Annotated in this window: 100 protein-coding genes and 1 pseudogene (1 of these 101 only partly in view); 48 read left to right on the top strand and 53 right to left on the bottom strand. The window is 67.2% G+C overall.

Going from position 1 to position 113,626, the window contains the following annotated elements; genetic code table 11:
* The 5 genes from LWW89_RS05105 to LWW89_RS05085 all read right to left on the bottom strand — a co-directional run.
* Window positions 1–1,496: the 5' portion of an EAL domain-containing protein gene (locus tag LWW89_RS05105; RefSeq protein WP_293262115.1), read on the bottom strand. It extends 1,537 nt beyond the left edge of the window; only the first 1,496 of its 3,033 coding nucleotides appear in the window; its start codon is at window positions 1,494–1,496; its stop codon lies beyond the left edge, outside the window.
* A 10-nt stretch (window positions 1,497–1,506) separates the two neighbouring features.
* Entirely contained in the window at window positions 1,507–2,274 is a 768-nt protein-coding gene (locus LWW89_RS05100) for an ABC transporter substrate-binding protein (RefSeq protein WP_293262112.1), read from the bottom strand.
* Between the two features lie 261 nt (window positions 2,275–2,535).
* Window positions 2,536–3,726: a VWA domain-containing protein gene (locus LWW89_RS05095; protein WP_293262109.1), complete on the bottom strand. Its 1,191-nt coding sequence runs from the start codon at window positions 3,724–3,726 to the stop codon at window positions 2,536–2,538.
* Window positions 3,720–5,177: a diguanylate cyclase gene (locus LWW89_RS05090; protein WP_293262106.1), complete on the bottom strand. Its 1,458-nt coding sequence runs from the start codon at window positions 5,175–5,177 to the stop codon at window positions 3,720–3,722. Before LWW89_RS05090 ends, LWW89_RS05095 begins: the two co-directional genes overlap by 7 nt.
* Window positions 5,178–5,187: 10 nt before the next feature.
* Window positions 5,188–6,042 carry a MoxR family ATPase gene (locus LWW89_RS05085; RefSeq protein ID WP_293262103.1) on the bottom strand — a complete coding sequence of 285 codons (855 nt, stop codon included), beginning with the start codon at window positions 6,040–6,042 and terminating at the stop codon, window positions 5,188–5,190.
* 428 nt (window positions 6,043–6,470) lie between these two features.
* On the opposite strand from LWW89_RS05085, the gene LWW89_RS05080 reads away from it, so the two are divergent.
* The 4 genes from LWW89_RS05080 to LWW89_RS05065 all read left to right on the top strand — a co-directional run bounded on the left by LWW89_RS05080 (window position 6,471) and on the right by LWW89_RS05065 (window position 10,686).
* Entirely contained in the window at window positions 6,471–7,469 is a 999-nt protein-coding gene (locus LWW89_RS05080; protein ID WP_293262100.1) for an MDR family oxidoreductase, read from the top strand.
* Between the two features lie 115 nt (window positions 7,470–7,584).
* Window positions 7,585–8,943 carry a DUF898 family protein gene (locus tag LWW89_RS05075; protein ID WP_293262097.1) on the top strand — a complete coding sequence of 453 codons (1,359 nt, stop codon included), beginning with the start codon at window positions 7,585–7,587 and terminating at the stop codon, window positions 8,941–8,943.
* A 32-nt stretch (window positions 8,944–8,975) separates the two neighbouring features.
* Window positions 8,976–10,004, top strand: coding sequence for a M48 family metallopeptidase (locus tag LWW89_RS05070; protein ID WP_293262094.1), 1,029 nt, complete (start codon window positions 8,976–8,978; stop codon window positions 10,002–10,004).
* 178 nt (window positions 10,005–10,182) lie between these two features.
* Complete coding sequence (locus LWW89_RS05065) at window positions 10,183–10,686, top strand: hypothetical protein (protein WP_293262091.1); 504 nt, start codon at window positions 10,183–10,185, stop codon at window positions 10,684–10,686.
* Window positions 10,687–10,758: 72 nt separating this feature from the next.
* Here the strand turns inward: LWW89_RS05065 and LWW89_RS05060 are convergent, their stop codons facing one another.
* From LWW89_RS05060 to LWW89_RS04995, 14 genes are all read right to left on the bottom strand, one after another.
* Entirely contained in the window at window positions 10,759–12,405 is a 1,647-nt protein-coding gene (locus tag LWW89_RS05060) for a methyl-accepting chemotaxis protein (protein ID WP_293262088.1), read from the bottom strand.
* A gap of 93 nt (window positions 12,406–12,498) precedes the next feature.
* Entirely contained in the window at window positions 12,499–12,930 is a 432-nt protein-coding gene (locus LWW89_RS05055) for a DUF1841 family protein (RefSeq protein ID WP_293262085.1), read from the bottom strand.
* A 70-nt stretch (window positions 12,931–13,000) separates the two neighbouring features.
* Window positions 13,001–14,095, bottom strand: coding sequence for an FIST C-terminal domain-containing protein (locus LWW89_RS05050; protein ID WP_293262082.1), 1,095 nt, complete (start codon window positions 14,093–14,095; stop codon window positions 13,001–13,003).
* Between the two features lie 21 nt (window positions 14,096–14,116).
* Entirely contained in the window at window positions 14,117–14,767 is a 651-nt protein-coding gene (gene nth / locus LWW89_RS05045; protein ID WP_293262079.1) for an endonuclease III, read from the bottom strand.
* A 4-nt stretch (window positions 14,768–14,771) separates the two neighbouring features.
* Window positions 14,772–15,479, bottom strand: a complete 708-nt coding sequence (locus LWW89_RS05040; protein ID WP_293262076.1) for an electron transport complex subunit E — start codon at window positions 15,477–15,479, stop codon at window positions 14,772–14,774.
* Window positions 15,476–16,111: an electron transport complex subunit RsxG gene (gene rsxG, locus LWW89_RS05035; RefSeq protein WP_293262178.1), complete on the bottom strand. Its 636-nt coding sequence runs from the start codon at window positions 16,109–16,111 to the stop codon at window positions 15,476–15,478. Before rsxG ends, LWW89_RS05040 begins: the two co-directional genes overlap by 4 nt.
* Window positions 16,112–16,184: 73 nt before the next feature.
* On the bottom strand, window positions 16,185–17,228 hold the full coding sequence (locus tag LWW89_RS05030; protein ID WP_293262073.1) for an RnfABCDGE type electron transport complex subunit D: 1,044 nt from the start codon (window positions 17,226–17,228) through the stop codon (window positions 16,185–16,187).
* 4 nt (window positions 17,229–17,232) lie between these two features.
* Window positions 17,233–19,266, bottom strand: coding sequence for an electron transport complex subunit RsxC (gene rsxC / locus LWW89_RS05025; RefSeq protein WP_293262070.1), 2,034 nt, complete (start codon window positions 19,264–19,266; stop codon window positions 17,233–17,235).
* Complete coding sequence (gene rsxB, locus LWW89_RS05020; RefSeq protein WP_293262067.1) at window positions 19,266–19,853, bottom strand: electron transport complex subunit RsxB; 588 nt, start codon at window positions 19,851–19,853, stop codon at window positions 19,266–19,268. The genes rsxC and rsxB overlap by 1 nt, the downstream gene beginning before the upstream one ends.
* The gene (rsxA, locus tag LWW89_RS05015) at window positions 19,853–20,437 is read right to left on the bottom strand and encodes an electron transport complex subunit RsxA (RefSeq protein WP_293262064.1); all 585 of its coding nucleotides are present in this window, start codon (window positions 20,435–20,437) and stop codon (window positions 19,853–19,855) included. Before rsxA ends, rsxB begins: the two co-directional genes overlap by 1 nt.
* Before the next feature lie 217 nt (window positions 20,438–20,654).
* Window positions 20,655–21,698: a quinone-dependent dihydroorotate dehydrogenase gene (locus LWW89_RS05010; RefSeq protein ID WP_293262061.1), complete on the bottom strand. Its 1,044-nt coding sequence runs from the start codon at window positions 21,696–21,698 to the stop codon at window positions 20,655–20,657.
* A gap of 157 nt (window positions 21,699–21,855) precedes the next feature.
* A complete protein-coding gene (locus LWW89_RS05005; RefSeq protein ID WP_293262058.1) occupies window positions 21,856–22,614 on the bottom strand; it encodes an arginyltransferase in 759 nt (252 codons plus the stop codon).
* Between the two features lie 9 nt (window positions 22,615–22,623).
* Window positions 22,624–23,373, bottom strand: coding sequence for a leucyl/phenylalanyl-tRNA--protein transferase (aat, locus tag LWW89_RS05000; RefSeq protein WP_293262055.1), 750 nt, complete (start codon window positions 23,371–23,373; stop codon window positions 22,624–22,626).
* Entirely contained in the window at window positions 23,370–24,518 is a 1,149-nt protein-coding gene (locus LWW89_RS04995; RefSeq protein ID WP_293262052.1) for an ABC transporter ATP-binding protein, read from the bottom strand. Before LWW89_RS04995 ends, aat begins: the two co-directional genes overlap by 4 nt.
* Window positions 24,519–24,672: 154 nt before the next feature.
* On the opposite strand from LWW89_RS04995, the gene LWW89_RS04990 reads away from it, so the two are divergent.
* The gene (locus LWW89_RS04990) at window positions 24,673–26,346 is read left to right on the top strand and encodes an iron ABC transporter permease (protein ID WP_293262049.1); all 1,674 of its coding nucleotides are present in this window, start codon (window positions 24,673–24,675) and stop codon (window positions 26,344–26,346) included.
* Window positions 26,347–26,626: 280 nt separating this feature from the next.
* Window positions 26,627–27,229, top strand: coding sequence for a hypothetical protein (locus tag LWW89_RS04985; protein ID WP_365781022.1), 603 nt, complete (start codon window positions 26,627–26,629; stop codon window positions 27,227–27,229).
* A gap of 316 nt (window positions 27,230–27,545) precedes the next feature.
* Here the strand turns inward: LWW89_RS04985 and LWW89_RS04980 are convergent, their stop codons facing one another.
* Window positions 27,546–28,562, bottom strand: coding sequence for a Fe(3+) ABC transporter substrate-binding protein (locus LWW89_RS04980; protein ID WP_293262175.1), 1,017 nt, complete (start codon window positions 28,560–28,562; stop codon window positions 27,546–27,548).
* Window positions 28,563–28,870: 308 nt separating this feature from the next.
* Window positions 28,871–29,374, bottom strand: coding sequence for a C40 family peptidase (locus LWW89_RS04975; RefSeq protein WP_293262044.1), 504 nt, complete (start codon window positions 29,372–29,374; stop codon window positions 28,871–28,873).
* A gap of 216 nt (window positions 29,375–29,590) precedes the next feature.
* On the opposite strand from LWW89_RS04975, the gene LWW89_RS04970 reads away from it, so the two are divergent.
* From LWW89_RS04970 to LWW89_RS04960, 3 genes are all read left to right on the top strand, one after another.
* Complete coding sequence (locus LWW89_RS04970; protein ID WP_293262041.1) at window positions 29,591–30,607, top strand: oxidoreductase; 1,017 nt, start codon at window positions 29,591–29,593, stop codon at window positions 30,605–30,607.
* A 2-nt stretch (window positions 30,608–30,609) separates the two neighbouring features.
* Window positions 30,610–31,740, top strand: a complete 1,131-nt coding sequence (locus LWW89_RS04965; RefSeq protein WP_293262038.1) for a diguanylate cyclase — start codon at window positions 30,610–30,612, stop codon at window positions 31,738–31,740.
* A 67-nt stretch (window positions 31,741–31,807) separates the two neighbouring features.
* The gene (locus tag LWW89_RS04960; RefSeq protein ID WP_293262035.1) at window positions 31,808–33,709 is read left to right on the top strand and encodes a propionate--CoA ligase; all 1,902 of its coding nucleotides are present in this window, start codon (window positions 31,808–31,810) and stop codon (window positions 33,707–33,709) included.
* 272 nt (window positions 33,710–33,981) lie between these two features.
* Here the strand turns inward: LWW89_RS04960 and LWW89_RS04955 are convergent, their stop codons facing one another.
* The 3 genes from LWW89_RS04955 to LWW89_RS04945 form a co-directional block, all read right to left on the bottom strand.
* Window positions 33,982–34,329, bottom strand: coding sequence for a RidA family protein (locus LWW89_RS04955; RefSeq protein WP_293262032.1), 348 nt, complete (start codon window positions 34,327–34,329; stop codon window positions 33,982–33,984).
* An 88-nt stretch (window positions 34,330–34,417) separates the two neighbouring features.
* Entirely contained in the window at window positions 34,418–35,953 is a 1,536-nt protein-coding gene (locus tag LWW89_RS04950) for a fumarate hydratase (protein WP_293261993.1), read from the bottom strand.
* Between the two features lie 108 nt (window positions 35,954–36,061).
* Window positions 36,062–36,586: a TIGR00645 family protein gene (locus LWW89_RS04945; protein ID WP_293261990.1), complete on the bottom strand. Its 525-nt coding sequence runs from the start codon at window positions 36,584–36,586 to the stop codon at window positions 36,062–36,064.
* A gap of 283 nt (window positions 36,587–36,869) precedes the next feature.
* Between LWW89_RS04945 and acs the strand changes: the two genes are divergently transcribed.
* The 5 genes from acs (at window position 36,870) to LWW89_RS04920 (ending at window position 44,136) form a co-directional block, all read left to right on the top strand.
* Window positions 36,870–38,858 carry an acetate--CoA ligase gene (gene acs / locus LWW89_RS04940; protein ID WP_293261987.1) on the top strand — a complete coding sequence of 663 codons (1,989 nt, stop codon included), beginning with the start codon at window positions 36,870–36,872 and terminating at the stop codon, window positions 38,856–38,858.
* Between the two features lie 236 nt (window positions 38,859–39,094).
* Window positions 39,095–41,005, top strand: coding sequence for a DUF294 nucleotidyltransferase-like domain-containing protein (locus tag LWW89_RS04935; RefSeq protein WP_293261984.1), 1,911 nt, complete (start codon window positions 39,095–39,097; stop codon window positions 41,003–41,005).
* Between the two features lie 10 nt (window positions 41,006–41,015).
* On the top strand, window positions 41,016–41,726 hold the full coding sequence (locus LWW89_RS04930; RefSeq protein WP_293261981.1) for a 3'-5' exonuclease: 711 nt from the start codon (window positions 41,016–41,018) through the stop codon (window positions 41,724–41,726).
* Between the two features lie 12 nt (window positions 41,727–41,738).
* Window positions 41,739–43,826, top strand: coding sequence for a VC_2705 family sodium/solute symporter (locus LWW89_RS04925; protein WP_293261978.1), 2,088 nt, complete (start codon window positions 41,739–41,741; stop codon window positions 43,824–43,826).
* A 46-nt stretch (window positions 43,827–43,872) separates the two neighbouring features.
* Window positions 43,873–44,136: a DUF4212 domain-containing protein gene (locus tag LWW89_RS04920; RefSeq protein WP_293261975.1), complete on the top strand. Its 264-nt coding sequence runs from the start codon at window positions 43,873–43,875 to the stop codon at window positions 44,134–44,136.
* 88 nt (window positions 44,137–44,224) lie between these two features.
* Here LWW89_RS04920 and LWW89_RS04915 read toward each other — a convergent pair whose 3' ends face one another.
* From LWW89_RS04915 to LWW89_RS04885, 7 genes are all read right to left on the bottom strand, one after another.
* Entirely contained in the window at window positions 44,225–45,457 is a 1,233-nt protein-coding gene (locus LWW89_RS04915; protein ID WP_293261972.1) for a hypothetical protein, read from the bottom strand.
* A 268-nt stretch (window positions 45,458–45,725) separates the two neighbouring features.
* Window positions 45,726–46,520, bottom strand: a complete 795-nt coding sequence (locus tag LWW89_RS04910; protein WP_293261969.1) for a hypothetical protein — start codon at window positions 46,518–46,520, stop codon at window positions 45,726–45,728.
* A gap of 31 nt (window positions 46,521–46,551) precedes the next feature.
* On the bottom strand, window positions 46,552–47,190 hold the full coding sequence (locus LWW89_RS04905; RefSeq protein WP_293261966.1) for a C39 family peptidase: 639 nt from the start codon (window positions 47,188–47,190) through the stop codon (window positions 46,552–46,554).
* Window positions 47,191–47,373: 183 nt separating this feature from the next.
* Window positions 47,374–48,321, bottom strand: a complete 948-nt coding sequence (locus LWW89_RS04900) for a hypothetical protein (protein ID WP_293261963.1) — start codon at window positions 48,319–48,321, stop codon at window positions 47,374–47,376.
* A 41-nt stretch (window positions 48,322–48,362) separates the two neighbouring features.
* Entirely contained in the window at window positions 48,363–49,016 is a 654-nt protein-coding gene (locus tag LWW89_RS04895; RefSeq protein WP_293261960.1) for a hypothetical protein, read from the bottom strand.
* Between the two features lie 12 nt (window positions 49,017–49,028).
* Entirely contained in the window at window positions 49,029–49,502 is a 474-nt protein-coding gene (locus LWW89_RS04890) for a hypothetical protein (RefSeq protein ID WP_293261957.1), read from the bottom strand.
* 126 nt (window positions 49,503–49,628) lie between these two features.
* Window positions 49,629–50,015 carry a hypothetical protein gene (locus LWW89_RS04885; RefSeq protein WP_293261954.1) on the bottom strand — a complete coding sequence of 129 codons (387 nt, stop codon included), beginning with the start codon at window positions 50,013–50,015 and terminating at the stop codon, window positions 49,629–49,631.
* A gap of 646 nt (window positions 50,016–50,661) precedes the next feature.
* On the opposite strand from LWW89_RS04885, the gene LWW89_RS04880 reads away from it, so the two are divergent.
* From LWW89_RS04880 to tilS, 4 genes are all read left to right on the top strand, one after another.
* Window positions 50,662–52,071, top strand: a complete 1,410-nt coding sequence (locus tag LWW89_RS04880; protein WP_293261951.1) for a sigma-54 dependent transcriptional regulator — start codon at window positions 50,662–50,664, stop codon at window positions 52,069–52,071.
* A gap of 111 nt (window positions 52,072–52,182) precedes the next feature.
* Window positions 52,183–52,518, top strand: coding sequence for a hypothetical protein (locus LWW89_RS04875; RefSeq protein ID WP_293261948.1), 336 nt, complete (start codon window positions 52,183–52,185; stop codon window positions 52,516–52,518).
* A 95-nt stretch (window positions 52,519–52,613) separates the two neighbouring features.
* Window positions 52,614–53,582, top strand: a complete 969-nt coding sequence (locus tag LWW89_RS04870; protein ID WP_293261945.1) for an acetyl-CoA carboxylase carboxyltransferase subunit alpha — start codon at window positions 52,614–52,616, stop codon at window positions 53,580–53,582.
* Window positions 53,551–55,056, top strand: coding sequence for a tRNA lysidine(34) synthetase TilS (gene tilS / locus LWW89_RS04865; RefSeq protein WP_293261943.1), 1,506 nt, complete (start codon window positions 53,551–53,553; stop codon window positions 55,054–55,056). Before LWW89_RS04870 ends, tilS begins: the two co-directional genes overlap by 32 nt.
* Window positions 55,057–55,125: 69 nt before the next feature.
* Here tilS and LWW89_RS04860 read toward each other — a convergent pair whose 3' ends face one another.
* Both LWW89_RS04860 and LWW89_RS04855 read right to left on the bottom strand, forming a co-directional pair.
* Window positions 55,126–55,725: a response regulator gene (locus tag LWW89_RS04860; protein WP_293261941.1), complete on the bottom strand. Its 600-nt coding sequence runs from the start codon at window positions 55,723–55,725 to the stop codon at window positions 55,126–55,128.
* Complete coding sequence (locus LWW89_RS04855; protein ID WP_293261938.1) at window positions 55,722–57,866, bottom strand: PAS domain S-box protein; 2,145 nt, start codon at window positions 57,864–57,866, stop codon at window positions 55,722–55,724. The genes LWW89_RS04860 and LWW89_RS04855 overlap by 4 nt, the downstream gene beginning before the upstream one ends.
* A 244-nt stretch (window positions 57,867–58,110) precedes the next feature.
* Here LWW89_RS04855 and LWW89_RS04850 point away from each other — a divergent pair, with 244 nt between their 5' ends.
* The 20 genes and pseudogenes from LWW89_RS04850 (at window position 58,111) to LWW89_RS04755 (ending at window position 78,859) form a co-directional block, all read left to right on the top strand.
* Window positions 58,111–59,475 (top strand): dicarboxylate/amino acid:cation symporter, encoded by a 1,365-nt coding sequence (locus LWW89_RS04850; RefSeq protein ID WP_293261935.1) that lies wholly within the window; start codon window positions 58,111–58,113, stop codon window positions 59,473–59,475.
* Window positions 59,476–59,613: 138 nt separating this feature from the next.
* The gene (locus LWW89_RS04845; RefSeq protein ID WP_293261932.1) at window positions 59,614–60,612 is read left to right on the top strand and encodes a TRAP transporter substrate-binding protein; all 999 of its coding nucleotides are present in this window, start codon (window positions 59,614–59,616) and stop codon (window positions 60,610–60,612) included.
* Window positions 60,613–60,772: 160 nt separating this feature from the next.
* Window positions 60,773–61,510 carry a TRAP transporter small permease gene (locus LWW89_RS04840; RefSeq protein WP_293261929.1) on the top strand — a complete coding sequence of 246 codons (738 nt, stop codon included), beginning with the start codon at window positions 60,773–60,775 and terminating at the stop codon, window positions 61,508–61,510.
* Window positions 61,510–62,796 (top strand): TRAP transporter large permease subunit, encoded by a 1,287-nt coding sequence (locus LWW89_RS04835; RefSeq protein WP_293261926.1) that lies wholly within the window; start codon window positions 61,510–61,512, stop codon window positions 62,794–62,796. Before LWW89_RS04840 ends, LWW89_RS04835 begins: the two co-directional genes overlap by 1 nt.
* A gap of 245 nt (window positions 62,797–63,041) precedes the next feature.
* Window positions 63,042–63,467, top strand: coding sequence for a nucleoside-diphosphate kinase (gene ndk, locus LWW89_RS04830; protein ID WP_293261923.1), 426 nt, complete (start codon window positions 63,042–63,044; stop codon window positions 63,465–63,467).
* Between the two features lie 88 nt (window positions 63,468–63,555).
* Window positions 63,556–64,677, top strand: a complete 1,122-nt coding sequence (rlmN, locus tag LWW89_RS04825; RefSeq protein ID WP_293261920.1) for a 23S rRNA (adenine(2503)-C(2))-methyltransferase RlmN — start codon at window positions 63,556–63,558, stop codon at window positions 64,675–64,677.
* A complete protein-coding gene (gene pilW / locus LWW89_RS04820; protein ID WP_293261917.1) occupies window positions 64,674–65,501 on the top strand; it encodes a type IV pilus biogenesis/stability protein PilW in 828 nt (275 codons plus the stop codon). The genes rlmN and pilW overlap by 4 nt, the downstream gene beginning before the upstream one ends.
* A complete protein-coding gene (locus LWW89_RS04815; protein WP_293261914.1) occupies window positions 65,498–66,505 on the top strand; it encodes a helix-turn-helix domain-containing protein in 1,008 nt (335 codons plus the stop codon). The genes pilW and LWW89_RS04815 overlap by 4 nt, the downstream gene beginning before the upstream one ends.
* 13 nt (window positions 66,506–66,518) lie before the next feature.
* Window positions 66,519–67,769 (top strand): flavodoxin-dependent (E)-4-hydroxy-3-methylbut-2-enyl-diphosphate synthase, encoded by a 1,251-nt coding sequence (ispG, locus tag LWW89_RS04810; protein ID WP_293261911.1) that lies wholly within the window; start codon window positions 66,519–66,521, stop codon window positions 67,767–67,769.
* A 12-nt stretch (window positions 67,770–67,781) separates the two neighbouring features.
* Entirely contained in the window at window positions 67,782–69,095 is a 1,314-nt protein-coding gene (gene hisS, locus LWW89_RS04805; RefSeq protein ID WP_293261909.1) for a histidine--tRNA ligase, read from the top strand.
* A 1-nt stretch (window position 69,096) separates the two neighbouring features.
* Window positions 69,097–69,768, top strand: a complete 672-nt coding sequence (locus LWW89_RS04800; protein WP_293261906.1) for a tetratricopeptide repeat protein — start codon at window positions 69,097–69,099, stop codon at window positions 69,766–69,768.
* Window positions 69,768–70,922 (top strand): outer membrane protein assembly factor BamB, encoded by a 1,155-nt coding sequence (gene bamB / locus LWW89_RS04795; RefSeq protein ID WP_293261903.1) that lies wholly within the window; start codon window positions 69,768–69,770, stop codon window positions 70,920–70,922. The genes LWW89_RS04800 and bamB overlap by 1 nt, the downstream gene beginning before the upstream one ends.
* The gene (der, locus tag LWW89_RS04790) at window positions 70,919–72,316 is read left to right on the top strand and encodes a ribosome biogenesis GTPase Der (protein WP_293261900.1); all 1,398 of its coding nucleotides are present in this window, start codon (window positions 70,919–70,921) and stop codon (window positions 72,314–72,316) included. The genes bamB and der overlap by 4 nt, the downstream gene beginning before the upstream one ends.
* A 114-nt stretch (window positions 72,317–72,430) precedes the next feature.
* Entirely contained in the window at window positions 72,431–72,670 is a 240-nt protein-coding gene (gene hfq, locus LWW89_RS04785; protein WP_293261897.1) for an RNA chaperone Hfq, read from the top strand.
* Window positions 72,671–72,813: 143 nt separating this feature from the next.
* Window positions 72,814–73,893, top strand: a pseudogene (gene hflX, locus LWW89_RS04780) (GTPase HflX); the annotation flags it as partial.
* Between the two features lie 172 nt (window positions 73,894–74,065).
* Entirely contained in the window at window positions 74,066–75,316 is a 1,251-nt protein-coding gene (gene hflK / locus LWW89_RS04775; RefSeq protein ID WP_293261891.1) for an FtsH protease activity modulator HflK, read from the top strand.
* 12 nt (window positions 75,317–75,328) lie between these two features.
* Window positions 75,329–76,207 (top strand): protease modulator HflC, encoded by an 879-nt coding sequence (hflC, locus tag LWW89_RS04770; RefSeq protein WP_293261888.1) that lies wholly within the window; start codon window positions 75,329–75,331, stop codon window positions 76,205–76,207.
* On the top strand, window positions 76,204–76,389 hold the full coding sequence (locus LWW89_RS04765; protein ID WP_293261885.1) for a DUF2065 domain-containing protein: 186 nt from the start codon (window positions 76,204–76,206) through the stop codon (window positions 76,387–76,389). The genes hflC and LWW89_RS04765 overlap by 4 nt, the downstream gene beginning before the upstream one ends.
* Complete coding sequence (locus LWW89_RS04760) at window positions 76,389–77,543, top strand: ATP phosphoribosyltransferase regulatory subunit (RefSeq protein ID WP_293261882.1); 1,155 nt, start codon at window positions 76,389–76,391, stop codon at window positions 77,541–77,543. Before LWW89_RS04765 ends, LWW89_RS04760 begins: the two co-directional genes overlap by 1 nt.
* 5 nt (window positions 77,544–77,548) lie before the next feature.
* Window positions 77,549–78,859 carry an adenylosuccinate synthase gene (locus LWW89_RS04755; protein ID WP_293261879.1) on the top strand — a complete coding sequence of 437 codons (1,311 nt, stop codon included), beginning with the start codon at window positions 77,549–77,551 and terminating at the stop codon, window positions 78,857–78,859.
* Window positions 78,860–78,960: 101 nt separating this feature from the next.
* On the opposite strand, the gene LWW89_RS04750 is transcribed toward LWW89_RS04755, so the two are convergent.
* Window positions 78,961–79,743, bottom strand: coding sequence for a helix-turn-helix transcriptional regulator (locus LWW89_RS04750; RefSeq protein WP_293261876.1), 783 nt, complete (start codon window positions 79,741–79,743; stop codon window positions 78,961–78,963).
* 109 nt (window positions 79,744–79,852) lie between these two features.
* Here LWW89_RS04750 and LWW89_RS04745 point away from each other — a divergent pair, with 109 nt between their 5' ends.
* Window positions 79,853–81,079, top strand: a complete 1,227-nt coding sequence (locus LWW89_RS04745; protein WP_293261873.1) for an MFS transporter — start codon at window positions 79,853–79,855, stop codon at window positions 81,077–81,079.
* Window positions 81,080–81,106: 27 nt separating this feature from the next.
* Here LWW89_RS04745 and LWW89_RS04740 read toward each other — a convergent pair whose 3' ends face one another.
* Together LWW89_RS04740 and LWW89_RS04735 are read right to left on the bottom strand one after the other, a co-directional pair.
* Entirely contained in the window at window positions 81,107–81,613 is a 507-nt protein-coding gene (locus LWW89_RS04740; RefSeq protein WP_293261870.1) for a hypothetical protein, read from the bottom strand.
* Window positions 81,600–82,193, bottom strand: coding sequence for a hypothetical protein (locus LWW89_RS04735; RefSeq protein ID WP_293261868.1), 594 nt, complete (start codon window positions 82,191–82,193; stop codon window positions 81,600–81,602). Before LWW89_RS04735 ends, LWW89_RS04740 begins: the two co-directional genes overlap by 14 nt.
* A 254-nt stretch (window positions 82,194–82,447) precedes the next feature.
* On the opposite strand from LWW89_RS04735, the gene LWW89_RS04730 reads away from it, so the two are divergent.
* Together LWW89_RS04730 and LWW89_RS04725 are read left to right on the top strand one after the other, a co-directional pair.
* Window positions 82,448–82,693, top strand: a complete 246-nt coding sequence (locus LWW89_RS04730) for a hypothetical protein (protein WP_293261865.1) — start codon at window positions 82,448–82,450, stop codon at window positions 82,691–82,693.
* Window positions 82,694–83,207: 514 nt separating this feature from the next.
* Entirely contained in the window at window positions 83,208–85,670 is a 2,463-nt protein-coding gene (locus tag LWW89_RS04725; RefSeq protein WP_293261862.1) for a TonB-dependent receptor, read from the top strand.
* Between the two features lie 95 nt (window positions 85,671–85,765).
* Here the strand turns inward: LWW89_RS04725 and LWW89_RS04720 are convergent, their stop codons facing one another.
* The 8 genes from LWW89_RS04720 to LWW89_RS04685 form a co-directional block, all read right to left on the bottom strand.
* Window positions 85,766–86,254 (bottom strand): DUF302 domain-containing protein, encoded by a 489-nt coding sequence (locus LWW89_RS04720; RefSeq protein WP_293261859.1) that lies wholly within the window; start codon window positions 86,252–86,254, stop codon window positions 85,766–85,768.
* A 144-nt stretch (window positions 86,255–86,398) separates the two neighbouring features.
* The gene (locus tag LWW89_RS04715) at window positions 86,399–87,646 is read right to left on the bottom strand and encodes a porin (protein WP_293261856.1); all 1,248 of its coding nucleotides are present in this window, start codon (window positions 87,644–87,646) and stop codon (window positions 86,399–86,401) included.
* 469 nt (window positions 87,647–88,115) lie between these two features.
* Window positions 88,116–90,212: a TonB-dependent receptor gene (locus LWW89_RS04710; protein ID WP_293261853.1), complete on the bottom strand. Its 2,097-nt coding sequence runs from the start codon at window positions 90,210–90,212 to the stop codon at window positions 88,116–88,118.
* A 181-nt stretch (window positions 90,213–90,393) separates the two neighbouring features.
* Entirely contained in the window at window positions 90,394–91,041 is a 648-nt protein-coding gene (locus LWW89_RS04705) for a response regulator transcription factor (RefSeq protein WP_293261850.1), read from the bottom strand.
* A complete protein-coding gene (locus tag LWW89_RS04700; protein WP_293261847.1) occupies window positions 91,038–92,450 on the bottom strand; it encodes a HAMP domain-containing protein in 1,413 nt (470 codons plus the stop codon). The genes LWW89_RS04705 and LWW89_RS04700 overlap by 4 nt, the downstream gene beginning before the upstream one ends.
* Window positions 92,451–92,467: 17 nt before the next feature.
* Entirely contained in the window at window positions 92,468–93,268 is an 801-nt protein-coding gene (locus tag LWW89_RS04695; protein ID WP_293261844.1) for an energy transducer TonB, read from the bottom strand.
* Window positions 93,269–93,278: 10 nt separating this feature from the next.
* Window positions 93,279–94,283, bottom strand: a complete 1,005-nt coding sequence (locus LWW89_RS04690) for a quinoprotein relay system zinc metallohydrolase 1 (protein ID WP_293261841.1) — start codon at window positions 94,281–94,283, stop codon at window positions 93,279–93,281.
* Window positions 94,280–95,086 (bottom strand): quinoprotein dehydrogenase-associated SoxYZ-like carrier, encoded by an 807-nt coding sequence (locus LWW89_RS04685; RefSeq protein ID WP_293261838.1) that lies wholly within the window; start codon window positions 95,084–95,086, stop codon window positions 94,280–94,282. Before LWW89_RS04685 ends, LWW89_RS04690 begins: the two co-directional genes overlap by 4 nt.
* A 394-nt stretch (window positions 95,087–95,480) precedes the next feature.
* On the opposite strand from LWW89_RS04685, the gene LWW89_RS04680 reads away from it, so the two are divergent.
* Complete coding sequence (locus tag LWW89_RS04680) at window positions 95,481–97,262, top strand: PQQ-dependent methanol/ethanol family dehydrogenase (RefSeq protein ID WP_293261835.1); 1,782 nt, start codon at window positions 95,481–95,483, stop codon at window positions 97,260–97,262.
* A gap of 115 nt (window positions 97,263–97,377) precedes the next feature.
* On the opposite strand, the gene LWW89_RS04675 is transcribed toward LWW89_RS04680, so the two are convergent.
* From LWW89_RS04675 to LWW89_RS04665, 3 genes are all read right to left on the bottom strand, one after another.
* The gene (locus tag LWW89_RS04675) at window positions 97,378–97,878 is read right to left on the bottom strand and encodes a c-type cytochrome (RefSeq protein WP_293261832.1); all 501 of its coding nucleotides are present in this window, start codon (window positions 97,876–97,878) and stop codon (window positions 97,378–97,380) included.
* Window positions 97,879–97,881: 3 nt separating this feature from the next.
* Window positions 97,882–98,460: a pentapeptide repeat-containing protein gene (locus tag LWW89_RS04670; protein ID WP_293261829.1), complete on the bottom strand. Its 579-nt coding sequence runs from the start codon at window positions 98,458–98,460 to the stop codon at window positions 97,882–97,884.
* Window positions 98,461–98,556: 96 nt separating this feature from the next.
* Complete coding sequence (locus tag LWW89_RS04665) at window positions 98,557–100,395, bottom strand: methanol/ethanol family PQQ-dependent dehydrogenase (RefSeq protein ID WP_293262172.1); 1,839 nt, start codon at window positions 100,393–100,395, stop codon at window positions 98,557–98,559.
* A gap of 243 nt (window positions 100,396–100,638) precedes the next feature.
* Here LWW89_RS04665 and LWW89_RS04660 point away from each other — a divergent pair, with 243 nt between their 5' ends.
* From LWW89_RS04660 to LWW89_RS04650, 3 genes are all read left to right on the top strand, one after another.
* A complete protein-coding gene (locus tag LWW89_RS04660) occupies window positions 100,639–101,934 on the top strand; it encodes a histidine kinase (protein WP_293261826.1) in 1,296 nt (431 codons plus the stop codon).
* Window positions 101,935–101,955: 21 nt separating this feature from the next.
* Window positions 101,956–102,606, top strand: a complete 651-nt coding sequence (locus LWW89_RS04655; RefSeq protein WP_293261823.1) for a response regulator transcription factor — start codon at window positions 101,956–101,958, stop codon at window positions 102,604–102,606.
* Window positions 102,607–102,673: 67 nt separating this feature from the next.
* Window positions 102,674–103,579 (top strand): cache domain-containing protein, encoded by a 906-nt coding sequence (locus tag LWW89_RS04650; RefSeq protein WP_293261820.1) that lies wholly within the window; start codon window positions 102,674–102,676, stop codon window positions 103,577–103,579.
* A 153-nt stretch (window positions 103,580–103,732) separates the two neighbouring features.
* On the opposite strand, the gene LWW89_RS04645 is transcribed toward LWW89_RS04650, so the two are convergent.
* Together LWW89_RS04645 and LWW89_RS04640 are read right to left on the bottom strand one after the other, a co-directional pair.
* Window positions 103,733–105,685 (bottom strand): methyl-accepting chemotaxis protein, encoded by a 1,953-nt coding sequence (locus LWW89_RS04645; protein ID WP_293261817.1) that lies wholly within the window; start codon window positions 105,683–105,685, stop codon window positions 103,733–103,735.
* 56 nt (window positions 105,686–105,741) lie between these two features.
* The gene (locus LWW89_RS04640; RefSeq protein WP_293261814.1) at window positions 105,742–107,676 is read right to left on the bottom strand and encodes a sigma-54-dependent Fis family transcriptional regulator; all 1,935 of its coding nucleotides are present in this window, start codon (window positions 107,674–107,676) and stop codon (window positions 105,742–105,744) included.
* A 288-nt stretch (window positions 107,677–107,964) separates the two neighbouring features.
* Between LWW89_RS04640 and LWW89_RS04635 the strand changes: the two genes are divergently transcribed.
* The 3 genes from LWW89_RS04635 to LWW89_RS04625 all read left to right on the top strand — a co-directional run bounded on the left by LWW89_RS04635 (window position 107,965) and on the right by LWW89_RS04625 (window position 110,317).
* Window positions 107,965–109,485 (top strand): aldehyde dehydrogenase family protein, encoded by a 1,521-nt coding sequence (locus LWW89_RS04635; protein WP_293261811.1) that lies wholly within the window; start codon window positions 107,965–107,967, stop codon window positions 109,483–109,485.
* An 80-nt stretch (window positions 109,486–109,565) separates the two neighbouring features.
* The gene (locus LWW89_RS04630) at window positions 109,566–109,937 is read left to right on the top strand and encodes a DUF779 domain-containing protein (RefSeq protein WP_293261808.1); all 372 of its coding nucleotides are present in this window, start codon (window positions 109,566–109,568) and stop codon (window positions 109,935–109,937) included.
* Window positions 109,938–110,002: 65 nt separating this feature from the next.
* A complete protein-coding gene (locus tag LWW89_RS04625; protein ID WP_293261805.1) occupies window positions 110,003–110,317 on the top strand; it encodes a c-type cytochrome in 315 nt (104 codons plus the stop codon).
* A 252-nt stretch (window positions 110,318–110,569) separates the two neighbouring features.
* Here the strand turns inward: LWW89_RS04625 and LWW89_RS04620 are convergent, their stop codons facing one another.
* Genes LWW89_RS04620 through pedF form a run of 4 tightly spaced genes read right to left on the bottom strand, consistent with a single transcriptional unit; the run spans window position 110,570 to window position 113,351 of the window.
* Window positions 110,570–111,115: a cytochrome b/b6 domain-containing protein gene (locus LWW89_RS04620; protein WP_293261802.1), complete on the bottom strand. Its 546-nt coding sequence runs from the start codon at window positions 111,113–111,115 to the stop codon at window positions 110,570–110,572.
* Window positions 111,112–112,080 carry a beta-propeller fold lactonase family protein gene (locus tag LWW89_RS04615; RefSeq protein ID WP_293261799.1) on the bottom strand — a complete coding sequence of 323 codons (969 nt, stop codon included), beginning with the start codon at window positions 112,078–112,080 and terminating at the stop codon, window positions 111,112–111,114. The genes LWW89_RS04620 and LWW89_RS04615 overlap by 4 nt, the downstream gene beginning before the upstream one ends.
* A 1-nt stretch (window position 112,081) precedes the next feature.
* The gene (locus LWW89_RS04610; protein WP_293261797.1) at window positions 112,082–112,933 is read right to left on the bottom strand and encodes a transporter substrate-binding domain-containing protein; all 852 of its coding nucleotides are present in this window, start codon (window positions 112,931–112,933) and stop codon (window positions 112,082–112,084) included.
* Window positions 112,923–113,351: a cytochrome c-550 PedF gene (pedF, locus tag LWW89_RS04605; protein ID WP_293261794.1), complete on the bottom strand. Its 429-nt coding sequence runs from the start codon at window positions 113,349–113,351 to the stop codon at window positions 112,923–112,925. The genes LWW89_RS04610 and pedF overlap by 11 nt, the downstream gene beginning before the upstream one ends.
* Window positions 113,352–113,626 lie beyond the last annotated feature (275 nt).

Genomic DNA, 113,626 nt, shown 5'->3' with positions numbered 1-113,626 from the left:
CCGAACATGGCCGGATTCTGACCGAGGATTTCCGCCGCGCTGTAGCCGGTCAGCTCCAGCAGGGCCCGGTTGGCCCACAGGATTTCGTTGTCGGCGTTGCAGACGAAGATGCCTTCGCTGCTGTGGTCGAAGATGTGGGCGTGGAGCTGCAACTGCTCAGTGGCCAGCTTCCGGGCGGCGATGTCGGACTGTACGGCCACCGCACTGCACGGCGCCGGGCCGTCGGCTGCCGGCAGGGTCACCGGGGTGGCCTGGAGGCGTAGCCAGGCCAGGCTATTGGCTTCGGCATCCGGACCCGCCGGCGTTTCCAGGTCGATGGGCGTGCCTTCGTCGAGCAGCGCGCGTAGCGCCGCTTCGTCCAGTGCCGGTTCGGGGCGCCAAGCGGCGTTGCCTTGCAGCACCTGGCCTTGCCGGCCGAGCAGGGCGGCGCCCATCGGCAGGGCGGCGAGCACGGCGCCCAGGCGGCGCTGCTCCCGGGCGTCGTCGTGTGCAGCGGCGGCGTGCCGCCGCCGACGTTCCCGGTCGAACAGGGCGGCCAGGACCAGCAGGCCGAGGAGGGCGGGGATGCCGAGCAGGAGCAAGCGGCGGGTTTCCGCCAGCCAGCCTTCCAGCAGCACCGCCTGGGGCGCCTGGGCCATCACCACCACCGGGTAGCGCTTGGAGGCGCGGAAGGCCGCCAGGCAGGGACCTTCATCCTCCAGGAGCTGCACGCCCGAGCCGGATTCGCTATCGCGCAGGCGGCTGATGAACAGGGCGCCGGGCAGGCGCTGGCCGAGCAGGGCGTCGTCCGTTTCCCGGGTGGAGAAGAGCAGCCGGTTGTCGTAGCGCAGCACCCGGACCATGCCCTGGACGCCTTCCAGGTTGAGCAGGAACTGGTTGATGAAGTAGTCCGGGTTGATCGCCGCCAGCAGGGTGACGCCGTCGCTGGTGGAACCGCCCGGGGTATACAGGGCCGGCAGAAATTCCATGTGGATGGGCCGGTCGGTGCGTCCGGAGTCCCGGGCCTGGATGGGGGCGCCGTCGGCGAAATCGCGGCCGGACCAGGGGATACCGATGCGGAAGGCATCGCCGGAGGTGGCGACGGTGGACACCAGCCCCTGGGGGTCGGGACGCATTCCTAGGTTGGCCGGGTTGCTACTGGCCACGATCATCCCTTGGGGCGACACCACGCTGAGGGAGCGCAGCATGGGGGCATGGGCGAGGGCGTTGCGCAGCTGGGTGTTCTGCCGGGCCGGCGCCGCTTCTGCCGCCACCCGGGGCGCCAGGCTGTCGAGCCCCAGTTCGAGCAGTTGCAGACTGGTGGTCAGCTGGTCTTCCGCCAGGCGGGTGTGCATCGACACCAGAGCCTCGCCCCGGGCCAGGCGCTCCTCCCGCTGTTCCCAGACGAGGCGGCCGGCCGCCAGGGTGAGCAGCGCGGCCCCCAGGGCGGTGACGGCCAGAAGGGAAAGGCCAGGCCGGCGCCTAGCGTCGGATGGTGCGGCGGAAGACGAGGCCACGGGAGGGCTTTCAGCGGCTCGGAGCGATCACGATGGGGTCGAGGCCGTAGCGTCGGGCGGCGCCGAGCAGGCGGCCGTCGCGCTGCACGTCGGCGACGAAACGCTCGATGCGCGCGTACCAGCGGTCGTCGCCGGGCTTCATGGCGTAGGCGTAGTCCGACAGGTGGTAGGGGGCCGGCGGCGCCAGCACCCGGGCCCAGTCGGCGAATTCGAGCATGCGCCGGCTGTAGGGAAAGTCGGTCATGAAAACGTCGGCGCGGCCCGCTTCCACCTCCTGCTCCCGTTCGTGGGGCGTGGTGGTGACGAGCAGGGTGGCGTGGCGCAGCCGTTCACGCATGATGTTTTCGTGGAGGGTGCCTTTGGCCACCGCCACGACCACGCCGGCGGTGTCGATGTCGCTCCAGGATTTGATGCGCCGGTTGGCCCGGGTGGTGATGGCGTAGATGTCGCTGCGCAGGTGGGGGTGGGTGAAGCGCAGCACGGCGTTGCGCGCCGGTGTGACGGCGATGGCGAACATGGCCAGGTCGCAGCGGTTGCCGAGCAGGTCGTCCGACAGGGTGGCGAAGGAGCTGTCCACGAAACGCAGCCGCACGCCCAACTCCTTGGCTAGTTCCCGGGCCATGTCCGCATCCACGCCCACCACCTGGCGGGTCTTGGGGTTGCGGAAGGAAATGCCGTAGTAGTCGGGCCAGATGCAGACCCGCACCTCGCCCCGGTTCTGCACCTCCACCAGGCGGCCGCCCTGGGCCGCCGCCGGACCGGCGAGGATCGGGAGCAAGCAGGCTGCGACGGCCGCAAGGAGGCGGCACCGGGCCGTGGCGCGGGAACGGGTAGCAGCGAGGAGGGAATGGAGCACGGGTAGACGCCCGCCAGGGACCCTGGACGGAGCAAGAACGTGGGAATGGGCAGGGGACGACCGCCGGAATGTGGCCGAAACGAATATGACGTAAGCCATATTAGGCGAGATTCTGCCCCATTAACACCGCTTCGTCATGCCGTCGTGCCGGCGTAGCCCCGGCAAAGGGCGTGGCGAGGCCGCTCAGGAGGGCCGGGACAGGGCGCGGATGGCCCGCCCCAGGCCGTCCAGGGTGAGGGGGAACATCCGTTCGCCCATCAGCTCCCGCACCATGCGCAGCGAATGGCTGTGGGGCCAGTGGGATTCGCGCACCGGGTTCAGCCACACCGCCCGGGGGTAGGCGGCGAGCATGCGCTTGAGCCAGGCGGCGCCGGGCTCCTCGTTCCAGTGCTCGACGCTGCCGCCAGGCTGGATGATCTCGTAGGGGCTCATGGTGGCGTCGCCGACGAAGATCAGCCGGTAGTCGGCCGGGTAGGTGTGCAGCACCTGCCAGGTGGGCACCCGCTCGTCGTGGCGGCGCCGGTTGTCGCGCCACAGGTTCTCGTAGACGCAGTTGTGGAAGTAGTAGTGCTCCAGGTGCTTGAACTCGCTGCGGGCTGCCGAGAAAAGTTCCTCGCAGACCCGCACGTGGTCGTCCATGGAACCGCCCACGTCGAGGCAGAGCAGCACCTTCACCGCGTTGTGCCGCTCCGGGCGCAGGTGCAGGTCCAGGGTGCCGGCGTTGCGCGCCGTGCCGGCGATGGTGGCGTCCAGGTCCAGCTCGGTGGCGGCGCCCTGGCGGGCGAAGCGGCGCAGCCGGCGCAGGGCCACCTTGATGTTGCGGGTGCCCAGTTCCACGTCGTCGGCCAGGTTCTGGTATTCGCGCTTCTCCCAGACCTTCACCGCGGTGCGATTGCCCGCCGAGGGGCCGCCGATGCGGATGCCTTCCGGATGGTAGCCGCCGTGGCCGAAGGGGGAGGTGCCGCCGGTGCCGATCCATTTGCTGCCGCCGGCGTGGCGTTCCTTCTGTTCGGCCAGGCGCTCTTCCAGGCGCTTGAACAGTTCGTCCCAGCCGAGCTTTTCCAGGGCGGCCCGTTCCTCCGCCGAAAGCACCCGCTTGGCCAGCAGTTCCAGCCATTCCCGGGGCAGGGCGCGTTGCAGGTCGGCAAGCGGGTCGGGGGCTGCGGCCAGCCCCCGGTAGTACTCGCCGAAGGCGGCGTCGAACAGGTCGTAGCGGGATTCATCCTTGACCAGGGTGGTGCGGGCAAGCAGGTAGAAACTCTCGCTGTCCACGGCCACCACCCGGGCCTGCAAGGCTTCGAGCAGGGTGAGGAACTCGGTGACGGATACGGGTAGCCCGCGCTGCTTGAGGTGGAGGAAGAAGTCGATCAGCACGGAAGCATCCCGTCGCCGCAGTCGGACTCCACCGAAGCCAGGGGGGCGTCGGCCAGGCGCAGGCGGTTGCGTCCGGCGGCCTTGGCGGCGTAGAGGGCGCCATCGGCGGCCCGGATGAGCTGGTCCCGGTCCTCGCCGTGGAACGGGAAGAGGGCCAGTCCGCCGGACAGGGTGGCGGACAGTTCCTGGCGGCCAAAGCGCACCGGCTCGCTGGCGAAAGAGCGGCGCAACGCCTCGCAGCGCACCAGGGCGTCGTCCTGGCCCATGTTGGGCAGCACCAGGATGAATTCCTCGCCGCCGTAGCGGCAGAGCAGGTCGCCGCTGCGCGAGTTGCGGCGCAGGGTGCCGCCCAGGCGGCGGATCACCTCGTCGCCGGCCTGGTGGCCGTAGGTGTCGTTGAGGCGCTTGAAGTGGTCGATGTCGAGCATCACCACGGCCACCGGGTAGCCTTGGCGCCGGGCCCGGGCCAGTTCGCCGTCCAGGATGTCGTCCAGATAGCGGCGGTTGAACAGGCCGGTGAGAGGGTCGCGCACCGCCTGCTCGCGCAGCTGTTCCTGGAGGCGCTGGTTTTCGGCCAGTTGCTGTTGCAGATCCAGGTTGGCGGCGAGCAGGGAGCGCTCGGCCTGGTTCTGTTCGGTCACGTCCACCAGGGTCCACAGGCCGTGGCTGTCCATGTCTACGTAGAGGAATTCCAGGTCCCGCTCTTCGCGCCGGGGGTGGTAGCAGACCGCCTTCAGTTCCATGCGGTCGCTGGAGCCGTTGGCGCCGACTTCCATCCGGCTGCGGCGCTGGCGGGCCTGATCCATCAGCCGGGTTAGGTGTTCCGAGGCGAAAGCTCGGTAATCCTTGTCCGGAAACAAGGTGCGCCACCAGTCGCGGCGGCGGAACTCGTGCAGCGACAGGCCGAACAGGGCCTGGCTGGCGTTGTTGATGAATTCGATCCTGCCTTGCCGGTCGGTTTGCAGCACGGCGATCGGCAGGGCGTCGAACAGGCCGCGCAGGAAGGCTTCCCGGGAACGGGTGGCCTCGGCCAGGAGGCGCTGCTGGTCCACGTCGTGGAACGAGACGATGAGCGCCTCGTCGTCGCCGAAGCGGCAGCGCTGGGCCGACAGGTGGGCCCAGAATTCCCGTCCGCTCCAGCTGCGGAAGCGCATGTCCTTGTCGGTGACCCGGCCGGCGATGAGCAGCTCCCGCACCATCTCGGCCCGATCGTCGTGGTTGGCGTAGAAGCGGGTGGACTGGATGTCGTGCCAGTCCACACCCCCGATTTCCAGCAGGTCCTCGGCCCGGCGGTTGCAGTAGAACAGCAGACCGTCGCTCAGGCGCGAGACCGTGACCGGCACCGGGAACATTTCGAGCAGCGCCCTGGCCCGGGCGTCGGCCGTATCGATGTCGGCGGAGTCGCCGGGGCGGCTGTGCTCGGGGCTGAGATCGAGAAGGTCGGTGAGCATGGGGTGGGGGTCAGCCGCGTCCTTGCCGGTTGAGGAAGATGAGGCGCTCGAAGAGATGCACGTCCTGCTCGTTCTTGAGCAGGGCGCCGTGCAGCGGCGGCAGGGCTGCCTTGCCGTCCTTGGCGCGCAGTGCATCCGGCGGGATGTCCTCGGCGAGCAGCAGCTTGAGCCAGTCAATCAGCTCCGAGGTGGAAGGCTTCTTTTTCAGCCCGGGCACGTCGCGCAGGCCGAAGAAGACTTCCAGGGCCTCGGCCAGCAACTCCTTCTTCAGCCCCGGGTAATGCACGTCCACGATACCGGCCATGGTGTCCCGGTCGGGGAAGCGGATGTAATGGAAGAAGCAGCGGCGCAGGAAGGCGTCCGGCAGCTCCTTCTCGTTGTTCGAGGTGATGATGACGATGGGCCGGTGCCTGGCGCGGATCGTCTCGCGGGTCTCGTAGACGTGGAACTCCATGCGGTCGAGTTCCCGCAGCAGGTCGTTGGGGAGCTCGATGTCGGCCTTGTCCACCTCGTCGATCAGCAGCACCGACGGGGTGTCGCAGGCAAAGGCCTGCCACAGCACGCCGGGGACGATGTAGTTGGCGATGTCGTGGACCCGCGGATCTCCCAGCTGGCCGTCGCGCAGGCGCGAGACGGCGTCGTACTCGTAGAGCCCCTGCTGGGCCTTGGTGGTGGATTTGATGTGCCACTGGAACAGGGGCAGCCCCAGGGCCCGGGCCACTTCCTCGGCCAGCAGGGTCTTGCCGGTGCCCGGCTCGCCCTTGATGAGCAGAGGGCGCTGCAGGGTGGCGGCGGCGTTCACCGCCAGGGTCAGGTCGGGCGGGGCGACGTAGCGGTCGGTGCCGCTGAAACGGGGAGAGGTCATGGGGCGGGTCTGAACGCTGGAACGGGGCCGGAAGCGTGGCCTGGCGAGGGGTTGGCCGGGGGGCGATGCGGCAGGGCGGGAACGGTGCGGCCCAGGCTACCAGAGGGGGAACCGGGAATGTTGGCGATATGCACGGCGGTTGTCGTGCCGATGCCGCCGGGGTATTCCGATGCCGCCATTGCGGGGCATGGCCCCCGGGTCGACGGGGGCGAAAAGATCGGCCATGATGTTCTCTCCTGCAGGGCGAGGCCGCCGGCGGGTGTGGATCGCACGCCCCGCTGCCCGGCCTGATCGCGGATTATGTTTTGAGCAACCGTTTTACTTATTCCGTATCTTGGTGCCGATTGTACGGCACGCCGGCGGTTTTCATGTCACAGCCGGGTATTTCCTTTTGGCTATCGCTTCAATAGACGCTCTGGAGACCATACATGTTCGATGCCATCCTGGTGGAAAAGTCCGGCGATACGGGAGCGGTCAGCGCCCGGCTGGTCCAACTCAACGACAGCGACCTGATCGCCAACACCGAAGGCGACGTCACCGTGGCGGTGGCCGCCTCCACGGTCAACTACAAGGACGGCCTGGCCATTACCGGCAAATCCCCGGTGGTGCGGCGCTACCCGATGGTGCCGGGCATCGACTTCGCCGGCACCGTGCTGGAGAGCGCCAACCCTTCCTGGAAGCCCGGCGACCAGGTGATCCTCAACGGCTGGGGCGTGGGCGAAGGCCACTGGGGCGGCTACGCCGCCAAGGCCCGGGTCAAGGGCGAATGGCTGGTGCCGTTGCCGGCGGCCTTCACGCCTGCCCAGGCGATGGCCATCGGCACTGCTGGCTACACCGCCATGCTCTGCGTGCTGGCCCTGGAAGCCCACGGCGTCACCCCGGACAAGGGCGAGGTGCTGGTCACCGGCGCCGCCGGCGGGGTGGGCTCGGTGGCGGTGGCGCTGCTGGCCAAGCTCGGTTACGCGGTGATCGCTTCTACTGGCCGTCTCGCCGAGACGGACTATCTCAAGCAGCTGGGCGCCGCCACCGTCATCGACCGGGCCGAACTGGCCGCCCCGGGCCGGCCTCTCGCCAAGGAGCGCTGGGCCGGCGCGGTGGATACGGTGGGCAGCCACACCCTGGCCAACGTCTGCGCCGGGACCCGCTACCGGGGCGCTGTGGCCGCCTGCGGCCTGGCTCAGGGCATGGATTTCCCGTCGACCGTTGCGCCCTTCATCCTGCGCGGTGTCACCCTGTGCGGCATCGACAGTGTCATGGCTCCCCTTGAACTGCGCCTGGCCGCCTGGCAGCGCCTGGCCCGGGACCTGGACCCGGCCAAGCTCGCCGCCATGACCCGCCACATCGGTTTGGCGGAGGTGATCGGCGCCGCCCACGACATCGTCGATGGCAAGGTACGCGGGCGCCTGGTGGTGGATGTGGGCGGCTGATTTTTTTCGCCGGATTGTCTTCGGATCGATACAAATACAATGACGACGACGTAAAATCCTCTCCCGCGGGAAGCGTCAGCCTCTCGTCAATAACTGACCTCCGGGAGAGGATGCCATGACGGTCCGGGATACCGCCGCCGACCATTACGAAGTGCTCGGGATCGCACGTGATGCGTCCCCGCTTGAAGTGAACGCCGCCTACCGGCGCGGCCTGGCCCGGCTGCAGCATGGCCTGAACACCGGCACCGCGCCGGGTCCCGAGGTCCTGGATGCCTTGAGCCGAGCATACCGGACCCTGTCCGACCCGACGGCCCGGGGCGCTTACGACGCCGCCTGTCCGCCCGCGTCCCGCGCCGGCGTCGAACACCGGCTGGACGGTGGTGGTGACCGGGAGGGCCGGGCGGTGCGCAGCGTCCCGCCCGGCGGCGGCACGCCGGCGACGCCGCCGTCCTATGGCGGTGGTTCGGGGGACGGTGCCCAGCGCTTCGATTTCGAATTCGTCGGCAGCGGCGGTGAGTATTTCCGCATCTGGATCGTGAACCTCCTGCTTTCGATCCTCACCCTGGGCATCTACTCGGCCTGGGCCAAGGTGCGCCGCGAGCAGTTCTTCCACCGCAACCTGCTGCTCGACGGCAGCGGCTTCACCTACCACGCCAAGCCCCAGGCCATCCTCAAGGGGCGGGCGGTGGCCTTTGTCCTGCTGATGGCCCTGTCGGTGGCCGAGAAAGCCGGCCCGGTGGCCCATGGCCTCGCCTTGCTGGCCCTGGTGCCCCTGGTGCCGTGGCTGGCGGTGCGGGCCTTCCGTTTCCGCGCCTATAACACCAGCTACCGGGGGCTGCGTTTTTCGTTCCACGGCACCTATCGCCAGGCCCTGAGCACCTTCGTCGGCTTCGGTCTGCTCACCCTGCTCAGCCTGGGACTGCTGTTTCCCCTGTGGCTGCAACGGCAGAAGCGCTTCGTGCTCGACAACCTGCGCTACGGTTCGGCACCGTTCACCTGCACCGCCACGTCGGGGCCGTTCTTCGCCCTTTTCCTAAAGCCCCTGCTGGGCGGTGTGGTCCTGGTCGCCGCGTTGGTTTTCCTGGTTTGGCAACTGGGCGATTCCGTCGCGCCGATGGTGCCGTTGCTGTTGATGGTGGCAGTGCTGGGCTTCCAGCTGCTGTTCATGCCCTACGTCATCGTCGGCATGACCAACCTGGTGTGGAACCACACCCGCCTGGCTGACCACGGTTTCGCCAGCCGGCTGCGGGTGCTGCCGTACTTCTTCCTGGTGGCGACCAACTGGTTGGCGACGATCTGCACCCTGGGCCTGTTCTGGCCCTGGGCCAAGGTACGCCTGGCCCGCTACCGGGCCGCCGGCCTATCCCTCACCGCCTGGGGTGGGCTTGAGGCCTTCGTGGCCGGTGAGAGCACCAGGGCCAGCGCCCTGGGCGACGAGGCGGCCGAGATGTTCGATCTGGACGTGGCCTTCTGAACAGGCCTTTCGCACACCAACCCGACCCGTCGATGACTGCCTCGATCGATTTCTACGACGGCCGCAGCGCCCGCCGCCAGGGGGTCGTCCTGCGCCTGGACGGCGACCGGCTATGCCTGGACGGCGAGGCCGTGAGCCGCTCCTACCCCATCGACGCATGCCGTCTGGACGAACCCCTGGGCGGGGCTCCCCGGGTGCTGACCCTGCCCGACGGCGGTCACTGCGAGATCCCCCGCACGAGCGGTGGCGCAGACCTCCTGGCCCAGCTCGGAGCCAGGCTCGGCACCCGGGATGGAGCCAGCGGCGCCGTGGCCCGCCTCCAGCGTCGCTGGACGGTGGCCCTGGCGTCCCTCGTCGTCACCGTGGCGGCTCTGGCCGCCGCCTACCAGTGGGGGCTGCCCTGGGCCGCGGGAATCGTGGCCCCCCGGATTCCGGCGGCGCTGACCCAGCACATCTCGGACGCGGCCCTGTCGACCCTGGACAGGACCCTGCTCAAGCCCTCGGCCCTGCCGGAGGAGCGCCAGCAGGCACTGCGCAGCCGGATGGCGGCCGTGCTCGGCCCGCCGCAAGGCGGTGCCGGGCGCCCGGCCTACGCGCTGCATTTCCGCCAGGGGCCGATGCCCAACGCCTTCGCCCTGCCCAGCGGCGACGTGGTGGTATTCGACTCCCTGGTGAAACTGGCCGGCAGCGACGACGAGGTGGTGGCGGTGATGGCCCACGAACTGGGCCATGTGGCCTATCGCCACGGCCTGCGCCAGCTGCTGCAAAGCTCGGTGGTGGCCTACGCGGTCGGCCTCTACCTGGGCGACGTGTCGTCCCTGGCCAGCGGCATGGCTGCCCTGGTACTGGAATTCCGCTACTCCCGGGACTTCGAGTCGGAGGCGGACCGCTACGCGGCCGACCGGCTGCGTCAGGCGGGGCTGTCCCCCGAATTGCTGGGGCAGATATTGCTTCGCCTTGAACAAAACCAAAGTACGCATTCTGATGAGCGTGGCACTTTGTTGGCGTCTCACCCAGATATACAAGCCCGTGTAGCCGCCTTGCAAGCTTTAAGTCCCTAAGCGCTACAACTACTTACTTTCTTTTGCGCTTGAGCACCAAGGTGTTGCTGGTGTTTTCGCTTCTGTTGTTTTATGCCTTATTGAATTGTGATGGTGTGCTATTGCCCTCGCTCCAATTTTTACAATGATATTGGCATTTGTAAATTAATCTTTTGTCATTTTTTGTTGTAGAATCCGCTTGTCGTTTCGTCAGATCGGCGTCAAGAATGGTGGAAGGTTGGCGATGAGGCATCGAAAGCAAGTCGATTATTACCAGGCGTTGAATATTGAGTTTGGGGCGTCCCAAGGGGAGATCGTGGATGCCTACCGTCACGGTCTGGAGCGATTAAAGCAAAGCCTGATAGACGGGACTCCGCCACAGCCCGAAATCCTCGATGAGATGCGTCATGCCTACAAAGTGCTGACTACTCCGGCGGCAAGACGGCTCTATGACGCGTCTTATCTTTCGTGGCACCCCGGTGTTAAGGGTAATGTTTCAGGGGGGCAAGCCGGTGAGAACGTTGACGTACAGCTAGAATCACAGGGCTATTCCAGCCGTGGGAATGTCACGCAAAATAGCCATGAAAATGCCGCCGTTGGGACATCGGGAGACGAAGCCGCAGACTCGCGTTGCAAGAAATGCCGGTGGCGTCCAGGCTGGCAAACCACGGTTATGGATAACTGCGAAACTGAAAAAATGTAGTGCTAATCGGGTTGGATGGTGCCGAAAAAGAGGTGGGTCGAAGTGACCTACCTCTTTTTTTCCCCACTCTGCCTAATACTTGAAGCGCCGCACCAGGGTGTTCAGTTCGGCGGCGAGCTTTTCCAGGCTTTCCGCCGTGGCGGCGGTGTTCTGCATGGCGGCGCTGGTCTGTTCGACCATCTGGGCGATGTGCTCGACCTTCTGGGCGATGCTGGTGCTGGCGGCGCTTTGCTCGTGGGTGGCGTCGGCTACGTCGTTGATGCGGTCCAGGGTGTTGGCGGCGCTTTCCCGGATGCCGCGCAGGGATTCGGCCGCGTTCTGGGCCATGTCGACGCCGGCGTTGACCTGAGGCAGGGCGGCACCCATGACCTGGACCGCTTCGCTGGTTTCGCTCTGGATACCCTGAAGCATCTCCTCGATCTCCACGGTGGCGGTGGAGGTGCGTTCGGCCAGCTTGCGCACCTCGTCGGCCACCACGGCGAAGCCGCGGCCGGCCTCGCCGGCCCGGGCCGCCTCGATGGCGGCGTTCAAGGCCAGCAGGTTGGTCTGGGCGGCGATCTCCTTGATCACCCCGGCGATCGACGAGACCTGCTGGGCCCGCTCTTCCAGGGAGCGGATGCGCTCCGCGGTCTGGCTGGCGCTCTCGGAAATGGTGGTCATGGCCCGCACCGCGTCTTCGACCCGGCCTTCGCCCTGTTCGGCCAGTTCCGCCGAGCGCAGGGATTCGTTGCGGGTGTCCTGGGCGCTGGCCGAGATGTGGTTGATGCTCACCGTCATCTGCTCGATGGCAGCGGCCATGGCCGAGGTGGCGTCGGCCTGCTGGTGGGACGAGACTGAGACTTCCCGGGCGGCGGTGCTGATGCGCTCGGCGTTGGTCACCAGGGTTTCCGAGCCCTGGCCGATTTCCCGGGCCATGGCGCGGATGGCGGCGACCATGGTGGCGAAGGAGGCGAGCATGGAGCCGGCGGGGGCCGGCGGCACGTTCACCGTCAGGTCGCCGGCGGAGGCCCGGGCCATCAGGTCGATGGCTTCCGCGGGCTCGCCGCCCACCTGGCGCAGGATGCTGCGGCTGATCAGGAAGGTGATGAATCCGGTGGCGAGCAGGATGGCGAGGGCCACCGTGAGGTTGACGGCCATGCGCTCGCGGAATTCGCTGTCCACGTCGTCAAGGTAGATGCCGGTGCCCACCACCCAGCCCCAGGGGGCGAACTTCATCACGTACTGGAGCTTGGGCACGGCCTTTTCCGGCGGCTGGCCGGGGCGGGGGAAGGCGGTGTCCACGTAGGCCGCCGGGGCGTTGGCCACGCCGGCCAGCATGTCCCGGATGGTGAAGCGGCCCTTGGCGTCCTTGATCTGGTCGCTCATGTTCTTGCCGGCCCAGTCGAGCTTGACCGGGTGCATCACGCTCACCCCCTCGGTGGACCAGACGTAGAGGTATTCGGCCTTGCCGTCGGCGCCGCCGTAGCGGGCCAGGCGGATCATTTCCTTGGCCCGGCCCTGGGCCTCTTCCCGGGTCAGGGTGCCCGCCGCTTCCAGGGCCTGGAGGCCGGCGATGACGTTGTAGGCGTTTTCCACCTGGGTGCGGACCAGGGCCTTGCGCCCCTCGATCAGCTCATGGCGGGTGTTGAAAGCGGCAAGTGCGGTGATCAGGATCAGTCCGATCATCACGGTGGCGGTGATGACCAGCATCTTGGTGCGCAGGCGCAGACTTTCCAGCATGTTGCTCTCCTCCTGGTGGCTCTTGGGACGGCTGACCTCTGTGGGCGCCTGTCACGGTTGGAAATGCTGCGGCGTTGATTAGAGCACGGTTTTTCAGGCGCCGGGAGAGCTCCTGCGGATCGATTCGAGGTAGCCCTCCGCGTCCATCACCCCACCGTTGCGCTGGGCTTTCCAGACGGCTTCGCCCAGGCATTCGAGCAGGCGGTGCAGGGCTTCGTGCTCGTCGTCGAAGCGGCGGCGCAGCCCGTCGTAGGCGGCGCGGATGCCCCGGGGCTGGTCGATCGACAACTGCTCGGCCACCGCCAGGTGAAGCGACAGGTGCAGGAAGGGGTTCATCGTGCCTTGCTCGGGCGTCCATTCCTTGCCGAGGGCCTCGGGGTCGGCCAGCAGGCCGTGGTATTCGGGATGCAGGGCGATGATGTCGGCGGCCGGGATTTCGGCGCCGGAGAGGACGGCGCCATCGCGCCACTTGCGGTAGGTGTCGCAGAAGAACTGGCGCACCTGGTCACGGCTGGGGTTGAACATGGTGTTGCTCGCTGGGTGGGGCTGCAAGGCCGGGAATCGAAGAGGGGGAAGAGAGTGAAGGGAGCGGTCGTCAGCCGGCTCGGGAGGCGACCACCGCCAGCACGCTGTTGTTGAGCTGGCGCGCGCCGCCGCCGGGGTTGGGCACCAGCTGGCCGCAGCCGTAGGCGCCGATGATCGGCAGCCCCGGATAGGCGTTGCGGAAGGCGCGCAGGTCCAGGTCGTCGCTGCCGTAGAAGTAGGGACCGCGGCCGATGCACGAGAACATCAGGCCGAATTCCGGCTGGGGTGCTCGCTTGCGCAAGCGTTCCATGGCCGTTTCCATTTCGTGCTCGGCGCCCTGGGGCTGGCGCAGGCCCCAGGTTACCTGGGCCCCCGGGGTGACCCGGCGGGCCAGGGTGATGGAACGGTCCAGGTTGGCGGCGAGCAGTGGGACGATGCGGGCTCGGCCGGCGGCCAGGGCCTCGTCGGGTTTGCCGTCGGCGACCACCGCCACCAGCTGGTGCAGGGGCAGGGGGGTACGCTGCCGCACCGCTTCGGGCAGGGCCGCCAGCAGGGCTTCCAGGGCGGGGCGCTGGCCCAGGGTGTGCAGGTCGTAGCCCTCCACACCGGTGACCAGGGCCGGTGGGGCGAGCAGTTCCAGGCCCAGGGAGACGTTCCAGTCCAGGGTCAGTCCGGGGAAATAGGCTTCGGCCCGGCCGTCGCTGGCCAGGCGCGACTGGCTCCAGACCGGCGTGGCCGGCGGCACGTGCAGCGGGCTGAAGCTGCCGCCCAGGGGGCTGAAGCTGCCGCCGAAGCGGGGCGGGCCGCCCTGCCAGTCCGGCAACAGATGGGGGGTGCCGGCCAGGGACAGGGGCATGCCGCTGCCGCTTGGCGCCAGGCCGTCGTCGTCGCAGAACAGCATGACGGCCACGGCAGGGCGGTCTACCACCCAGCCTTCTTCGGTGCACACGCCCATGGCCACGGCCCCGGCGATCTGGGTGGTGGCGGTGGCCCGGGTGGCCTGGCGCAGGGTTTCCCGGGCGATGCGGGTGAATTCCTCGGACAGGAACAGGAGGGCCGCCCGGGGATGCTGGCCGCCAAGCTTGGCCTGCGCTTGGGCCACGGCCTGGTCCACCAGGCCAGGGAGGGCATCGACACCAGCGACGAGGGCGGTTGCGACGGTCATTAGGCGACGGTCATCGGTGGGTCATAAGGGCGGCGGCGTGTCCGCGGTCTTGCCGGGGTACTCGCACAGGTCGGCGATGCAGCAGGCGCCGCAGTCGGGCTTGCGCGCCTTGCAGGTGTAGCGGCCGTGCAGGATCAGCCAGTGGTGGGCGTCCTGCTTGTAGACGGCCGGCACGACTTTCTCCAGGGCTTGCTCCACCGCCAGGGGCGTCTTGCCCGGGGCCAGCCGGGTCCGGTTGGCGACGCGGAAGATGTGGGTGTCCACCGCGATGGTGGGGTGGCCGAAGGCGGTGTTGAGCACCACGTTGGCGGTCTTGCGGCCCACGCCGGGCAGGGCTTCCAGGGCGTCCCGGGTCTGGGGCACCTCGCCGCCGTGGCGTTCGAGCAGCAGGGCGCAGGTGGCGATGACGTTCTTGGCCTTGGTGCGGTAGAGGCCGATGGTCTTGATGTACTCGCTCAGGCCGGCTTCGCCCAGGGCGAGCATGGCGTCCGGGGTGGGGGCCGCAGGGAAGAGCAGGCGGGTGGCCTTGTTCACGCCCACGTCCGTGGCCTGGGCCGAGAGGATCACGGCGATCAGCAGCTGGAACGGGCTGTCGTATTCCAGCTCGGTGGTGGGTGCCGGCATGGCGGCGGCCAGGCGGCGGAAGATTTCCTGTCGTTTGGCGGCGTTCACGGGGTCATCCCTGGGGGCCGGCGGCGGCTGGAGCGGGGCTGGAAGGCGAATGGGGCAGCGGCGGCCGTTTGGCCCGGGCGGCGCGGGCCTCCATCCAGTTCTTCCAGGCGATCAGGCAGCCGAGCAGGATGAAGGCGCCGGGGGGTAGGGAGGCCAGCAGCAGGCCCGGGTAGTCTTCCGGCAGGAGGCGCAGGGCGTGGGTGCCGGGGATCACCAGCTCGATGCCCGACAGCAGGGTGCCGGCGCCGATCAGTTCGCGCAGCCCGCCGAGCAGGCTCAGGGTCCATAGCATGCCCAGGCCCATGAACACCCCGTCCAGGGCGCTGTGCAGGGGCGGGTTCTTGGCGGCGAAGGCTTCCACCCGGGCAAGCACGATGCAGTTGGTGACGATCAGCGGGATGAAGATGCCGAGCACCAGGTAGAGCCCGTGCAGGCCGGCGTTGAAGGCCAGGTCCACCATCGTCACCAGGGTGGCGACGATGAGGATGAACACCGGGATACGGATCTCGTGGGGGATCAGGTGGCGCAGGCTGGCCACGGCGGCGCCGGAGAGGGCCATCACCAACAGGGTGGCCAGGGACAGCATGGCGCCGTTGGTGGCGTTGGTGGTCACCGCCAGCAGCGGGCACATGCCGAGGATCTGCACCAGGCTGCTGTTCTGTTTCCACAAGCCGTTGTTGGCGATCGATGCGAATTCGTCGCGGCGGATCATGGTTGCTCCTTGGCGCTGACGGCGTAGAGGGCCTCGCCCCGGGCGGCGGCGAAGTCCAGGGCCTTCTTCACCGCCTTGACCACGGCCCGGGGGGTGACGGTGGCGCCGGCCACGGAATCGAAGCGGCCGCCGTCCTTCTTCACCCGCCAGCCCGATGCCGGCACGTCGGCCAGGGACAGTCCGGCGAACTGGCCGATCCAGGGATGGGCCTTGTTCTTGTCCTTGTTCGGGTCGATGTAGTCGCCCAGGCCCGGGGTTTCCTTGTGCTGGGTGACGCGCACGCCGAGCAGCCGCCCGTCGGCCCCCACCGCCAGCACCAGGCGGATCGCTCCGGCGTAGCCATCCGGCGCCACGGCTTCGAGCACCAGGGCGGCGGGCCGGCCCTGCTTGCGGGCGCGCAGCACCTGGCCGCCGTCGGGCAGCCCCAGTTCCGGGGTGGCGGGCAGGGCCAGGGCGTCAGCCAGCAGGTCGTTGTCGTAGCTGCCCGGGGGCAGCACCTCGTTGATCAGGCGCATCTTCTCCTCCCGGGCCGAGGCCTCGATGGCCGGCCGGGTGAGGCGGTAGGCCCCGGCCAGCAGGCCGGTGAAGACGATGACGAAGACGAACAGGATCAGGGCGGTGCACCGCGCCATGGCGGCGGCGCCGATCACGCCGGCCGGCGCCGGGGGCGTCGTCCCGGGCATTGGGGGTTGGGGGCCGTGCATGTCAGCGGCCTTCCTTGCGGCCCAGTTCGGCCATGGCTTTGGCGCCGAAGATGGGGGGCTGGGTGTACATGTCGATCAGGGGCACGCACAGGTTCATCAACAGCACGCCGAAGGCCACCCCGTCCGGGTAGCCGCCGAACACCCGGATCAGGTAGGCCAGGGTCGCGGCGCCGGCGGCGAAAAGCAGCTTGCCCCGGGGCGTGGTGCTGCCCGACACCGGGTCGGTGGCGATGAAGAAGGCACCGAGCAGGGTGCCGCCGGAGAAGAGGTGGAACAGGGGCGAGGCGAAACTGGCGCCGTCGAACAGCCACAGGGCGCCGGCCAGGACGGCCATGGCGCCCAGGTAGGCCGCCGGCACGTGCCAGGTCATGATCCGCCTCGCCACCAGGAACAGGCCGCCCGCCAGGTAGCCCAGCCCCACCCATTCCCAGCCCCGGCCGCCCAGGGGGCCGTAGATGCCAGCGTCGGCCAGCACTGCGGCGACGCTGCCGTTGCCTTCTGCCAGCTTGAGGGCGGTCTTCAGGTGGTCGAGGGGGGTGGCGCCGGTCAGGGCGTCCAGCCCAGCCCGGTGGCCGAGGATGGCGTCGAGCTGGGCGGCGAAGGCGTCCGGGCCGGAAATTCCCGGCCACTGGGAGACCAGGGCCGGGTAGGAGACGATGACCACGGCAAAGCCCACCATGGCCGGGTTGAAGGGGTTCTGGCCCAGGCCGCCGTAGAGGTGCTTGGCCACCACGATGGCGAACAGCACCGCCACCACCGTCAGCCACCAGGGCACGATGGGGGGCAGGGTCAGTGCCAGCAGCCAGGCGGTGACCAGGGCCGACAGGTCGGCGAGGGCAGGCCCCACCGGCTTGCCGCGCAGGCCCAGCATGGCGGCCTCGGCTGCCAGTGCTGTGGCGCTGGCGATGGCCAGCTGGACCAGGATGGCCGGGCCGAACCACCAGACGTAGGCGGCGATGCCTGGCACCAGGGCGAGCAGCACCTGGGCCATCACCCGGGTGACGCTGGCCGGCTTGAGCAGATAGGGCGCGGGTTGGTCGATCATGGCGTCAAGGCGTGCTGGTGCGGTCGGCATCGGCCGCGGGGGGCGAAGAGGCCGGTGCGGCGTGGGGATCGGTGGAGAGGGGGGCGGCGGCCGTGCCGGTCGCACCAGCCGGGGAGGCCAGCCCGGTGCTCTCGCGGCGCTGGTCGATGGCCGCCACCGCCGCCTGCTGGGCCGGCGTCAAATTATCGGTGTTGCGCGGTTTGGCGGCGGCGCGCTGGGCCCGGGCGCGGGCCATGGCCGCGGCGATGGCGGCCTTCTTGGCCGCTTCCTCGTCCGTGGTGGCGTCGGCCGGGACTGGGGCTGGGGCTGCGCTTGCAACCGGTGTCGGCGCGGTGGCTGGCGTGGCGGACTCGCGGCGGGCGTCGATGGCGGCGATCTCGGCCTGACGGGCCGGGCTAAGGCCGTCGGTGTTGCGCGGCACCGCGCTGGCGCGCTGGGCCCGGGCACGTTCCAGGGCGGCGGCGATGGCGGCCTTCTTGGCGGCTTCGGCATCGCCGTTGCCGTCGGCGGCCGGGGAGGGGGCGGCCACGGTAGCGCTAGTCGTGACGTCGGCGCCGGGGGCCGCCGGCGCCGGTCGCTCCGACGCCGTGGCGGCCGGTGCCGTCTTTTCCGCCTGGCGGGCGGCGGCCTTGGCCAGGCGCTCGGCCTTCTCGGCCTTTTCCCGCTCGTCGCGCAGTTGCTTGAATTCGAAACGGGTCTTGGCCGCTTCGGCCGCCGCCTTTTCCTTTTCCCGGGCCCAGATCTCGCTCTTGGCGAAGCGGAAGTAGGACACCAGGGGGATGTGGGAGGGGCAGACGAAGTTGCAGCAACCGCATTCGATGCAGTCGAACAGGGCGTATTCCTGGGCCTTGCCGAAGTTCTTGGCGCGGCTCCACCAGTACAGCTCGAAGGGTTGCAACTGGTGGGGGCAGGCCCGGGCGCACTCGCCGCAGCGGATGCAGGGCATTTCCGCCGGCTTGGGCGGAAACAGGGCCGGCGAATGGGCGATCAGGCAGTTGGTGGCCTTGACCACCGGAGCGGCGGTGTCGGGCAGCATCACCCCCATCATCGGCCCGCCCATGACCACGCCGTCGGTATCCGGGTTGGGGGCGGCCAGGGCCATCACCTCGGCGATGGGGGTGCCGATGCGCACGTCCCAGTTGCGGGCGCTGCCCACGTTGCCGGTGACGGTGACCAGCCGGGAGGTGACCGGCTCGCCAAAGGCCACGGCGCGCCAGGCGGTGTAGGCGGTGGCGACGTTGAAGCACTGCACGCCCTGGTCGGTGGAGCGCTGGGCGGCGGGCACTTCCTTGCCGGTGAGCACCCGGATCAGCTCCTTGGCGCCGCCGGTGGGGTAGCGGGTGGGCACCGCCACCACGGCAAAGTCTTCGCCGGCCTTGGCCACGGCGGCCTGCATGGCGGCGATGGCCTCGGGCTTGTTATCCTCGATGCCGATCAGCACCCGCTTGGGCTTGAGCAGATCGCGGAACAGGGCGGTGCCGGCGACGATGCCCTCGGCCCGCTCCCGCATCAGCAGATCGTCGCAGGTGATGTAGGGCTCGCACTCGGCGCCGTTGATCACCAGCTCGTCCAGGGCCCCGGCCTTGCCGGCGCTGAGCTTGGCGTGGGAGGGAAACACCGCCCCGCCCAGGCCGACTACGCCGCTCTGCTGTAGGTAGGCGCGCACCCCGTCCGGGCCCAGGGCTGCCGGGTCCGCTGGCTGGCGCTCGATCCAGGCGTCGCATCCGTCGGCCTCGATCACCACCGCCAGGGCGGGCAGGCCCGAGGGGTGGGGCATGGGGGCGTCCTCGATGGCCACCACGGTGCCCGAGGTGGGGGCGTGCACCGCCGCCGAGATCCAGCCGTCGGCCTCGCCGATGCGCTGGCCGCGCAGCACGGCATCGCCTACGGCGACGCAGGGCCGGGGTGTGCCGCCGATGCTCTGGTGCAATGGCACCACGTAGCGCGCCGCCAGGGGAGCCTCGCCGATGGGCAGGGCGGTGGATTCGGCCTTGTGACTGGCGGGCTTGACCCCGCCCTTGAAGGAGAAAATGCCCATCAGGCGGCCTGCGCGGGAGATGGGTGGAGCGGCGTGGCCGCCGCCGGCCGGATTGCCGTCACCGGGTACTTCCACTTCCAGGTGGCGATGTCCTCGGCGATGGGTTCCATGCTGATGCATTCCACCGGGCAGGGCGGCAGGCACAACTCGCAGCCGGTGCACAGGGATTCGACCACGGTGTGCATCTGCTTGGCGGCGCCGACGATGGCGTCCACCGGGCAGGCCTGGATGCACAGGGTGCAGCCGATGCAGGTCTGCTCGTCGATCAGGGCCACGGCCTTGGGTTTTTCCACCCCGTGATCGGCGGACAGGGGCTTGAATTCCCGGCCGAGCAGGTCGGCCAGGCGGCGGATGCCTTCTTCGCCACCGGGGGGGCACTGGTTGATGTCGGCCTCGCCCTTGGCGATGGCCTCGGCGTAGGGGTGGCAGCCGGCGAAGCCGCACTGGCCGCACTGGGTCTGGGGCAGGCAGGCGTCGATCTTGTCCACCAGGGGATCGCCCTCGACCTTGAAGCGGATCGAGGCGTATCCCAGGGCGGCGCCCAGAACCAGGGCGCCCAGGGCCATGACGGCGATGGCGGACAGCATCACTGGTACCTGTCCAGGCCGGAGAAGCCCATGAAGGCCAGGCTCATCAGCCCGGCGGTGACCATGGCGATGGCGGTGCCCTTGAAGTAGGCCGGCACGTCGGCGCCCTCGATCCGTTCGCGGATACCGGCGAACAGGATCAGCACCAGGGAAAAGCCCACCGCCGAGCCGGCGCCGAACAGCAGGGATTCGACGAAATCGTGGCGGTTGGTGACGTTGAGCAGGGGCACGCCGAGGACGGCGCAATTGGTGGTGATCAGCGGCAGGTAGATGCCCAGGGTCTGGTGCAGCACCGGCGAGGACTTCTGGATCGCCATCTCGGTGAGCTGGACGATGGCGGCGATGGTGACGATGAACGACAGGGTGCGCAGGTATTCCAGGCCGAAGGGCAGCAGTAGGAAATGGTCGATGATGTACGACGCGCCGGTGGCTACGGTGAGCACGAAAGTGGTGGCGGCGCCCATGCCGAGGGCGGTCTCCAGTTTCTTGGAAACGCCCATGAACGGGCAGAGCCCGAGGATTTTCACCAGCACGACGTTGTTGACCAGCACCGCGCCGACGACCACGAACAGGTAATGGCTCATAGCAAGAAGTGCATTGGCTCGAATGGCTGTGTGAACTGCATTGGCTGGCCCGGATTATCGGCTTCCCCGGGCCGGGCTTCAACCATGCCGTCGGGGTGGATGAGGTATTTTTGGACAGGATACGGTCAGAGAGACCGGGAAAGCCCGTGAAATCCAAGCTTTCCCCTGCGCCGGTGAGGATGTTTTCCGGGGCCGGCCGGCCCCGGAACGGCGGGGGTCAGCCCTTGCGCGGCAGGACCTTGGCCAGTTCGGTGGCGGCTTCGCGGATCAGGTCCGGGCCCCGGTAGATGAAGCCGGTGTACAGCTGGACCATGCTGGCGCCGGCCTCGGCCTTCTTGCGTGCGTCCAGGCCGTTGAGGATGCCGCCCACGCCGATGATCGGCACTTCGCCGGCCAGGGCTTCGGCCAGGGCGCGCACCACGGCGTCGGACTTGAGGCGCACCGGCGCGCCGGACAGGCCGCCGGCCTCCTGGGCGTGGGCCAGGCCCTCGACCCCTTCGCGGCCGATGGTGGTGTTGGTGGCGATCACCCCGTCGATGCGGTGGCGCTTCAGGGCGTCGGCGATGGCCACGATCTGGGCCGGCTCCAGGTCCGGAGCGATCTTCAGCGCCAGGGGCACGTAGCGGCCGTGCTGGTCGGCCAGGCGGGTCTGGGCCGCCTTGAGCTGGCCGAGCAGGTCGTCCAGGGCCTCGTCCCGTTGCAGTTCGCGCAGGTTCTTGGTGTTGGGGCTGGAGATGTTGACCGTGACGTAGCTCGATACGCTGTAAACCTTGTTTAGGCAGGTCAGGTAGTCGTCGGCGGCCTTGTCGATGGGGGTGTCGAAGTTCTTGCCGATGTTGATGCCGAGCACCCCGCCGCTCTGGGCGAAGCGGGACCGGGCCACGTTGGCGAGCAGGCCGTCCACCCCGTGGTTGTTGAAGCCCATGCGGTTGATGATGGCTTGGGCCTCGGGCAGGCGGAACAGGCGGGGCTTGGGGTTGCCCGGCTGGGCGCGGGGGGTGACGGTGCCGATCTCGATGGCGCCGAAGCCCATGGCGGCCAGGCCGTCGATGTACTCGCCGTTCTTGTCCAGGCCGGCGGCCAGGCCCACCGGGTTGGGGAAGGTCAGGCCCATCACCTCGACCGGGTGGGCGGGAATGGCGGGGGCCAGCAGGCGGGAGAGACCGCAGGCGGCGGTGAAGTTCATCCCGGAGAGGCCCAGGTGGTGGGCGGTCTCGGGGTCGAAGGAGAAGAGGGCGGAGCGGAGCAGGGTATAGAGCATCCCGCCATTTTACCCCAGCCCCGGGAGCCGGCCGACCATCGGCCCGGACCCCAGGCAGGGCGCGGACCTCGACGATGCCATCGCGGGATGGCGCGCCGATGCTGGTCCTGCGCAATGCCCCTCTGGAGATCGGCCACTGGCGCGGGGTTTGCCCGTGTCAGCCGGGGACGGGGCCTTGCAGGTCGGCCTCGGTCAGCGCCCGCCACTCGCCGTCCACCAGCCCCTCCAGGGGGCGGAAGCGGGATTTGTAGGCCATCTTCGGGCTCTCCCGGATCCAGTAGCCCAGGTACAGGTAGGGCAGGTGGTTGGCCAGGCACTGGCTGGCCTGCCAGACGATGTTGTAGGTGCCCAGGCTGGCCTGGGTCAGGTCCGGGTCGAAGAAGGTGTAGACCGACGACAGGCCGTCGGTGAGCACGTCGATGACGCTGACCATGACCACCCGGCCGGCGTCGGAAAATTCCACCAGCCGGGTGTCCACCCGGCTTTGCAGCAGGAAGTGGGCGTACTGCTCCTGGCTGTCCTGATCCATGCCGCCCCCCGGGTGGCGGGCCGCCTGGTAGCGGTTGTAGAGGTCGTAGTGAGCGTCGTAGAAGCCCAGGGGCAGTTCGCGCACGGCCAAGTGGCCGTTGCGGCGCAGGGCGCGGCGCTGGGAACGGTCGGGGACGAAGCGCTCCACCGGCAGACGCACCGGCACGCAGGCCCGGCAGTGGTCGCACCAGGGGCGGTAGGTGAACACGCCGCTGCGGCGGAAGCCGCGCCGCACCAGGGAACTGTAGACCTCGGTGGTGATCAGGTGGGTGGGGGTGGCGACCTGGGAGCGGGCGGTGCGGTCCGCCAGATAGCTGCAGGGATAGGGCGACGTCGCGTAGAACTGCAGCAGCGAGAAGGGCAATTCGGAATCGTCGAGCAGCGCCATGGTTAGTCGTCAGTCTTGCCAGGGGGATTGCGGCGGAAGTCGGGCCCCGTCGGCGGGCCAGAGTCCGTCAGGATACGCCTCGGGCGCTCCGGTCAGTTCGGCCAGCCATGCCTCGAACTCGCCCCGGGGGATTTCCCGGGCCCCCAGGGAGGCCAGGTGGGGGGTGCGCATCTGGCAGTCGATCAGCCCGAAACGGTGACTGTGGAGGAAACGGACGAGATGGGCCAGGGCCACCTTGGAAGCATCGCTCTCCCGGGAAAACATCGACTCGCCATAGAACATGCGCCCGATGGCTACGCCGTACAGCCCACCCACCAACCGTTCCTCCACCCAGACTTCGACCGAATGGGCGCGGCCCAGTTCATGAAGCTCGCCATAGGCCCGGTGGATGGCCGGCACGATCCAGGTGCCGTCTTGGCCCGGCCGGGGCATGTCGGCGCAGGCGGCCATGACTTCGGCGAAGGCCGTGTCCAGGCGTACCTGGTAGGGGCCGCTGGCCAGGCGCCCCTGGCGCAGTCGCCGGGCCAGGGAGCGGGAAAGCTTGAATTCGCCGGGAAACAGCACCATGCGCGGGTCCGGTGACCACCACAGGATCGGCTGGTCGTTCCCATACCAGGGGAAGATGCCGCGCCGGTAGGCGGCCAGCAGCCAGGCGGCGGACAGCTCCCCGCCGGCGGCCAGGAGCCCGTTGGGCTCGTCCAGGGCCAGGCCGGTGGGGGGGAAGCGGGGCGCGGCGCCGGGGCGCAGCCAGGGGATCATGGCGCGGCGGAGGCAGCGGTGGTCGGGGAGATTGCGGCCGTGGCCGGCGCCTGGAAGGTCACCACGTGGTCCACGTCGAGGCGGATGCCGATCTTCTCGCCCAGGGCGTGGTTGTGGTGCGAGGGCACCAGGGCGAGCACCCGGGCGCCGCTGTCCAGGCGCAGGGTGTAGAGGATCTGGGCGCCGCGGAAGGCTTTGTGCTCGACGGCGGCGGTGATCGGGCTCAGGTCGTCGTGCACCACGTCGTCGGGGCGCAGCAGCACGTCCACGTGGCAGCCCGATTCGGCCTTGGGGCAGGTGGCGCAGGACTGGCCGGCGGGGTTGGCGGCGCCGCACTCCAGGGGCACCGCCGATTCGAGCCGGCCCAGTTCCACCGTCACTTCGGTGGGGCTCACCACCCGCCCGGGGATGAAGGCGCCCTGGCCGACGAAGTCGGCGACGAAGCGGTTGGCCGGCCGGTGGTAGAGGTTGTAGGGGGGGTCCCACTGTTGCAGCCGGCCGCCGTGCATCACCCCCACCTCGTCGGCCATGGCGAAGGCTTCGTGCTGGTCGTGGGTGACCAGGATGGCGGTGGTGCCGCTCTGCTTGAGGATGTCGCGCACTTCCAGGGAGAGGCGCTCGCGCAGTTCCGTGTCCAGGTTGGAAAAGGGCTCGTCGAGCAGCACCAGGCGGGGCCGGGGGGCCAGGGCCCGGGCCAGGGCGACGCGCTGCTGCTGGCCGCCGGAAAGCTCGTGGGGATACTTTGCCCCCTGGCCGGTGAGGCCCACCAGCCGCAGCATCTCCTCCACCCGGGGGGCGCGTTCGCCCCGGGGCAGGTGACCCAGGCCGAAGGCCACGTTGGCGGCCACAGTGAGGTGGGGGAAGAGGGCGTAGTCCTGGAACACCATGCCGATGCGACGTTTTTCCGGAGCCAGGTGGGCGCTGGGGGAGGAAACCGTCTCGCCGGCCAGGCGGATTTCGCCGGCGGCGATCTCCTCGAAGCCGGCGATGCAGCGCAGTAGGGTGGTCTTGCCGCAGCCCGAGGGGCCGAGCAGACAGCCGATGGCGCCGGGGGAAATGGTCAGGCTGATGCCGTCGACCACGGTGTGGAAGCCGTCCGGGGTGGCATAGCGCTGGACGACGTTGCGGAGTTCGAGGTGAGCCATGGGCACGGCAGGGGTCAGCGGCGGGCGTTGCGCCCGGGGGCGGCGGCGGGTTTGGGGAGAAGCATTCTCATCTCGCCCATTATAATGGGCAAAAAAACGCCGCCTTCCCCGTTCAGCCCGTTCAGTCCATCCCGCGCGCCTTCCGGCGATTTCCGTGACTTCCCTCCGCCACCCGTTCCGTTCCCCTTTTCGCCTCCGCCGCGCCTTTTCCCCTCTGCTCGTCCTGGCCCTGGCGGTGGCGGCCCTGGTCGGCCTGCCGGTGGCCAGCGTCCTGGCCAACCTGGCCCAGGGCGGTACCAGCGCTACCTGGAGCCACCTGGCCGGCACCGTGCTGCCCGAATACCTGCTCAACACCGTCTGGCTGTGCCTGGGGGTGGGGGCGGGCACGGCCGCCGTGGGGGTGGGGGCGGCCTGGCTGACCACCATGCACGAGTTCCCCGGGCGGCGCTTCTTCGAATGGGCACTGGTGCTGCCCCTGTCCATGCCGGCCTACGTGCTGGCCTACGTCTATACCGACTTCCTGCAATTCGTCGGGCCCTTGCAGACGGCCCTGCGCGAGACCTTCGCCTGGCAGCGCGGCGACTACTGGTTCCCCGAGGTGCGCAGCCTGGGCGGGGCCATCGCCATGTTCGTGGCGGTGCTCTACGTCTATGTGTACCTGCTCGCCCGCACCGCCTTCCTGGAGCGCAGCGGCGGGCTGCTGGAGGCTGGACGGATGCTCGGCCTGTCGCCCTGGGCCAGTTTCCTGCGCATCTCCCTGCCCCTGGCCCGGCCGGCGGTGGCCGCCGGGGTGGCCCTGGCGCTGATGGAGACCTTGGCCGACTACGGCACGGTGGCCTACTTCGCCGTGCAGACTTTCACCACCGGCATCTACCGGGCCTGGTTCTCCCTGGGGGACCGGGTGGCCGCCGCCCAGCTGGCGGCCTGCCTGCTCGGCTTTGTCGCCCTGCTGCTGGTACTGGAGCGCTCCTCCCGGGGGCGCGCCCGCTTCGGCGGCGGCAGTCAGCGGCGCGGCCCGGCGCGCAGCCGCCTCACCGGGGCCACGGGCTGGCTGGCGACCCTGGGCTGCACCCTGCCGCTCTTGGCCGGTTTCGTCCTGCCCGCCCTGCTGTTGGTGCGGCTGGCCTTGGGCGATAGCGAGGAAGGCCTGGGCTGGCAGCGCTTCGCCCTGCTGGCGCGCAACAGTGCCACCCTGGCGACCCTCACCGCCCTGGCGGCGGTGTTGCTGGCCCTGCTGCTGGCCTACGGGGCGCGGCTGGCCAAGCGTCCGGCGGCCCGGGTGCTGAACCGGCTGGTGGGGCTGGGCTACGCCGTGCCTGGCTCGGTGATCGCGGTGGGGGTGCTGATCCCGGTGACGCGCCTCGACAACTGGCTGGCGGGCCAGTGGCTGGCCTGGTTCGGCAGCAATCCCGGGTTGCTCATCACCGGCGGCATCAGCGCCCTGGTCTATGCCTATCTGGTGCGTTTCCTCGCCGTCGCCTTACAGACCGTGGAGGCCAGCCTGGGCAAGATCACCCCGCACATGGACGAGGCGGCGCGCAGCCTGGGTCTGACCCAGGGGCGCATCCTGGCCCGGGTCCATGCGCCGCTGCTGCGCGGCAGTCTGCTCACCGCCGCCCTGCTGGTGTTCGTGGACGTGATGAAGGAACTGCCCGCCACCCTGGTGATGCGGCCCTTCAACTTCGACACCCTGGCCACCCAGACCTACACCCTGGCCGCCGACGAGCGCCTGGCCGAGGCGGCCCTGCCGTCCCTGGCCATCGTTGCCGTGGGGCTGCTGCCCCTGATCGCCCTGTCGCGCCAGATCGCCCGCAGTCGCAGGGGGTGAGGGCGCGGTCGCGGGGCCGGAGCCACTGGGGCCTTCCGGCCTATGCGGCGGTGTGCGGCTTTCCTTTCTAGCGTTTTTCCCGCGTCCCTGCTGCTGGTGGATTCCCGGCGTCCGGCGAAATCCGGAATCCAGGCGCCGCTCCGTGGATTTAACCCAGGCCAAAGCCGTGGCGGGCCGGGGCCGCCACACTGCCCGCTCCCTTGTCCCCACCTGCTTTTCGCCGGCCCCGTGGCACCCCGCGCGCCGGCTGGCGTCTGCCTGAAGGAGCCCGGCCGTGCCCATGCCCGACTTTTTTGCCTTTGCCCCGACCCTGACGGTGCGCGACCCCCTGGCCGACTTCCTCGGCGCGGCGGAGGAGGGCGTGCTCACCTACGCCTACACCGACGCGGTGCGCCTGGCCGGCCATTCCTGCCCCACCGTGGCCGGGGCCTGGCTGATGGCTTGTCGCGGGCTGGCGGCCCTCTACCCGGAGGGCCTGCCGGAGCGGGGCGGCATCCTGGTGGAGCTTCCCGGGCGGCGCGACGAGGGGGTGACCGGGGTCACCGCCAGCGTGTTCACTCTGGTCACCGGCGCCACCGAGGATTCGGGCTTCCGCGGCCTGGCCGGGCGCTTCAACCGCCGCAACCTGCTTGGCTTCGGGCGCGGGGTGCCGGGAGACATCCGCTTGACGCGGCTGGCCACGGGGGCGGCAGTGGATGTGGTCCTGGACCTGGGCCTGGTGCCGGCGGACCCGGAAACGGGCGCCCTGATGGGGGCCTGCCTGACGGGGGAGGCCGACGAGGCCATGCAGGCCGATTTTCGCGCCCTGTGGCAGGGGCGGGTGCGGGCGCTGCTCGAACGGGCGGCCGACCCGGCCCTGGTGCGGGTGGCATCAGCGGAATGACAGAGGACAGCCCTCGATACATTAATTTTCTTCATGTATTCGAAGGCTTGTCTGGTGAAACTCAAGAACTGGCGCGGACCTTGGGTTTTTGGTTGAGCGGTTGTATTAATTTTATTAATGAATTGCCCGGCCGCGGCTTGCTGCCCCCCACCCGATTGCCGGCAAACATCTGCGGCTGCGGCACTGCCGGAACCCGGTAATTGGCGCGTCCGGTTGGCGCCGCAAACGACAACGCCCCGCGACTGCGGGGCGTTTGCGTTGGTACGGCTCCGCCACGGGCCGGGGCCGGTGGCAGAGCGTTGTGCCCGGCCAGGACTTAGCGGAAGCCGGCCCGGTCGAAGACCACCTGGGCCTTGGTCCGGTACATGGCCAGGGAGCCCACCGGCAGGGCGTCGGCCTTGAACTTGCCGAGGCTGTCCAGGGCCGGGTTGGCGAACTTGAGCCCGGCCACCACCGGCCACTCGTTGTTGCCGTCGGCGAAGTAGCGCTGGGCGTCGTCGGAGGCCAGGTATTCGAGGAACTTCACCGCCGCTTCCTTGTGCGGGGCGGTCTTGAGCATGCCGCCGCCGGAAACGTTGATGTGGGTGCCGTAGGACTTCTGGTTGGGCCAGATCACGCCCACGGCCTCCATGGTCTTTTTGTCCTCGGGCTTGTCGGACCGCATGATGCGGGCCACGTAGTAGGTGTTGGAGATGGTCACGCCGCATTCGCCGGCGGCCACGGCCTTGATCTGGTCGGTGTCGCCACCCTTGGGGGCACGGGCGAAGTTGGCCACCAAGCCCCGGGCCCATTGCTCGGCCTTGGCCTCGCCCTGATGGGCGATGATCGCCGACATCAGGGACAGGTTGTAGGGGTGGGAGCCGGAGCGGGAGCAGAACTTGCCCTTGAGCTTGGGATCGGCCAGGTCTTCGTAGTTCTGCACGTCGGCGGCCTTGACTGCGGCCTTGTTGTAGACGATCACCCGGGCCCGGGTGGAAAACGAGAACCAGTCGTCGGTGCGCAGGTTGGCCGGGATGCGGGATTCGAGCAGCTTGGACTTGACCGGGGCGAACAGGCCCAGTTCGTGGGCCACCGCCAGGCGGGCCGCGTCAACGGTCAGGAACACGTCGGCCGGGCTGTTGGCGCCCTCGTTCTTGATGCGTTCGAGCAGTTCGTCTTCCTTGGCCTCGATGCGGTTGATCTTGATGCCGGTCTGCTTGGTGAAGTTCTCGTAGAGCTTCTCGTCGGTCTGGTAGTGGCGGGCGGAGTAGAGGTTGAGCACCTTTTCCTCGGCGGCCTGGGCCAGGGTGGCGGAGAACCCGGCGCCGGCCAGGGCCAGGATCAGGGTGCCCAGGGGGCGGGCGAACGGGGTCTTCTTCTCGTGCGGTTTCTTCATCGGGCGGGCTCCGGTGGGCGTCTGGATGAGCGATTCCCGGGGGGATGGCTTGGCCCGGGCGGGGCGGGCAACAGGCCGTGGTGGCGCAGGGCCGTGTGCAGGAATCGTCCCGGCAGATTCTAGTCAGCCTGTAAAGAAATGTAAATGAGAAGATTTCTTGTTAGCGACGTGGGGAGATGCTCAATCGGCAATCGCCGGCCCGGAAACGAAAAAACCGGCCAGGGGCCGGTTTTCTGCGGGACGATCGGTTTGAAACCTGGATCGCTTTACTTCTCGGTGATCCGCCGGGCACCGTCGTAGCGCTGGGTCCAGTAGGCCTGGCGCATGTCCTCGACGCGGATTTCGCCGCCGGGACGGGGGGCGTGGACGAACTGGTTGTTGCCCAGGTAGATGCCCACGTGGGAGAAGGCGCGGCGCATGGTGTTGAAGAACACCAGGTCGCCGGGCTTGAGTTCGGTCTTGGAAATCTGCTCGCCCACGTCGCTCATCTCGCGGGCGGTGCGGGGCAGGCTGATGCCGATGGATTCGGAGAAAACGCGCTGGACGAAGCCGGAGCAGTCCATGCCCACGTCGGGGTTGGTGCCGCCGCGCCGGTAGGGGACGCCGACGAATTCCAGCCCCTTGATGATCAGTTCCTGAACGCCGCTGGAATAGCGTTGGAAGAAGCTCTGTTCGTCGCCTTTGAGCTCATCTGCCGAGACGGAGAAGGAGGCGGAGACGAGAATCGCCGCAGCCAAGGCCGTCAGGAATTTGAGGGTTTTTTTGCGCATGGGTCCGGACTTTATTTGAGAATCAGTCTCTTGTAAAGCCTTTGAAGCGATAGGGAATTTTGCCGTCATCTGTGCCATTTCCGATGAACATGCGGCCGGATCGCCGCCGGACCGGGGCAGGGGCGCCCGGGCTGGCTATAATCGGGGCTTCCAGACAACCGCCGGTCCGGCCCGCAATGCGCCTGGGTCCGGCTCATGACGATTCCAGGAGCTACCGTGCAGGCATTCAAGGCGTTGTTGATCGAGGAGCGGGACGTTGCGGGCAAGAAGGCCGTGGTCAGCGGGCTCACCACCCTGACCGAGGCCGACCTGGACCCGGGCGAGGTGACCATCCGGGTCGCCTATTCGAGCGTCAACTATAAGGATGCCCTGGCGGCCACCGGCAAGGGCAAGATCATCCGCCGCTTTCCCTGCGTGGGCGGCATCGACCTGTCCGGCGTGGTGGAGGCCAGCACCGATCCGCGCTTCGAACCGGGCGACAAGGTGATCGCCACCAGCTTCGACATCGGCGTGGCGCACCACGGCGGCTACGCCGAGTTCGCCCGGGTGCCGGCCGACTGGGTGGTCCGGTTGCCTGCCGGCATGGACCTGAAGCGGGCCATGGCCCTGGGCACCGCCGGCTTCACCGCCGCCCTGGGCGTCCAGCGCATGGAAGACAACGGCCTGACCCCGGACAAAGGGCCGGTGATCGTCACCGGCGCCACCGGCGGGGTGGGCAGCCTGGCGGTGGACATGCTGGCCGGCCTGGGCTACGCGGTCACCGCCCTGACCGGCAAGCCCCAGGAAGCGGCTTACCTGAAATCCCTGGGTGCCAAGGACGTCCTGCTGCGCGGCGACCTAGACCTGGCCAAGATCCGCCCCCTGGACAACGCCCGCTGGGCCGGGGCGGTGGACAACCTGGGCGGCGAGGTGCTTGCCTGGATTCTCTCCACCATGCAGCAGGCCGGCACCGTGGCCTCCATCGGCTTGGCCGCCAGCATGAACCTGCCGACCACCGTGGCCCCCTTCATTCTGCGCGGCGTCAGCCTGCTCGGCGTCGATTCAGGCTACATCGGCTTCCCCATCCGTCAGCGCATCTGGGACCGGCTGGCCGGCGACCTGAAGCCCCGGCATCTGGACGAGGTGACCCGGACGGTGGCCCTGGATGACCTGCCGGCGGCCTTCGACGCCTTCATCGCCGGCCAGGTCAAGGGCCGCACGGTGGTGGCGGTGAACCCGTCCCTGGAAGGGTGACCATGAACGACGCGGTGGTGCCGCCCAAGGTCCTGATCGTCGACGATTCGCGCATCGTCCGGGCTTCCCTGATCCGCCACATCAAGAGCCGCTACGAGGTTCGGGAAGAGGAGGACGGGGAGGCCGGCTGGCAGACCCTGGTGCTCGACCCGACCATCCAGGCGGTGATCTCGGACCTGTCGATGCCAGTGCTCGACGGTTTCGGCCTGCTGGAGCGCATCCGCCAGTCCAAAATTGGCCGCATCCGCCGCCTGCCGGTGATCATGATTTCCGGCGAGGACGACGACGACGCCTGCAACCGGGCCCAGGCCGGCGGCGCCTCGGACTTCATCTCCAAGGGCGTGGGCACCGCCGAACTGCTCACCCGTCTCGACGCCCAGATCCGCCTGGCCCAGGCCGAAGAGGCCCTGGACGCGGTGCGGGACGATGCGGTGAAGAATCCCCTGACCGGCCTGTTCACCCGCCGCTACCTGGAAAACCAGGCCGACCAGGCCTGCTCCCTGGCCCAGCGCAAGGGGGGCGAGGTGTCGCTGCTGATGATCGGCTTCGACCGGCTGGCGGCACTCACCGAACAATACGGTGCCTCGGTGGTGGAGCAGCTGGTGGCCCAGTTCGGCCGCCTGCTGGCCAGCAAGATCCGCCGCGAGGACAGCCTGGGGCATTTCGGCACGGCCCAGTTCGCCATCGTCTCGCCGGGCACCCCGGGGGCCTCGTGCCGCTCCTTCGCCCTGCGCCTCAAGGAAGCGGTGGAAACCGCCCACGTGGCCTTCCACGGTCAGCGGGTGGATCTGTCGGTGAGCATCGGCATCGCCAACAACTGTGACGACCGTTCCGCCGCCGCCAATCATCTGCTGGCCCTGGCCGGGGAGCGCATGGGCGAGGCCATCGCCGCCGGCGGCAACCGGGTGGTGGGCTGCGAGGCCGAGGGGCGCCGCCCCGACGCCATCACCCTGGAACGGGCCCTGGCCCTGCTGGAAGCCGGCCGGGGCGACATGGTGCGCGGCAGCAGCCAGGACGTGGCCCGGCGCCTGCTGCCTCTGCTTCGGTTTTTGAATTATGAATTACAATGGCAGCTTCCAGTGGACGAGCTGGAACGCCAACTCAACCAGCATCATCCCGGACAAACCGGCTGACGAATGCGTACTGCCGGACCGGGATAGCGACTTCACAAAAGAACCGAATCACCGAGGGAGAAGATCCATGTCCAGCAGTACGAGTTACCAGGAGTTCTACCAGCAGTCGATCGACCAGCCCGACGCCTTCTGGGGCGAGCAGGCCAAGCTGATCGACTGGCACAAGCCGTTCGAGCAAGCCTGCGACTTCTCCCGTCCGCCGTTCGCCAAGTGGTTCGTCGGCGGCGAAACCAACCTCTGCTACAACGCGGTGGATCGTCACGCCGCCAAGCGCCCCAACGACCGGGCGCTGATCTTCATCTCCACCGAGACCGATACCGAGACGGTCTACACCTTCGCCGAGCTGCAGCGCGAGGTGGAGCGCATGGCCGCCATCTACCAGAGCCTGGGCGTGACCAAGGGCGACCGGGTGCTGATCTACATGCCGATGATCGCCGAGGCCTGCTTCGCCATGCTCGCCTGTGCCCGCATCGGCGCCATCCACTCGGTGGTGTTCGGCGGTTTTGCCTCCGGCTCCCTGGCCACCCGCATCGACGACGCCCAGCCCAAGCTGATGGTCACCGCCGACGCCGGCATGCGCGGCGGTAAGGCCGTGCCCTACAAGCATCTGGTGGACGAGGCCTGCGCCCTGGCCCAGACCCCGCCGCAAAAAGTGCTGATCGTGGACCGCGGCCTGGACAAGGGCTTCCCCAAGGTGGCCGGCCGCGACGTGGATTACGCCGAACTGCGCGCCCAGTACATGGACGCCCAGGTGCCCGTGACCTGGCTGGAATCGTCCGAGCCGTCCTACATCCTGTATACCTCCGGCACCACCGGCAAGCCCAAGGGCGTGCAGCGCGACACCGGCGGTTACGCCGTGGCCCTGGCCTCCACCATGAAGCACATCTACTGCGGCGGCGAGGGCGAGACCATGTTCTCCACCTCCGACATCGGCTGGGTGGTGGGCCACTCCTACATCATCTACGGCCCGCTGCTCGCCGGCATGGCCACCATCATGTACGAGGGCACCCCGCTGCGCCCGGACGCCGGCATCTGGTGGCAGATCGTCGAGAAGTACAAGGTCAACGTGATGTTCTCCGCCCCCACGGCGGCCCGCGTCCTGAAGAAGCAGGACCCGGCGTACATGCACAAGTACGACCTCTCCAGCTTGAAGCACCTGTTCCTGGCCGGCGAGCCCCTGGACCAGCCGACCCACGAGTGGATCATGGGTGAGTTGAAGATTCCGGTGATCGACAACTACTGGCAGACCGAAACCGGCTGGCCGATCCTGTCCTCCGTGCCTGGCGTGGAAAAGACCAAGCTCAAGTTCGGCTCCCCCAGCTTCCCGGTCTATGGCTACAACCTGAAGATCTTCCGCGAGGACGGTTCGATCTGCGACGCCAACGAAAAAGGCATCGTCGGCATCGTCCCGCCCCTGCCGCCCGGATGCCTGTCCACCGTGTGGGGCGACGACGACCGCTTCGTCAAGACCTACTTCAGCCTGTTCACCGAACCCCAGGTCTATTCCTCCTTCGACTGGGGCATCAAGGATGACGAGGGCTACCACTTCATCCTCGGCCGTACCGACGACGTGATCAACGTGGCCGGCCACCGCCTCGGCACCCGGGAGATCGAGGAGGCCGTGCAAGGCCACTCCGCCATCGCCGAAGTGGCGGTGGTGGGCGTCAACGACGCCCTCAAGGGCCAGATGCCGATGGCCTTCGCCGTGGTCAAGGACGCCAGCCGCATCGCCACCGCCGAGCAGCGCCAGCAGCTGGAGAAGGAAGTGATGGCCAAGGTGGACGAAAGCCTCGGCGCCATCGCCCGCCCCAGCCGGGTGCACTTCGTCACCGGCCTGCCCAAGACCCGTTCCGGCAAGCTGCTGCGCCGCTCCCTGCAAGCCCTGGCCGAAGGCCGCGACGCTGGCGACATGACCACCATCGAGGACCCGACCGCCCTGGAGCAGATCAAGCAGCTGCTGGCGGGCTGACCGCCCTTGGTCGTGGTCGTTTGCTCCTGACGGGCCGGAGTGGTGGAGCAGTCCGCTATTCCGCTACTCCGGCCCCCAAGGAAAAACCGGCCTGCTACCGCAAGGTGGCAGGCCGGTTTTTTTATACCCGTGCCGGAGCACCAGGCGGGGCGCCGGGTTTGAAAGTGGGTGGCCGGAAAGCCAATAGGGACGCGGGGTTTCATTTGGGCATCGTGGAGATGCCCTACTGGCGCGGGGTTTCGGTTTCTCCCCCTCGTGGTCCCTGGCGATGCTCACCCCTGGGCGGCGATCACCACCATCTCCACCTTGTAGCCCGGATTAGCCAGCCGGGCCTGGACGCAGGCCCGGGCCGGGGCGTGGCCTTCGGGCACCCAGGCGTCCCACACCGCGTTCATGGCGTCGTAGTCAGCCATGTCGGCCAAGTAGATGGTGACCAGCAGCAGGCGCTCCTTGCTGGAGCCGGCCTGGGCGAGCAGGCGGTCGAGGCTGGTAAGGATTTCGCCGGTCTGGGTGGCGGCGTCGGCCTCCAGGGACTGGGGCACTTCCACCAGGTAGGCGGTGCCGGCGAAGGCGGTGCTGTCGGCGTAGCGGCGGGTGACGCCGTGGCGTTGGATGGTCATGGGGGCTCCAGATAAAAAAGAAGCCGGCACGAAGCCGGCTTCTTGCTGACGGCCTGGGAAATGCCAGGCGGGCCAGGATTGCCAGGATTTAGGCGACGGTGACCGGGATCTTGCCGATCTTGGCCTGCCATTCCTTCGGGCCGGTGTTGTGCACGCTGGTGCCGGAGGAATCCACGGCCACGGTGACGGGCATGTTCTGCACGTCGAACTCGTAGATGGCTTCCATGCCCAGGTCGGCGAAGCCCACCACCTTGGCGCTCTTGATGGCCTTGGCCACCAGGTAGGCGGCACCGCCGACGGCCATCAGGTAGGCGGACTTGTTGTCCTTGATGGCCTCGATGGCGACGGGGCCGCGCTCGGACTTGCCGATCATGGAGATGAGACCGGTCTTCTCCAGCATCATGCGGGTGAACTTGTCCATGCGGGTGGCGGTGGTGGGGCCGGCGGGTCCGACCACTTCGTCACGCACCGGGTCCACGGGGCCCACGTAGTAGATGACCCGGTTGGTGAAGTCCACCGGCAGCTTCTCACCCTTGGCCAGCATGTCCTGGATGCGCTTGTGGGCGGCATCGCGGCCGGTCAGCATCTTGCCGTTGAGCAGCAGCTTCTGGCCAGGCTTCCAGGAAGCGACTTCTTCCTTGGTCAGGGTGTCCAGATTGACCTGGGTGGCGGCCTTCAGGTCCGGGGTCCAGGTCACGGCGGGCCAGTCTTCCAGCTTGGGCGGTTCAATCTTGGCGGGGCCGGAACCGTCCAGGTGGAAGTGGCAGTGGCGGGTGGCGGCACAGTTGGGCACCAGGGCCACGGGCAGGTTGGCGGCGTGGCAGGGGTAGTCCAGCACCTTCACGTCGAGCACGGTGGTCAGGCCACCCAGGCCTTGGGCGCCGACGCCCAGGGCGTTCACCTTCTCGTACAGTTCCAGGCGCAGCTCTTCGGCCCGGGTCAGCTTGGCGCCGCTCTTGGCCTTGTCCTGCAGGTCATGGATGTCCACCGGGGCCATGATGGATTCCTTGGCCAGCAGCATGGCCTTCTCGGGGGTGCCGCCGATGCCGATGCCGATGATGCCGGGAGGACACCAGCCGGCGCCCATTTCCGGGATCTTCTTGAGGACCCAGTCCACCAGGTCGTCGGAGGGGTTGAGCATGGCGAACTTGGACTTGGCTTCGGAGCCGCCGCCCTTGGCGGCGCAGATCACTTCCACGTGGTCGCCCGGGACGATCTCGAAGTGCACCACGGCCGGGGTGTTGTCCTTGGTGTTCTTGCGGGCGCCGGCCGGGTCGGCCAGCACGGAGGCGCGCAGGGGGTTGTCCGGGTTGGCGTAGGCGCGGCGGACGCCTTCATCGACCATTTCCTGCAGGCTCATGGTGGCGTCGTCCCAACGGACGTTCATGCCGACCTTGAGGAAGACCATGCCGATGCCGGTGTCCTGGCAGATGGGGCGGTGGCCTTCGGCGGCCATGCGGGAGTTGGTCAGAATCTGGGCGATGGCGTCCTTGGCCGCGGGGGATTCCTCGCGCTCGTAGGCTTCGCCCAGGGCCTTGATGTAGTCCAGGGGGTGGTAGAAGCTGATGTACTGGAACGCGTCGGCAATCGACTGGATGAGGTCTTCCTGGCGGATGGTCGTCATGGCTGGGCTCGTGGTGGAAAGGTCGCGGAAATTGCGCGGAGGTCGCGTGAATATCGTGATGGCAGCAAGCGGCAAGGGGTGGCCGGCGGGGCCGGCGGCCCGCGCCGCTCAGTGCTCCTTGTGCTGCATCAGCAAGGTCTGGTTCATCACCTTGTCGGTCAGCGCCATCATGAAGGCGGAGACGAGGAACATGCCGTGCAGGATTGCCTGCCACATGATCACCCGGTCGTCGAGCTGGGCGGCGTTGATGAAGGTCTTGAGCAGGTGGATCGAGGAAATGCCGATCAGGGCGGTGGCCAGCTTGACCTTGAGCACGCCGGCATTGACGTGGGACAGCCACTCCGGCTGGTCCGGATGGCCTTCCAGGTCGAGGCGGGAGACGAAGGTCTCGTAACCGCCGATGATGACCATGATCAGCAGGTTGGCGATCATCACCACGTCGATCAGGCCGAGGACCACCAGCATGGTTTTGGTTTCGTCCAGGTGGCCGATGTCGACCACCAGGTGGGAGAGTTCCACCATGAATTGGACGACGTAAATCCCCTGGGCGACGATCAGGCCAAGGTAGAGAGGGGCCTGCAACCAGCGGCTGAAAAAGATGAAGTTTTCGAGCTTTTGAATGGCGGGTTTCATCAGGACGTCTGGGTAAAAAGGGGAGGGCGGAAACCAGGGGCGAGCCAGGCGCCACAAAACTGCAAAAGTTTAGCACCAAAGACCCCGCAAACGCTTGGTGGATACGGCTTCGTATTGACGCACTGCACCACGAAAATGTAAGGGGGCTGTAAGGCGTAGCGCGTTAAATCGCCGTCACCGCGCTAGAAGTCCGCAGTAATCCGTGCGCGGCGCCGCCGCGGTTGGCGAATGCCGACGAAGCGGGGCGATCCGCGACACACGACCATTACAGAGGAGATGAAGCATGTCCCAGATCGAATCCGTCCTCCAGGAAAACCGGGTATTCGCCCCTTCCGAGGCTTTCGTGAAGCAGGCCACCGTTTCCGGCATGGAGGCCTATCAGGCCCTGTGCGCCGAGGCCGACCGTGACTACACCGGCTACTGGGCACGCCTGGCCAAGGAGCACGTGGTCTGGAAAGAGCCCTTCACCCAGGCCCTGGACGAGTCCGACGCCCCCTTCTACAAGTGGTTCTCCGGCGGCAAGCTCAACGTCTCCTACAACTGTCTCGACAAGCACGTCGAGGCCGGCAACGGCGACAAGGTCGCCATCATCTTCGAAGCCGATGGCGGCCAGGTGACCAAGGTCACCTACAAGGACCTGCTCTCCCGCGTGGCCAAGTTCGCCAACGCGCTGAAGGCCCAGGGCATCAAGAAGGGCGACCGGGTCATCATCTACCTGCCCATGTCCATCGAAGGCGTGGTGGCCATGCAGGCCTGCGCCCGCATCGGCGCCACCCACTCCGTGGTGTTCGGCGGCTTCTCCGCCAAGTCCCTGGAAGAGCGCATCCTCGACGCCGGCGCCGTGGCCGTGATCACCGCCAACGAGCAGTGCCGCGGCGGCAAGGCCATCCCCCTCAAGCCCGCGGTGGACGAGGCTCTCGATCTGGTCGCCGGCAAGGGCGCGATCAAGAGCGTGATCGTCTATCAGCGCACCGACGGCCCCTGCACCATGAAGGCCGGCCGCGACGTGTGGTGGCACGACATCGCCGACGGCCAGTCCGAGGTCTGCGAGCCTGAGTGGGTCGATGCCGAGCATCCCCTGTTCCTGCTCTACACCTCCGGTTCCACCGGCAAGCCCAAGGGCGTGCAGCACTCCACCGGCGGCTACCTGCTGCACGCGGTGCTGACCACCAAGTGGACCTTCGACGTCAAGCCCAACGACGTCTTCTGGTGCACCGCCGACATCGGCTGGGTCACCGGCCACACCTACATCACCTACGGCCCCCTGGCCTGCGGCGCCACTGAGATCGTCTTCGAGGGCGTGCCCACCTACCCGGACGCCGGCCGTTTCTGGAAAATGATCCAGGACCACAAGGTCTCCATCTTCTACACCGCTCCCACCGCGATCCGCTCGCTGATCAAGGCTTCCGAGGCCAACCCGGCCGTGGCCCCCAAGAGCTACGACCTGTCCTCCCTGCGCCTGCTGGGTTCCGTGGGCGAGCCGATCAACCCGGAAGCCTGGATGTGGTACTACGAGAACGTGGGCGGCGGCCGTTGCCCCATCGTCGATACCTTCTGGCAGACCGAGACCGGCGGCCACATGATCACCCCGCTGCCCGGCGTCACCCCGCTGGTGCCCGGTTCCTGCACCCTGCCGTTCCCCGGCATCCAGGCCGCCATCGTCGATGAGACCGGCGCCGACGTGGAATGGGGCAAGGGCGGCTTCCTGGTGGTCAAGAAGCCCTGGCCCTCCATGATCCGCACCATCTGGGGCGATCCGGAGCGCTTCAAGAAGTCCTACTTCCCCGAAGACCTGGGCGGCACCCTGTACCTGGCCGGCGACGGCGCGGTGCGCGATGCCAAGAACGGCTACTTCACCATCATGGGCCGCATCGACGACGTGCTGAACGTCTCCGGCCACCGCATGGGCACCATGGAGATCGAGTCGGCCCTGGTTTCCAACCCCCTGGTGGCCGAAGCCGCCGTGGTGGGCCGTCCCGACGATCTGACCGGCGAGGCCATCTGCGCCTTCGTGGTGCTCAAGGGCGCCCGTCCCTCCGGCGACGAGGCCAAGAAGGTGATCAAGGAGCTGCAGGACTGGGTGGGCAAGGAAATCGGCCCCATCGCCAAGCCCAAGGACATCCGCTTCGGCGAGAACCTGCCCAAGACCCGTTCCGGCAAGATCATGCGCCGCCTGCTGCGTTCCCTGGCCAAGGGCGAGGAAATCACCCAGGACGTTTCCACCCTGGAAAACCCGGCCATCCTCGAGCAGCTCCAGCAAGCCGCCGGCTGATAACACGCTTCAAGAACAGATCCGAGGAGCGAGGGGGAGACACTGCCGGACCCGGGGGATGGGTCCGGCAGCCCTGATCGGGGCGGACCATTACAAATAAACCGCCATTCGGGCCGGCGCGTGCAGACGCGTCGGCCTCATTCTTTTCTGCCGCAGCCATGGGGCGATCCATTTGACATGCGGCGGCCGCCCGATGCTGGCGGCCTGGGGATGGAACAAGGGAGAATAAGCAGACCATGAGCAACAGCGCGACCCAGATGCTGGTGAAGGCGACGGCGGATTCACTGCGCCAGCATTCCCCGTTCGACCGCATGGAGCCCGACGCCCTGCGCTTTCTCGCCGAGCGGGCCAAGCTCGGCTATTTCGCCAAGGACACCCGCATCCTCACGCCGGAGTCCGGCCCTCCCAAGACCTTCTACATCATCCAGCGCGGCAAGGTCGGTGCCAGCCAGGTGGGTGAGGTGAACGTCACCGAGTATTCCAGCCTGACCCTGGGCGTGGGGGAGTGCTTCCCCATCGGCGCGGTGACCGCCCAGCGGGCGTCCACCAATCTTTACGCCGCCCTGGAAGACACCTTCTGCTACCAGCTCGACGCCGACGATTTTTTCGCGCTGATGCGCATGAGCCAGGTCTTCAACCTGTTCTGCACCCAGTACATCGCCTCCCTGCTCAACCAGTCGCGCAAGCAGTTGCAGGTCCAGTTCGCCCAGCGGGCGGCGGAGCAGCAGACCCTCAACACCTCCCTGGCCAACCTGCTCAAGCGCCCGCCGGTGAGCGTCGGCGCCGGCGTTACCCTGCGCCAGGTGCTGGAGGCCATGGCCGAGGAGCACCTGGGCTCGATGGTGGTGGTGGACGAGCAGAACAAGCCCATCGGCATCTTCACCCAGAGCGACCTGCTCAAGCGCGTGGTGCTGCCTGGCCTGGCGCTGGAGACGGCCATCGAGCAGGTGATGACCCCCCATCCCCACACCCTGCGCCAGACCGCCACCGCCTACGACGCGGCACTGGCCATGGCCATGCACGGCATCCGCCACGTGCTCGGGGTGGATGAGGAGGGACGGCTCAAGGGCGTGATTTCCGAGCGCGACCTGTTCACCCTGCAACGGGTGGGCCTGCGCCAAATCCGCCAGTCGATCGAGAAGGCGCCGGACATGGCGACCCTCAAGCAGGCCAGCGAGGACGTGGCCCAGTTGGCCATGAACATGCTTGCCCAGGGCGTCGGCGCCGAGCAACTGACCCAGTTCATTTCGGCCCTCAACGATACCCTGACCCGGCGCATCATCGAGCTGGCTCTGGCACGCCACGACCTTTACGGCATCGAATGGGCCTGGCTGTCCTTCGGCTCCGAAGGGCGCGAGGAGCAGACCTTCTGCACCGACCAGGACAACGGGATCATCTACATCTGCCCCGACACCATGGACCGGGAGCAGTTGCAGCTGCGCCTGCTGGAGTTTGCCCGGGACGTGAACGACGACCTGGACGCCTGCGGCTTCCCGCGCTGCAAGGGCAACATCATGGCCAGCAACCCGGAGTGGTGCCTGACCCTGGAGGAGTGGCAGGAGCGCTTCTTCGACTGGGTGCGCAAGCCCCATCCGGTGGCCCTGCTCAACGCCACCATCTTCTTCGACTTCCGCCCCCTCTACGGCAAGGGCTACCTGGCCGACCGGCTGCGCATGTCCCTGTTCGGCCTGACCCAGATCAACCCCGCCTTCCTGCGCATGATGGCGGCCAACGCCCTCCAGGTGGTGCCGCCCCTGGGCAAGATCCGGGATTTCGTCACCGACCTGGAGGCGGACTACCCGGGCACCATTGACCTGAAGAAGTACGGCGCCCGCCTGTTCATCGACGTGGCCCGCATCTACTCCCTGGCGGCCGGGGTGCACAACACCAACACCGTGCAGCGCCTGCGCCAGACCGCCACCAAGCTGGGCCAGAGCCAGGACGACGTGTCGGCGGCGGTGGAGGCCTTCAACTACATCCAGCTGCTGCGGCTGCGCCACCAGCACCTGGAAACCGACGGGGGCCGGCCCGGCGACAACCGCATCGATCCGGAAAAGCTCCACGAACTGGACCGGCGCATCCTCAAGGAAGCCTTCCGCCAGGCGCGCAAGCTGCAACAGCGCTTGAAGCTGGACTACCAGCTCTGAGGAGGCGGCAATGAACTGGCTGACCCGCTTCTTCCAGCGCCCCCCGGCCGTGATCCTGCCGCCGGACCAGGCCGCGCGCCTGGCCCGCTGGCAGGCCCTGCCCGCGGCCGATATGGGCCTGTCCCACTACCGCAGCCGCTACGTGGTGGTGGACGTGGAGGCCTCGGGCCTCAACATGGGCAAGGACCGGCTCATTTCCATCGGCGCCGTGGCGGTGGTGGACGGTGTGATCGACCCGGCCGATGCCTTCGAGGTGATCCTGCGCCAGGACGTGGTGAGCGACACCGACAACATCCTCATCCACGGCATCGGCGGCCAGGCCCAGCAGGGCGGGGTCGAGCCCGCCGAGGCATTGCTGGCCTACCTGGATTACGTGGGCAAGTCGCCCCTGGTCGCCTACCACGCCCTGTTCGACAAGACCATGATCGAACGGGCCATGGTGCGCTACCTGGGGGTGAAGACCGACCACGCCTGGATCGACCTGGCCTGGGTGGTGCCTGAACTGTACAAGGACATGCTCGACGGGCACGTGGGGCTGGACCACTGGCTGGCGGTGTTCGGCATCGAGAACATCCAGCGCCACAACGCCGTGTCCGATTCCCTGGCCACCGCCATGCTGCTGCAAGTGGCCATGGCCAAGGCCTCGAGCCGGGGCTCGGAAAGCCCCCAGTCCTTCATCGAGATCGAAAAGGCCCGGCGCTGGCTGCGCCGCAGCGCCTGAACGGGGAACGCCATGGCCCGAGGATTGATGCGCTGGTTCGGAGCGATTCGCGGCGGGGCCGGGTTCGTGCCCCAGCTGCGCCGCTACTATCTGGCCTACACCGCCGGGTTCATCCTGTTCGTGCTCGCCCTGGCCGGGCTGGAACAGATGGGCATGCCGCCGCGCTGGATCGGCTACGCCTTCCTGCTGTTTACCATCCTGCTCTACGCCACCATTGGCATCCTGTCGCGCACTTCCGACGTGACCGAGTACTACGTGGCAGGCCGTCGGGTGCCGGCCATCTTCAACGGCATGGCCACCGGGGCCGACTGGATGAGCGCCGCCTCGTTCATCGGCCTGGCCGGCATGCTCTTCCTCTCGGGCTTCCAGGGCCTGGCCTACGTGATGGGCTGGACCGGGGGCTACGTGCTGGTGGCCCTGCTGCTCGCCCCCTACCTGCGTAAGTTCGGCCAGTACACCATTCCCGACTTCCTCGCCGCCCGCTACGGCGGCACCCTGCCGCGCCTGGTGGGGGTGGTGGCTGCCATCCTGGCCTCGTTCGTCTACGTGGTGGCCCAGATCTATGGCGTGGGGCTGATCACCAGCCGCTTTGTCGGCCTCCAGTTCGAGATCGGTGTGTTCGTCGGCCTGGCCGGCATCCTGGTCTGCTCGTTCCTGGGCGGCATGCGGGCGGTGACCTGGACCCAGGTCGCCCAGTTCGTCATCCTGATCATCGCCTACCTGACTCCGGTATGCATCCTCGGCTATAAGGTGAGCGGCAGCATGGTGCCGCCGGTGGCCTACGGCGAGGCGGTGCAACAGGTATCCCGGCTGGAGGAGCAGATTTTCGACCTGCCCGCCGAAAAGGAAGCCCGGGACCTCTATCGGGCCCGGGCAGACGCCATCTACGAGCGCATCGTGCGCCTGCCGGATTCCCTGGAGGAGGAACGGGCCCGGCTGACCACCCGGCTCAATGAGATGAAGGCCAACAACGCCCTGCTGCGCGACATCGTGGCGGTGGAAAAGGAGCGGCGCGAACTGCCTCGCAGCCCGGAAGAGGCTCGGGTGAAATGGGAATCCCAGATGCGCGAGGCGGCGGACCGGGGCGCCCAGCCGATCCGCCATGCCGATGCCTTCGAGCCGCGGCCGGGCAGCGATCCGGGCCAGGCCAGGCTCAATTTCCTGTCCCTCATGTTCTGCCTGATGATCGGCACCGCGGCCTTGCCCCATGTGCTGATGCGCTACTACACCACCCCCACGGTCCAGGAGGCCCGGGACTCGGTGTTCTGGTCCTTGCTGTTCATCCTCATGCTCTACATCGCGGCGCCGGCCTACGCGGTGTATGCCAAGTTGGAGGTGTTCTCCAGCCTGATCAACACCCCCATCATCAAGCTGCCCTCCTGGGTGGCGGCCTGGGGCAAGGTGGGGCTGGTGCACATCGAGGACATCAACCGGGACGGCCTGTTGCAATGGGCCGAACTGTCGCTCAATCCGGACGTGATCGTGCTCGCCACTCCGGAAATCGCCGGGCTGCCCTACGTGGTCTCCGGCCTGGTGGCCGCCGGCGGCCTGGCGGCGGCCCTGTCCACCGCCGACGGGCTGCTGCTGGTGATCACCAGCGCCCTGTCCCACGACGTCTATTACAAGATCTTCCGTCCCCAGGCCTCGACCCAGTGGCGGCTGGTGGTATCGAAATCCCTGCTGCTGGTGGTGGCCATCTGCGCCGCCACCCTGGCCGCCCAGCGGCCCTCCACCATCCTCTACATGGTGGCCTGGGCCTTCTCCATCGCCGGGGCGGCCTTCTTCCCGGCCTTGGTGATGGGCATCTTCTGGCGCCGCGCCAACCGGGCCGGGGCAGTGGCGGGGATGCTCGTGGGGCTGGGGGTGACGCTCTACTACATGGTGCGGGTCCAGTTCGACAGCATTCCCTGGCTGGGGCTGCACGGCATCGCCATGGAGCCCTGGTTCGGCATCGATTCCACCGCCGCCGGCGTCTGGGGGGTGCCCCTGGGCTTCATCACCATCGTGGTGGTGAGCCTGCTGACCCCGCCGCCACCGCCCGCAACCCAGAACGTGGTGACCCGCATCCGCTACCCGCGCCTGGAGCGGGAGGGCTTTTGACGATGCGCCTTTTCCATACCCGTTCCCGTGCATCGAGGTGCCGGCCGTGAAAGTGACTCCAAAGCTTCAGGAATACTGGCGCCGCAACCTGACCGTGACGGCCCTGCTGCTGGTGCTGTGGTTCCTCGTCACCTTCGTCACCAGCTACTACGCCCGGGAGCTCAACGATGTCGTTTTCGCCGGCTTTCCCCTGGGCTTCTACATGGCCGCCCAGGGCAGCCTGATCGTCTATGTGCTGATCATCTGGTTCTACGCCCGCTACATGAAGCGGCTGGACAAGCAGTACGGGGTGGATGAGGGCGACGATTGAGAGGCACAGGCAAGGCTTGGCTACGGGGCCATCGCCCAGCATGAAAAAACCCGCCGTAAGGCGGGTTTTTTCATGGCGTGCCGGCCGATCAGAAGGTGTAGGGAATCTTCAGGCCGATGGTGAAGTTGGGCGCGTCCGGTGTGAGGCCGATGCCCAGGTTGCCGATGATGGTGGTCCGGTCGCTGGAGGCGAAGGTCAGGCCCACGTTGAAGGTCGCCGCGTTGGCGTTGCTGCCGACGATGGTCTGGGCCGACTGGCCGTCGGGCTGGAGACTGCTGCGCTGGGAGATGGCCTGGGTGAAGCCCAGGCTCAGGCTGCTGCGCTCGTTGAGGGCGAAGGCAGTGCCCACGCCCCACTGGAATACGTCGCCCAGTTTGACGCTGCCCGGGGTGACCGTGCCCTCGGTGGAGCTGATGTCGCCGAAAGAGCGCTTGAAATTGTGGTAGTAGGCCACGTTGGCGAAGAGAATCGCCGGGTCCACCGTCTTGATGAAGGAGAAGCCGCTCGACAGGGTCCACACCCCGTTGCCCGAGGGCAGCTTGGAGGGGTACTGAAGGTTGTTGTTGCCGCTGTCGGTGACGATCTTCACACCGTAGGGGTTGCTGCCGGTGGGAGCCTTGAGGCGGACGTTCCACACCACGTCCGGGTTGTCCTTGGTTTCGGCCAGCAGCTTGTAGTAGAAGCCCATGTTCACGTCGCCCAGCCGCGGCGACTGGGTGACGGTGGCCTCGGACAGGGCGCCGGCCGCGCCGCCGGCGCCGCCGGACTGGAAGTTGCTGCGGCGGTAGAGGAAGGGGGCGTTGAAGTCCACCTGGGCCCGGTCGGAAATGGCGTAGCGGGTGGTCAGGTCCAGGGTCAGCATGTCGGCCTGGATACGGTTGACGTTGATGTTGCCGAGGAAAATGGTGTCGAGGGCCAGGAAGCCGTTGAGCAGCAGCTGGCGCGAATCGTAGTGGGTGTAGGTCAGCCCCGTTTCGAAGGTCCAGCGCCGTGGCTGGCCGAACACGCCGCCGGCCTGTTCCTGGTAGACCGCCTGGGCGCTGCGTGACGGCGGAGGCGCCTTGAGGGTGTCGCCGCCGCTGCCGGGCGAGGTGCTTTCGGCGTTGCCGCTGGCTCCGGCTGCGCCGGCATCGCCCGCCGCGCCGTCGGCGGTGCGGAAGAAGCGGCCCCGGGCCGGCGCATCGGCCTGGGCCAGCTGGGCATTGCCGTTGGTGTAGGCGGCCAGGAGGGCTTCCTGGCGTCGTATGCGGACCTCAAGCTGTTCGGTGGCGACCCGCTGGGACTCGTAGCGCTCGGTCAATTCGCGCAACTGACGCTTCAATTGGACGATGTCGTCACTTTCGGCAAATGCCGGAAATGCAGTGGTTGAAAATGCGGAGGCGATTAATACGGCAAGCACTACTTTTTTCGGGTGATTCATTTTCCATCCCCTGTTAAGTGGAAAAACCCTGCAAAAGCGCTAAAGAACTATCTGGCCAGCAGTCAGTAACATGTAGCCAATGTTAAAACCAAATTGCCATTTTTCCATGCAATTAACATGGTGAATGGCAAAAAAAGGGCCTCATTTGTGAGGCCCGCATTGTTGAGAATTAATACCATCCGCCCGTCTTGGATAGCCCCTGTAGGGAGTTTAGGGTTCGCCCAAGGGTTTCGGTTCCCAGCATAGGTGTCTTGAGTTGGGCGATGGCAACCATGGAATTACGCACCAGGTTTAAATCGCTGATTATCTGGACGCTCTGACGCAGCCCTTGGCTGCCCACCTGTTGCAGGGTCGAACCCTCGCCGGGCATGGAGAGGTTGAGTGCCAGACCATTGCTATCCAGCACTACCGTCGTTTTGGTATTGCCCTGGGTCTGGGTATAGGTACCGGGGCCGGTGATGACGATGGTGTTGCTGCCGGCGCCAGGCGAGGTGGGTTGCGATGAACTCGTCAGGTTCAACTGAATGTTGTTGGCCACGTCATTGCTGTTGCCGGCGGTCTGGATGGTCTGGGTGACGCCTGCAACGTTGCCGATACCGCCCGCTGTGACGACGGACGTGGATGCCGGGGATGTGGCGGTCTGGGGTTGGGGCGATGAGGCGCCCTGGGGCGTGGTGTCGATGGTGATGGTCGGCTGGAACTGGGGATTCACCTGGAAGGTCACGGTGGAGACGATGCCGCCCCCGGGAGTTTGCCAGGTGGTGCTCATCTGCACGCCGAAACTGAGAATCTGGTTCGGCGCGATGTAGCGGCCGCGCATGCTGGCCAGATCATCGTCGCTGACCTCGCTGGCCATCAGATCGGTGGTCGTCATCGGATGGGCCAGACCAGGGGTCAAGCTGGTCAGGGCGAGCGCCAATACAGCCAGCTTTCGCCGGGGCGTGGGGGAGTTCGCGTGGATCATGAAAACCTCCCGGACATGCTGGGCATGTCCTTTAGAAAAAGTCGGCACGGATGAAACCGAAGTCCCGCAGGGATGGCTCCGGAACCGGAGTGAAGCGGTTCATCGACGTCCAGACCGTCAGGGCCTCCCGGGGGTGGGGGAGGGCATTGCCTTGGTCGTAATCGTTGCCGATCACGGCAAAGATCACTCCGTTCCACCCCTTGGCGAACTCGTCGAGGGGCATCACCCGGTTGCCCAGGGCGGGGTCGCCCAGGTACACCTGTTCATCCGTGGCACGGCGCAACACTACGAAATGCTTGTATCCCTTGTAGTTGAGCAGCACGATCGCCGGCACCTTCACCTCCTTGAGGACTTCGGGAGGGACCCGGTAGCCCCGGCCGCGCATGCCCAGGGTTTCCAGGTAGTGCTTGACGTCCAGCAACGAAAAACCCTGCTCGCGGACAACGGCAGGGTCTGAGATCTTTAGCATCGCCTGGACCACCTGGTTTTCACTGAGGTCGCGGTGATAGGCCTCCTGGAGGATGGTGGCCAGTGCCGCAGCGCCGCAACTGAAATCGGTCTTCTGCTCGACGACGTCTTCGAACTTGCGCTCCCGGGCACTCTGCACCTGTTTCGAGATGACGGTTCCCGGTACGACGCCTGCCAGAGGCACGTTGCCGGCGAAAACCACGGCAGGGGTGAGGAATGCCAGTCCGATCAGAACTGCCAGCCCAAGGGGACGGGGTATTCCGTTACGACCGCTTGCCGACGAAAGCGAAGTACGTTGGCACATGAATATCCTCCCGGCAAAAAGGGCATGTGGAGCGGAAGACGGCGAGCCGCCCTCCGCTCCGGGCAGATGCGTACGACTGTCTTACTTCGTCGCGGCAACGATGGACAGGCCGTTGAACTGCTGGTTACCCGTGCCGGCAGCGATATTCACGCCGATGTTGCCCGACGCGCCTGACAGGGAGCCGCCACCAAGGGTTGCGGTGTTGGTGGTCAGCTTGTTCACCGACAGGGTCTGCACCGGGATGTTGGCGGTGAAGCAACCGGCCAGGGCGATGTCGCCGGCCTCGTAGCCGTACTCCGTGCCGCCGCGGCCATGATCGTCGCCGTGACCGCTGCTAGGCTCCCAGGACACGGTGCTGCCCTGATAGCCGCCGAACATGCCACCTTGCAGTGTCACCGTCTCATAGGTGGTCTGGTAGATACGCACCGGCGAGTTGGTGGTGGTATTGCTGGTGGAGTTCTGGTTGGCAGTCACGGATGCGCTGGTGTTCTTGGCGTTCGCCACCGAGGCAGTCAGGTCGTTCTTCTGCTGGTTGTTGTTGCCGGCAGTGATGTTGACCCCGATGTTGCCCGAAGCACCGCTCAGGGAACCGCCGTCCAGGGTCGCCGAGTTGGTCACCCCGGCGTTGGAGGTGAGGTTGCTGGCGTTGTACTGGCTGGCGGTAGCGCTGGCCGTGGCATGGTCGAAGACGAAGGAGGCGTCGGCCGATGATAGGGCGGCGGCATTGGCCTGCTGGTTGTTGTCGCCGGCGCCGATGTTCACGCCGATGTTGCCCGATGCACCCGACAGGGAGCCACCGCTGAGGCTGGCCTTGTTTTCCAGCTCGTCGTTGACGCCGACGTTGGCTACGTTGTTCTGGGTGTCGTTCACCGTGGCGGAGGCGTAGGTCGGGGGGGGCGGCGGGGGCATGCGATGGTGGCGGTCGCCACCACGGCCATCTCCGCCGCCGTCTTCGCCGGCCCAGACACTGGAAGCACCCATGGCAAGCAGCGCCAGGGCAACGGGCGTGATTTTGGTGCGAGTGTTCATGATGCGCTCCTTGAGAGAGGTTGCTGCGTAAGAACTCCGGGCTACCGGGATATCTGGATGCCCAGCGTGTTGGCCGAACGGTTGCCCGTGCCGGCCGTCTGGTTGAGCTGCAGGATGCCCCGTGCACCCGCGAAGGCGGTGTCGTCGACCCCGACCTTCTGGTTGCTGGAAGCGCCCGGCGTGTTGCCGCCCAGACTGCTCACCCGTGGAGCCATGGTGGCCAGCGTGCTGTCCCCCACGGCTTCGACGCGTGTTCCGATGCCAATGGCCAAGCCATTGACCTGACTGTTGGCGATGCCTGCCGCCTGATTCACCCCCATGATTCCCATGGAGCCGGTGTAGGCACCTGCCCTGATCTGTACGTCCGCCTGGCCCACCGGGGTGGAAAACTCTGGGCCCTGGAACTGGCTCACCTGGTTCTGGGCATTGGCCGTGCCGCCCGGGTTGATGCTGATGGCGCGGACGTTGGCCTGCTGGTTGAAATCGCCGGCGGAACTATTGACGCTGCTGATGCCGCTGACGCCGCTCATGGCGCCTTCGCCGATCACGCTGGTATCGCGGACCAGGCCGTCGGCCGGAGCAGGCAACAGAACTATCTGGGCCGCAGCGGGAGTGGCGGCGAGGAGGCAACTGCCGCACAGCAGCGCGGTGTACAGCGTCTGCATCAGTTGCGTTTTGGAGGAGGGCGTGGACATGGCGGCTGCCTCCTACTTGATAAGGCCGGCGCCGCGCATGGCGTCACCCACGGCGGAATTGACCATCCCGCCAACGTTACCCACAGGCGATCCGCCCCCGGATGCGGGGAGAACGGCACCGGTGACCGATCCGCCAACACCCGTACTGCCCAGGGCCCCGGGAGTGACCAGGGAGGTGCCACGGCCTGCATTGGAACGGTTGATGCCGACGGCGCCGGTGACGATGGCGGCGATCTCGCCGTCCCCCAATTCACGCTGCACAGAGGAGGATGGGGAATTGCCGTTCAACATCCCCTGAATCATCCTGTTCGGCGACGGATTGACCGATACGACGTCCGGGCTGGGGGTCAGGGGGGCGCGCTCCGCCACCCGGGCCGGAACCTTGCGCTGAATAATGATGTCGCCAGGTTCCGAGCGGGCTACGCCAGGCAATACGCCTGCTTCGATCAACAGAAGAAGGATGGCGGCGGGCAGCAGGTTTTCCACCAACCTTTGCACCATCGAGGCCGGTGCATTCGGGCGCCGGGCTTGTCTCAAGCGGAGTGTCTTGCCTAGAGTTACCGCTATTCCCAGTCGCATGGTCATCTCCCCGTTCAGCCTCGTCGGTCCGCCTTAGCGCTGAATCCAGCGCAGTTGATCCACTCCGGCGGTGGGCGACGAACCTTGCATCTGTACCGCCTGGGCACCGCCGCCCTGTGTGCAGCACGGCGTTTTGCCTTCGTCCCAGAGGATGACGCCGACCTTCTCTTGTCCTTGCAGCGGGGCATGTTCGAGACCGCGCCCTGTCGTGACGGACAACTCGTCGTCGCCAAGCGCCTGCTCGGCACCAAGGAACTGCAAAGAAGGCCCCACGCCGAGGCTGGACGCTACGGGGGCGCTGCTGGCAGCCGCCTGTTCCTGTGGCGTCTCGTCACCCCAAGCCGGCACCAGGCATAGCGCCATGGCGGATGCAATGCCTGCGCACAGCAGCTTCAGGGTGGTGTTTGACGAGGTCTTCATGGCGCTCTCTGCATCCTTGCTCGGGAAACCCCGCTTCGCCTGAACTGCGAATTGCGGAGGGATGGCCCCAATCAGCAGAGAGCGTGCCAGCTTTTTAACTGTTTGTTTTTATTGGTTTTTGTGTTTTTTTTGGATTTTCCCAAGGGCAGGAAGGGGGGATCTGTAAGCCCAAAGGAGCAGTGGCGTTCGTGCTCTGGGTTATGTTTTAAGCATCGGGTATTGGGTATAACTCATTGATGCTTTTGATTTTTTTTGCTTTGTTTTTCTGTTGATTATCTGGCGTGAAAAATTTTGATTTTGTAAAAGCCTAATTTTTTCACAAGGTTGGTGTGTTTTTGTAATTGGCTTTGTGAAGAGCCGGTTTTGTTTCTCTGGTGAAACGTTTCATTTATTTAACGATCTTGGCGTGATGCAAATTGTTTGCGATGCCTTGAATGAAGGTGTCGATTTTTTCCTTTTTTGCTATCGATAATCGCGAGGGGAGGGAACTTCCTTTGCCTGCAATGCGGTCGAAGGGCAGTATTCGTAAGGTATTGCAGCTCAGGGAAAATGCGCTATCTTGTAAGCGCCTGATTCCTGTTTCTTAATATGCAATAAGAATTTATTCCGTCGGGTCGTCGTGGCGGAGCAGTGAAAGGGGTGTGTTGTGGAAGTAGAACAACAACCGCGGCAGTTGCTTTATTTGAACCCATCGTCGCCATGCATGCGGAATTTCCCGGCCCTGGAACATGCGGGCTGGTTGCCATGTCCGGCTTCGTCGCCGGAAGAAGCCCGGCAGTTATTGCGGCGGCGCGATTTTGATATTGGCGTATTTCATTTCGATAAAGGCGAGGATACGTTGAAGCAGGCCGGGCGCTATCAGGACCTGCTGCATCGACGCAACATGGAATGGATCGCCCTGCTGCACCGGGATAATGTCCAGTCGCCGCCGGTGCGGGAAATGATCGCCGACCTGTTCACGGACTTTCACACCCTGCCCGTGGACCTGCCACGGATGCTGAATACCCTGGGTCATACCTATGGCATGGCCCAGTTGCGCTCCCCTTCCGGCGATGCGGCAACGGGCGGTGCGGGCAACGAAGAGGAAATGGTCGGCTGTAGCCCGGTCATGACCCAGTTCTTCCGCAGCCTGCGCAAGGTAGCCGCCACCGACGCCACCGTGCTCATCCTGGGCGAAAGCGGCACCGGCAAGGAACTGACCGCCCGGGCGATCCACGAGCGTTCGCCCCGGGCCGGTGGTCCCATGGTGGCCATCAACTGCGCCGCCATCCCCGCCTCCCTGATCCAGTCCGAACTGTTCGGCTACGAAAAAGGGGCCTTCACCGGCGCTACCCAGGCCAAGGCCGGGCGCATCGAATCCGCCGACCAGGGCACCTTGTTCCTCGACGAGATCGGCGACCTGCCCATGGAACTGCAGGTGCACCTGCTGCGCTTTCTCCAGGAGCGGCAGATCGACCGGATCGGGGGCTCCCGCTCCATCAGCGTGGATGTGCGGGTCATTGCCGCCACCCACGTGGACCTGACCCGGGCCGTGGCCGAGGGCCGTTTCCGCGAGGACCTCTACCACCGCCTGAACGTGCTCGCCCTGCGCACACCGAGCCTGCGCGAGCGGGACGAGGACATCGGCCTGCTCGGCCAGTACTACTTCAACCAATTCTCCGGCAGCCGGCGCGGCACCCTGCGCGGCTTCTCCCGGGAGGCCCAGGAGGCCATGCACCGCTACGACTGGCCGGGCAATGTGCGGGAACTGATCAACCGGGTGCGCCGTGCCGTGGTGATGTGCGAGGGCCGCCTGATACGCCCGGACGACCTGGGACTGGGGGGCGAACTGGTGGAAAAGACCGTACTCACCCTGGACGCGGCCCGGCAGCAGGCCGAGGAGGCCGCCATTCGGGCCGCCCTGCGCCGCAACGCCTACAACCTGACCCGCAGCGCCCGGGATCTGGACGTCTCCCGGGTCACCCTCTACCGCCTGCTGGAGAAGTATGCGATCGCCGTGCGCACCCCCCGGGGCGAAGAGGGGAGCGATTTACTGCCGCCCGACATGCTTGCCTGAGCGCCAAGGAGCGGCAGCCCGGCGCGACCCGCTGCGTCCAGCCGCCGGGCGCGATGGCCGCTTCAGGCATAATCCTCCCCAGCCGTCCCGGCCGGGGCGGCGCAATAACGCATGGGCACAGGGAGCAAGCCGGGGTACTACGCCCCGGAGACGGCGATGGCGGACGGCGCGGTGATCCTGATCGGCATGATGCGGGCCTTGGTCGAAGTGGCGGGAATGTGCCTGCTCGGCCAGGGCATCCTGGGGCTGCTGGCCGGTGGCCGGCGCGACGGCAATCCCATCTACCGGGCCTTTTGCATCGTTACCGCCCCCGCCACCGGAACGGTGCGGCGGCTGCTGCCGGCCGCCTTCGGGCCCAGGGCGGTGGCCGTGTTCACCTTCTTCGTCCTGTTCGCCCTGTGGCTCGGCCTGGCCTATCTGCGCCTGGCCTTGCAACGCGCCGCCTGACGGGGCTGGCGCGGAAAGGCGGGGGTGGCGCGCCGATTCGGGTAAAATGGGCGCCCCTTACAAGTACGGCCCCCTCAAAGAGGCGTCTGCTGCTGATGAAAACCAGCTTTCTAGAATTCGAACAACCCATCGCCGAACTGGAGAACAAGATCGAGGAACTGCGCTTCGTGCAGGAAGACTCGGCGGTGGACATCTCGGAAGAGATCGAGCGTCTGTCCAAGAAGAGCCAGACGCTCACCAAGGACATCTACGCCAAGCTTTCCTCCTGGCAGACCGCCCAGGTGGCGCGCCATCCGCAACGTCCCTACACCCTCGACTACGTCTCGCGCATCTTCACCGATTTTGAAGAACTGCACGGCGATCGCAGCTTCGCCGACGACAAGGCCATCGTTGGCGGCCTGGCCCGTTTCAACGGCCAGCCCTGCATGGTGATCGGCCACCAGAAGGGCCGCGACACCAAGGAAAAGATCTTCCGCAACTTCGGCATGCCGCGCCCCGAGGGCTACCGCAAGGCCGAGCGCCTGATGAAGCTGGCCGAGAAGTTCCAGATTCCCGTGTTCACCTTCGTGGACACCCCGGGCGCCTATCCCGGCATCGACGCCGAGGAACGGGGTCAGTCCGAGGCCATCGGCCGTAATCTCTATGTGATGGCCGAGCTGAAGACGCCGATCATCGTCACCATCATCGGCGAAGGCGGTTCCGGCGGTGCCCTGGCCATCGCCGTGGGCGACGTGGTGCAGATGCTGCAATACTCGACCTACTCGGTGATCTCCCCCGAAGGCTGCGCCTCGATCCTGTGGAAGAGCGCCGAAAAGGCCAACGAGGCCGCCGAGACCATGGGCATTACTGCGGCCCGCCTGAAGACCCTGGGGCTGGTGGACAAGGTGGTCCACGAGCCCACCGGCGGCGCCCACCGGGACCACGCGGCCATGGCCCAGTCCCTCAAGAAGTCCCTCCAGGACGCCCTGAAGCAGGTGTCCGGGATGTCTACCGCCGAACTGCTGGAAACCCGCTTCGAGCGTCTGATGGCCTATGGCCGCTTCAAGGAAGAAGACCCCCGCTGATCCGGCGGGCTCCACCGGGGCGGAAGGCCGCACGGCTGCCGCCCCGGCCGACGTCTCTTTCCCTCCCGTAGCCCCGGCCGCCCGGCCGGTGCCGGACGACCTGTCCGGCCGGCTCGCCGCTTTTCTGCGGCAACACCTTTCCCCCTCCGCCCACCTGTGCGTCGGCCTATCCGGCGGACGCGATTCCGTGGCCTTGCTGCGCCTCTGCCATGCCGTCTGCGGCAGTTCGGCCCATGGCCTGGTGGGCGTTCGCCTGTCGGCCCTGCACGTCCACCACGGCCTGGCCGTCCAGGCCGACGCCTGGGCAGGATTCTGCCAATCCCTGTGCGACGAACTGGGGGTGCCCCTGGCGGTGGTCCGGGTCGGGGTGGATAAAGCCCATCCGGCCGGTCTGGAAGGGGCAGCCCGGGAGGCGCGCTACGGTGCCTTCCTGGACTGCGGCGCCGATGCCGTGGCCCTGGCCCACCATCAGGACGACCAGGCCGAGACCTTGCTGTTCCGCCTGCTGCGCGGCAGCGGCGTGAATGGCGCCGCCGCCATGGCCGCGGCGCGGACCATGCCGCGGATGGGCGAGACGGAACGGCCGCCGCTCCTCTTGCTGCGGCCGCTGCTCCAAGAGCCCCGGGAACGCCTCCAGCGTTGGCTGGAAGGCCAGGGCGGCGGTTGGGTGGACGATCCGAGCAATACCGATACGGGCCACGCCCGCAACTTTTTGCGCCACGACATCCTGCCCCGGCTGGAATCCCGCTTTCCCAAAGCCGGTGCCGTCCTGGCCCGGGCCGCCGGCCATTTTGCCGAGGCGGCGGCGCTGCTCGACGAGCAGGCCGCCGAGGATGCCGCCCTGGCCCGGGCGCCCTCGGGGCGGCTGGCCCTGGCCGGGCTGGCCGCCTTGTCGCCGCCGCGTCGGCGCAACCTGTTGCGCTACTGGCTGCGCCGCGCCGGCGCGCCCATGCCGGAAGAGGCGGTGCTGGCGGAGATGGAGCGCCAGTTCCTGGCCGGGCAGGGAGATGCGCCGCGCATCGGGGTGGGGAACTACCAGGTGGCGGCGTGGCGGGGCGAACTGTTCGTCGAACGCCTGCCCCGGGATGTGGCGCCATTGCCCTGTCGCTGGAACGGCGAGGACATCATGACTTTCGGCGACGGCAAGGTGCTGCTTGCCCGTAGTGAGGATGGCGAGGGCGCGAGGATTCGCGCCGATCTGCTGGCAGACGGTGCTGAATTGCGCGTGCGCCGTTCCCGGGATGTGCTGCGGCCGGCGCCGGGGCGGCATCGCCGCGATGCCCAGCGGCTGTTCCAGGAGGCGGGAATCCCGCCCTGGCGCCGGGCCTGGCTGCCGGCCCTAGAGGCCGGCGGGCGCCTGCTCTGGCTGGCCGGCGTCGGCGTGGACGGCGACAGCCGGGCCGCACCGGGGGAGGCCGGGGTGCTGCCCTGCTGGGTGCCGCCGCCGGGCAGCGAGGACGAGGGAAGGGAGTAGGGCAGCGTTGGCGGGGCGGTACTGATGCCCGCGGCGTTACCCATCAAGCCGCCAAGGGCCGGTGGCGCGTCAGCCCTTGGGTTGCAACAGCCGGGCCAGTTCCACGGCGGTGCGCACGCCCATCTTGTCGAGCAGGTTGGCCCGATGCACTTCCACCGTGCGCATGCTGATCGACAGTTCGTCGGCGATCACTTTGTTGTATTTGCCAGCCAGGATCAGGTCCATGATCTGCCGCTCGCGGGGCGTCAGGGTTTCCAGCCGCTGCCGCACCGAATCCGAGGCGGTCTCCTGGGAGCGGCGCCCCGCGTCCTTTTCCAGAGCCTCGATCACCCGGTTCACCAGGTCGTTGTCGTTGAAGGGTTTTTCGAAGAAATCGAAGGCTCCCTTCTTGAGGGCGCCCACCGCCATGGGCACGTCGCCGTGGCCGGTGAGAAAGATCACCGGCAGTAGAAAGCCTTCTTCGGACAGCTGGTGGAACAGTTCCAGGCCGCTCATGCCGCCCATGCGGATGTCCAGCACCAGACAGCCGGCCCGGGCGTCGTCCACGGCTTGGCGGAAGGCTTCGGCCGAGTCGTAGCCTTGCCAGGCCAGCCCGCGGGATTGCAGCAGCCAGCCGAGGGCGTCGCGGATGGCTTCGTCGTCGTCGACGATGTGGACGGTTCCGTTCATGGTGCGGCGTGATGGGTTTGATCGCGCGGGGCGGGTTGTGTGGATTGTGCGGTTTGCAGCGTTTGCACGGCGGGCGCCGCCTGGGCATTTGGGGCCGGGGGCGGCGCGTCAGGCGCCATGGTAGCGCCCTCCCGGGGCAGGCGGAAGGCGAAAACGCTGCCGCCGCCGTCCCGCGGCTCGAAGCGCAGGTTGCCGTGGTGGGATTCGATGATCGAGCGGCAGATGGGCAGGCCCATGCCCATGCCTTCCGCCTTGGTGGTGTAGAAGGGGGTGAACAGGCTGTCCGACTGTTCGGTCGGGATGCCCGGTCCGGTGTCCTCGACCCGCACCTCGACCTGGTCGTCCCGGACCCGGGCGACCACCTGCACCCGGCGCCGGTGCAGGGGCTGGTCGGAGACGGCCTCCACCGCGTTGCGCAGCAGGTTGATCATCACCTGGCCGAGCAGCAGGCGGTCCCCCTCTACGGCGGGCAGGCCCGGGGGCAGGGCCAGGCCCAGGGTGACGCCGCGCTTCTTGGCCTCGCCTTCGAGAAAGCCCACGGCTTCCTCGGCCACCTCGTCGAGTCGCACCGCTTCCTGCTGGGGAGCGCTTTTGCGCACGAAGTCGTAGATGCGGCGGATCACCCGGCCGGCGCGTTGGGCCTGGGCGGACAGCTTTTCGATCACCCCCAGCAGGGCCTGCCGGTCGGGGGCGCGCTCCTCGCTGCGCAGCATGTTGGCGCAGCCGGCGGCGTAGCTGGCGATGGCGGACAGGGGCTGGTTGAGTTCGTGGGCCATGGTGGAGGCCATTTCCCCCATGGTCACCAGCCGGGCGGTCTGTTCCAGCTTTTCCTGCTGCTGGCGTTGCAGGGCCTCGATGCGCTTCCGCTCGGTGATGTCGAACACCGAACTGATCCAGCCGCGCTGCTTGCCCGAGGCGTCGATCAGCGGTGTGGCGTAGACCATGGTGTGCACCATGTGGCCGTCCTTGTGGCGGATGCGCGATTCGAAACCTTCCTGGGGCGATTTTCCGGTGAGCACCCGGGTGCTCTGGAACTCGTGCATGTCCATGTGCTCCGGGTCCCAGTAGGGCATGGGGGGGCGGGTGCCGATCAGTTCGTCGGGGGAATAGCCGCTCATGCGGCAGAAGGCCGGGTTCACGTAGATGATGCGGCCCTCCATGTCCCGGGCGCGCATGCCGACCACCATGGAGTCTTCCATGGCCTTGCGGAAGGCGTGCTCCTCGCGCAGGGCCTGCTCGGCTTCGAGGCGGCGCAGGATGTGGCCGCGGATCGCCCATAGGCTCCAGGAAACGGCGGCGGCCAGCACCACGATCACCGCCGCCAGCACCCGCTGGGCCATGTTGCCCGGGCTGCTGTAGGTGGCGGCTTCGAGCACCAGGCCTTGGCCGGGCGGGTCGAAGGGGATGCGGTAGTCCAGGCCCAGGTCGCCGACGATGTTGGACTTGGCCGCGAGCACGGCGCCGTTGCTGTCGAGGATATGGAACTGGTATTTCTCGGCGAACCACCAGGGCACCGCCGAACTGAGCAGGCTGTTCAGGGAGAAGACCCCCACCAGCATGCCGCTTACATGGCTGTCGCGGAACACCGGCACGTAAAGCTCGATCTCGGTGCCGCGCAGGGGGACGGAATAGGGCTGGCCATAGACCGGCTTGCCCAGTTTTCGCGCCGCGTCGAAAGCGTAGGCCACCGCGGAATCGACGCTGGTGTCGCCGAAGGGCTCCAGGATCTGCCGGCCGGTGGTGGCGGTGGGTACGGCGGCCTTGGGCCGGCCGTTGGCGTCGAGCCACAGCACCTGTTCCAGTTCCAGGTTGTTCTTGACCATGTGCCGGGCCCGTACCTGGAAGGTGGTGTCGGGGGCGGTGTCCTGGGACAGGTCCAGGCTGAGCTGGGAAAGCTGGTCTTCCACTCCGGAAAGATGGAAGCGCAGGTTCTGCTCCATCCACAGGATGTCCTTGATCAGGGTGGCGCGCTGCTCGTCCACCTCGTTGCGGTGCTGGATCCACAGCAGGCTGATCAGGGAGACAACCAGGAGGCCCATGGCCAGCTTGGGCATCAGCAGGTAGGTGCCTGCCCAGGGGGAGGGGGGCGGGGGCGCCTGGTGGGCGGCCGGGGGCGCGGAGGCGGAGTCGTATTCGCTCATGATCCGGCAATTTTAGGGCGCTTCGCCTACCCCGGGCGGATTTGTCTTGAACGATTGCGCCGGCCCGCTGCCCGAGGCGCTAAGGGGGCGCTGCGGTTGACCACAATGGTTGGGGTCATACGGGTGAAACACAATACGCCCCCGTATTGCTGCGGCTTTCGGGTGTCGAGCCCGCCGTCCCGCACGACGGCAACGGGCAGGGAAGCGGCGGCGTTTTGTCATCTTGACAGTGCGGGAGGTCGCCATGGTTCCCGAAACCCACCATTCCAAACCCATCTATAAGAGCCTTTACTTCCAGGTCATCGTGGCCATCGCCATCGGTGTTTCCCTGGGTACCTTCTACCCCGACGTCGGGGCGACCATGAAGCCGCTGGGTGACGGCTTCATCAAGCTGATCAAGATGATGATCGCGCCGATCATCTTCACCACCGTGGTGGTGGGCATCGCTAAGATGGGCGACATGAAGGAAGTAGGACGGGTTGGCCTGAAGGCCCTGGTCTACTTCGAAGTGGTGACCACCGTGGCCCTGGCCATCGGCCTGGTGGTGGTCAACCTGCTCAAGCCCGGCGCCGGCATGAACGTGGACCCGGCCCACCTGGATACCAAGGGCATCGCCGCTTACGCCGAGGCCGCCAAGCACCAGAGCACCGTCGAGTTCCTGCTCAACATCATTCCCAACACGGTGGTGGATGCCTTCGCCAAGGGTGAAATCCTCCAGGTGCTGCTCTTCTCGGTGCTGTTCGGCCTGGCTCTTGCCCGCCTGGGCAACCGGGTCGAGCCCCTGGTCAAGGTTCTCGACCAGTTTTCCCACACCCTGTTCGGTGCCATCGGCCTGATCATGCATTTCGCCCCCATCGGCGCTTTCGGCGCCATGGCCTTCACCGTGGGCAAGTACGGCATCGGCTCCCTGAAGCAGTTGGGCTTCCTGATGGCGAACGTTTACATCACCTGTTTCCTGTTCGTCTTCATCGTGCTGGGCGCCATCGCCCGCTACAACGGCTTCAGCATCTGGAAGTTCCTCAAGTACATCAAGGAGGAAATCCTGATCGTGCTCGGCACCTCCTCCTCGGAGTCGGCCCTGCCGCGCATGATGACCAAGATGGAGAACCTGGGCTGCCGCAAGTCGGTGGTCGGCATGGTGATCCCCACCGGCTACTCGTTCAACCTGGACGGCACCTCGATCTACCTGACCATGGCGGCGATCTTCATCGCCCAGGCCACCAATGTGGATCTGAGCCTGTGGGAAGAACTGAGCATCCTGGCGGTGCTGCTGCTGACCTCCAAGGGTGCGGCGGCGGTCACCGGCGGCGGCTTCATCACCTTGGCGGCCACCCTGGCGTCCCTGGGCGGCAAGCTGCCGGTGGAAGGCCTGGCCCTGCTGCTCGGCGTGGACCGCTTCATGTCCGAGGCCCGCGCCATCACCAACCTGATCGGCAACGGCGTGGCCACCGTGGTGGTGTCCCGTTGGGAGAGTTCCCTGGACGAAAAGCGTATGAAACGCGTGCTGGACGGCGATATTGACGTCGATCCGGACGAGGCGGCCCTGATGGACGCCCAGGAGCGGGCCGAAGGCGAACCGGCCCTGATGCCGCCGCGCCAGCAGGCGTGAGCCGTCTTGTTTATATGACGGCCATATAATGGGGCCGGGGCTATGTGGAAATCCACAGTAGAACCCGGCCCCCCCTTTGGCAATACTCCGCCTCGGAGTTGATTCCATAATGAGCAACTACTTTCTGGAGGAGAAAATATGAAGATTTCGAAGTTGCTGACCGGCCTGCTGGTCTGCGCGCTGCCCCTGGTGGCTGCCGCCCAAACCCCGATCGTCATCAAGTTCAGCCACGTGGTGGCTACCGACACCCCGAAGGGCAAGGCCGCCGAGTTCTTCGCCAAGCGTGCCAATGAGCTGACCAAGGGCAAGGTGAAGGTCGAGGTCTATGCCAACAGCCAGCTCTACAAGGACAAGGAAGAGATGGAAGCCCTGCAACTGGGCGCCGTGCAGATGCTCGCTCCGTCCCTGGCCAAGTTCGGCCCGATCGGCGTGAAGGAATTCGAACTTTTCGATCTGCCCTACATCTTCGACAACTACGAAGAGCTGCATAAGGTGACCTACGGTCCCGTGGGCCAGATGCTGTTCGCCAAGCTCGAGCCCAAGGGCATCAAGGGTCTGGCTTACTGGGACAACGGCTTCAAGTCCTTCTCCGCCAACACCCCGATCAAGGCCCCGGCCGACCTGCGCGGCAAGAAGATGCGCATCCAGTCCTCCAAGGTCCTCGAAGAGCAGATGCGCTCCCTGGGCGCCCTGCCCCAGGTGATGGCCTTCTCCGAGGTCTACCAGGCCCTGCAGACCGGCGTGGTCGACGGCACCGAGAACCCGATCTCCAACCTGTACACCCAGAAGATGCACGAAGTGCAGAAGTACCTGACCATGACCGAGCATGGTTACCTGGGCTACGCGGTGATCGTGAACAAGAAGTTCTGGGACGGCCTGCCCGCCGACGTGCGCGGCCAGCTGGAAGTTGCGATGAAGGATGCGACCCAGTACGCCAACAAGATCGCCAAGGAAGAGAACGACCAGGCCCTGGAAGCCGTGAAGAAGTCCGGCAAGACCCAGGTCTACGTTCCCACCAAGGCCGAGCGCGATGCCTTCAAGAAGGCCCTGACCCCGGTCCACCACAAGATGGAAGGCCGCATCGGTAAGGAAACGATCGAAGCGGTGTACAAGGAAACCGGCTTCACCGCCAACTAAGCAGCAACCGGGCCGTGCAACGCGGCCCCCGACAGAGTTGCAGACGCGGCTACCCGGCTCGAGAGAGTGCGGGTAGCCCGCGTGCAGCATAACAACCGATCCGGTGATCTCCGCCGCGGCGGCCCAACGCAGGCCGGGCGCGGGCAGGAGGAGTGTGCTTATGAATAAACTACTTAACCATCTGGAAGAGCTGATCATCACCTTCCTGATGGGAGCGGCGACCCTCATCATTTTCGTGGCGGTGATGCACCGCTACGCTTCGGGCATGGACATCCCCGGCCTGCAGGACTGGTTGCTCTCCCTCAACTTCGGCTGGGCCCAGGAACTGTGCATCATCATGTTCGTGTGGATGGCCAAGTTCGGCGCCGCCTACGGTGTGCGCACCGGCATCCACGTGGGTGTCGACGTGCTGATCAACCAGCTGTCCGAGAAGAACCGGGGTCGTTTCGTCCTGTTCGGTCTCGGTGCCGGCGCCCTGTTCACCGGGATCGTGGCCACCCTGGGCGGCACCTTCGTCTGGGAAAACGGCGCACACCACGCCATCTTCACCTTCCTCGGTCTGGATGTGGGCGACGTGCCCGAAGGCCCGACCACGCCCGACCTGGAGTGGCCGACCTGGATCGTCTATTCCGCCATCCCCCTGGGTTCCGGCCTGATGTGCTATCGCTTCCTGCAGGTGTTCGTCACCTTCTGGAAGACCGGCGAGCTGCCGCACCACGACCATGGCCACGTTGAGGGTCTGGAAGAGGAAACCGCGGAAACCGCGCAAGAAGGCGCGCCCGTTCTCGTCGGCGAAGCCTTCGAGCTCGGCGAAGAGCGCGAGCACGGCCACGCCGGCCTGTCCGACGAAGAGTGGGCCAAGCGTCATCCCCATCACACCAAGGAGGGCGACAAGTAATGAACGCCGCCATCATTTTCGGCCTGCTGCTCGCCCTGATGTTGACGGGCATGCCGATCTCCATTTCGCTGGGTCTGACCGTTCTGACCTTCCTGTTCACCATGACCCACGTGCCCATCGAGTCGGTGGCGCTGAAGTTGTTCACCGGTATCGAGAAGTTCGAGATCATGGCGATCCCGTTCTTCATTCTTGCCGGTAACTTCCTCACCCACGGTGGTGTGGCGCGGCGGATGATCAACTTTGCCACCTCCATGGTCGGCCACTGGCACGGTGGTCTGGGCATGGCCGGCGTGCTGGCCTGCGCCCTGTTCGCCGCCGTGTCCGGTTCGTCCCCGGCCACCGTGGTGGCGATCGGCTCGATCCTTCTGCCCGCAATGGTCAAGCAGGGTTTCCCGAACCGCTTCGGTGCTGGCGTTATCGCCACTTCCGGCGCCCTGGGCATCCTGATCCCGCCGTCCATCGTGATGGTGATGTACTCGGTGGCCACCAACACCTCGGTGGGCGCCCTGTTCATGGCCGGCGTGGTGCCGGGCCTGATGCTGGCCGCCTTCCTTGGCGCCACCACTTGGTATCGTGCGTGGAAGAACGGCTACCCGCGCATGCCCAAGGCGACTTGGGGCCAGCGCGGCAAGGCCCTGCGCGACTCCATCTGGGGCCTGATGCTGATCGTGGTGGTGATGGGCGGTATCTACACCGGCGTGTTCACCCCCACCGAAGCCGCCGCCATGGCCGCCGTGTATGCCTTCTTCGTTGCTGTGTTCGTCTACCGCGACATGCCGCTGAAACGGGTGCCCAAGGTGCTGATGGACTCCGCCAACATGTCGGCGATGCTCCTCTACATCATCACCAACGCCGTGCTGTTCTCGTTCATCATGACCAACGAGAACATCCCGCAGATCCTCGCCGAGTGGCTGCTCGACAAGGGCCTGGGCCAGATCACCTTCTTGCTGGCGGTCAACGTCCTGCTGCTGCTGGCCGGCAACGTGATGGAACCGTCCTCGATCGTGCTGATCATGGCGCCGATCCTGTTCCCGGTGGCGATGAAGCTGGGCATCGATCCGATCCACTTCGGCATCCTGATCACGGTGAACATGGAAGTTGGCATGTGCCACCCGCCCGTGGGCCTGAACCTGTACGTGGCCTCCGGCATCACCAAGATGGGGATAACAGAGCTGACTGTGGCCGTCTGGCCGTGGCTGCTGACCATGCTGGTGTTCCTGGTGCTGATCACCTACGTGCCCTGGATCTCCCTGTGGCTGCCCAAGACCCTGGGAATGATTTCCTGACGGATTCGTTCCGGTAGAAAGAACAACAAGCTTGCGTTGAGTTGGCGCGCGTCCGGGCAACCGGCGCGCGTTTTTTTTCGCCGGACGATTTGCTGTGGCAATTCAAGGGATGCCGGGTTGGCGGGCCGGCGCGGGGGAGGGGGCGGCCGTTCCGTTTTCAACTTCCATGCGTGGCCTTAGTGCCCCAGGGAAAACCTGATAAAATCAAGTGTTTCACCAACCAATATCGAGTTTGGAGTTTTACCATGGCCATCGAACGTACCCTGTCCATCATCAAGCCGGATGCCGTCGCCAAGAACGTGATCGGCAAGATCTACCAGCGTTTTGAAGATGCGGGGCTCAAGATCATCGCTTCCAAGATGGTTCACCTGTCCGAGCTGGAAGCCGGCCAGTTCTACGCTGTGCACAAGGAACGCCCCTTCTTCAAGGACCTGGTGTCCTTCATGGTTTCCGGCCCGGTGATGATCCAGGTGCTGGAAGGTGAAGGCGCCATCGCCAAGAACCGTGACCTGATGGGCGCCACCGATCCGAAGAAGGCCGCCCCGGGCACCATCCGCGCCGACTTCGCCGAGTCCATCGACGCCAACGCCGTGCACGGTTCCGACGCCCCCGAAACCGCTGCCGTGGAAGTGGCTTTCTTCTTCCCCGGCATGAACGTCTACTCCCGCTAAGGAGCTGACGCGGGCGCATTCCGGCGGTGCCCTGGCGGCACCGTTGGAAGGCGCCCAAAGTGTTTTTTGGATGTAGCGAATTTCAGTTATGCAAAACCTGCTCGATTTCGACGCCGATGCCATGACCGCCTGGTTTGCCGCCCGGGGTGAGAAGCCCTTTCGCGCCAAACAAGTGCTGCGCTGGATCCACCGATTCGGGCAGAGCGATTTCGATGCCATGACCGATATCGCCAAGAGCCTGCGCAGCATGCTCCAGGCGGAGGCGGTCGTGAAGGCGCCGGCCGTGGTGTCCGACAAGCTGTCGGAGGACGGTACGCGCAAGTTGCTGCTCGACGTGGGCAACCACAACGCGGTGGAGTCGGTGTTCATTCCCGAGGACGACCGGGGCACCCTGTGCATCTCCACCCAGGCGGGCTGCGCCCTGGACTGTGCCTTCTGCTCCACCGGCAAGCAGGGCTTCAACCGCAACCTCGATGTCTCCGAGATCATCGGCCAGCTGTGGCAGGCCAACCGCCTGCTCGGCGCCGATCCCAAGGGCGAGCGCATCATCAGCAACGTGGTGATGATGGGCATGGGCGAGCCCTTGGCCAATTTCGACAACACGGTGGCGGCCCTGCGCCTGATGCTCGACGACAACGCCTACGGCCTGTCGCGGCGCCGCGTCACCGTGTCCACCTCCGGCCTGGTGCCGGCCATGGACCGGCTGCGCGACGAATGCCCGGTGGCCCTGGCCGTGTCGCTGCACGCACCCAACAACGCCCTGCGCGACGAGCTGGTGCCGATCAACCAGAAATACCCTCTGGCCGAGCTGATGGCGGCGTGCAACCGCTACCTGGAGAAGGCGCCCCGGGATTTCGTCACCTTCGAGTACGTGATGCTCGACGGGGTGAACGATTCCGAGGCCCACGCCCGGGAGCTGATCGCGCTCACCCGGGACGTGCCGTGCAAGTTCAACCTGATCCCGTTCAACCCCTTCCCGGGATCGCCGTTCCGCAAGTCCCCGGCGCCGCGCATTCGCCGCTTCGCCGAAATCCTCATCCAGGCCGGCATCGTCACCACCACGCGCAAGACCCGGGGCGACGACATCGACGCCGCCTGCGGCCAGCTTGCCGGCCAGGTGAAGGACAAGACCCGGCGCACTGCCCAGCTGGCCGCCAAGGCGGCCGCCGGCGGCGCGCCGATCATTCCCATCTCGGAGATCCGCGGATGACCCCGTTCTTCCGTCTTCGCTGCAGCGCCCCGGCAGCACTGGCACTTGCCTTGGCGGCCGTCCTGGCCGGCTGCGGTTCCGCCCCCCGCGTCGCGTCCCCCGTTTCCGCCGCGCCGACGGTGCAGGAAGCCCCGCCCCAGGGACCGGTCAAGGCCGATGCGCTGAAGCGGGCCAAGCTCCACACCGAACTCGCCTCGCTGTATTACAGCGAAGGCAACATGGCGGTGGCCCTGGACGAAATTCGCCAGGCCCTCGACGCCAGTTCCACCTATGCCCAGGCCTACAACGTCAAGGGTCTGATCCACCTCTTCCTGGGCGAGCACGGCGAGGCCGAGGCCAGCTTCCAGCAGGCCCTGTCCCTGTCCCGCAACGATCCCGAGATCAACAACAACTACGGCTATTTCCTCTGCCAGACCGGCCGGGCGCGCCAGTCCCTGCAATACTTCCTCATCGCCGTGAAGGACCCGCTCTATCCGACGCCGGATCGGGCCTATCTCAACGCCGGCCAGTGCGCCGCCCGCATGGGCGACGACGCCCTGGCCCTGCAATACATCGAACGTTCCTATCGCCTGGGCCCGAACAACCCGGCCACCATGCTCGAACTCGCCAACCTGCGCCTGAAGCGCGGTGAGGCGCGCCAGGCCCGCCAACTGCTGATGGATATGAACCGACTTCAAGAACCGGGGCCCCAGGCCCTCTGGCTGGGCGTGCGCATCGAGCGTGCCCTGGGCGACCGCAGCGCCGAGATGAGCTACGCCACCCAACTGCGCCGCCGTTTCCCCGATTCGCCCGAAGCCCAGGAAATGAAAGGGGAGGGAAGATGAATAGCGTGACCGAAGCAATCCTGCCCATCGATAACGAAACCGCCGCGGCGCCCCAGCAGAGCGTCGGCCAGTACCTGCGTGCCGCCCGCGAGCAACGGGGCGTTTCCGTCGGCGAAGTGGCCAGCCTGCTCAAGCTGAGCGTCCGCCAGGTGGAAGCCATCGAGGCCGACGACTGGCAGCGCCTGCCGGGCCAGACCTTTGCCCGGGGCTTCCTGCGCAACTACGCCCGCCTGCTGCAACTCGACGGCGACATGCTGCTTGCCCACCTGGAAGCCAGTCTGGCGCCGGAGCCGGTCAAGATCGAACTGGCGCGCACCGCCTCGGGCGAGCTGCCCCGGCCCGGTTCCGCCCGGCGCCGCGACATGGTAGTGGCCCTGGGGGCCGCGGGCATGGTGGTGGTGGCCTTGGGCATCTACTTCCTGCTGCCGGACAACTTCTGGGAAGACACGGTGGAGCCCCTGCTGGTCAGCACGCCGGCACCGGCTGTGGAAGAGAAGGCCCCCGAGGCCGAGCCCCAGCCCGAGCCTCCCCAGGCCGCCGCACCTGCGGTTCCCGCCGATGCCGTGGCCGGCGATGTCAACGCTGCCGCCGTTTCGGCCGCCCCGGCTACGGCAGAAACCCCCGCTGCCGCCCCCGCCCCGATTTCGGCTTCGGCCCCGGCTGCGCCCGTGGCCGACAAGCCTGCGGCCGCCGTGGCCGCGCCCCCCGCCGCCCAACCTGCGCCTGCCCCGGTGCCGGCGGCCCAGGGCGCCATCACGCCGCCGGGCCAGGGCAAGCTGAGTTTCGAGTTTGCCAAGCCTTCCTGGGTCGAGGTGAAGGACAAGAGCGGCCAGATCCTGCTGTCCCAGCTCCAGCCCGCCGGCAGCCAGAAAGAACTGGCCGGCACTCCCCCCTTCAGCCTGGTGGTGGGCAACGCCAGCACCGTCAAAGTGTTCTACAACGGCAAGCCGGTGGCCCTGACCCCCAACGGGGCCAGCGACGTGGCCCGCCTGTCCGTCCAATAAGGTTCGTTCGTCCGTGAGTTCCGTCAGTCCCGTTGTGCGTAAATCGACCCGCCAGGTCCGTATCGGCCGGGTCCTCCTCGGCGGCGATGCCCCGGTGGTGGTCCAGTCGATGACCAACACCGACACCGCTGATTACCTGGCCACCGCCTTGCAGATCGCCGAACTGGCCCGGGCCGGCTCGGAGATGGTGCGCATTACCGTCAATACGCCGGAAGCCGCCGCCGCCGTGCCCAAGATCGTCGAGCACCTGGAGCGCCTGGGGCTGGACGTGCCGATCATCGGCGACTTCCACTACAACGGCCACCGCCTGCTCGCCGACCATCCGGACTGCGCCCGGTTGCTGGCCAAGTACCGCATCAATCCCGGCAACGTCGGCCACGGCAAGAAGCGCGACGAGCAGTTCGCCCAAATGGTCGGTTTCGCCATCCAGTACGGCAAGCCGATCCGCATCGGCGTGAACTGGGGTAGTCTGGACCAGGATCTGCTTGCCCGGGTGATGGACGAGAACGCCAGCCGGCCCCAACCCAAGGACGCCATCGAGGTGATGCGCGAGGCCCTGGTGACCTCGGCCCTGGAATCCGCCGCCAAGGCGGAGGAGCTGGGCCTGCCCGGCGACCGCATCGTGCTCTCCTGCAAGGTGTCCAGCGTCCAAGACCTGATCGCCGTCTACAAGGATTTGTCGGGCAAGTGCGACTATCCGCTGCACCTGGGCCTGACCGAGGCCGGCATGGGCAGCAAGGGCATTGTCGCCTCCACCGCGGCCCTGGCCATCCTGCTTCAGGGCGGTATCGGCGACACCATCCGCGTTTCCCTCACCCCCGAGCCCGGCGGCAGCCGCGCCCAGGAGGTGATCGTCGCCCAGGAAATCCTCCAGTCCATGGGGCTGCGCGCCTTCACCCCGATGGTCGCCGCCTGCCCAGGCTGCGGCCGCACCACCAGCACCTTCTTCCAGGAGCTGGCTTCCGAGGTGCAGGGCTACGTGCGCGCCCAGATGCCGGCCTGGCGGGCCGAGTACGACGGGGTCGAGAACATGACCCTGGCGGTGATGGGCTGCGTGGTGAACGGGCCGGGCGAGTCCAAGCACGCCAACATCGGCATTTCCCTGCCCGGCACCGGCGAGGCCCCGGCCGCCCCGGTGTTCGAGGACGGCGCCAAGACCGTGACCCTGCGCGGCGACAACATCGTCGGCGAGTTCAAGGCCATCATCGACCGCTACGTGGCCCGCACCTACCAACGCAAGATCAACCCTGCCGCACACCTCTAACAAAAGCAACGCATGAGCAAACCCGCACAGAAAGCGCTCCAGGCCGTCAAGGGGATGAACGACATCCTCCCCGACGCCGCCGAGTTCTGGGAAGTCTTCGAAGAAACCGTCCGCTCCTGGCTGAAGGGCTACGGCTACCGGCCGATTCGCATGCCCATCGTCGAGCCCACCCCGCTGTTCAAGCGGGCCATCGGCGAGGTCACCGACATCGTCGAGAAGGAGATGTACTCCTTCGAGGATAGCCTCAACGGCGACCTGCTGACCCTGCGCCCCGAGGGCACCGCCGGCTGCGTGCGCGCCGTGATCGAGCACGGCATCGCCAACCAGATCCCCCAGCGGCTCTACTACTTCGGCCCCATGTTCCGCCACGAGCGCCCCCAGAAGGGCCGTTACCGCCAGTTCCACCAGGTGGGCGTGGAGACCATCGGCTTTGCCGGCCCGGATGTGGATGCCGAGCTGATCCTGATGGGCGCCCGGCTGTGGGACGACCTGGGGCTGGACGGCATCCGCCTGCAATTGAACAGCCTGGGTCAGCCGGAGGAGCGGGCCCAGCACCGCGCCGCCCTGATCGCCTACTTCGAAGGCCACGCCGAGCTGCTCGACGAGGACGCCCAGCGCCGCCTGCACACCAACCCCCTGCGCATCCTGGATACCAAGAACCCGGCGATGCAGGAGTTGTGCGCCAACGCGCCGAAGTTGATCGATTTCCTCGGCGCCGAATCCCTGGCCCACTTTGAGGGCGTCCAGCGGGTGTTGCGCGATGCTGGCATTCCCTACGAGATCAACCCCCGCCTGGTGCGCGGTCTCGATTACTACAACCTGACCGTGTTCGAATGGGTCACCGACCGCCTCGGCGCCCAGGGCACGGTCTGCGCCGGCGGCCGTTACGACGGCCTGGTGGGCCAACTGGGCGGCAAACCGACCCCGGCCTGCGGCTTCGCCATGGGCGTGGAACGGCTGATCGCCCTAATCGAAGATGCCGGCGGCACTCCCGCCCCCGAGGGGGTGGAAGTGTACGTGGTGCACCAGGGCGACGAAGCCAGCCGCCTAGCCTTCCGCGTCGCCGAGCAGCTGCGCGACGTGGGCATCCGCACCCTGCTGCACTGTGGCGGCGGCAGTTTCAAGGCCCAGATGAAGCGGGCCGACGCCAGCCATGCCGCCTTCGCCGTGATCATCGGCGACGACGAGGCGGCGGCCGGCGAAGTCAGCCTCAAGCCGCTGCGCGGCGAGGGCCAGGACCCCGCCTCCCGGGCCGAACAACAGCGCGTGAAGGCCGACGATCTGGCCGACACCATCATGAATACCCTCATGGATTGGGAAGATTGACATGGCAGCCTACGACCTTGAAGAACAAGAGCAGATCGCCAATGCCAAGGCCTTCTGGCAGCAGTACGGCAACCTGATCACCGGCGCCGTCGTGGTGGCCGCGGTGGGTGTGGGCGGCTATTTCGGCTGGCAGGGCTACCAGAACAGGCAGGCCGCCGAAGCCTCAGCCATCTACGGCGTACTGGCCCAGGCCGCGGAAGCCAAGGACAGCGCCAAGGTCAAGGCGGCTGCCGGCGAGCTGGTCGAAAAGTACAGCGGCACGGGCTACGCGCCCATGGGCGCCCTGGTGGCCGGCAAGATGCTGTTCGATTCCGGCGACCTGAAGTCCGCCCGGGCCCAGCTGACCTGGGCCAGCGAGCACGGCAGCAGCGAACTGCGCGACGTGGCGCGCCTGCGCCTGGCGGCGGTGCTGCTCGACGACAAGGCCTACGACGAGGCCCTCAAGGCCCTGGAGCCCGCTCCCGCCGAAGGCTTTGCCGCCCGCTTCGCCGAACTCAAGGGCGACGTGCTGCTGGCCCAGGGCAAGTCCGCCGAGGCACGTAGCGCCTACCAGGACGCCCTGGCCAAGCTGGGCGCCGAAAAGGCAGGGGAGGGCAGCAGCGTGGCCGCCCAGGCCGCTGGTCCCTACAAGGATCTCCTGCAACAGAAACTCGACGCGCTGGGAGGGGCCTGATGCGCCGCCATTACCGTATTTCCGCTGCTCCGCTGGTCCTGGTCACGCTGCTGGCGGGCCTGACCGGCTGCTCCAGCCTCAATCCCTTCTCCAGCGGCGACAAGATCAAGGTCGCCGAGCTCAAGCCCATCCAGGCCAGCGTGGACGTCAAGACCCTGTGGTCCGAGTCCGTACCCAAGGCCGAGGGCTACGTGTTCACCCCGGCCGTGGCCGGCCAGAAGGTCTTCGCCGCCGGACGCAACGGCGTCGTTGCCGCCTTTGAGGACGGCAAGCGGCTGTGGAAGACCGACGTGGACCAGAAGCTCTCCGCCGGTGTCGGCAGCGACGGCAAGCTGGTGGTGGTCGCCACCTCCAAGGGGGACGTAATCGCCCTGTCCGCCGACGATGGCAAGGTGCTGTGGCGCGCCAAGGCCGGCAGCGAAGTGCTGGCCCCCCCCGCCGTCACCGGCGACCTGGTGGCGGTGAAGGGCAGCGACTACCGCCTGTTCGCCTTCGACCCGGCCGACGGCCGCAAGAAGTGGACCTACCAGCGCCAGACCCCGCCCCTGGCCCTGCGCTCCACCGCGCCGGTGCTGGTGGTGGACCGCTACGTCTTCTCCGGCTTCCCCGGCGGCAAGCTGGTGGCCGTGGCCAGCAACAACGGCGCCGCCCTGTGGGAAGGCACCGTGGCCCTGCCCAAGGGCACCACCGAACTCGACCGCATCGCCGACGTGGTGGCCGGCCCTGTGCTGGAAGGCAACCAGATTTGCGCCGTGGCCTACCAGGGCCGCATCGCCTGCTTCGACCTGCAAACCGGCAACTCCCTGTGGGCCCGGGACTTTTCCTCCACCGCCGGCCTGGCCATCGACAACCGTCAGGTCTATGCCGTGGACGACAAGGGCACTATCCAGGCCTTCGACCGCTTCAGCGGTTCCTCGGTGTGGAAGCAGGACAAGCTGTCCAACCGTCAGCTGACGACGCCCCTGGTGCGGCGCGGCGTGGTCGTGACGGCGGACCTGGAAGGGCGCGTCCACGTGCTCAACCGGGACACCGGTGCCTTCATCGGTCGCAGCGCCACCGACGGCAGCCCGGTGACCGCCCCCCTGGTGCCCCAGGGCGCCGGGTTCGTCGTGGAAACCCAGAAGGGCGGGGTGTTCGCCCTGGATCTGCAATGAAACCTACCGTCGTCCTGGTGGGGCGCCCCAACGTGGGCAAGTCCACCCTGTTCAACCGCCTGACCAAGACCCGGGACGCCCTGGTGGCGGATTTGCCCGGCCTGACCCGGGACCGTCACTACGGTCACGGCAAGGTCGGCGTCAAGCCTTTCCTGGTGGTGGATACCGGGGGCTTCGAGCCCCTGGCCAAGGAAGGCATCCTGCATGAGATGGCGCGCCAGACCGAGCAGGCCATCGCCGAGGCCGACGTGGTGATCTTCGTCGTGGACGGCCGCCAGGGCATCACCGCCCACGACAAGGACATCGCCAACAAGTTGCGCCGCCACGACCGGCCGGTGTTCGTGGCGGTGAACAAGACCGAGGGCATGGACAAGGGCGTCACCAGCGCCGACTTCCATGAACTGGGCCTGGGCGAGCCCTGGGCCATTTCCGCCTCCCATGGTGAAGGCGTCAAGGGTCTGGTGGACCTGGCCCTGGAACCCTATCCGGAACCCAGCGAGGAAGAGGCCAGGGACCGCCATCCCCGGGTAGCCATCGTCGGCCGTCCCAACGTGGGCAAGTCCACCCTGATCAACGCCCTGATCGGCGAAGAGCGGGTCATCGCCTTCGACATGCCCGGGACCACTCGGGATTCGATCTTCGTCGATTTTGAGCGCAACGGCCGCAAATACACGCTGATCGATACGGCGGGCCTACGCCGCAAGGGCAAGGTGTTCGAGGCCATCGAGAAGTTCTCGGTGGTGAAGACGCTCCAGTCCATCGAGGATGCCAACGTGGTGGTGCTGGTGCTCGACGCCCAGGCCGACATCTCCGATCAGGACGCCCACATCGCCGGCTTCATCGTCGAATCCGGGCGGGCCCTGGTGGTGGCCATCAACAAGTGGGACGGCATGAGCGCCTACGAGCGGGACCAGGTGAAGACCCGGCTGCTCGACAAGCTGAAGTTCCTCGACTTCGCCCGCTTCCACCCCATTTCGGCCCTCAAGAGCCAGGGGCTGGGCGATCTGCTCAAGTCGGTGGACGGCGCCTACAACGCCGCCATGATCAAGCTGTCCACCCCGCAACTGACCCGGGTGCTGATCGACGCCGTGGCCAAGCAGGCCCCGCCGCGCCACGGCCTGTTCCGCCCCAAGCCCCGCTACGCCCACCAGGGCGGTTCCAACCCGCCGGTGGTGGTGGTCCACGGCAATGCCCTGGATCATATTTCCGACAGTTACAAGCGTTACCTGGAACGGACTTATCGGGATGCGTTCAAATTGGAGGGTACGCCGCTGCGCATCCAGTTCAACGTGACCCACAACCCGTACGTGGACGAAGAGCCGAAGCGGCGCCTGGAAAGCAAGCGCGACACCTTCAAGAAGAAGCAGGAGCGGCGTTTCGGCAAGACTTCCTGAAGGGGGAGGGAACGCCGCGTCGTGTTTCGTTACAGGAATTCCGTTGGCGGTTACGCCAAATCCCTTTAAGCTTTACTCATATTTTTAAAACAACTAACCCATGGAGCCAAGACCATGAGCAATAAAGGGCAACTTTTACAAGACCCGTTCCTCAACACCCTGCGCCGGGAGCATGTTCCGGTTTCGATCTATTTGGTCAATGGCATCAAGCTGCAGGGCCAGATCGAGTCCTTCGATCAGTATGTGGTGCTGCTCAAGAACACGGTTACCCAGATGGTCTATAAGCATGCCATCTCCACCGTGGTTCCCGCCCGCCCGGTCAACCTCCAGCACGAACAGTCTCAGGATTCCTGATCGATCCTGCCTGGCAAGACACCTGCGCGGCCGGCTCTGCCGGCCGCGTCGTCTGACGGGGCGCGTGCGGTGCCGTGGCGGTTTTCGCCGCGGCAAGGCAGCCGAGTTTTTCCTTTTCCGCATCCGCGCCTACTGAGAACACCATGTTTGAACGTCCTTCCGCCGGCGAACGCGCCGTTGTCGTCCAACTCGACTTCGGCCGCCGCGACATACAGGAAGACATGGAGGAGGTCCGCCTCCTCATCGAATCCGCCGGCGGCCAGGTCGTCGCCGAGGTCACCGGGCGCCGCCAGTCCCCCGATCCCGCTATGTTCGCGGGCAAGGGCAAGGTCGAGGAAATCGGCGCCGCCATGCGCGCCGCCCAGGCCGACCTGGTGGTCTTCAACCACGAGCTTTCTCCGGGCCAGCAACGCAACCTGGAGCGGGAGCTGAAGTGCCGGGTGGTGGACCGCACCAGCCTGATCCTGGACATCTTCGCCCTGCGCGCCCAGAGCGCCGAGGGCAAGCTACAGGTCGAGCTGGCCCAACTCGAACACCTGTCCACCCGCCTGGTGCGCGGCTGGACCCACCTGGAGCGCCAGCGCGGCGGCATTGGCCTACGCGGCCCCGGCGAAACCCAACTGGAAACCGACCGCCGCCTGCTCGGCATCCGGGTCAAGGCCCTCAAGGAGCGCCTGGCCAAGCTGTCGCGCCAGCGCGGCGTGCAGCGCAAGGCGCGGATGCGCGGCGACCAGCTCAACGTCTCCCTGGTGGGCTACACCAACGCCGGAAAATCCACCCTGTTCAACGCCCTGACCAAGGCCGGGGTGTACGCCGCCGACCAACTGTTCGCCACTCTGGACACCACCTCTCGCAAGGTGTGGCTGTCCGAGGTGGGGCAGGTGGTGGTGTCCGACACGGTGGGCTTCATCCGTGATTTGCCCCACTCCCTGGTGGCGGCCTTCCAGGCCACCCTGGAGGCCACGGCCCAGGCCGACCTGCTGCTGCACGTGGTGGATAGCGCCTCCCCGGCCCGGGACGAGCAGATCGCCGAAGTGAACAAGGTCCTGAACGAGATCGGTGCCGCGGCGGTGCCCCAGGTGCTGGTGCTCAACAAGGCCGATCTGACCAGCCTGCCCGCGGCAGTCGAGCGGGACGAGTATGGTAGAATCCGCCGCGTTCGTATCAGCGCCAGGACTGGCGCGGGGCTCGATCTGTTGCGCGACGCCCTGGCCGAGATTGCCCGGGATAAAACCCGCCATGCCGCTCCGCCTCCGGTGGATGATGCTTTCCAGGCAGAACCCGCAGCGAGCCTCCCGCCTTCCCGCGACAGCGGCGACAGTGCGGAGTTGGCTCCTCCCTCTGACCGCTCTACCAACCTGAACGAACCCTATGATTTCGACCATCGGACTGCTCATGTCCCTCAATGACCCCCAGTGGGGTCGCGGGGGCAACGACGGCCGCCGCCCGCAAGGGGGGCCGCCGGACCTGGAAGAAGTGTGGCGCGATTTCAACCGCAAGCTTTCCGGCATTTTCGGCAAGAAGGGCGGTGGCGATGGCGGTCGGGGCGGTAATGGCGGCATGCCCGAAATGAATCCCAAGCTGTTCGGTGGCGGTATCGGCGTCGTCGCGGGCCTGGTGCTGCTCGCCTGGCTGGCCAGCGGCTTCTACATCGTCGATGCCTCCCAGCGCGGCGTGGTGCTGCAGTTCGGCCGTTTCAAGGAAACCACCGAGCCGGGCCTGCGCTGGCGCCTGCCTTACCCGATCGAGTCCCACGAAGTGGTCAACCTGACCGGCGTGCGCACCGTCGAGGTCGGCTACCGGGGTAGCGAGAAGAATAAGGTGCTCAAGGAAGCACTGATGCTCACCGACGATGAGAACATCATCAACATCCAGTTCGCGGTGCAGTACATCCTCAAGGACCCGGTCGAATACCTATTCAACAACCGAGGTCCGGACGACGCGGTGATGCAGGCTGCCGAAACCGCCATGCGCGAAATCGTCGGCAAGAGCCAGATGGACTTCGTCCTCTACGAAGGCCGCGAGCAGGTCGCCGCCCAGGCCCAGAAGCTGATGCAGGACATCCTGGACCGCTACAAGACCGGCGTGCTGATCTCCAAGGTCACCTTGCAGAACGCCCAGCCGCCCGAGCAGGTGCAGGCCGCCTTCGACGATGCGGTCAAGGCCGGCCAGGACCGGGAGCGGCAGAAGAACGAAGGCCAGGCCTACGCCAACGACGTGATCCCCAAGGCCAAGGGCACGGCGGCCCGCCTGCTTGCCGAGGCCACCGGCTACAAGCAGCGCGTGATCGCCCAGGCCGAGGGTGACGCCTCCCGCTTCAAGCAGGTGGTCACCGAGTACGCCAAGGCCCCCGAAGTGACCCGCCAGCGTCTCTACCTGGACACCATGCAGCAAATCTTCTCCAACACCAGCAAGGTGATGGTGGATGCACGGGGCCAGGGCAACCTGCTCTACCTGCCCCTGGACAAGCTGATGCAGGCTACCGGCGCCGTTGCGCCGACCCAGGGCGGTGCCGCTCCTGCCGAGTCCGCCCCGCGCAGCGCCGCGCCCACGGCCATTCCCAATGACGTGCCGCCCCAAGTGGAAAAGCAGTCCGACTACCGCAACCGCGATTCCCTCCGGTCCCGCGACCGGGAAGCCCGGTAAGGGGACGACGCCATGAAAAGAAACCTCAGCCTCCTTGGTGGCATCGCCGCCCTCGCTCTCGCCGTGCTGGCCATGTGCCTGTTCACCGTGGATCAGCGCCAGTACGCCGTGGTCTTCCAGCTCGGCGAAGTCAAGCAGATCATCACCGAGCCCGGCATCAAGCTGAAGTGGCCGTTCATTCAGAACGTGCGCTACTTCGACCGCCGCATCCTGACCCTGGACTCCAACGAGCCGGAACGCTTCATCACCTCCGAGAAGAAGAACGTCCTGGTCGATTCCTTCGTCAAGTGGCGCATCGTCGATCCCAAGCTCTACTACATCTCGGTGGGCGGCGACGAATCCCGCGCCCGCACCCGGCTCTCCCAGACGGTGAACGCCGGTCTGCGCGAGGAGTTCGGCAAGCGCACGGTGCACGACGTGGTGTCCGGCGGCCGCGACAAGATCATGGAAGACATGCGCGTCAAAGCCGACCTGGATGCGCGCAAGATCGGCGTGCAGATCGTGGACGTGCGCCTGAAGCGCGTCGAGCTGCCCCTCGAAGTGTCCGAATCGGTCTATCGCCGCATGGAGGCCGAGCGCAAGCGGGTCGCCAACGAGCTGCGCTCCCAGGGCGCCGCCGAGGCCGAGAAGATCCGCGCCGACGCCGACAAGCAGCGCGAAGTGATCATTGCCGAAGCCTACCGGGATGCCCAGGTGGTCAAGGGCGAGGGCGACGGCAAAGCCTCCGCCATCTACGCCCAGGCCTTCGGCCAGAACCCCGAGTTCTACGCCTTCTACCGCAGCCTCGACGCCTATCGCAACAGCTTCAAGAGCAAGAGCGATGTGCTGGTGGTGGACCCGTCCTCCGACTTCTTCAAGTACATGAAGAACGTGGGCAAGGGCGGTAAATGAGTGAAAACCTGCTGCTCGCCTTCGCGCTGATGCTGGTGCTCGAAGGCGTGCTCCCTTTCCTCGCCCCCAAGGCCTGGAAAGACACCTTTTCCCGCCTCGTCCAGCTCAACGACGGTCAGATCCGCTTCATCGGCCTGACCGTCATGCTGGCCGGGCTGATGCTGTTGATGGTCTTCCGTTGATGAACTGGCTTCTCCCCGAACACCTGGCCGATGCGCTGCCCGCCGAGGCGGCCCGCATCGAGCGCCTGCGCCGCACCCTGCTGGACGTTTTTCGCGTCCATGGATATGAATTTGTCATTCCGCCGCTGCTCGAATACCTGGAATCCCTGCTCACCGGCTCGGGCCAGGACCTCAAGCTGCGCACCTTCAAGCTGGTGGACCAGCTGTCCGGGCGCACCCTGGGAGTGCGGGCCGACATGACGCCCCAGGTGGCGCGCATCGACGCCCACCTGCTCAACCGTAACGGCGTGGTGCGCCTGTGCTACTGCGACAGCGTGCTGCACACCCTGCCGGCCTCCCTGCACGGCACCCGGGAGCCGATCCAGCTCGGCGCCGAGCTGTACGGCTACGCCGGCCTGGAAGGGGACCGGGAGATCATTCGCCTGCTCGCCACGGTGCTCGACACCGCCGGCGTTCCGGCCACCCGCATCGACCTCAGCCACTTCGGCATCTTCACCGCCCTGGCCGAGGCCGCCCGCCTGTCCGGCGACCGGGCCGAAGAAGTGTTCTCCCTGCTGCAAGGCAAAGACGTGCCGGGCCTGGCCGCCGCGGTCCAGGGCCTGCCTGCCGAGATCGGCGCCGCCCTGCAGGCCCTGCCCAACCTCTACGGCGGCCGCGAGGTGCTCGACGAGGCCGCCCGCATCCTGCCAGACCTGCCGGCCGTCGCCGCCGCCCTGGCCGACCTGCGTACCCTGGCCGACACCCTGCCGGGCCTGCCCCTGTCGTTCGACCTGGCGGATTTGCGCGGCTACCACTATCACAATGGTGTGGTGTTCGCCGTCTATACCGCCGGGGTGCCCAGCGCCGTGGCCCATGGCGGCCGCTACGACGGCGTCGGCAGCGCCTTCGGCCGGGCCCGCCCGGCCACCGGTTTCTCCCTGGACCTGCGCGAGCTGGCCCGCCACGCCCCGACGGCGCCCCAGGCGGGCGCCATCCTGGCCCCCTACGCCGGCGACGACGCCGGCCTGGCGGCGGCGGTGGCGGCTCTACGCCGCTCGGGCGAAACCGTCATCGAACTCTTGCCCGGCGAAACGGCGGTGGAAGGCGTGGCCTTCGACCGGCGCATCGCCCGGGTCAATGACTCCTGGATTCTCGAACCTATCTCGAAGGACTGAAGTACATGGCTAAGAACGTCGTCGTCGTCGGCACCCAATGGGGCGACGAAGGGAAGGGCAAGATTGTCGACTGGCTGACCGAGAACGCCAGCGGCGTGGTCCGCTTTCAGGGCGGCCACAACGCCGGCCACACCCTGGTGGTGGGCGACAAGGAATACAAGCTCAACCTGGTGCCCTCGGGCATCGTCCGTGAAGGCGTCGCCTGCTACATCGGCAACGGCGTCGTCCTCGACATCGAGCACCTGCTCAAGGAAATCGACACCCTGGAAGCGGGCGGCATCGATGTGCGCTCCCGCCTCAAGGTGAGCGTCGGCTGTCCCCTGATCCTGCCGTTCCACCGCGCCGTGGACCTGGCCCGGGAAGCGGCCAAGTGCGCCGACAAGAAGATCGGCACCACCGGCAAGGGCATCGGCCCGGCCTACGAGGACAAGGTGGCGCGCCGCGCCCTGAAGGTGCTCGACCTGTTCAACCCGGGCCAGTTCGCCGACAAGCTCAAGGAGTTGATGGACTTCCACAACTTCATGCTGACCCGCTACTACAACGCCGAGGCGGTGGATTACCAGAAGGTCCTGGACGACACCCTGGCCCTGGCGCCCCGCGTCCTGCCCATGGCGGCCGACGTGTCGGTGCTGATCCACGCCGCCCACAAGGCCGGCCAGAACCTGCTGTTCGAAGGCGCCCAGGGCACCCTGCTCGACGTGGACCACGGCACCTACCCGTTCGTCACCTCCAGCAACTGTGTGTCCGGCCAGGCCGCGGCCGGCGCCGGCGTCGGCCCGGGCATGCTGCACTACGTGCTGGGCATCACCAAGGCCTATACCACCCGCGTCGGCGGCGGCCCCTTCCCCAGCGAACTGCCGCTGGAGCCGGAAGGCGGCGTCGGCCACCACCTGTCCACCGTGGGCCGCGAGTTCGGCACCGTCACCGGCCGCACCCGCCGCTGCGGCTGGTTCGACGCCGCCGCGCTGAAGCGCTCCATCCAGATCAACGGGGTGTCCGGCCTGTGCATCACCAAGCTCGACGTGCTCGACGGCATCGAAACCATCAAGCTGTGCACCGGCTACAAGCTGGACGGCAAGGTGGTGGACATCCTGCCCGTGGGTGCCGAGGAAACCGCCCGCTGCGAGCCGATCTACGAAGAGATGCCCGGCTGGTCCGAGAGCACCGTCGGCGCCAAGAGCCTGGACGCCCTTCCGGCGGCCGCTCGCGCCTACCTGGACCGCATCGCCGCGCTGACCGAGACCCCGATCGACATCATCTCCACCGGTCCCGACCGGGAAGAGACGATCCTGCGCCGCCACCCGTTCAACGGTTGAGCGGAACAGGGGATCGCTCTCCGCGACAGCAAAAGGGCCGACAGATGTCGGCCCTTTTGCTTTGTTCCAACGGGATCGGAAGGCGGACAGCAGGCTGCCCCTCAGTCCCCCGCCGCGTCGGCGAAATAGGCGCTGGGCGGCACGCCGAACTGGCGCTTGAACATGGTGGCGAAGGCGCTCGGGCTGCTATAGCCCAGGTTCAGGGCCACGTCCACGATCTTGCTGCCGGTGGCCAGCTGTTCCAGCCCTTCGAGCAGCCGGGCCTGCTGGCGCCATTCGCCGAAGGTCATGCCGGTATCGCGGCGGAACAATCGTTGCAGCGTCTTTTCTGTCACCCCCAGCCGGCCGGCCCAGTCGCCGAGCGGCGTGGTGTCGTCGGGGGCCGCCAGCAACCCGTCGCACAGCCGGGCCAGGCGCTCGTCCCGGGGTGTGGGCAAGTGCAGGGGCAGCACGTCCATCTGGGTGATCTCGTCGAGCAGCAGGCGCATCAGCCGGCCGTCCCGGGATTCGGTGGAGTAGGGCAGGGGCACCGCCACCGCGGCGACGATCAGCTCGCGCAGCAGAGGCGATACGCCGATCACCGAGCAATCCCGGGGCAGGCCGGGGGCTGCGTCGGGACGGATGAACACGGTGCGCATGCGCACTCCGCCGACCATGCGGTTCCAGTGCTCGGTGCCCCCCGGCATCCAGATCGCCCGGGTGGGGGGGACGATCCAGCGGCCCTCCGGGCTGTTGACCACCATCACTCCTTCCACCGCGTAGATCAGCTGGGCGTTGAGGTGGGAATGGCGGCAGGTGATCTCGCCGGAGCGGTAGTCCGCCGCCAGTCCGGTGACGGGCAGGTCGCTACGGTCCAGGCCGTCGTCGAAATGGTGGCTGGCCATGTCTGTTTCGCGAAAGGTGTTGTCTCATTATCGCAGGACGGGCGAATTTTTCGCCGTTAGGATGCCGCTTCGATCACAACAAGCCGGCCCAATCCGGCACCCCAACCCCATGGAAAACACCCTCGCCACGCCCGCTGCCGCCGCTGGGGATGCCCAGCGCACCGGCTTCCGGGTGCTCGGGGCGATCAGCTTCGCCCACTTTCTCAACGACATGATCCAGTCGTTGATCCTGGCCATCTATCCGCTGCTCAAGGGCAACTTCGGCCTGAGCTTCGCCCAGATCGGCCTGATCACCCTGGCCTACCAGTTGTCCGCCTCCCTGCTGCAACCCCTGGTGGGGCTGTACACCGACCGCCACCCCAAGCCCCATTCCCTCTCGGTGGGCATGGGCTGCACCCTGGCGGGCCTGCTGCTGCTGGCGGTGGCCCCCGACTTCATCACCGTGCTGGGGGCCGCCATGCTGGTGGGCACCGGCTCGTCGATCTTCCACCCGGAATCGTCCCGGGTGGCGCGCATGGCCTCGGGCGGGCGCCACGGCCTGGCCCAGTCCATCTTCCAGGTGGGCGGCAACGGTGGCAGCGCCGTGGGGCCCTTGCTGGCGGCCTGGATCATCATCCCCAACGGCCAGGCCAGCGTCGCCTGGTTCGCCCTGGCGGCCCTGCTGGCCATCGCCGTGCTGTGGCAGATCGGCCGCTGGTACCGGGTCCAGCAGGCCCTGCAACGGGCCCGGGGAGGCCACGCCAAGGCCCAGGCTTCGCCCCTGCCGCGCCGCACCGTGGCCCTGGCCATGGGTGTGCTGATGCTGCTGATCTTCTCCAAGTATTTCTACCTGACCAGCTTGCAGAGCTACTACACCTTCTACCTGATCAGCCGCTTCGGCCTGTCGATCCAATCGGCCCAGGTGCACCTGTTCCTGTTCCTCTTCGCCGTCGCCGCCGGCACCATCCTGGGCGGCCCCATCGGCGACCGCATCGGGCGTAAGCGGGTGATCTGGGCGTCGATCCTGGGGGCCGCGCCCTTCACCCTGGCGCTGCCCTACGCCGACCTGTTCTGGACCGGCGTGCTGACGGTGGTCATCGGCTTCATCATGGCCTCGGCCTTCTCCGCCATCCTGGTGTTCGCCCAGGAGCTGATCCCGGGCAAGGTGGGCACCGTATCGGGCCTGTTCTTCGGCTTCGCTTTCGGCATGGGCGGTGTCGGCGCCGCGGTGCTGGGCCGGCTGGCCGATGCCTGGGGCATCGAATACGTGTACTGGCTGTGCTCGTTCCTGCCCCTGCTCGGCATCTGCGCCGCCTTCCTGCCCAACCTGGGCCGACCGCCCCGTCCGGCGCGCTGATTTTCTAATTCTTTATTGGAAGATGAGTCAGTAGGCTAAGGCTTTTTTGCATTTAGGCATGCCTCTACCGTAAGTTTTTTGAAGAGTGTCACTGATAGGGGCGTACATGCTGAAAGCTAAGGCTCTCATTTGTTCACATTGACCGGTCATTGTATCGGTTAATTCTTTGAGCTTGGCTGTTGCTTCCTCTTTTGTTAATTCCCCATTTTCTACCCTGTTTTTTAGTGCAATAGGAGCGCATTTGAAGAGTGCTATAAATAAATTTTTCCAATTAGTATCTTCTTTGAGCTTTATTCCACAAGCTTCCTCAATGCCTTGTCGACCTGCTGCTGTATTTTGGATTCTGGCTTGGTCAATTTGGGCAATGTTTTGAGGGGATGGGTCAAGATTTTTACTTTCTTGTTCACATATATCTATTGCTGTAGTTGCCTTGAGGCAATTAGGTGGGGCTTCAGCATAGATGCTGCTGGTAGGGAGGGTAATTAGTAGAAATAGTAAGGCTTTTTTGTAAGAAGCGCTGTTAGGGGTTTTCATGATTGGCTTTGTTCTGTATTGATTTGTTGATAATGTTAATACGCCCGTTCTCAAAGGTAAAATAGGTGTTTTTTTCTCTGCGCCCATTTTGTCCGGTACATTTGAATTTAATGGAGTTTTCATAAACTTTTGTCGCATCTTCTCTTAGCCAATCACAATTAAAAGAAACTTGTTTAATTGTCTTGTCATTCAGGCTGCTAGGAGTCATGTTTCCCTGCTGGTCTATAGTCAATAGCGTTATGTTTGAAGCGTCGCCACAGCCATTGCCACATCCGCAACTTGGTATATTTATTCCAACTATATCATGCTCCTTAAGTTGGTAAGGACCGAGAATACTCCCGCATTCAAAATCGCCAAGCTTAAATGTTTTCTTGATTTTGTTATCGACCTTTAGAATAAGATCTTTGCTGCGATAGGGTGAATTTTTATCTTCTTCTCTTAAAACTAGAATGCTATTGCGCAATTTTATTGATTCACGCTCGACCATTTCATTTTTTTCTGCTCTGGCGATATGAGGGAGTATGGTTATTGTACTTATTAAGATATAGGCGGCAAGTCTGTTGTTTTTAATGGTTTTCATTTTTTATTAATTCCTTTTTGGAAATATTGTGTAGTGGTGGAGATTGGAGGGTTTGCTCATGTTTTTTTGAGGTAGTCTAATAATTGCGATAGCATATTACTTTACACGCGGTGTGTATATTTGGTCAACGTCTTGTGTATAAGTGCTGCACGTTGCTATCTGAGAATCCTGGGTATGGATAATAGACATGATGTCGAGAGACTATAAATGTCTCATGAAGGGGGCTACGGGGATGGTGTGCTAAGAATGACGTCATGCATGGACTGACGCGAGGTGATCTAGATATCTCACCGCAGAAGCTATGCAACTGGAGGTCTCAGGGTGTCGCCAAACCGGTGATGATCGATATTGCTAGCATCATTGGTTGCAAAGGGAAATGGCTGAAAGTCAGTATGGGGGGAATGGTCGATATGGTTGCGTCACCCGATGACGCCATGAATTCCACAGGAAGTGAACGAAAGTTTGAGCTGGCTACGATCATGAAAAATGCGATCTGCTGAAGTGATTCCGACATGCTCTACTGGAAGTACGGGATGCGGTGCTTGATATGTAGCGGAACCATCTGAAAAATATTTGAGTATTCCGCAGGATGCTGACTAAGTATTTGCGTAATCAGCGCCTGGTCGTGCCGATGGGAGGTGTTGGATACTTACCCACCTGGCTGATATTTAGAGTATTTGTGTCGCCTGCCTATTGAATCTAGGAAGTCCCTCACGTTTGATGCTGGAACGTTTTGTGAGTAGGCCCGGGTGTGCCGTCCCGGGACAGGGGCGGTGCATCCGCCCCCGGGTGTGCCGGATTGGAGCACCCGAGAATAGGGCGGCCCGGCGGCGCAGGGACGGTGGGGCGCCGCGGTGGTTGTGGCGGCGTCGTGCCACCTGCCGGAAACCCCTTCTGGCCGGGCATTCTTCCCACATCGGCCGGGCGGTATGCATCTCGGGAAGAATTCCCGGGTCCGGGGGAATGGAGCTTGCCTCTTGGTGGGGACACCTATACCAAGAGGAGACCTGCCCCATGTGGTTACTGCGCCCCCGCCTGCCATCCCGCCGTTTTGCATTCCGCTCCGGGAAGGGCGGCACGACGCACCCGGCCTTCCGCCTGATCGCCGCCGCCGCCCTGGTGGCCGAGGCCCTGGCCCACCCGGCCGTCGCCGCCGGGAATTCTTCCGCCGCCACTTCCTCCGTTTCTTCCCCGGACCAGGCCGAAGCCCCGCCGGTGACCATCGTCGGCACCGCGCCCCTGCCCGGCCTGGGCATCGACCGGGACCTGCTGCCCTACGAGGTGCAGACCGCGTCCAGCGACGACGTGGCCCGTTCCCTGTCCCTCAACCTGACGGACTTCATGGATCGCAACCTGACCGGGGTGAACACCAACAACATCCAGGGCAACCCGTTCCAGACCGACGTCACCTTCCGCGGCTTCCGCGCCTCGTCGATCCTCGGCACCCCCCAGGGCCTGTCGGTCTACCTGGACGGGGTGCGGGTCAACGAGCCCTTCGGCGACGTGGTGAACTGGGACATGCTGCCCGAGTCGGCCATCGCCGAAACCACCCTGGTGCCCGGCTCCAACCCGGTCTACGGCCTCAACACCCTGGGCGGCGCCCTGGCCTTCACCACCAAGTCGGGCCTGACCCACCCGGGCCTCACCGCCGACCTCTCCTACGGCAGCAACAACCGCCAGCGCCTCGACCTGGGCTACGGCTGGCGCGGCAGCGACGGCTGGCATGCCTTCGCCGCCGGCACCCTGTTCGCCGAAAACGGCTGGCGCGACCATTCCCCCAGCGACCTGGGCAACGGCTTCTTCAAGATCGGCCGCACCCTGGGCGCCACCAGCTGGGACATCACCTACCTGGGCGGCTCCAGCCGCCTGCTCGGCAACGGCCTGCTGCCGAGCTACCGCTGGTCCAACAAGCAGTTGATGAGCGGCCTTTACGAGGACAGCCGCAGCGCCGTTTATTCCTACCCGGACGAGACCCGCAACCGCCTCGATCAGGTGGCCCTCAACGTCAGCCACTGGCTCGACGACAAGACCCAGCTGGCGGGCATGGTCTACAGCCGCAGCAGCCGGCGCAGCGGCACCAACGGCGACGTGAGCAACGAATACGCCGACTACGTCGAGAATTGCGAGAACGGGTTCAATGCCAACGGCACCCCCAAGAAACCGGCCAAGTGCGGCTACACCCGGGCCCAGGGCGCCGCCCTCAACAGCGCGGTGCTCAACGACACCCGGGCCAGCCAGGACAGCTACGGCGCCATGCTCAACCTGTTCAAGGAAACTCGGGACCACCACCTGACCCTGGGGGCCTCCTACGACGCCAGCCGTTCCAGCTACGCCCGCTACGAGCAACTTGGCTGGTTCACCGCCGACCGAGGCGTGGTGGCCGATCCCACTTCGCCGCGCACCCAGGAGGCTGGCGTGCGCGGCCATGCCGAGAACGTGGCAGTGTATGCCGCCGATACCTGGGCGCTGCTGCCCGACACCCACCTGACCCTGTCCGGCCGCTGGAACCAGGCCCGAGTGACCAACACCCTGCTCGACCCCAACGGCGGCGACCAGCCCCGGGAAAGCTTCACCTACCGCAAGTTCAACCCGGCCCTCGGCCTGGCCCAGAAGGTGGGCGGCGGCGTCACCCTGTTCGCCTCGGCCTCTCAGAGCAACCGGGTGCCCACGGTGATCGAACTGGGCTGCGCCGACCCGACCCAGCCCTGCCGCCTGCCGGTGGGCCTCCAGTCCGACCCCTACCTCAAGCAGGTGGTGTCGCGCACCGTGGAGGCAGGCTTCCGCTGGCAGCCGTCGTCGGACACCTACCTGTCCCTGTCGGCCTACCGGACCCTGAACCACGACGACATCCTGTTTATGAACGCCACGGCGACCCAGATGGGCTACTTCGCCAACTTCGACCGGACCCGCTACCAGGGTGTGGACCTGAGCGCCCGCAAGCGCATCGGCGACGTCACCCTGCGGTTCAACTACAGCCACCTGGAAGCCACCTACGACGCCACCGGCACCATCAATGCCGGCGCCCGCACCATCCAGGCCAAGCCGGGCATGCAGATGGCCGGGCTGCCGCGGGAAACCATCAAGATCGGCGCCGACTGGGCGGCTACCGGCAAATTCACCGTGGGCATGGACATGGTGGCCTATTCCCGCCGCGTCACCGCCGGCAACGAGGACGGGCTGATCGCCGATCCGGTGCCGGGCAAGGCGCCCACGGTGGGCAACTGGGGCATCCCCGGCTACGCCCTGTTCAACCTGCGCCTTGCCTACCGGCCGGAAAAGGCCATGGAGTTCTACGCCGGGGTGAACAACCTGTTCGACCGCCGCTACGAGACCTTCGGCCTGATCGCCCAGGACGTGTTCCCCAACGGCCAGCTGCTCCAGCCCCACATCACCCCGCGGGATTCGGCGGACGCCCGCTTCGTCGCCCCGGGGGCGCCCCGCTCCTACGTGGTGGGGGTGCGCTACCGCTTCATGTGATTGCCGATCATCGAGCGTCAACGGAAACGGCCCGGGGACTGCGTGTCCCCGGGCCGTTTTGCATGGTGCGGCAACGGCGGCAGTCCCGCGCAGGCTCAGGGTGCGGCGTTGGCCTGGATGTCGGCGACGATGGCGCGCAGCAGGGCTTCGGCCTGGCGCTGGCCCGGGGTGGCATCCCCCGGCGAACGGTAGGTGGCGTACACCGCCGGCGCCTTGCCGGGCTGGGGGGGCAGGGCGTAGAGGGCGATGGACAGGGGGCACATGGAGGCGTTGCGCGGATCTTCCTGGGCCAGGGTCCAGGCGATGCGGGCGCTGCAAAAGTGGAACACCTCGGCTTGGGCATACACCGGCGCCCCCATGCCAAGGTCCGGACCGGTGCGCTTGAGCATCTCGCCGAAGCGGCTGGGTGGATCGAGCACCAGCCCCTTGGCTTCCACCGCTTCCACCAAGGCGTCCCGGGCCACGGCGTAGTCGCCGGTGGGCAGGGGCGTGGCCACCAGTTCGGGACCCTGGGCCAGGGCGGCGGTGGCGGCGAACGGCAGCATCAGGCAGAGGCGGCGCAGGCGGGCGGTAAGGCGGAGCATGGGATCGATCGGGACCGGGAACGTGGCGGGAAGGCAGGGGAACGGTGGCGGGAAGCGGCCATTATCCGGAAGAACGGCGCGGACGTAAAAAAGGCGGCACCAGGGGTGCCGCCAAGCAGAAGGTAATCGCGAAGAACCAGGAGGTCAGAAGAAGATGATGCCCCCCAGCGACACCGTGGTGTTCTTGGCGTCGGCATTCAGGTCGAGCACGTTGTCGATCTTTTCCCGGTTGATTTCCCCCACCAGGGTCACGTACTTGTTGAGGGAGTGGTAGACGCCCACCGTCACCGCCTGGTTGCGGATCTGGCGGCCGGCATTGACCAGCTGGCCGTCCTTGTCGCTGTTGCGACCGTAGTTCACGCCCACCTTGGTATCGCCGAACTTGTAGGTGGTTTGCAGGAAGTAGCCGTTGGAACGGACCCGCTCGCCGGTGGCCGGGTTGCCGCCGCCGTTGAACAGGGCGCCCACGGTGGACAGGCCCAGGCCCCGGGCGGTGAAGCCGTAGGCCACCGCCTCGAAGTTGCCGTAGCCGACCTTGGCCCCCAGTTCCTGGCCGCTGGCGCTGTAGGTGCGCACGCCGGCGCAGCTGTCGCCGCCGAAGGTGGTGTTGGAACAGCTGGTGTTCTGCTGGATCAGGCCGCCCCACACCTTGCCGGTGGTGGTGCCCTTCCAGTCGTACTGGGCCATGGCCTGCACGCCCGGGGTCTTGGTCTCGTTGCCGGCGAACTTGCTCGGCTGGAAGATGCCCACGGCGCCGGAGAAGCCGTTCTTGGTCGGGGTGGTGTAGGTGATCTGGGGCTGGAAGCCGGTGTACATGTAGCCGTGGCCGATCATCCCGAAGGTGGTGTTGAAGGGGATGCTTGCCCAGGAGGTGCCGCCCACGCCGAGCAGGGTCATGTCGGAGAGGATGATGTTCTGGCCAAAGAGGCCGATGTCGCGGCCGAATTTGATGTTGCCCCAGTCCTTGTTGCCGAACTGGAAGTACACGTTGCGGGTGTCCACCTGGCTGTAGGGGCTGTTGGGCGGGTTGTTCAGGCCCAGGGCCTGGACGTTGGAGTTGTTCGACGGCAGGCCGACGATGGTGGACTGGTTGGAGATGCCCGGGGCGAAGCTGATGTGGGCCTTGATGTCCTGGCCGTTGGCGGTGGTGGTGGCGACGAAGTTGATCCAGCCGGGCAAGAGGCCGTTGGTCAGGCTGCTGTCGGTGGTCTTCACGGTCTGGCCGGTGGCGCGGCTGGTGAGCTGCATTTCCCGGGTCACCATGAAGCCGTTCACGGTGCCGTTGATGTCCATGGTCACGTCACCCTGGGTGAAGCTCACCGCCTGGGCGGCGCCGGGGCCGATGGCCAGCAGGGCGAGCGCCAGGGGGCGCAGGATCTGGGAATGGGTCATTGATAGTCTCCATGCATCTTTTTGATCTGGATACCGGGGGGCCGCAAAAAGGGCGTCCCGGACTCCTCCTTGAGTCCCGCCCCGGTAGGCGGGATGGATGCATAGGCGCGAGGGACGTGCCATGAACACGGTGTTCATGACGCGTAATCGCAACAATCAATAGGGTTGTCGATTTCAGGACGATTTTTTCGTTTTTTGACACCAGTCGTAACTTACGGCGGTGTCGATTATTTCGACATTGTTGCAGCCTGGGGCGTGCCGTCTGGCCCACTCTGAAACAGTTTTTTTCGTTTCAGAATCATTGGCTTGGCTGTTGCTCCCGCCTGTTTTCGTTTGCGGCAATGCAGCAAAAAAAACGCCCCGGAGGCCGGGGCGTGAAAAGGAGGAGGAAACAACAAGAAACAAAAGGAGACGAAACGGGAGGTGGCAGAGAGAAAAAGGAGGAAAAAACGGGACCGTCGGAACGGGGTCAGTAGCGGTAGCGCACGCTCACCCCTGCCAGCCAGTTGCGGCCCGGGGCCGGCTCGTAGAAGCGGCCGTTGGCGTCGCCCACCACCACCGAGCCGATGTATTGGCGGTCGAACAGGTTGTCCACCCGGACGAACTGCTTGAACACCCAGGGGCCGCTCTTCTGCTCGGCGCCCACCCGCAGGTTGATCAGGGCGTAGCCCGGCGCCGCCTGCTGGGTGTTGCTGTCTTCCACGTACATCTTGCCCCGGGCGATGGTTTCCACCCCGGCGCTCAGGCCGGTGAGCGGGTCCTTCCAGGCCAGTTCGCCGAACAGGGTGGCGGCGGGCACCGCCGGGATGCGGTTGCCCGCGGGCACGGTGCCGCTGCTGGTGCTGGTGAAGCTGTCGTCGTACACCGCCCGCAGGCCGGTGAGCGCCACCCGGCTGGTGAAGCCGTGGCTCCAGGTGCTGTCCACCGCCAGCTCCACACCCTGGCGCAGGGTGCGGCTGGCGTTCTTGTAGCTGGTGCGCCCGCCGCTGGAGATGTCCACCACCAGTTCGTCGTCGGTGCGCACCTGGAAGAGGGCCAGGTTGGCCCGGGTGTCGCTGCCCAGGAAGGCCTTGGCCCCCACTTCCAGGTGGGTGCTGCGGGCCGGCTTGAGGCCGAAGTTGAAGCCGTTGCCGTTGCCGGAATAGAACAGCTCGTTCAGGGTCGGCGTCTCGAAGCCCCGGGCGGCGCTGGCGTAGAAGTTGAGGGCCGGGGTGGCCTTGTACACCACCCCCAGCATGGGCGTGGTCTGGCTGTAGGTGAGCTTGCCGCTGTCGTTACCGTTGGCCAGGTACTTGTCGTCCACCTCCACCTGCACCCGGCTGTGGCGCAGGCCGGCGGTGAGGGACCAGCGCTCGTTCTGCCATTCGGTCTGCACGTAGGGGTCCAGGTTGGACACCGTGTCCACCTCGTTGCGACGCAGCTTGCCCATCACCCCGAAGGTGTTGCCGATGAAGTTCTCGTAGCCCTTGCGGTCGTCGCTGGAGCGGTCGTAGTCCAGGCCGGCGGTGGTAGTCAGGCGCCCGCTGCCCAGGGCCCGGGACATGATCCAGCGCAGGTTGACCCCGCCGAAGCTGCGGTCGAAATCCACCACCCCGCCGGAACTGCGCGGGTTGATCTGGGCCGCCTTGGGAATGGCCTGGTACTGGGTCACCTGGCGGCTGCCCGCGTAGGCGGTGATCTGCAACACGTCCTCGCCGAAGCGGCGCTCGTAGGTGGCGCCGCCCTGGGTGTGGTCGATGCTCTTGCGCGTGTTGTAGGTGAGGGCCGCCGGGTCCACGCTGCGCGGGTTCTTCTGGTAGGCGCCCCAGGTCAGGCCCAGGGGGTCCTGGGTGTCGTGCTGCCACAGCCCGTTGGCCACCAGGGTGAGCTTGCTGTCGGCGTCGGGCCGGGTGGTCAGCTTGGCCATGGCCTGGTCCCGGGTGGCGGCACTGTGGGGGCGGTAGCCATCGGTGCTGAAGCGGGAGCCGTCCAGCACGTAGCCCACGCCCCCGGCTTCGCCCTGGGCGTTCACATCGCCCTTCCAGGTGCCGTAGCTGCCGGCGCTGACCGAGCCTTCCAGGGTGGGGCGGCCCTGGCCGTCCCGGGTGAACATCTGGATCACCCCGCCGGAGTGGTTGCCGTAGAGGGCCGAGTAGGGGCCGCGCAGCACCTCGATGCGCTCCGCCGCATCCAGGTCGAAGGTGGCCGCCTGGCCCTGGCCGTCGGGCATGGTGGCGGGAATGCCGTCGGCGATCAGGCGGATGCCGCGCACGCCGAAGGCGGAACGGGCGCCGAAGCCCCGGGACGAAATCTGCAAGTCCTGGGCGTAATTCTGCCGGTTGAGGGCCACCAGGCCAGGCACCGAGGACAGGGCTTCGGAGACGTTCACCTTGGCCTGGGCGGCGCCGATGCGGTCCGCATCCACCACGTCGATGGAGGCGGGCAGGTCGAAGCTGGAATGCTCGTTGCGGCTGCCGCTGATGACCACCGGATCGAGGATCGCTTCCGGTGCATCGGTGGCGCCGGCGGCGGCGAAGGGCGCCATGGCGGCGAGGCCGAGGAAGAGGGGCGTGGGACGGACGGGCATGTGGATGTCTCGATGTTGTCGTTATGGGTGGGCGGCACCTTGCCGCACCATGGAAACGATTATTCCCGCCGCATCCCCGCCGGTCGCCGGGGGATTCGCCAACCAGCCCTAGCGAAAATCATGAGTCCGGACCGGGCGGCCGGGATGGAACGGAGTCAGAGGTTCAGGCTCAGGCTCAGGCTCAGGCTTCCACCAGGCCGCTGCGCACTGCCAGCAGGGCCATTTCGGCGGCGTTCTGCAGGTTGAGCTTCTGCTTGATGTGGTAGAGGTGGCTGCCCACCGTGCTCGGGCTGAGGAAGAAGTCCTTGGCCACGTCGTTGACCGAGCGCCCCTGGGCGAGCTGGAGGAAGACCTCGAATTCCTTTTCGGTCAGGGCCTCCACCGGATGGGCGGCGCTGCCCAGCTGGGCCAGGGCCACCGCCGGCGCCAGTTCCGGGTCCAGGTAGCGTTCGCCGGCGGCCACCCGGGCCACGGCGCGCAGAAACTCCTCCGGCGCGCAGCGCTTGCACAGGTAGCCCCGGGCGCCCAGGCGCAGGGCCCGGCTGGGGATGACCGCGTCCTGGTGGGCGGAAAAAACCAGCACCCGGGCCTCCGGGTGGCGGGCGAGGAGGCGTTCCAGGGCCGCCAGGCCGCCCATGCCGGGCATGGACACGTCGATCACCAGCACGTCCGGGGCCAGTTCGGCATAGCGGCGCAGGGCCGCCTCGCCGCTGTCGGCCTCGCCGCAGACGTGGGCGCCGGCGCCTTCGAGGAGCAGGCGGAAGCCGAGGCGGACCACCGCGTGGTCGTCGGCGAGCAGGACGCGGGTGGCGTCGAGGCGGGGGCTCATGGGCGGTCCTCCTGTACGGCGGGGTCGGGGTGGGTGGCGGGCAGCCAGGCGCTGATGCGGAAGCCGCCCTCGGGCGGGGTGTCGAGGCGTAACCGGCCGCCCAGGGCGGCGATCCGCTCGCCCATGCCGGCCAGCCCCAGGCCGCAGCCAGTGGCGGGCGATATGGCGGAAAATTCGGCGGGTGAAACGGAGGGGGAGGGCGACATCAGGGCGGCGGCGCCGATGCCGTTATCCGTCAGGCGCAGGCACAGGCCCCCGGCCTCGCCGTGCAGGGATAACTCAGCCCGGCTGGCCCGAGCGTGGCGGGCGATGTTGGTCAGCCCTTCCTGGACGATGCGCAACACCGCCTGGGCGAAGGGGGCGGGCAGGTCGTCCCGCTCCAGGGTCGGGTTCGGGGCGAGATTCACCACCAGCACGGTTTCCGGGTGCCGCTGCCGCCAGGCGTCGGCCAGGGCTTCCAGGGCGGCGGCCAGGCTGCTGCCGGCGGGCTCGCGCAACCGGTGCAGGATGCGCCGCACCCCGTCCTGGATGTCGCCGGTGACGGCGACGATGTTGCGGGCGTGATCGGCCAGGGCCGGCTCGGCGGCGCTGCGCTGGACGATGGCGCCGGCCAGGGCGCGCACGGCGGTGATGCCCTGGGCCAGTTCGTCGTGCAGTTCCCGGGCGATGTCGCGGCGCTCGTCCTCCAGCCGGCCTTGAAGGCGGCGGGACACTTCCCGGGCGCTTTCGTGGCGCACGTTCTCGTCCACCGCTTCGGCCAGCCGGTCGGCCATGCCGTTGAAGGCCCGGGCCAGGCGCGCCAGTTCCGGGGCGCCAGTCGCTGGCAGGCGGGTGTCGAAGCGGCCGTTGCCGGTGCGGTCCAGGGCGGCCATCAGCCGGCCCAGGGGGGCCAGGGCCCGATGGAGGGCGAGCAGGCAGCCGAGAAAGAGCAGGGCCAGCAGGCCCAGGGCCCAGCCCGCCAGGGCGCACAGCCCGTCCCAGGCGTCCAGGGTGGCCCGGGAGGGGTCCGGGGAAAGCACCAGGGTCAGGTTGCCGGCCTGGATGCGCCGGGGCGGAAAGTCCGGCTCCACCAGGGCGGCGAAGAACGCCGGGGCCGCTCGTCCCACCTTGTAGCCGGAGGGGGGCGAATGGTAGAGCCGGGCGCCGTCGGCGCCGAGCACTTCCAGGCTGTTGGCGCGAATCCGGCCCACGGCGGAAATCCGCGCCAGGAGGGGGGCGGGGCCGGCCTGGCGGGTCTCGCCGGCCAGGACCTTCAGCCACTGTTCTGCCACCCGGCTGGCGGCTTCCACCTCTTCGTGGATCGACGTCTGGACGCTGCGCGTCCACACCAGCCCCAGGACCAGCAGCATGGCCGCCGCCAGGGCCGTCAGGACCAGGCCGATGCGGGTGTGGAGGGGCAGGGCGCGCATGGTGGTCGTCGCTGGGTTCAGGCCGGCTTGCGCAGCTGGTAGAGGATCGGCACGACGATCTGGAATTCCCGCTCCCGCAGGGCGGCGGGCACCGGAGGCAGCAGGGCCTCGGGCAACTGCTGGACCAGTTCCAGGGCGCTCCGGTCGAGCACGTCGAAGCCGCTGGAATGGGCGATCTGGATGGCGACGATGGTGCCCTTGCGGGCGATGCTCAGTTGCAGGCGCACCTCTCCTTCCCAGCCGCGCATGGCTGCCAGGCGGGGGTAGTGCTGCTGCCGTTCGAGAAGGGACGACAGGGCGCGGCCGTAGCGGGCCAGGGCGTTGGGATCGTTGTCCCCCGGGGCGACGGCGTCTCGGGCCTGGGCCGGGGCTTGGGCGGCGACGGTGGAAGCTGCGGTGGACGCTTCGGCGGTACCGCTGGCGGTTTTGGCGCCGGCCGGGCCGGCGTCCGCCTGAAGGACGGGCACGGCGGGGGCCGGCAGGGCGGCGGTTTGGGCGGGCACGGCCAGGGGGCGGGGCGTTTCCGCCCGGGGGGCGGCCTGAAGCGGGCGGTGACGGGCCTGGGGGGCGGCGGGCGCAGGCGGCGTTGCCGCCGGCGCGGCGGCGGGGGACGGCGATTGGGGGGAACGCTGAGGGGCCGACGCTGCGGCATCCAGGTACAGGGTGACCTGCAACGGCGGCAGGTCCGGCGGCGCGCCATGGGTCGCCCGGGGCAGCAACAGCACCGCCCCGTGCAGGGCCAGGGACAGGCCCAGGGCCACGACGAACAGCCGGGGCGGAGCGCCGGCCGGGGCGGTAAGGGCCAGGGGGGCGGCCATGGCTCCCGCCCTAGGGGCGGCCTCCGTGCCGGGCCAGGGCTTCCTGCTCGATGGCCGGGAAGAGGTGGCCGACGGAGCGCCGGTATTCGGCTTCGGAAACCGCCAGGGCAGCGATGTCCGGCGGCAGGGGCAGGGCCAGCACCTCGTTCATGTCCAGTCCGTCGTCGGCGGCCTGGCGCAGGGTGGCGTCGAGCCAGCGCAGGTAGTGGCGGGTCTGGCGGATCGGTTCGGCGGGGGCGGCCACCTCCCCATGGCCGGGCACCACCAGGCTCACCCGGCCGCTGGCGGCGAGGCGTTCCAGGTGGTCCAGGGCCGCCAGCCAGTGGGCGATGTCGGCGTGGGGCGTGGTCGGGGCCCGGCCGTGGAACAGCAGGTCCCCGGCGAACAGCACGCCGGTGGCGGTGTCGAGCAGCACCAGGTCGGCGTCGGTGTGGCCCAGGTCGGCAATGGCTTCGAGGCGGTGCCGGCCGAAGTTCTGGGTGCCGGCGGCCACCGGGGCGGCGGGGGCCACCGCCTCGGTGCCGAGCATCCAGTCGCCGGAGAGGCGGTAGAGGTTTTCGGCGAAGGCGTTGCCGTCGCGGCGGATGCCGTCGATGGTGCCCGGCAGGGCGGCCAGGGTCGGGGCCGCAAAGGCCTGGTTGCCGAGGAAGTGGTCCGGGTGGTGGTGGGTGTTGAACACCCGCACCACCGGTTTGTCGGTGATCCGGGCGATGGCCTGGCGCAGTTGCTCGCCGTAGCGGCGCGAGGGGCCCGTGTCGATCACCACCACGCCGTCGTCGGTGACGATGAAGGCGGTGTTGACGATGTTGCCGCCGTTGCGCGGGGTGAAGTCCTCGTTGCGCCCCACCAGCACGTAGGTGTCGGCGGCGATGCGGCGCGGCGCCAGGGCGTAGTCGTAGTTCTGGTAGCTCTCTTCGCCGGCCCGGGCGGCGGCGGGCAGGGCCAGGGCGGCGAATAGGGCAATTTGGGCAACCTGGGCGGCCAGGGCCGGGAGTGCGCGGATGACGGTTTTCATTCGAGCCACGCCTGGATCAGGTTGCCGTTGTTGTCCCGGCCGCTCACCTGGATGCGGCGGGTGTCGTTGCCGGCCAAGTCTACGGTGAACACCGGGTTTTCGCTGACCGGCTCGTTGGGCTCGATGCGCATCAGGTCCCGGCCCTGGCCGTCGCGCAGTACCAACTCCTGGATGAAGAAGGCCGGAATGCCGCCCACCAGGCCGGTGTCCATGGGATGCACGATGCGCAGCCGGACCCGTTCCTGGCCCTGGCCGCCGTCGGTGGCCCGGGCGAACAGCCGGCCGCTGACTTCGCCGAGGCGGCGCTGCCATTCGGGGGATGCGGAGCCTACGGACGGGGCGGTGCAGCCGCCGCCGGTGGTGTTGACCCAGGCGCCCCCAACCCGCCACACGCCGTCGTCGCCGCGCACCGCGGCGCGCAGGGGGGTGGATTGCTGGAGCTTGACGCGGAATCCCAGGAAGGGCGTGGCCTGGCCGGGGTAGAAGCGCAGGATCTGGACGATCGGGTTGAAGTCGGCGAAGACCAGGATCTCGCGCACGCTGCCCGGCAGATCCCGGGCCAGGGCCGTGGCGTCCACGGTGATCGGCACGTTGAGCGGGTTTTCCGCCATGGACGGGGCGCTCACCTTGATGCGGGCGTCGAACGCCACCGGGGCGTCGGCGAACAGCTGGCGGCGCATGTCCTCCCAGCGGGCCGAATCCAGGGGGTCCGGGGCGGCGGGGGGCTTGGCCGCCGGGGCGGCCAGGGCCAGCCAGGGGGCGAGCAGCAGCAGCGCGCCAGCGGCGCGCAGGGTCTTCCTCATGTCTCCTCCTTGGCGGCGCCTGCGTGGGCGCCGCATCTCGATCGGGATTCGGTTTTCTCGTTTTCCTCTTAAGCAATCGCCATGCCGCGACCCGGCGGGGGGAGCCGATGCCGCCCGGGGGCGGGGCCGATGCCGGGGCGCTGCCCGCCGGGGCGTCCCCGGGTGTCGCACTTTGGTACAGGTGATGACATTTGAAGCAGTGCCGGGAGCCCGGCGGCGAGGGCGGACGGGAGGAGAGCGCCCCGGGGCCGGGAATTCTTCCCGATCCACGTTTTTGGCATGGGGATTGCAGAAAGGGGGGGCGGCGGCCCGCCTTGCGCCCCCGCGCGACCGGATCGGCGCGCGGGTCGCCGTCACCCGAACCCATAGCTATTACAACCGAGGAGGCATCTTCATGAAACGCAGCCGCACCCCACGAAACAAAGCACTGGCCCTGACGCTGCTGGCGTCGGCGCTGCTGGCCTTTGGCCAGGCATCGGCCAAGGAGGTGACCGACGTCGACATCGTCAACGACGCCAAGACCACCGGCGACGTGGTCAGCTTCGGCATGGGCACCCAGGGCCAGCGCTACAGCCCCCTTAACAAGGTGAACACCAAGACGGTGAAGGATCTGGTGCCGGTATGGTCCTTCTCCTTCGGCGGCGAGAAGCAGCGCGGCCAGGAATCCCAGCCCCTGATCTACGACGGCAAGATGTACGTAACCGCCTCCTACTCGCGCATCTTTGCCCTGGACGTGGCCACCGGTAAGAAGCTGTGGAAGTACGAGCACCGCCTGCCCGACGGCATCATGCCCTGCTGCGACGTGATCAACCGGGGTGCGGCCCTGTACGGCGACCTGGTCATCTTCGGTACCCTGGACGCCCAGCTGGTGGCCCTCAACAAGGACACCGGCAAGGTGGTGTGGAAGGAGAAGGTGGACGACTACGCCGCCGGCTATTCCATGACCGCGGCCCCCCTGATCGTCAAGGGCATGGTGGTGACCGGCGTGTCCGGCGGCGAGTTCGGCGTGGTCGGTCGCCTCGAGGCCCGGGATGCCAAGACCGGCAAGCTGCTGTGGAGCCGCCCGACGGTGGAAGGCCACATGGGCTACCGCTACGAGAACGGCACCAAGGTCGAGAACGGCATCAGCGGCACCCTCAACGCCACCTGGTCCGGCGACATGTGGAAGACCGGCGGCGCCTCCACCTGGAACGGCGCCACCTACGATCCGGACACCAACCTGATCTTCGTCGGCACCGGCAACCCGGCCCCGTGGAACAGCCACCTGCGCCCCGGCGACAACCTGTTCTCGTCCTCCACCCTGGCCATCGATCCCGACTCGGGCAAGATCGTCTGGCACTACCAGAACACCCCCCACGACGGCTGGGATTTCGACGGGGTGAACGAGTTCGTCTCCTTCGACTACAAGGGTAAGGACGGCAAGGTGGTCAAGGCCGGCGGCAAGGCTGACCGCAACGGCTTCTTCTACGTGAACGACCGGACCAACGGCAAGCTGCTCAATGCCTTCCCCTTCGTGCATGACCTGAACTGGGCCAAGGGCATCGACCTCAAGACTGGCCGGCCGATCTACAACGACGAAAACCGCCCGGGCGACCCGGCCGCCGGCAGCGACGGCAGCAAGGGCAAGGTGGTGTTCTCGGCGCCGTCCTTCCTCGGCGGCAAGAACCAGCAGCAGATCGCCTACAGCCAGCAGACCGGCCTGTTCTACGTGCCCGCCAACGAGTGGGGCATGGACATCTGGAACGAGCCCGTCTCCTACAAGAAGGGCGCGGCCTACCTGGGTGCCGGCTTCACCATCAAGGCCCTGCACGACGACTACATCGGCGCCATGCGCGCCGTGGATCCGGTCACCGGGAAGATCGTCTGGGAGAACAAGAACTACGCTCCCCTGTGGGGCGGTGCCCTGGCCACCGGCGGCGGCCTGGTGTTCTACGGCACCCCGGAAGGCTACCTGAAGGCGCTGGACGCCAAGTCGGGCAAGGAACTGTGGAAGTTCCAGGCCGGCACCGGCATCGTCGCGCCCCCGGTCACCTGGGAGCAGAACGGCGAGCAGTTCGTCGCCGTGGTCACCGGCTGGGGCGGCGCCGTTCCTCTGTGGGGCGGCGACGTGGCCAAGCGCGTGAACTTCCTGGAGCAGGGCGGTTCGGTCTGGGTGTTCAAGCTGCACAAGTCCTGACCGGTGCAGCGGTAGCGTCCCCCGGGACGCACCGGCAATGACGACGGCACGGGCGCTGCGGCGCCCGTGCCGTTTTCGCTTCTGGGGGACGAATCGGCTGCTCGCCCATGCCGGGTCAGCGCGCCACCGACTCGATGAAGGCCTGTACCGCCCACACCGCTTCCTGGGGCAGGATGCCCTGCCAGGGCGGCATGTGCACCACCCCGACCCGCACCTTGCCGAAGCGCACCGAAGTGGCGAAGAAGGCGTCGTTGTCGCGCATGCAGGCCGCCTTCAGTTCCGGGCTGGGGATGCGCTGGCAGAAGCGGTGCAGCGGGCGCAGGTCCGGGGCCGGCATGCCCTGGCGGGGATCGGCGTCGCTGCCGTGGCACTGGGCGCAGGCCTGGTTGAAGACCTGCCGGCCGGCGGCCACCGCCGCCGGGTTGCCCCGGTAGGGGTTGTCGTCACGCCAGGCGTCGCCCAGGGGGGGCAAGGCCGACAGGTCCACGTCGGGGCGCACTACCTCGTAGGCCTGGGCGGGTGCGCTTCCCAAGGCCAGACCCGCGGCCAGGAGGAGGGGGCGAAGGGCGCGGCCCAGGGCGGCGTTTCGCACCGGGGAAATCAGGGGGGCGGTCATGGCTCACCAGTCCTTAGGGCAGCCGGCGCAGCCTTCGGTGAAGGCGTCCGGGAAGATGGTGTAGCGGGTCAGGCAGCCTTCCATCACCGCGTCCTTGAAATTGACGGTCACGAACTTGGTTTCCTGCAGGTTGGCGTTGACGATGCGGGCGCCGACGAACCAGGCGAAGCTGGCCCGGGCGGCTTCCAGGTTGGCGGCGGTCAGGTCGGCACCGCTGAAGTCGGCGCGCATGATGCGGGCGAATTCCAGGTCGGCCCCCACCAGGGTGGCGCCCTTGAACGAGGCCCCCGGGGCGTTGACCTTGTTCAGCCGGGCGCCGCTCAGGTCGGCCCCGTCGAGGATGGCGCCGGCCAGGTTGGCGGCGCGCAGGTCGGCCCGGGCCAGCTTGGCCCCGGTCAGGTCGGCGCCGGCCAGGTTGCGTCCGGAAAGATCGGCGTGGCGCAGGTCGGCGCCGCGGCAGCGGGCGTGGGGCCAGATGCCGCACCCGTTGATCACCGGCGGATCGCCCGCCGGCTCGGCCCAGGCCGGCGACGACGGCAGGCAGGCCGCGGCGAGCAGCATCAGGCAAAGGATTCTGTGCATGGCACCCTCGTGGCGAATGGGTTCCGGTGGGAAAAGTGGAAAAAGTGGAAAAAGCGATAGAGGCGGGCGCGGCCCAGGCCGCGCCCGCTCGGGGCCTTAGCGGGACGCCACCTGCTTGGGCAGCTTGAACACCCAGACCGAACCGCCCTGGGTGACCTGCTTGGTCAGGTCGGCCATGTCACCGCCCCACAGGGGCACGGCGCCGCCGTAGCCGGACTGGATGGCCACGTACTGTTCCCCGTCCATTTCCCAGGTGATGGGCACGGACACCACGCCGGAACCGGTCTGGAACTTCCACAGTTCCTTGCCCGTCTTGGCGTCGAGGGCCTTGACGAAGCCGTCCGAGGTGCCGGAGAAGAGCAGCCCGCCGGCGGTGGTCAGGGTGCCGCCCCACAGGGGGAACTTCTCCTTGTGCTCCCAGACGATCTTGCCGGTCTTGGGGTCGATGGCGCGGAACACGCCCACATGGTCGTCGTGCAGCTTCTTGATGCGGAAGCCCTGGCCCAGGTAGGCGGAGCCGGCCTTGTAGGTCAGGTGCTCGGTCCAGTAGTCCATGGCCCAGTGGTTGGCCGGGATGTAGAACAGGCCGGTGACCGGGCTGTAGGACATGGGCATCCAGTTGGTGCCGCCCAGGAACGGCGGCGAGACGAAGATCGATTCGCCCTTGTCAGCGCCGTCCTTGGGCAGGGGCGGCCGGTTGTTCTTCTCGATCGGGCGGCCGGTCTTGAGGTCGAAGCCGGAGGCCCAGGTGATGCCGTCCACGAAGGGCCAGGCGCCGATCAGGGAGGTGGGCTTGTTCGGGTAGCCGGCGCCGGTGGCCAGCTTTTCCCGGTCGGTGACGAAGAAGAAGCCGTTGCGGTCGGCGTGGGCCGAGGCTTTCACCAGCTTGCCGTTCTTGTCCTTGTACTCGAACAGCACCACCGAGTTGTTGCCGGAGAAGTCCCAGGCGTCGTTGGGGGTGTGCTGGAAGAAGCCTTTCAGTTCGCCGGTGCTGGCGTCCACGTAGGCCTGGCCGGAGGTGAACAGGCTGTCCCAGTTGCGCGGGTCGTCCCCTTCCTGGGTGCGCTTCCAGGTGTTCCAGGGGGCCGGGTTGCCGGCGCCGATCACGATGGTGTTGGTCTCGGCGTCGAAGCTGGCGGTCTGCCAGGGGGCGCCGCCGCCGTGGTGCCAGGCTTCCACCAGGTTGCCGTCCTTGTCCCGGGGCCAGGACGGGGCCTTGGGATCGCCGGTAGGCGTGCTTTCCTTGCCGTTGAGGCGGCCCACGTGGCCTTCTACCAGGGGGCGGGCCCACACTTCCTCGCCGGTGTCCGGGTCCCGGGCGAACAGCCAGCCCACCACGCCGAACTCGTCGCCGGAGGAGCCGTGCACCAGCAGCACCTTGCCGCTCTTCTGGTCCTTCACCACGAAGGGCGCGCCGGTCATGGTGTAGCCGACCTTGTGGTCGCCGAACTTCTTCTTCCACACCACCTTGCCGGTGTCCTTGTTGAGGGCCACGATCGAGGCGTCCAGGGTGCCGAAATAGACCTTGTCGCCGTAGATCGCCGCGCCCCGGTTGACCACGTCGCAGCAGGGGCGGATGTCCTCGGGCAGGCGGTGCTCGTATTCCCACAGGCGCTTGCCGGTGCGGGCGTCCAGGGCGTAGATGCGGGAGTAGGAGGCGGTGACGTAGATCACCCCGTCGTGCACCAGGGCCTGGCTTTCCTGGCCGCGCTGCTTCTCGCCGCCGAAGGAGAAGCTCCAGGCCGGCACCAGGCCGGCCACATTGCGGGTGTTGATCTTGGCCAGGGTGCTGTGGCGCTGGGCCTTCAGGCCCAGGCCGTAGGTGAGCACGTCGCCGGGGGTCTTGTCGTCGTTGGCGATGTCGTCCCAGGTCACCTTGCTTCCGGCGGCCTGGGCGGGAAAGGCCAGGCCCACCGCCAGCGCGGCGGCGGCCAGGCCGAGGGTCAGGCGTTGGGGGCGGGATGAGGCGTTGGCATGCAGTTTCACGGGGTCGTCTCCTGATCGTTATGGGGCGCACCGGGCCGATGGGTCTCCAGTGGGGTCTCCAGTGCTCGGGGCAGTATGGAAAAGCCCCCCCGTTTCCGTCCCGGGAAAAGCGCCTGCCGTGGCCGGGAAAGGTTCCCGCCGGTGGAATGCTTCCTGCTTGAACCGCCCGTCATCGCTTGCAAGGGCAACGTCATGGATTTGCGCCGTCTCCTGGTGGTCCGCCTGGCCGGCTTCTTCGCCGTGCTGGCGGCGGCCGTCGCCCTGGTCTGGCTGCTGGCCCTGCGCCAGGACGCCGTCGAGGAACAGGCCGCCTCGTCGCGCCTGGCCGACCTGCTGCTCGCCGCCACCCGGGCCTCCCAGAGCCAGGGCGCCGCCGATCTGGCGGCGGTGCAGGCCCTGATCGAGCGGGGCGGCCTGCGCCACGTCCAGGCCATCCTGGAACGGAATGAGGCCGGGCCAGGCGGGCCGGCGGCCGACCCCGCCCCCCTGGAAGACAGCATCCTGCCGGACTGGCTGGTGCCCCCGGCCGCCGCCTCTGCCCACCGTATTCCCCTGGGGGAGGCCACCCTGGTGATCCGCCCCGATCCGGGCAGCGAGATTGTTGAAAAATGGCGCGACTCGGCCCGCCTGTTCCTGGTGTTGCTCCTATTTGCAACAGTTTCCCTGGCGGCGGCCTGGTACGCGGTGCATCGGGCCCTGTCGCCGGTGCGCGAACTGGAGCTGGGCCTGGCCCGGCTGGAACGGGGCGAGGCCGATCCCGGGCTGCCCCGTTTCGAGTTGCGCGAGTTCGACCGCATCGGCCGGGCGGTGGCCTGGCTGGGGGAGCGCCTGGCTCAGTCCCGGGACACCCAGCACCAACTCACCCGCCGCCTGCTCGAAGTGCAGGAGGCCGAGCGGCGGGAACTGGCCCGTGAATTGCATGACGAGTTCGGCCAGTCCCTGGCCGCCATCGGCGCCTCGGCCGCCTTCGTCGAGCGCCACGCCGCCACGGCACCGGCGGCCCAGGTGGCCGAGTGCGCCCAGGAGATCGGCCGGGAATCGCGCCGCATTGCCGGCCACGTGCGCGGTCTGCTCGCCCAGCTGCGGCCCCACGGCCTGGAGGGCCTGGGCATGGCCGCCGCCCTGGAGGACCTGGCCGGCGGCTGGAAATCCCGGGCCCCGGAAATCGCCCTGGAATGCCGACTGGAGCCGCTGCCGGCCCTGCCGGCCTCCGCCGGCCTGGCCCTCTACCGGGTGCTCCAGGAGGCCCTCACCAACGTGCTGCGCCACAGCGGCGCCGGCCTGGTGCGGGTGGCCTGCGGGGTGGCGGACGGGGCGATCAGGCTGTCGGTGGAAGACGACGGCCGGGGGCGCGCTCAGGAAGTGGCGGGACGCAGCGGCGGCGGCCTGCTCGGCATGCGCGAGCGCCTGTCCATGTGCGGCGGCGTCCTGGCCGTGGAAGATGCCGCCCCCCGGGGGCTGCGCCTGGTGGCGCGGATTCCGCTGTAGCGATAACAGGAAGGAGTGGAGATGATCCTCAACGTGATGCTGGTGGACGACCACGCGGTGGTGCGTACCGGCTACCGTCGCCTGATCGACGCCGAGCCCGGCCTCACCGTGGTGGCCGAGGCGGCCAGCGCCGACGAGGCCTGTGCCGCCCTGCGCGACGCGCCCCGGGTGGACGTGGTGGTGATGGACCTGTCCCTGCGCCAGGGCAGCGGCCTGGAGGCGATCCGCCGCTTGCTCGACCGGCAGCCGGACCTGCGCATCCTGGTGTTTTCCATGCACCACCAGTCGGCCTACGTGACCCAGGCCCTGCGCAACGGGGCGGTGGGCTACCTGACCAAGCATTCCGAACCCCTGGAGATGGTGGCGGCGATCCGCAAGGTGGCCCAGGGCCAGCAGGCCTTCTCAGACGACGTGGCCCAGTTGCTCGCCCGGCTGGCTCTGGAAGGCAGCGGCGAACTGGCCCGCCTCACCCCCCGGGAATTCGAGGTGCTGCGCCTCACCGCCGGGGGCGAGGCCCCCGGGGCCGTGGCCACCCGCCTGCACCTGAGCCCCAAGACCGTCTTCAACCACCTGTCCGCCATCCGCCAGAAGCTGGAGGTGGACAACGACCTGGCCCTGTTCCGCCTGGCGGCGCGCTACGGCCTGGTGGAACTGCAACCGGCGGCAGTGTGACGGGTGCCGTAAGCACCGCCACCGCCGCCGTTTTTCTTTTTGCTACGAACGAGGGAGTGACACCGAGATGAGAGCCGTCAATCTGCTGCGCCGCGCCGGGATGCTGCTGGCCCTGCTGTGCCTGCCCGCCCTGGCCCAGGCCGCCGCCGACAATTCCAACATTGCCAACAATGCCAACAATGCCAACAATGCCAACCATTCCACCGCCCGCCAGGCCCAGGCCCTGCTGGCCTCGGCGGTCAAGTACCTGGAGGCCAACGGGCCGGAGAAGGCCTTTTCCGCCTTCAACAACCCCAAGGGAGGCTTCGTCAAGCGCGACCTCTACGTCTTCGCCATCGACCAGCAGGGCGTCTACCGGGCCAGCGGCGCCGCCGCCGACAGCCTGGTGGGCCTGAACGTGCTGGAAAGCCGCGATGCGGCGGGCAACCCCCTGTTCCGCAACATGCTCGACGCGGTGAAGGGCCAGAGCGACGCCCAGGTGCGCTACGTGTGGCTCAACCGGGCGAGCAACAAGGTCGAACCGAAAGTCACCTTCCTGCACCGCAGCGGCGACTATGTGCTGGGGGTGGGCTACTACGCTCCCCGCTCCACCGCCAACGACGCCCGGCGCATGCTCAACCGGGCCGTGGCCCTAGTGCGCAAGGACGGCATGGACAAGGCCCGGGAAAGCTTCAACGATCCGGTGGGCGGCTTCTTCAACGGCGACCTCTACGTGTTCGCGGTGAACCTGGAGAACGGCCGCTTCGAGGCCATGGGCGCCAATCCGGCCATGACCGGCAGCGACGCCCGGGACCTGACCGACGTGGAAGGCCACCCCCTGATCCAGCAGATGATCGACCTGGCCAAGCGGCGCGGCGAGGGCGAGGTGGACTATGTGTGGCGCAACCCCCTGACCAACGCCGTGGAGAAGAAGCACACCTTCATCCGCCGCGAGGGCGGCAACCTGGTCGGCGTCGGCTACTACCGGGAATAAGCACCGGCGGCACCGCGCCGGGCCGTGACGTCCGGCGCGGCTCGGCATTCAAGGCAAAGGCCCGGGAGCATGGCTCCCGGGCCTTTGTCGTTGGGCCGCGACCGTTGCGGGGATGGGGCCGGGGGTTGCCCGGCCGTCCATCTCCGCGCCCGTTCAGTGCGCCGCCATGGCCTGCAAGTCGGTGAGCTGGTGGATGGCCGCCTCCATGGCGTCCAGACCGCTCGCCAGGGTCTCCAGCCGGGCCAGGCTGGCGCCCACGCTGTCCCGCTCCAGGGCCGATTCCTGGCTCATGCGGCCGATCTGGGCAGCGGCGTCGGAACTGGTGCGGGCCATGTCCTGCATGGTGTCCACGGTCTCCCCGGCCACCTGGCGGATGCTGGCGATGGCGGCCACCGCCTGGCGGATGCTGCCGGCGGTGGCGTCGGCCTGGCCCTTGGCCGACTGGGCCAGTTTGCGCACTTCGTCGGCCACCACGGCGAAGCCGCGCCCGGCCTCGCCGGCACGGGCGGCCTCGATGGCGGCATTGAGGGCCAGCAGGTTGGTCTGGTCGGCAATGGCGCTGATGCCGCCGGTGATCTTGCCGATGGCCTGGGAAATGCCTTCCAGGTTGTCCAGCTCGCCGTCCAGCCGCGCCTGGGCCTCGCAGGTCTGGGCCACCGCGCCGCTGATGGCGCCGATGCTGGCCTGGGCCAGGTCCAGGGTGCCGGCCTGCTGACGGGTGGCCGCCTCCAGCTGGGGCAGGCTGGAGAGCAGGGGCGACAGGCCGTGCTGGTAATCCACCACCTTTTCCACCACGGCGCTTTGCAGCGAGTGCAGCGCCTCCCAGCGGTACAAGGCGCGCTGGGCGTAGTGGCCGGCGTAGTCGGCGTAGGCCATGGGGAAATTGGCCATCAGGTCGTCCCCCGGGCCGTCGAAGAAGACCAGGGCCGACAGAGTCTGGTTGATCGGTACCCCGAGGATCTCGCCGAAGGTGGAAAAGCCGGCGGCGGGCAGGCCGCCGAAGAAGCGGGCGCCTTCCAGCTTGCCCGGGTTGCCGACCCGGCGCAGCACGCAGTCGTTGAGCAGCACGCCGACGGGCTGGCCCTTGCCGGCGAGGAAACGGTCCCAGTCGCGCTGGGTGGCACCGTGGAAATCGGTGGCCTCCAGCAGGTGGAGCCGGTCGCCGAATTCCAGGTCGCAGAAGAAGCGGATGCGCTCGCCCTCGAAGGCGGCCACCGAGCGGATGAAGTATTCGTTCCCCACCTTCACGGCGAAGGTTTTGCCCGCCAGGCGGGCACCCACCTCGTCGGGCCGGCAGCGCAGGTGGGTGGCCAGGGCCTCCAGGACCGGCTGAGGCCGGCCGTCGGGACCGAACACCGAGGCCACGGTGCGGGCCACCGGGTCGGCCTCGGCTACCAGCCAGTGCTGGCGGGTGGGTTCGAAGTTCTGGCTCTTGAACGGGGCGAAGCGCTTGCCCGGGGCGATCTGGCAGAACACCAGCAGGGCCTTGCCCTGGAGCACCGGCCCGGCTGCGCGCATGTAGGTGCCGCTGAAATCGAGCCGGCCCCCGGCGGAGCCGCCGATGGCCAGGCAGGGAAAGCGCCGGCTTTCATACCAGGCCTGCATCAGGAAGCCTTCCGAGGCCGACAGGCCGTCGCAGAACACCAGGGCGAAGGTCTGGCCGGCGGACAGGGGCAGGCCCACCGGCAGGCGTTCCAGTTCGCCCCGGATGGCGGCGACCCGGTCCCGGGCGCTGCCGCCGTTCACGTGCAGGTCCACCGTGTGCACCTCGTGGCGGGCCACCAGGCCGTCGGGCAGCCACAGCCAGCTGCCTTGGCGTCCCTCCATGGCGCAGTAGGGCGAGCCGTCGGCCCGGGCGCATAAGGCCCCGGTGGACGACAGGCTGATCACGCTGCGCCCCGGGCCGGCCAGGCGTTGCAGGTCGGCGCTGACCCGGGGGAAATCGGCCTCGGGGGGGACGAAGGCGAACAGCAGCCCGGCCTGCTCGGCCAGGTCCGGATCGCCGAGGGCGGTGGCGGCGCCGCAGTCGAAGGTGCCGCTGTGGGGCCGGTGGGGGGAGGGCGGCGGGGGGCCGGCGGGGCGGGAACGGAAGGGGAACAGGCTCATGGTCTCGGGCGTGGCGGTGGGGATGTGTTGTCGTTATGAAAGGCACCGGCCGCGGGTCACTGGCCGGCAGGAGGGGAGGGCGGGGCGAAGGGGAAGGGCGGGGCGCCGTCGGCGGCGGGCTCGTCCTGGCGCAGCTTGCGGTACAGGGTGGTGCGGGTGATGCCCAGTTCCCGGGCCGCCGCCGAGATGTTGCCCCGGTGGCGGGCCAGGGTGTCCCGCACCAGCCGGGCCTCGCTGGTGCGCAGGCTCTGGCCGGTGGCGCCGCCGCCGGGAGCCTGGGCGCGGGACTCTTCGAGCAGGTCCTCGGGCAGGTGGCGCAGGTCGAGCAGGGTTTCGTCGCCGACCATGGCCACCGCCAGGCGCAGCACGTTGCGCAACTGGCGCAGGTTGCCCGGCCAGGGGTGGCGGTGCAGCGCCGCCAGGGCCTCGGGGGAGATGCGCAGGGGGCGCTGCGGCGATTCGTCGCGCAGCAGCTGGCGCACCAGGGCCGAGAAGTCGCTGCGCTCGCGCAGGGGCGGCAGGCCGACGGTGATGCCGGAGAGGCGGAAGAACAGGTCGGCGCGGAACTCACCCTGCTTGACCAGGGCCTTGAGGGGCCGGTGGCTGGCGCAGACCAGGGCGATGTCCACCATTTCCTCGGCGCCGCCGCCGACGGGGGCCACCCGCCGGGTTTCCAGCACCCGCAGCAGCACCGCCTGGAGGGCCTGGGGCATGTCGCCGATCTCGTCGAGGAACAGGGTGCCGCCGTGGGCTTCGCGGATCTTGCCCTTGCTGCCCTGGCGGCGGGCGCCGGTGTAGGCGCCTTCGACGTAGCCGAACAGTTCGGCCTCGATCAGGGTGGCGGGGATCGCCGCGCAGTTCACCGCTACGAAGGGGCCGTCGCGGCGCCGCGACGAGCGGTGGAAGGCCTGGGCGAACACTTCTTTCCCCGAGCCGGTTTCGCCCTGGATCATCAGGGGGATGTCCCGCTCGACGATGCAGGAGGCCAGGCGCACCGCCTCGGCCATGCGCGGGTCCCCCAGGCTCAGGTCGGCCAGGGTCGGCGCGCCGAGTTGCCCCGGTGATGACGGGGCGGCCGCCTCAATGCCGCCGCCTGCGCTCCGGCCGGCCAGGGGCGAGGGCGCAGGGGGGGCGCCCGGGACGGCGGCGAGCAGGGCCAGGGTGGCGGCGTATTCCCGGCCGTTGGCGCCGCGCAGCAGCAGGGTCTGGCCGCCGCGGCGGCGTACGTGGTCCATGAGCATGGGCAGGCTGCCGCGGAAGTAGCGCTGCAGGGCGCCGGGCTGGTTCTCGCCGCCGAGGAGCTGGCTGGCGCGGCGGTTGCAGGCGAGCACCTGGCCGGCCCCGTCGAGCACCACCAGGCCCTCCAGAGGCGTGCCCAGGGCTTCCGGCGCGGCGTGGAAGCGCAGGGCCAGGACGCCGCCGGGCAGGGTTTCGATCAGTCGGTTCTCGATCACCTCGGCGGTGGTGCGCAGCAGGGCCTGGGCGTGGGTATGGGTCACCCGGGCGTCACTGGAAATGTCGAGCACACCGAGCAGCCCCCCTTCCGGCCCGTGGATGGGGGTGGAGATGCAGGTAAGGAAGTGGTTGCGGGTCAGGTAGTGCTGGTCGCCGAACACCGCCACCGGCCGCTGTTCGAGCAGGGCGGTGCCGATGGCGTTGGTGCCCATGTGGGTTTCCGACCAGACCGAACCGGGGGTGAGGGCGACCCGGGTGGCCTTGGTGAGGAAGTCCAGATCCCCCACCGAGCGCAGGATCATGCCGCTGCTGTCGGCCAGCAGCACGGTGGACGAGGACCGGGCGATCTGCTGGTGGAGGTTTTCGATGACCGGCTGGGCGTAGGCCACCAGACGTTCGTTGGCGGCCAGGCGCTCCGCCAGGGTCGCCTGGGAGACTCTGGCGTCGGGCAGGGGCTGGCCGGGGGAGAGGCCGAGTTCGGCGCAGCGCTCCCAGGAGCGGCGGATCGGCGAGGTGGGGGCGTCGTCATGTTCCATCTTATGAATGGTGCATGATCCGTGCCTGACCGAAGTCCGCTCCTGGTCAGGGTTTCAGGAGTTTTTCCGGCGCGGGCGCGTTGCGTCGTGGAGCAATTGTCCCGTTTTAAGACAGGGGGTGCTCCAGAGTGACCGGGCATCCTGCCCCCGGCGACCCCGGTTTGCCCGGCCAGGCCGGTTTTGGCCAGGGGTGACGGGGGATGGCAAAAAGCTGGCACGGTCTCTGCCTAGGGAGAGCACGCCTTCACTCAAGAGCGTTGCTAACCCATCCTATCCAAGGAGGAGACTATGATTTACGAACTGCCCGGCCATTCTGGCGCCAAGATCCAGTACAAGGCCAAATACGACAACTTCATTGGTGGTAAGTGGGTCGCCCCGGTCAAGGGCGAATATTTCGACGTGATCACCCCGGTGACCGGCAAGCCTTACACCAAGGCCGCCCGCTCCACCGCCGAGGATATCGAGCTGGCCCTGGACGCCGCCCATGCCGCTTCCGCCAAGTGGGGCAAGACCCCGGCCGCCGACCGGGCCAACCTCCTGCTCAAGATCGCCGACCGCATCGAGCAGAACCTGGAGTTGCTGGCCTACGCCGAGACCGTCGATAACGGCAAGGCGATCCGCGAGACGCTCAACGCCGACATCCCCCTCACCGTCGACCACTTCCGCTACTTCGCCGGCTGCCTGCGCTCCCAGGAGGGCAGCCTGTCCGAGATCGACGAGAACACCATCGCCTACCACTTCCACGAGCCCCTCGGCGTGGTCGGCCAGATCATCCCCTGGAACTTCCCGATCCTGATGGCCGCCTGGAAGCTGGCTCCCGCCCTGGGCGCCGGCAACTGCGTGGTGCTCAAGCCGGCCGAGTCGACCCCGATTTCCATCCTGGTGCTGGTCGAACTGATCGCCGACCTGCTGCCGCCGGGGGTGCTCAACATCGTCAACGGCTACGGCCGCGAAGCCGGCATGCCGCTGGCCACCAGCAAGCGCATCGCCAAGATCGCCTTCACCGGCTCCACCGCCACCGGCCGCGTCATCGCCCAGGCCGCCGCCACCAACCTGATCCCGGCCACCCTGGAGCTGGGCGGCAAGTCCCCCAACATCTTCTTCGAGGACATCGCCCGCGCCGACGACGACTTCTTCGACAAGGCCATCGAGGGCCTGGTGCTGTTCGCCTTCAACCAAGGCGAAGTGTGCACCTGCCCGTCCCGCGCCCTGATCCAGGAATCCATCTACGACAAGTTCATGGAGCGCGCCCTGGCCCGCGTCCGTGCCATCAAGCAGGGCAGCCCCCTGGACACTTCGATCATGATGGGCGCCCAGGCGTCCCAGATGCAGATGGACAAGATCCAGTCCTACCTCAAGCTGGGCAAGGAAGAAGGCGCCCAGGTGCTGGTCGGCGGCGATCGCGCCCATCTGGCCGGCGAGCTGGCCGAGGGCTATTACATCCAGCCGACCCTGTTCAAGGGCCACAACAAGATGCGCATCTTCCAGGAGGAAATCTTCGGGCCGGTGCTGGCCGTGACCACCTTCAAGGACGAAGCCGAAGCCCTGGCCATCGCCAACGACACCCCCTACGGCCTCGGCGCCGGGGTGTGGAGCCGCGACGGCAGCACGGCCTACCGCATGGGCCGCGCCATCCAGGCCGGCCGGGTGTGGACCAACTGCTACCACGCCTACCCGGCCCACGCCACCTTCGGCGGCTACAAGGAATCGGGCATCGGCCGCGAGACCCACAAGGTCATGCTCGACCACTATCAGCAGACCAAGAACCTGCTGGTCAGCTACAGCCCGAAGGCCCTGGGCTTCTTCTAAGTCTCTCCTCTGCTCTCCACGTTGCTTGAGCTGATGTTCGGGGCGGCCCTGCCGCCCCGTTTTTTCTTCGGGAGACGATCGTGGTGGATCGGGTTGTGGCAACACCGGCGGCCCTGGCGCTGATCGAGCGCCTCAAGGCCAGGCACGGCGCGGGGCTGATGTTCTTTCAATCCGGCGGCTGCTGCGACGGCAGCGCCCCGATGTGCTACCTGGCCGGCGAACTGGCGATCGGCCGCTACGACGTGCATCTGGGCGAGATCGGCGGCTGCCCGTTCTACATCGGCCAGTCCCAGTACGAGTATTCGAAGCACACCCAGTTGGTGATCGATGTCGCCCCGGGCAACGGCGACACCTTTTCCCTGGAAGGCCCGGAAGGCGTCAGCTTCATCGCCCGTTCACGCTTTTTCAGCGACGAGGAATGGACCGAACTGGAGCGGGCCGGCCTGGTGTGAGGCGCCCCGTTTCTTTGCTCTCCCCGATTTCCCCCATTCGTCGCCCTGTTTTTGGAAGGATTCCCATGAAAGTGCAGCACTGCTTGTTCCTCATCGCCGCCGCCGTTGCAGCCGGCGGCGCCACGGCTTCCGAGGCCATCGTCAAGAAGGCGCGCTGCGTCGCCTGCCACGCGGTGGACAAGAAGCTGGTGGGCCCGGCCTACAAGGACGTGGCCGCCAAGTACAAGGGCAACCCCAACGCCCTGGCCATTCTGACCAAGAAGGTCCGGGAGGGCGGCAGCGGCGTGTGGGGCGAGATTCCCATGACCCCCAATCCGCCGGAGCGCATTAACGACGCCGACCTGCGCGCCGCCCTGGAATGGGTGCTGAACCTGGATTGATCGGGAGGTGGCGCTGGAGGCATTGCGGTGCGTTCGGCCCGCGCTGCACTGCTTAGTGCTGCTACAGGGTAAAACCGATTTACCCAATGAAAACGACACCTGCTCCAATTTGGAGCAGGTGTTTTCTTTTGCAACAACTCGGGGCTGCCAAAGCGGCAAGCGGGCAAATAGCGGGCAAAAAAACAGGCCCCGGTGTTGCTGGGGCCTGGCAAGGGAGAGGAAAAAACGGGAATGGGGCAGGGGGGGCCGGCGTCACTCCAGGGCGGTGCCGGCGCGGGAATTGTGGGGCGACATGCGCGCCAGCACCCCGTCGCGGCGTAGCCCGTGGTAGAGGGCTGCCGCCACGTGCAGGCCCACCAGGATGGCGAGGATCAGGGCGCTGCCCTTGTGCAGGGCGTTGAACATGCCGTTGATCGTCTCGTCGGCCCAGCCGGCCTTGAACACCGGCATGCCGAACAGCTTCATCGGGTACTTGGTGAACGAGGCCGACAGGTAGCCGGCCAGGGGCACCAGCGCCAGCAGCAGGTAGAGCAGATGGTGCACCGCCGTCGCCAGCCGCTCCTGGGTGGTGACCCGGGCCAGGGGTGCCGGGCGGTGCTGCCAGCGCCACAGCAGGCGCACCGCTACCAGGACCAGGGCGCACAGCCCCAGGGACTTGTGCAGGGCGTAGGTGGCGGTCTTGTCCGGCCCCTTGGGCAGGTCGGCCATGTACCAGCCCAGGCCGAGCAGGGTGAGAACGAGGGCAGCCTGCACCCAGTGCAGCAGGATGGCGGTGCGGGTGTAGCGGGGCGCGCTCATCGGATCGCCACTCCCCAGGGCAGTTCGCCCACCGCCATGTCGGCGACGCGGCGCAGGCCGGCGGTGTCGATCACCGAGACGCTGTTGGAGCGGCCGTTGGCCACGTAGAGCTTGCGCCCGTCCGGGGTCACCGCCATGTTCCAGGGGCGCTTGCCCACCTCGATGGTGGCCAGCACCTGGTGGCTGGCGGTGTCGATGGCCATCACCGTACCGTCGCGGCCGTTGGAGACGAACACCCGGGAGCCGTCGGGCAGGGCGGCGACGCCGTTGGACATCTGGCCGGCGGGGATGCGCGCCAGCACCTGGCGGCTGGCCGTGTCGATGGCGTACACCGCCCCGGCCAGCTCGCAGGCCACGTAGGCCCGGGAGCCGTCGGGCAGGAAGGCAATGCCCCGGGGGCGCTTGCCCACCGGGATGCTGCTGACCTGCTTGCCCTGGGCCACGTCGATCACGTCCACCTGTTCGGCCTCCTCGGCGCTGACGTAGAGCCAGCGGCCGTCGGGGCTGAACACGGCGTGCTCCGGGTTCTTGCCCTGGACCTTGACCGTGGCCTGCACCGCGCCGCTGGCGGCATCCACCAGGGCCACCGCGTTGGTGCCTTCCACGGCCACCGCCAGGCGGCTGCCGTCCCGGGAGATGTAGATGCCTTCCGGCGATTCGCCCAGGGGCACTTGGCGGACGATCTGGCGGGTGCCGGTGTCCAGCACGGTCAGGCCGTTGGCCTTGGCATCGGTGAGGTACAGGCGGCTACCGGCCGGGTCGGCGGCGATACCCCGGGGGCGGGCCCCGGCGGGAATCTGGCCGATCACCTGGTCGGTGGCGGTGTCGATCACGCTCACGGTACCGCTCTTCTCGTTCGGCACGTAGGCGTTGGGACCGCACCACCCCGGCCCGGCGATGCCGGCCAGGGCGAGCAGGAGCGCCAGTCGCGGGAGCGGGGACTGCCGGGGCAGGGGGGCGTTCATGTCAGTCTCCCGTGGTCTGGTGGGTAACGCCGTGGCGGGCGAAGATCTGCTTCACCGTGCCGTCCTTTTCCAGCTGGGCCATGGCCTGGCCCAGGGTGTCGGCGAGCTGCGGGTTGTCGGCCTTCACCGCCAGCCCCAGCGCCCAGCCGTTGATGCGCATCTCGGGCATCTTCACCGGTCCCATGGCGTAGGGACTCGGGGCGCTGCCCAGGGCGGCCTCCAGTTCGGCCTTGGGCGCCATCACCGCCGCCACCTCGCCGGCGCGCAGCCCGCCGACGGCCTTGGCCACGGAACGGTAATGCACCACTTGGTCGCGGATGCGGCCGCTGAGGGAGGCGAGCAGGAAGGAGTCGGCCAGGGAGCCTACTTCGACGCCGATCTTTTCCCGGGTGAACACTTCCAGGGCCACCGCCGCCGAGCCGCTCACCGGCGGCACCCGCTGGGGATCGCGCACCACCGCCAGGGTTTCCAGGTAGTAGGGGGCGAAGATCGTCACCTGCTTGTTGGCCTGGGCCAGCCGGGTGTCCACCGGCACGTGCATCATCACGTCCGCCGGCCGGGTGCCCAGGTAATGGCCCTTCCACACCATGTTGCGCAGGTCGTCGCCCATGTCGTCGTCGGCGCTGAACCAGACGAAGTCGGGCTTGAGCCCGAGCTTTTCCGCCAGGGCCCGGCCCAGGTCCACGTCGATGCCCTGGCCCTTGGCCGAGTAGGGGGCGAAATCGTTATAGACGGCGATGCGCAGCACGCCAGGCTGTTGTACCGGGACGTCGCCGGCCCGGGCGAAGGAAGCCAGACCGGCCAGGGCGAGGCCGGCCAGCAGGCGCAGGGAGGTACGGCGCTTAGTCCACATGGACCTTCTCCAGCCAGGCGCGGATTGCCCACATCGCTTCCTGAGACAGGGTGCCCTCGAAGGGGGGCATGTACACCCGGCCATCCCGGGTGGAACCGTGGCGGATGCGGTTGAGGAAGATCTCGTCGCCCTCGTCACCTTCGGGCAGGTAGCGCAGGTCCGGGGCGATGCCGCCGGACACGGCGCCCAGGCCGTGGCAGCGGGCGCAGTTCTGGTTGAAGGCCGAATCGCCGATGCGGATGGCGGTTTCGTTCTTGCGGAAGGGGTTGGTGGCGCGCCACTCGCTGCCCAGGTTGTCCAGGCCGGTGGTGTCGACCGCATGGGGAACCACGTCGCCGTGGGCGATGGCATTGGCGGCGATCAGGGCGAGCAGCAGGACGGGGATCGATCGAAGCGTGGTGCGGAGGGTCAGTTTCACCTTGGTTTCCTTTGGTCGAAGAAATGATTTGTAGATTTGTAGTGTTGTGCCGGCGAGGGGCCGCGAGGCCCATGACAGGGAGCCAGGCAGCAAGCCCCGTGCCAGGCGGTGAAACAGGGGTTTTGTTGCACGCTTCAGCAACTTGTCCAGGCACGGAGGTTGCTAGATCGGGTTCGCACCGACACATGCGTTGCTAAACAATTGGGCAGGTGCTACGTTCTGCAACACAAGTGACACATGAACCGATACGAAATCGGTCGAGCGAGACAGCGGTA

The sequence above is a fragment of the Oryzomicrobium sp. genome (assembly GCF_021287045.1).
GTDB lineage: Bacteria > Pseudomonadota > Gammaproteobacteria > Burkholderiales > Rhodocyclaceae > Oryzomicrobium.
Note: the sequence above shows the minus strand (reverse complement) of the source record. Positions and strands in the feature narration are given on the sequence as shown.

Excerpts from the sequence above, each read along its gene's own strand:
- LWW89_RS05090 (WP_293262106.1), bottom strand. The coding sequence starts at position 5,177 with ATGCTCACCGACCTTCTCGATCTCAGCCCCGAGCACAGCCGCCCCGGC.
- LWW89_RS05085 (WP_293262103.1), bottom strand. The coding sequence starts at position 6,042 with ATGACCTCTCCCCGTTTCAGCGGCACCGACCGCTACGTCGCCCCGCCC.
- LWW89_RS05080 (WP_293262100.1), top strand. The coding sequence starts at position 6,471 with ATGTTCGATGCCATCCTGGTGGAAAAGTCCGGCGATACGGGAGCGGTC.
- LWW89_RS05075 (WP_293262097.1), top strand. The coding sequence starts at position 7,585 with ATGACGGTCCGGGATACCGCCGCCGACCATTACGAAGTGCTCGGGATC.
- LWW89_RS05070 (WP_293262094.1), top strand. The coding sequence starts at position 8,976 with ATGACTGCCTCGATCGATTTCTACGACGGCCGCAGCGCCCGCCGCCAG.
- LWW89_RS05060 (WP_293262088.1), bottom strand. The coding sequence starts at position 12,405 with ATGCTGGAAAGTCTGCGCCTGCGCACCAAGATGCTGGTCATCACCGCC.
- LWW89_RS05055 (WP_293262085.1), bottom strand. The coding sequence starts at position 12,930 with ATGTTCAACCCCAGCCGTGACCAGGTGCGCCAGTTCTTCTGCGACACC.
- LWW89_RS05050 (WP_293262082.1), bottom strand. The coding sequence starts at position 14,095 with ATGACCGTCGCAACCGCCCTCGTCGCTGGTGTCGATGCCCTCCCTGGC.
- LWW89_RS05040 (WP_293262076.1), bottom strand. The coding sequence starts at position 15,479 with ATGATCCGCCGCGACGAATTCGCATCGATCGCCAACAACGGCTTGTGG.
- rsxG (WP_293262178.1), bottom strand. The coding sequence starts at position 16,111 with ATGGCGCGGTGCACCGCCCTGATCCTGTTCGTCTTCGTCATCGTCTTC.
- LWW89_RS05030 (WP_293262073.1), bottom strand. The coding sequence starts at position 17,228 with ATGATCGACCAACCCGCGCCCTATCTGCTCAAGCCGGCCAGCGTCACC.
- rsxC (WP_293262070.1), bottom strand. The coding sequence starts at position 19,266 with ATGGGCATTTTCTCCTTCAAGGGCGGGGTCAAGCCCGCCAGTCACAAG.
- rsxB (WP_293262067.1), bottom strand. The coding sequence starts at position 19,853 with ATGCTGTCCGCCATCGCCGTCATGGCCCTGGGCGCCCTGGTTCTGGGC.
- rsxA (WP_293262064.1), bottom strand. The coding sequence starts at position 20,437 with ATGAGCCATTACCTGTTCGTGGTCGTCGGCGCGGTGCTGGTCAACAAC.
- LWW89_RS05010 (WP_293262061.1), bottom strand. The coding sequence starts at position 21,698 with ATGCTCTATACCCTGCTCCGCTCCGCCCTCTTCTCCTTCGACCCCGAG.
- LWW89_RS05005 (WP_293262058.1), bottom strand. The coding sequence starts at position 22,614 with ATGGCGCTGCTCGACGATTCCGAATTGCCCTTCTCGCTGCTGCAGTTC.
- aat (WP_293262055.1), bottom strand. The coding sequence starts at position 23,373 with ATGATCCCCTGGCTGCGCCCCGGCGCCGCGCCCCGCTTCCCCCCCACC.
- LWW89_RS04995 (WP_293262052.1), bottom strand. The coding sequence starts at position 24,518 with ATGGCTCACCTCGAACTCCGCAACGTCGTCCAGCGCTATGCCACCCCG.
- LWW89_RS04985 (WP_365781022.1), top strand. The coding sequence starts at position 26,627 with ATGCCCGACTTTTTTGCCTTTGCCCCGACCCTGACGGTGCGCGACCCC.
- LWW89_RS04975 (WP_293262044.1), bottom strand. The coding sequence starts at position 29,374 with ATGCGCAAAAAAACCCTCAAATTCCTGACGGCCTTGGCTGCGGCGATT.
- LWW89_RS04965 (WP_293262038.1), top strand. The coding sequence starts at position 30,610 with ATGAACGACGCGGTGGTGCCGCCCAAGGTCCTGATCGTCGACGATTCG.
- LWW89_RS04960 (WP_293262035.1), top strand. The coding sequence starts at position 31,808 with ATGTCCAGCAGTACGAGTTACCAGGAGTTCTACCAGCAGTCGATCGAC.
- LWW89_RS04955 (WP_293262032.1), bottom strand. The coding sequence starts at position 34,329 with ATGACCATCCAACGCCACGGCGTCACCCGCCGCTACGCCGACAGCACC.
- LWW89_RS04950 (WP_293261993.1), bottom strand. The coding sequence starts at position 35,953 with ATGACGACCATCCGCCAGGAAGACCTCATCCAGTCGATTGCCGACGCG.
- LWW89_RS04945 (WP_293261990.1), bottom strand. The coding sequence starts at position 36,586 with ATGAAACCCGCCATTCAAAAGCTCGAAAACTTCATCTTTTTCAGCCGC.
- acs (WP_293261987.1), top strand. The coding sequence starts at position 36,870 with ATGTCCCAGATCGAATCCGTCCTCCAGGAAAACCGGGTATTCGCCCCT.
- LWW89_RS04935 (WP_293261984.1), top strand. The coding sequence starts at position 39,095 with ATGAGCAACAGCGCGACCCAGATGCTGGTGAAGGCGACGGCGGATTCA.
- LWW89_RS04930 (WP_293261981.1), top strand. The coding sequence starts at position 41,016 with ATGAACTGGCTGACCCGCTTCTTCCAGCGCCCCCCGGCCGTGATCCTG.
- LWW89_RS04925 (WP_293261978.1), top strand. The coding sequence starts at position 41,739 with ATGGCCCGAGGATTGATGCGCTGGTTCGGAGCGATTCGCGGCGGGGCC.
- LWW89_RS04910 (WP_293261969.1), bottom strand. The coding sequence starts at position 46,520 with ATGATCCACGCGAACTCCCCCACGCCCCGGCGAAAGCTGGCTGTATTG.
- LWW89_RS04900 (WP_293261963.1), bottom strand. The coding sequence starts at position 48,321 with ATGAACACTCGCACCAAAATCACGCCCGTTGCCCTGGCGCTGCTTGCC.
- LWW89_RS04895 (WP_293261960.1), bottom strand. The coding sequence starts at position 49,016 with ATGTCCACGCCCTCCTCCAAAACGCAACTGATGCAGACGCTGTACACC.
- LWW89_RS04885 (WP_293261954.1), bottom strand. The coding sequence starts at position 50,015 with ATGAAGACCTCGTCAAACACCACCCTGAAGCTGCTGTGCGCAGGCATT.
- LWW89_RS04875 (WP_293261948.1), top strand. The coding sequence starts at position 52,183 with ATGGGCACAGGGAGCAAGCCGGGGTACTACGCCCCGGAGACGGCGATG.
- LWW89_RS04870 (WP_293261945.1), top strand. The coding sequence starts at position 52,614 with ATGAAAACCAGCTTTCTAGAATTCGAACAACCCATCGCCGAACTGGAG.
- tilS (WP_293261943.1), top strand. The coding sequence starts at position 53,551 with ATGGCCGCTTCAAGGAAGAAGACCCCCGCTGATCCGGCGGGCTCCACC.
- LWW89_RS04860 (WP_293261941.1), bottom strand. The coding sequence starts at position 55,725 with ATGAACGGAACCGTCCACATCGTCGACGACGACGAAGCCATCCGCGAC.
- LWW89_RS04855 (WP_293261938.1), bottom strand. The coding sequence starts at position 57,866 with ATGAGCGAATACGACTCCGCCTCCGCGCCCCCGGCCGCCCACCAGGCG.
- LWW89_RS04850 (WP_293261935.1), top strand. The coding sequence starts at position 58,111 with ATGGTTCCCGAAACCCACCATTCCAAACCCATCTATAAGAGCCTTTAC.
- LWW89_RS04845 (WP_293261932.1), top strand. The coding sequence starts at position 59,614 with ATGAAGATTTCGAAGTTGCTGACCGGCCTGCTGGTCTGCGCGCTGCCC.
- LWW89_RS04840 (WP_293261929.1), top strand. The coding sequence starts at position 60,773 with ATGAATAAACTACTTAACCATCTGGAAGAGCTGATCATCACCTTCCTG.
- LWW89_RS04835 (WP_293261926.1), top strand. The coding sequence starts at position 61,510 with ATGAACGCCGCCATCATTTTCGGCCTGCTGCTCGCCCTGATGTTGACG.
- ndk (WP_293261923.1), top strand. The coding sequence starts at position 63,042 with ATGGCCATCGAACGTACCCTGTCCATCATCAAGCCGGATGCCGTCGCC.
- rlmN (WP_293261920.1), top strand. The coding sequence starts at position 63,556 with ATGCAAAACCTGCTCGATTTCGACGCCGATGCCATGACCGCCTGGTTT.
- pilW (WP_293261917.1), top strand. The coding sequence starts at position 64,674 with ATGACCCCGTTCTTCCGTCTTCGCTGCAGCGCCCCGGCAGCACTGGCA.
- LWW89_RS04815 (WP_293261914.1), top strand. The coding sequence starts at position 65,498 with ATGAATAGCGTGACCGAAGCAATCCTGCCCATCGATAACGAAACCGCC.
- hisS (WP_293261909.1), top strand. The coding sequence starts at position 67,782 with ATGAGCAAACCCGCACAGAAAGCGCTCCAGGCCGTCAAGGGGATGAAC.
- LWW89_RS04800 (WP_293261906.1), top strand. The coding sequence starts at position 69,097 with ATGGCAGCCTACGACCTTGAAGAACAAGAGCAGATCGCCAATGCCAAG.
- bamB (WP_293261903.1), top strand. The coding sequence starts at position 69,768 with ATGCGCCGCCATTACCGTATTTCCGCTGCTCCGCTGGTCCTGGTCACG.
- der (WP_293261900.1), top strand. The coding sequence starts at position 70,919 with ATGAAACCTACCGTCGTCCTGGTGGGGCGCCCCAACGTGGGCAAGTCC.
- hfq (WP_293261897.1), top strand. The coding sequence starts at position 72,431 with ATGAGCAATAAAGGGCAACTTTTACAAGACCCGTTCCTCAACACCCTG.
- hflK (WP_293261891.1), top strand. The coding sequence starts at position 74,066 with ATGTCCCTCAATGACCCCCAGTGGGGTCGCGGGGGCAACGACGGCCGC.
- hflC (WP_293261888.1), top strand. The coding sequence starts at position 75,329 with ATGAAAAGAAACCTCAGCCTCCTTGGTGGCATCGCCGCCCTCGCTCTC.
- LWW89_RS04765 (WP_293261885.1), top strand. The coding sequence starts at position 76,204 with ATGAGTGAAAACCTGCTGCTCGCCTTCGCGCTGATGCTGGTGCTCGAA.
- LWW89_RS04760 (WP_293261882.1), top strand. The coding sequence starts at position 76,389 with ATGAACTGGCTTCTCCCCGAACACCTGGCCGATGCGCTGCCCGCCGAG.
- LWW89_RS04755 (WP_293261879.1), top strand. The coding sequence starts at position 77,549 with ATGGCTAAGAACGTCGTCGTCGTCGGCACCCAATGGGGCGACGAAGGG.
- LWW89_RS04750 (WP_293261876.1), bottom strand. The coding sequence starts at position 79,743 with ATGGCCAGCCACCATTTCGACGACGGCCTGGACCGTAGCGACCTGCCC.
- LWW89_RS04745 (WP_293261873.1), top strand. The coding sequence starts at position 79,853 with ATGGAAAACACCCTCGCCACGCCCGCTGCCGCCGCTGGGGATGCCCAG.
- LWW89_RS04740 (WP_293261870.1), bottom strand. The coding sequence starts at position 81,613 with ATGAAAACCCCTAACAGCGCTTCTTACAAAAAAGCCTTACTATTTCTA.
- LWW89_RS04735 (WP_293261868.1), bottom strand. The coding sequence starts at position 82,193 with ATGAAAACCATTAAAAACAACAGACTTGCCGCCTATATCTTAATAAGT.
- LWW89_RS04730 (WP_293261865.1), top strand. The coding sequence starts at position 82,448 with ATGCATGGACTGACGCGAGGTGATCTAGATATCTCACCGCAGAAGCTA.
- LWW89_RS04725 (WP_293261862.1), top strand. The coding sequence starts at position 83,208 with ATGTGGTTACTGCGCCCCCGCCTGCCATCCCGCCGTTTTGCATTCCGC.
- LWW89_RS04720 (WP_293261859.1), bottom strand. The coding sequence starts at position 86,254 with ATGCTCCGCCTTACCGCCCGCCTGCGCCGCCTCTGCCTGATGCTGCCG.
- LWW89_RS04715 (WP_293261856.1), bottom strand. The coding sequence starts at position 87,646 with ATGACCCATTCCCAGATCCTGCGCCCCCTGGCGCTCGCCCTGCTGGCC.
- LWW89_RS04710 (WP_293261853.1), bottom strand. The coding sequence starts at position 90,212 with ATGCCCGTCCGTCCCACGCCCCTCTTCCTCGGCCTCGCCGCCATGGCG.
- LWW89_RS04705 (WP_293261850.1), bottom strand. The coding sequence starts at position 91,041 with ATGAGCCCCCGCCTCGACGCCACCCGCGTCCTGCTCGCCGACGACCAC.
- LWW89_RS04700 (WP_293261847.1), bottom strand. The coding sequence starts at position 92,450 with ATGCGCGCCCTGCCCCTCCACACCCGCATCGGCCTGGTCCTGACGGCC.
- LWW89_RS04695 (WP_293261844.1), bottom strand. The coding sequence starts at position 93,268 with ATGGCCGCCCCCCTGGCCCTTACCGCCCCGGCCGGCGCTCCGCCCCGG.
- LWW89_RS04690 (WP_293261841.1), bottom strand. The coding sequence starts at position 94,283 with ATGAAAACCGTCATCCGCGCACTCCCGGCCCTGGCCGCCCAGGTTGCC.
- LWW89_RS04685 (WP_293261838.1), bottom strand. The coding sequence starts at position 95,086 with ATGAGGAAGACCCTGCGCGCCGCTGGCGCGCTGCTGCTGCTCGCCCCC.
- LWW89_RS04680 (WP_293261835.1), top strand. The coding sequence starts at position 95,481 with ATGAAACGCAGCCGCACCCCACGAAACAAAGCACTGGCCCTGACGCTG.
- LWW89_RS04675 (WP_293261832.1), bottom strand. The coding sequence starts at position 97,878 with ATGACCGCCCCCCTGATTTCCCCGGTGCGAAACGCCGCCCTGGGCCGC.
- LWW89_RS04670 (WP_293261829.1), bottom strand. The coding sequence starts at position 98,460 with ATGCACAGAATCCTTTGCCTGATGCTGCTCGCCGCGGCCTGCCTGCCG.
- LWW89_RS04660 (WP_293261826.1), top strand. The coding sequence starts at position 100,639 with ATGGATTTGCGCCGTCTCCTGGTGGTCCGCCTGGCCGGCTTCTTCGCC.
- LWW89_RS04655 (WP_293261823.1), top strand. The coding sequence starts at position 101,956 with ATGATCCTCAACGTGATGCTGGTGGACGACCACGCGGTGGTGCGTACC.
- LWW89_RS04650 (WP_293261820.1), top strand. The coding sequence starts at position 102,674 with ATGAGAGCCGTCAATCTGCTGCGCCGCGCCGGGATGCTGCTGGCCCTG.
- LWW89_RS04645 (WP_293261817.1), bottom strand. The coding sequence starts at position 105,685 with ATGAGCCTGTTCCCCTTCCGTTCCCGCCCCGCCGGCCCCCCGCCGCCC.
- LWW89_RS04640 (WP_293261814.1), bottom strand. The coding sequence starts at position 107,676 with ATGGAACATGACGACGCCCCCACCTCGCCGATCCGCCGCTCCTGGGAG.
- LWW89_RS04635 (WP_293261811.1), top strand. The coding sequence starts at position 107,965 with ATGATTTACGAACTGCCCGGCCATTCTGGCGCCAAGATCCAGTACAAG.
- LWW89_RS04625 (WP_293261805.1), top strand. The coding sequence starts at position 110,003 with ATGAAAGTGCAGCACTGCTTGTTCCTCATCGCCGCCGCCGTTGCAGCC.
- LWW89_RS04620 (WP_293261802.1), bottom strand. The coding sequence starts at position 111,115 with ATGAGCGCGCCCCGCTACACCCGCACCGCCATCCTGCTGCACTGGGTG.
- LWW89_RS04615 (WP_293261799.1), bottom strand. The coding sequence starts at position 112,080 with ATGAACGCCCCCCTGCCCCGGCAGTCCCCGCTCCCGCGACTGGCGCTC.
- LWW89_RS04610 (WP_293261797.1), bottom strand. The coding sequence starts at position 112,933 with ATGTGGACTAAGCGCCGTACCTCCCTGCGCCTGCTGGCCGGCCTCGCC.